This is a genomic window from Providencia sp. Me31A, from assembly GCF_050487165.1.
Classification (GTDB): domain Bacteria; phylum Pseudomonadota; class Gammaproteobacteria; order Enterobacterales; family Enterobacteriaceae; genus Providencia.
Window position 1 is genome coordinate 173,014 of sequence record NZ_JBKQGZ010000003.1, and the last position, 89,523, is coordinate 262,536.

Sequence of the window (89,523 nt, forward strand, 5' to 3'; positions counted from 1 at the left end):
GACACTAAAGAGAGAATAATTAATCGATACGTAATAAGGTATCCATACTATTACTAGAGAACTTCATATAGGTATTAATACCGTTATTTATACGTTTCAAAGCTCTTGCTAAGACAGGTTATTTTTTATCGTTAAATAATTTATACATATTCATACTTAAACAATAATACTTAAAAATAACAATTCCAGTTCAATCCTCTATATTAAATAGAAATTAAAAATAAACTTTATATTTATCAACCAATGAACTACCTATAAACTATAAATGCCCACGAAATGATGACATTGAAATACAAGCATTCGATGAACCTTTGTCATTAAGTCTCTAACTCAGCGTAGTACCTCACTCAAACTTACGACAGAGCCGCGAGATCTCGCTTCGTACTATCGTTAATGATATAGCACTAAGGAAATAGAAGATTGTGGTAAATCTACTATTTTTTGGTTAATAAAATAATTATCTTCGCTAAACAGAAAAAGCCCCTTATTTACAAGAGGCTTTTGACGGATTTCATTGTTCAGGTTTTTCTATCCACTAGTAGATTATTTCGCTAAAAGCTCTTTTCTGATAATTTCAGCACCTGCACTTAACGCATTCAGCTTGCCATTAGCAACCTGACGAGACAATGGCGCCATTCCACAGTTAGTTGAAGGATAAAGCTTATCTGCATCAACAAATTGTAAAGCTTTGCGTAATGTATCAGCCACTTCCTCTGGCGTTTCGATAGTATTGCTGGCAACATCAATCGCACCTACCATCACTTTTTTACCGCGAATGAGTTCTAACAAGTCCATAGGTACATGGGAGTTATGGCATTCCAGAGAAATAATATCAATATTAGAGGATTGCAGTTTAGGGAATGCTTCTTCGTACTGGCGCCACTCTGATCCTAACGTCTTTTTCCAATCTGTATTTGCCTTAATACCATAGCCATAGCAAATATGAACGGCAGTTTCACACTTAAGGCCTTCAATAGCCCTTTCTAAAGCTGCGACGCCCCAATCATTAACCTCATCAAAAAAGACATTAAATGCAGGCTCATCAAACTGAATGATATCCACGCCAGCGGCCTCTAACTCTTTGGCTTCTTGATTAAGAATTTTGGCAAATTCCCAAGCAAGCTTTTCACGACTTTTATAGTAGTTATCATACAACGTATCAATCATCGTCATAGGCCCTGGTAGCGCCCATTTAATAGGTTGATTAGTCAGATTACGTAGGAATTTAGCATCTTCTACAAACACGGGTTTTTGACGAGCCACTGCGCCAACAACGGTTGGAACGCTAGCATCATAGCGATCACGAATTTTGACCACTTCACGTCTTTCAAAATCAACACCACTAAGGTGCTCAATAAAGGTGGTCACGAAGTGTTGGCGTGTTTGTTCACCATCACTCACAATGTCAATCCCTGCACGTAACTGATCGTCTAAGGATAGGCGAAGCGCATCCTGTTTTCCTGTGACCAATTCCTCGTTCTGTAATTTCCAAGGAGACCAAAGTTTCTCTGGTTCTGCCAACCAAGAAGGTTTAGGTAAACTGCCTGCTGTTGAAGTGGGTAATAATAATTTCATGGTAAATGACCTTTTTAATTAAATAGCGTAGTTAGCGGACCAATTTTCAAGAATATTTTTGTAAGGTTTAATAAAATTCTCTTCCGTGAATTTCCCTTGCTCAATAGCCAACTGGCTACGTTCTTCTCGGTCATAAACAATTTTTGTGAACGAATAATCCTGATTATTCAAGCTTGGCTGATAGCATTGCCCCGCTACAGCATTGGCATTGTATATTTCAGGTCGATAAATTTTCTGGAATGTTTCCATAGTACTAATTGTGCTAATTAGCTCAAGATTAGTGTAATCCCTCAATAAATCGCCTGAAAAATAGAAAGCCAACGGTGCAACACTATTTGTAGGCATAAAATAGCGAACCTGTAATCCCATCTTTTTAAAGTATTGTTCCGTTAAAGAAGCATTACTTGGCTGATATTCTATGCCTAATATAGGGTGCTGATTGCCCGTGCGGTTGTAGGTGTCTTTATTTGAGACACTTAAACAAATAACAGGCGACTTGCTAAAGTTTTCTTTGTATTCATTAGAGTTAACAAAGTATTTAAATAAGTTTCCATGCAAACTACCAAACTGATTAGGAATACTAAATTCTGCTTGGTTTTTATTATGTTCTAGCAGCAATACGCTAAAATCATAGTCCCGCACGTAAGATGAAAAGTTATTACCGACAATACCATCAATACGTTCATTGTTTTTTTTATCGATAATATTTGTCTTTAGTATTTCAATGACCGGAAAAGCATGACTATTTCCTGCGATTTTCATCTCTACAGAGATGATTTCCAGTTCGATTGCATAACGGTCGCTTTTAGGGTTATCCCAATGTACCAATGAATTGAATCGGTTATTGATCATCGATAAGGTATTGCGTAAATTCTCTTGGCGGTTTTTTCCTCTGGCCAAATTAGCAAAATTGGTTGTTATACGCGTGTTTTCAGAGGGATTATAATTTTCGTCAAACAGACTACTTTTAATCGTAAATGTAAATTCGTTGCTCATCGTACTTTTCCACCTCAAATTCAATCATGACAATCAAGTTAATTTTTATTTCATGAAAACTTTATTTCATAAAAGTTACTGATTTTCACATTCGTCAGTTTTATGTTGTCAATAAGTTAATTAATTAGTCTGGTATCATTTATGCCAGAGCCTATACGCAAGTGAAAGCGACTTAATTTCAATACAACATGAGGGAAATTCATGATCGAAGGTAGGTGTGGCGATTAGAAAACCAAGAAAAACATATCCAATTGTTTTTTAACAAAAAATTAGCAGTATAAAAACAGACAATGAATCAATCTGCTGATAAAAGTGAAAAAGCACATGAATAAAATAAAGGCTAATGAGCTTAATTCATCTTACCCGCACTAGTGTGATAATGTACCGACAGACAACAAGTCCGTTGAGTTATAAGAAAAACCTCTCTCCTAGTGTAGAAAAAGTCGTAATAGTGTTTGGGGGCAATGAATTATTGCCGCTGATGTAAAGCATAAAATAAATTAATAACATGTTATGCATAGAAGCGTTTCGCTTTAAACAAGATGCGTGGCTGGATTTTTTGGCGCAAGTAAAAGGGAAAAAGCCAAATTAAAAAGAAACTAAAGATAAATAAACTGAGTAGTTCATTAACTCAGTGCTTATTTAAACAGCGATTAAGACTTATACTTGGCAAATATCTCATCAATCTTAATTAATTCCACTTCAATCATTCAGCCACAAATATTTGCTAAACTTTTCAAGTTGTTCTGATCATAGTCTTAAGCATATAAAATAAGTTTTACTCAGGATTAAAGTTAAATTACTCAAGCAAATCACCAGTCATTTATCTAAAGGCGTACTACCTATTACATCGTGACAGCTTATCTGCGAGAGGTCTCTGATTAGTATTCATTTCTTAAGCTAAATCAACAATGTTTATATGAAATTAACATAACCGTTCTTTATCGGCACCGAAAAATCATAGGGAAAAAATCATTTTTGTGATTTACCTAAAAAAAATAAATCCAAAATAGAGGAATATACGTAAATTCAGAGTGAATAACTACATATGGGTATTTTATGAAAATTAAACTATTGCAATCAATCGTATCAAGCTCCATTTTATTGTTTTCAACTGCTAATGCTTGCACAACTATTCTTGTTGGTAGTGATGCTACGGCAGACCAATCACAATTTATAGCACGAACAGAGGATCATGACCCTGTACTTTCTAAGGTGTTCCTTGTCCATGATAGTGAATCTATAAATAATAGAATTTTTAAGGCAAATAAAAATAAATTTCAATATCAATTACCTAATAAAGCATTTAAGTATACATCGTTTTCTGATGGTGACACAATTCAGAGTCATGGTGAAAAGTTAACGTGGGGGGCTGCGGGATTCAATGAAGTCGGTGTAGGAATGACGGCAACAGAAACTATTTTTGCGAGTGACAAAGCATTAAAAAACGATCCTTATCTTGTTGATTTTGGAATAACAGAAGATAGCATTGTTGATGTCATTCTACCTTATATAACGACGGCAAAAGATGGCGTTGAACGTTTAGGTAAAATAATTGAAGAAAAAGGGGCTGGAGAAGGTTTCGGTGTGGCATTTATAGATAAAACCAGTATTTGGTATTTAGAAACAGGAAGTGCCCATCAATGGGTCGCAGTAAAATTACCAAAAGATAAATATTTTGTTACTGGTAATCAGGGTAGGATACAATATATAAAAACTGATGATAAAAATAATTATCTTTATTCTAAAGAACTCATTAGTTATGCAATAAAGAATAAATTATATGATAAAGATAAAGATGGTGCGTTCAACTTTGAGAAAGCATATGTGAAGCATAATACGAATAAAAATGGTGATACTTATTACAATTACCCTAGAGTTTATGCTTTGCAAAAATTATTTAGTCCAAACATAAAAACCACATTGTCTAATCCATCTGATTATCTTGTTTTTCAAACGCCGCAAAATAAATTAACGTTAAATGACGTTAAGGCTGGGTTAAGAAACACCTATGAAAATATAGGAAGGAAGCCGTATACAAAAATCCCTGATACAAGAATTAGACCTATATCTATTTTCAGAACTGAAGAATCTCATATTTTACAAACAAGAAAAAATCTACCAGATACCCTCTCTAATGTTGAGTATATTTCTTATGGAATGCCGAGTATATCAATGTATATACCTATTTACACTATGAACATTACAGACTCTAATGTTCCTTTATCATTTAAACAAAAAACTAAAGGAGAAGCAGATTCTATTTCCGCACAATGGAAATTCAGAAAGTTACAATCACTTGTTATGTTGGATTATTATAAATATGCCCCTATTGTTCAAAAAGAATACAGAGATGAGGAAAGCAAACTAAATACGCTACAAAAAGAAATGGAAATCAAATACTTAAAAACTTACAAAAACAATCCAGAAGAAGCCAATAAATTATTAGTTGATTTTCAAAAGCAAGCTTTTGAAATGGCATTAATTTCAACGGATAAATTAACCAATGAGATTTTTTCTAAATTAACTAAAGATATTAATGAACGTTATCTTTTTTCAGGAGCATAGTAAGTATTACAAGCCTATCGTAAATTTGAATAAAATATTTATATAAACCTAAGCTGCAGATAATAATTGCACTTAATACCCAGGTTGTGTTCAGATAATTTGACTAGAACGGTCATAATTGCAAGGACTTAGCCAATAGTTAATTTTTTATGCAGATCTCAGGTTAAATTTGTTTTTAGTAATGCCGCTCCAGCTATATTAGCTCTAGTATTTAGTTAAAATATATTTTTTGGCTTTAATATTGTGGCTACAATTAGAAAAAAATAATTGTAGCCACAGGCCAGATTTTGATATCAAAAATGAATTAAATTATTTTTCACCTATACTTAATTCCATTTTCTATTCATCAAAAGAAAATATTTTTTTCCAATCTTCTTTCATTTTAATAATAACCCAGCCCTTTTCAAGGGCTTCATCATATAAATTTTGGGTGAACCGACCAACTTCCGTATTTGGTAAGCCTTCTGCTGGGCCATAGGCATACTCACGTTTATCATCATTATGAAGTACTAACATACCCAGTCTTAAACCTTTACCTGAAGTTGTATATTCTAACATTTCACGATCACCGGTTGAGTTACCAACCGAAATTATTGGTTTACGACCTATTAATAATTCAATTCCTCTCGCTTTACCGCCAAAATCGTCATTAATTAATAGAGATGGATCAATTAATAATATAGGCTTGCCTGCCTTGTTATAGCTATATTTAGTTACAAAGGATGAACCCATTACTTGCTCTGGAGGAATTCCATATACATTATCACTATACACACGGACAAAATTTTGACCTCCACCAGTAACAATATAAGTTTTATAGCCATTAGCTCTGAGGTAATCGAGTAATTCACGCATCGGCAAATACGTTAATTCTGTATAAAGTTTGTTCCAACGAGGGTCTTTCGATTTTTCTAACCACTTAGCAACTTCTAAATTGTAGGTTTCAACATCCATTCCTGTTAATGCTGTTGCGGCAATAATATTTAATTGTTCACTCGTTAACTTACTAATCTTTTTCGGATCTTTAGTTAAAATAGTTTTAAAAGGCTCTGTATTCTTAAATGTATTATCTTTTTGAGCTAAATACTCAATACGGTCAAATATGTATAGAAATTGAGTGTACATTGGATGCTCAACCCATAATGTACCATCTTGATCGAATGTAGCAATACGTTCTTCCGGCTTAACGAAATCAACGCTACCTTCTTTAGTTGTTTTTTCTACAAAAGATATAATTTTATTTTTTGTATCTCCGTCATTCCATGAAGGTAAAACATTTTGGCTAGCATGTGTAATAGAACTAAAAAGAATTAGAAGAGGAATTGATAACATTTTATTACTAGAAAAATTAATCATAATATGACACACCTTATAAATATAAAAATCACATAAAATTTATTCGCAACATATTACTCTCATCATGGTTATATTTTAGTAATAAACTTATCGAAACCTAAAAATTAACTATCATTTAAAAGTTATATATTGCACCGAATCCTATCTGTGGTTGTAATCGCCAATCTTTTTCTGTACTACCCCAAACTTGATTAAAGTATTTTGCTTGAATAAATGTGGAAAGTTGAAGTTTTTTATCATATTGATAGCTAAAGTTTATTTTTGGTAAAGCAAATAATGTATAAGTGCTACGGTATTCACCACTCATAGCAGATGGGCCAGGCCATTCATACCTAAGATTGTCGGCTAAAAACGGATGCCACCCAGCTTTTTTATTTGATACAATATAGGGGTCAAAGCCACCAACAAAATTAAATTCGAGAGCTGCTTTATCATTAAATTGATAAAGAGTACTATTATAATTTAACCATGCTGATAGCATAAAATAATTAGCATTACTGTATTGCGTACTTTTGTCATATACAATCATTGAACCGTTATACCACTCTCGAAATAAATGTGCATTTAGGGTCAAAGAAAAATTCGCAGGTAATGTCCAGTTAGTTAGCATACTTAACACGCTTGTATTAACATGTCCTGAAGGATCACGTGATTGCCAGCCATAAATATACTTTGGTGAAATAGCAAACTGAGTGGCATTAATATATTTAGATGTTGGTAAATACTCATGAAAATCAAACGAAGTACTAATAAAAGTGTAAGTAGGATCTATTCCTCTAAAAGTATTTCTATTTTCAATCGTTAATGCAGAAGACCAGTTGACCCGGGAGCTTCCAAGGTAACCATACGTATAGTTTAATGTACCTACTGGTTGGCTTAAGCTATTATCTTGCTGCTTTGATTTTCCTGAAAAGTGGTAAGTATTCCAAAGTCTATCCCATTCAATTTGAACTCCCCACTCAGGAGAAAAATTATAGTTTAGAAATAGCGATGGATGTGATGTTGAGGTTTTATATTTTCCTGAGTTACCATAAAAAGTCTGAGTAAATCCCATACTCCCTGAAGGAACAAATTCATCAGCCTGGGCGCCCCCATAGGTAATAAATAATATCACAAAAAGTGTTTTTAATATTTTCATATAGCACCGAGTTGAATAAATTTTAATTTTTTTCCATATTAATCATTTTTAATAAATCGAAATAATATATGTTCCTTTTTGATTGTCTATATTGGAACCACTAAAATTAACTCTCACATATTGACCATTGCATTCTATTCTCTTTTAACCTCTGTTTTAGTAATAATTTACTTTTAAGTAATAAATGTATTTATAGTGCATGTCAATATATTATTTATTCTGTTGTACGAATAATATCAGCACGGTAAATTTTCATCTTTAATCGAAGTTATCCGCATAGACCTTATTGTAAATAATAAATCCCAATGTATATATGAACATCGAAATTCGATCATCTTTTTATTAGCTTTTTATCTAAAAGTAATAACTGTATTTCCATAAATAACTTTCTGATATTTTTTCTCTGTATTCAATATATGAATATCATAAAAAATTGTGTTCACGCTCTATGAATATGGCGATGGTTTTTTCATGCATTTCAGATGACTCTTAGTCGCCTAACGTCGTAACTACATCTAAAATCCCTCATTTTTATTGTCTACCCTTAACAATAAGAATTTCACAGACTACAGACTAATGATTTATAAACGATAAATGGTTTAGTCTTTATATTTTTAAACGCCTAACAAATTTTCCCACTCTAGATATTTTTAGCTCGTATATTGCTATATCCCCTTCAATCATGAGTTTTATATATTTTATTTTTTACTTTTTCTAAAAATCACTTTTAATTCCCGAGCCATACTTATATTTATAAGGTTTTGATTAATTATAATCTATAAATCTTTACAGTTTTATTAGACTATTACAATCCTTTAAGGTTGCGTAATTCAATTTATTCCCCATACCTTATCAGAAACAAATGAATTTTAGGATAATATTGCTGGCTAATTGTTTTACATTCAGATATTAACATTAAAGTTAATACAATTTATTTTTTAATTAAAAATAAACCGTACCATTTACTATAAATTAGGAGTTTAATTCATGTTTAAATATTTTTTTATTGTAATTATATTAGGGTTAAATATCAGTTCAGGGTATACTGATATTATTAAAGAAAATTATAGTCTAGAAACCGCGGGAAATTGGAATTGCTGGGGGCGATCGTATTATAAATTAGAAAATAGAAATAACGATAACAAAAAGGTCTCCCTAAACATTAATACTGATATTTGTGACCGAAAGGAAATAAGACCATTATTTGTTGATGTATATTTACATAATATTAAATTTAACGGGGCAAGTTATAATAAAACTTCAATCGACATCATTGTTCACATAAAGCATAAGCTAACAGGACAAACTGAAATTATGCGAATAACTGAAGGAGTTGGCAAGGTAAGTGAATACGTTAAGCGGTTTGAATATCCTGCTGCAAAGTCAGGCGAATATGAAATAATTATACAGCAAATTTGGGTGATATTTAGAAATAGCGGACGCACTGTTGGTTCGTTCCAGATTAGAGGCGATAATGTTCGCACTGGTGATGGGTACATAAAACCTGGCTATACCAATGATGCGGTAATGTCGTTAATTAATGATGCTAAAAACGAAACTTTGCAAACAGGAAAACCAAGCCATATCATTTTTGGTGGAAACTACGAAATCCCTATGAGTACAGGTCCTGGGAAGTATACTCTTGCGAATAGAGGTAGTTTATTAATTATACCTAGAGTGAAAAATAATGAGAAATTTATCATACCTCATTTACTGGGGGATACTCACAAAAGGGAAGCAGCCAGATGCGAAGGGACTTCTTCCGCCCGCACATCAGATGGGACGCTTGAGTATGCTGAATTATATAATCCAGATGAAGCTTGGTTAAAACTTGAAAAACCATTAGTTGCACTTAATGCAAATTACTTTGATGTGCGACCTCAATTAAATGGTGCCACTTGGAAAAGTAATAAATGTTCAACACCACTGGGTATTTATTTTGATAATATTTCTAATGGGCCAACGCAAGGCACTCACAACGAACCCAATAAGTATTTTGCTGGCCCCGACTACTTCATGGATGATAATGGCAAAAAAGCACCGCTGGATGCAATGTTTTGGAAGATGGATTCAAATTCAAATATCGAAATTTTTTATAGTAATGATATTTCTGATCCAGCAATCGAGCAGCATGCTGTTGAATTAAGCAATAGCGGCTATCAATTCCTTGCTATTGCAGGTACAGGGTTGCCTCTTAGTGTAGGTTCACCAAAGCCTAATCCAGATTCTGGTTCGTCAGAAACAACCCGTATAGGCATTGGCGCGGATGATAATAATAGCCTCATCTATGTGTTTCAAGGTGGGAGTTACCGTAATGGGATAACCAGAATTGACCTTCAAAACCTGTATTATGGGTTAAGCGTATCAAAATCTATGGAGCTCGATGGAGGCGGTTCCGCCGCAATTGCAATAGATAGTAGTGCATTTACAGTTAAAGGAGATGCAAGGCCGTCGTCATCATGTTCGACGTCAGGGGTTTGGTGTTCTTTAATATCTCAGCCTGACGGCAAACATAGACCAGTTCCGTCATGGTTAGGACTATCTACCAATAAATAGGACATAAGAAGCGCAGCCTATACTGCACTTCTTTTTTACTCAATATAATACTGATTAGTCTTTTTTAATCAAAAGGATGGCATCCGAAACTAACCTTTCTTTTTCATCAGAAAAGGTGCCCGTTGGTTTGCCATCTACAATCATGACTGATGACCCACCTCCATCAAGATTCATAGCGGTTACAGCACCGAGGGCCTTCATTAATCGCCCCATTTCCGTAATGGTTGCACCTTCTGAATGAGTTGGATTTCTTCCATAAACAACTGCTATGAATAGAATATTTTCTTTAGTGATACCGATAGCCGTCCGAGGGTGCCGACGAAGAACCCAACCCTCATAAAATCCCTCTCTATTTTCAGAATCATTAGTGAGTGACAATCCATCATCGTCCTTACTTTGGTTTAGGTCTTTTATTTTAGGGTAAGGCTCCCAACCCTGAGCTGCTCTGATTTCAATAGGAATATTTCCATCCACAAGAAGAGAGGGTCCTGCACTTATCATTGTAATCCCAGGTTTTAGTGTGAATTCTTTATTATCAACAAACACTTTATGAACTAGTTTAACTGGTAAACCTTCCTTTAATACCAGCTTCTTGTTACCAGTCAACTGAATATAATTTTTATCACTTTCTATTTTTGTATTTACTACATCTGAATAACTTACAATATCTCCACGTTTATTTAATATAATTTCAGTTGCTCTTACTTGCGGTGTATTATTTCCATACATACTATTATAAACGATGATCTCACTATCATTATTGCAAACGAAATCATGAACTGGTTTTTCTGTTGGCTTGCTTTCATTGCCCCCACAATTTAATAACTTTCCAGGCGTTCGATTTATTCCATTTATTTGGTAACTAAAATCACCTTGAGTTATAAATGACTGTGTTTCCACTGAAGTTCCAAAAAATACCTGAGTTTTTTTACCACTATTATCAAAAATAATAACCGGCCTATTGTTTGTTGCCTCTCTTATTAACTCGCCATTATTCACATATATACCTGCTGGGGCACCGTAATCACCAACTGAATCATCAAAGGCAAAAAATCCGCCATTTACGCCAGCGATTGCTTTTTTCCTATCAACCATTGATGTAACAGATTCAGCTCCTTGTATTTTATCTTTGGCTAATGCGTTAATAATCTTCCCATCAAATCTGTTTAAATCAATCTTTAAAATACTAATATCAAATGGACCAGTTGTTTCCATACCTTCCTGTGCGCTATACCGCACACTAAATTCAAGACCTTTTGCCTGTAATTTGTCCGCCTTTGCTTTAGCTTCATTTTGGTTATTAAAGCCCTTAATTCTAATTATTGGGCCAAGAGGAGTGCCTAATGGTGCTGTTTCCGTGGCCGCGTTGACCTCAAAGGGGATGTTTAAAGCTTTAAGTTCGTTTATATATTTTTGTTTTGTTTGAGGGGTTATTATTCCAGTAGAAAGAATATAACCATCCTTCCCTACCGCCCCTCTTTTTATTTCATAAAGAGTAGCCCCTTCACTCAAGTCCTTTTTAATTACGGTCTGGTTTAAATTTGCCTTTCCGATATTTAGATCGGGAACAGTCCAATCTGAGGCATAACTTAATAGGGGAGCCGCCGTTAGTAATACCAGTAATTTCATCATTCGCATTTGAGCACCCTCTGGAATTAAAGAATCAAGGATACATAATTTGCGTCGATTAATATGTAACACATGTCATAATTTAACTATTTCGCATAATCTATAAATAAAAAGCAAATAACAGACCAGACAAGATGAATTGCGTCTAGTTTGACCTTAACAATATAGTTATTTTTATCTATAAAAGGTAATAACACTTCTGAATTCTCATACAGTTGTTGATATAACCACAAAGGCCTTCGCTTCCTTTTGCGTTGCGACCAAGCACACAAACCGCTTGTCTGTGCTTTCGGACAGCACATACACTTTATAGAAATGAGAGTCCGCCAAAAAGAATGTGTTTCTTAGGAATATGCAAGGCATCAATAAATGCACCTTACGCAATTATATTATTTTAGAAGATTTTTATTGTTAGCGATTACACTAGCAATCAAAGATTCTCCTGGGAAATCAGCAATTATGATTCCAACTGTTCTATTAATGCCCTGTCTGTTGTATTGATTAATTTTATCCCTTGTCAAGATATTTGTACCTTCAAATGCGATTGTACAAATCCCAATAAAACAAGAAACCCTTGGAAAATCAGGATAGCTACGTTTCCAGCCAGGTGTCGTAAGTCCCGTGGACAGCCTTGGCGCTGACGTGCCAGAAGATGAGTGACCACTAGCTACAAAATATGGAAATGCCCCGCCAGAACCACTGAGGTAGTTAATATATGTAGTCCGAGAACTACCATATATTGCTGTAGCTAATTGTTTTTTAACATGCTCCCACTTCAAGTATAAGTCCCAGTTAGTTTTAAGCTGATATTCATCTTGTATATTAGCTTGCCAATAGGAATTACCATAGTTCATAAACTCCCCCCCATCACTCAATATGACAAACTTACCCCTCACTTCAGATAATTTTGTGTTTAAAGATGCCAGTCTGACATACTTATCCTTATGCAAGGAAATGTAATACTCAAGGGTTTCACTCATAGTTCGAGTGTTGTTTTTATTTGGTTCCATTTCTTTTTTCAATCTAAATAAAACTATTTCAGATGGATTCTTTTCCAAAAATCTATCAACAGAGTTAAGAAAATCGCCAAACATGACATCAAGAAATACAATCCCATGATGCAAAGCAAACCTATCGCTTGTATGCCTAACACGTATATCAAACATACGAATTCCATATTCAAGTTGTTGGTCAAAGTTAAGAGTTTGAGTTGCAACGCTATCGACAAAACCTTTGTAAGCCGCACTATCATGCGTACCAGGGATTGCCACCTCAGAAAGTAGAGCATCATCCCTAATCGTACTCATCCATCTTGATTTGTTAGTAAATCCATCACTGGCCTTTCTGAAATAAGCTGAATCCCAATGAGCATAACTTGCGGTACAAAAAGACATTATTAGAATATAGGAAAATATCTTTAACATGTTTAGGCCCTTAATTTAGTGAGTTGAATGCTTTAGAAAATAGAAATAAACACACTCGATTTACAGGTGAGAACATCTTAATGATAGCATTTCAGTGGGAAAACAGATCAAACATACTGGTAAAGATGATATATAAAAATTATTAAAAACATAGACATAAAACAAATAATTGCAATTATGATAGTTTAGGTGATTACTAATTTATAAAGCAGTTTTTTTGAACCGACTGAGGATAATAAATTATAACCATCCGAATAGTGAGTAGTTATACTATAACTCACTGAATATAAAGTAAATTACACCTATTCAGCGGTTCTGGTACTAGTGCGGATTAGGTAATCAAAGACGCTAAGTGCGGCGTTCTAAAAGTGAGTTAACTAATTGATTTAAATGGATTTAGCTAATAGTCAATGTCCACATATTGACCACACTTAAAAAGCCTCTTTTGATAAGAGGCTTTTTATTTTGCTTATTTTTTAATATGTTGCCGTTGTATTCAGTTTAACCATTATAGCAACAAGTTTGTCCATAAAATATGATAACTTAATCCATAACAATTTAAAGATGGCGTTCAATCAAAATTATAAGGACAAATTAAATGATTCAGGTGATTGGAAATGGTTGGAATATAACTTCATGCGATGACAGCCACCAAAAACTAGCAGAAGCAGTCTATGGTATATTCTCGACTTTTGTTGGAAAAAAACTTGAAAACAACATTTTAGTACGTAACGACCTTTCACAAGGATTTCCAATAGCTTTATATGAAAAAAATAATGAGGATTGGGAAATTATACTCTCATGTGCATCTGGCACCCATTGGGCACAAATGGCGTATCAACTTGCACATGAATTATGTCATTTATATTGTAATCACTCCAGCTCTCGAGGTCATAAACACAAATGGTTTGAAGAGAGTCTATGTGAATGTGCTTCTATCGCTGTTTTATACAAACTAGGTAGTGATTGGAATAATTTTGAGATATCTGCTTATAATGCAACCTATGGTGTAGACATTACTAACTATATCAATGATGTTACTAATAGCGTTACTACTATATTTGAGAGTAATAAATATTTTGCTTGCTGGTTATTGAACAATATACCTAAGCTTGAATCATGTTCAACTCAACGAGATATTAATAGAATCATTGCAGTTCATTTATTTAATTCCATTCTAAATCAATCACCTGAAAATTGGGTTGCTATAACATCACTAAATTTATGGGATTGCTATCTAAATGATAGGTTCAATGACTTCATCGAAAGCTGGTTATCTGCATCCGATAAAAATATCAATGAAGTTTGTAAATTTGCTGATATTTTAAAATCAGCTGACTAATGTAATTAGTAATAACTAGGCTACCCATCCATCAAAACATCTCCATCTGTTTTTCTCCCCGATGTGATTTAGGTAACTTATCCATCGGGATTTCAAAGCCTTCCGGCAGCTCTTGTGGAATAGTTTTTGTTAGATAAATCTCCACTGAGGTTATTGTCGTAAAAGAACAACCACATAAAATATTTTGGCATTGGTGGTAACTTCTACGGGTTTCACTACTCATGGATTTACTGGTTTTGGTATAAGTCACAGCGCCACACTTTGGACAATTGAACGCCATATTTTAACCTTGGGTTTGGAGTATGCCTTAAGTTAGGTTAATCTATTCATAACAAAAATCAATTAAAAGGTTTTATCATGGAGCAAAAACAATCTATATGGAGCGTTATAGCGATTATTGTACCACTTACTTCCTTATTTATTTTTATTTCACCATATTTATTATTTACTTATTTAAAAATATTAAATGCCGAAAATTTCTTCCCTTTCCTTTTGAATGAAACTTATTTATTTCCTTATCTTTTATTTGTTTCTTCATTTTTGTTTTTAGTTTTTATAATTGTTTATATTTTACCCACTTTACTTTATGGCTTAATCCAAAAACCAATAAATAAGGTAAACATAAAAGGAAAAAAGAAAAATGTTTATTTTGTTAAGAGGATTAATTTCTTAGTCGCATCTCTATCTGCACCATTGTTAGTGTACTCTTCAATTACACTAGATATTAACAATGGAACCACCGGAATTTTAGTTCAAATTATTATATCCATGCTGATTTCTTTTTTTATTTTAGCGATTAATTTAAAATACACTTTGCGAATGATAAAAAAAATAAAAACACGTTATTTTATATTATTAATATCACCACTAGCATCAATTGTTCTCATCTATTTTTTTGAGACTGGAAGGACTCAAGCTTCAGTTATTATTTCTTTTATATCAGTTTTGTTTTTAATGTTAGTTATATCATTAATATTTCAAGGCAATAACCGCATTATTACCAAGTGCAATGAAGATAGAGTTATCATGTTATTTATAATTTCAATGATGATAGTAATTACTGCTTTTGGGATGGTTTTTTTTATTAGCCCAAACGTAATTGAAAACAAATACAACAACAATTACTTCTTTGATTTCATTAAGCTATATTTATTTTTGTGCTTTTTACCAAATGTTATTCTATACATAATATCAAAAGAGAACACTTATGTTAGGCTAAGTTTTATTTCTGGTTATCTAACCCTACTCTTTATGTTTACCAATATAGTAGATATAATTGCGTACAGGTCATTTAATTCAATGCATTTTATTAATGAGACAAAACTAAACGTTAACAAATGGTATTCACCCAAAAACCCTATACCAATTAAAAATGAAATCTATAATGGAACAGTATTTAATGCTTTTCAATCCTTAAATTACTCTCTATTATGTGAAAGAAAAAATGATCAGTTTACTATTTCAGATATACATTTTCGTTCACTAAATAAACCACCTATTACAAACGATAATTTTTTCTGCATTTATATAGAAAATAAAGATATAAATCTTATTTCCTCCACAAAAAAAACAAAAGATGAGTAATGTTAAATTTCATCAATACCAACATCTTTGATCCTTATTTCTAACTCCAAACTTGTGATAAAGCCGTGATCATCGATTTGATGAACAACACGGCTAATCACCCACTGGTGACTATCAATGGTCGGTTTAAAGCCTGTCACGGTCACGGGCATTTCAGGGTATAGGTCTGCGCGCCCCTCAGCCAAGGTGATATTAAATTCTGCTACGCCTCTTTGTAATTTTGACCACTTGGCCGCGGCGGCACGTTTAGCGGATTGCTCGTTTTTAAAGGTTTGCCGCATCACAAAAACGTTACCCTCGGCACCCTCGATGTAATCGCCCTCTTTTTTGCTCGACTTCTCTTTTTTGGTTTTTTGCTTGCGTTTAAGGTTGGTTTTCTTTTGTTGGCCATAGTTCAAATCGAGCCAATAGGCTTGTACGCCGGTGTACGCTTGCCGGTCAGCAAACCGGAAATATCGCTGTTTTACACAAAAAAAGGCACTCGCCCCCGAGTGCCTTTTGACTACAACTCACTGAATATAAAGTAAATTACACCTATTCAGCGGTTCTGGTACTTGTGCGGATTAAGTAATCAAAGGCGCTAAGTGCGGCTTTGGCACCTTCTCCGGCTGAAATGATAATTTGCTTGTATGGTACTGTTGTACAGTCACCCGCGGCAAAAATACCTTTAACACTGGTTTCGTTGCGTGCATCAATCTCGATTTCACCCATACGGTTTCTGGCAACGGTATCACCTAACCAATTAGTATTAGGCAATAAACCAATTTGTACGAATGCCCCAGCGACTTCTAACAAATGCACACTATCATCAGTACGGTCTTTATACTCAAGGCCTGTCATTTTGCTGCCATCACCTTTCACTTCTAAGGTTTGAGCATTCAAAATAATATCAACATTTTTTAAACTGCGTGCTTTTTGTTGTAATACTGAATCTGCTTTTAGTTCAGGTGCAAACTCCAGCACCGTTACGTGGTCAACAACCCCCGCTAAGTCGATAGCTGCTTCAATACCTGAATTACCACCACCGATTACAGCGACGCGTTTGCCTTTAAATAGTGGGCCATCACAATGTGGACAGAATGTAACGCCTTTGGTGCGATATTCTTGCTCACCCGGTACGCCCATATTTCTCCAGCGAGCCCCTGTTGTGATGATAATACTACGTGATTTCATCACGCCGCCTGATGCCGTTTCTATGTGATGTAAGCCACCAATTTCTTCAGCCGGAATCAGTTTAGTCACTGATTGGCCATCAATAACATCAACGCTATAATCATCAACGTGATTTTTTAACGCTCCCGCAAATATTGCCCCTTCGGTTTTGATCACTGAAATATAGTTTTCAATATCAACGGTATCCATAACTTGACCACCAAAGCGCTCACCAATCATACCGGTACGTATCCCTTTACGAGCCGTATAAATAGCGGCTGAAGCACCTGCTGGACCACTACCGATAACTAAAACCTCGAAAGGTTCACGTTCTGTCAGAGACTTAGCGGCTCGTGCATCTGCGTTGGTATCTACCTTACTCACGATTTCGCTTAACGTCATTCGCCCTTGACCAAACTCTTTTCCATTTAGAAAAACTGCGGGAACGCCCATAACATTACGTTCATCAATTTCATTTTGGAAAAGTGCACCATCAATGGCTGTATGACTAATATTTGGGTTTAAAACTGCCATCAAGTTCAGTGCCTGAACGACATCTGGGCAGTTATGACAAGATAACGAATAGTAAGTCTCAAAGTTAAATTCACCTTCAAGGCTTTTAACTTGATCTAATAACTCTTGTGCTTCTTTCGATGGATGCCCACCGATTTGCAACAATGCCAACACAAGAGAAGTAAATTCATGTCCCAGAGGCGAGCCTGCGAAACGCAAACCACTGTCTGTACCTGGGTTAGTAATTAAGAAAGATGGGGTTCTTAATGTACTATTATGCTCTTCACGCACAGTGACTTTATCTGATAACGACGCAATTTGTTCTAACAGCTGTTTAATTTCTTTTGATTTTTGGCTGTCATCTATATTAGCAACGAGTTCTACGGGTTTAGTTAAACGTTCTAAGTAGGCTTTCAACTGTGCCTGTAAATTATTGTCGAGCATGTAATCCCCTTTAATTTTTATCATAAAATCGGGTACATATACCCGTCATGATCCAAGTTGTAGGCCTAAACACCTACAACTTGAATGCTCTTACGTTAATCAAACGCTAGATTAATTAGATTTTGCCAACTAAATCTAAAGATGGAGACAGTGTTGCGTCACCTTCTTTCCATTTTGCTGGGCAAACTTCACCTGGGTGGCTAGCAACATATTGCGCTGCTTTAACTTTACGCAGTAAGTCTGATGCATCACGACCAATACCTTCAGCTGTGATTTCAATCGCTTGGATGATACCTTGTGGGTCAACAACGAAAGTACCGCGATCTGCTAACCCTTCGTTTTCACGCATGTTTTCGAAGTTACGTGTTAATGCACCTGTTGGGTCACCGATCATCGCATATTTGATTTTACCGATGGTGTCTGAGCTTGCGTGCCATGCTTTATGGGTAAAGTGTGTGTCTGTAGAGACAGAGAAAATTTCAACGCCTAATTTTTGGAATTCTTCGTAGTGATCAGCAAGGTCACCTAACTCAGTTGGACAAACAAACGTAAAGTCAGCTGGGTAAAAGAAAAATACACTCCATTTGCCCGCAACATCTTTCTCAGAAACTTCGATAAATTGACCGTCTTTAAACGCTTGGTTAGTAAATGGTTTGATTTGAGTATTAATTAATGACATATGATGTTCTCCTGTTTGGTTGCCTATTAAGTTACTGTTTTTTAGCGACTTAATCCAATCAGTACGTACTATCGATTTGATAGGTACAATCTAATCATTGTTTAAAATTAATAGGTAAAACATTAAAACGCTTACTGCCTCATTCAGCAAGCGTTTTATTTATAGAGACTGTTTTAGGAGGTTGATAAGTTATGCCATAGTGGCAATGGTTTTACGGAAACGAATAAGCGCTAACGTGAAAAATACCCCGCCTATTACGATTAACACGGCAAATTGCGGCCAAACAATTTGGAAACCGGCGCCTCGATATAAAATCGCCTGAGCAAGGCTAACAAAGTGCGTCGTAGGCATAGTCTGCATAATATCCTGCACTAACTGAGGCATACTTTCTCGCGCGGTCATCCCACCTGAAAGCATATTTAAAGGCAGTAATACCAAGATCATTAACAAGCCGAATTGGGGCATTGACCGCGCAATTGTCCCCATAAAAATACCAATCGATGTTGTCGCAAATAAACTCAACGCGACTCCCCCCATAAATAATAATATTGAGCCTTCGATTGGAACTTGTAACAATGTTTTGACCACTAATATCAATGAAACACCTGATGCAATCAATACCACCAGCCCCATTGACCATATTTTTGACATCATGATTTCAAAAGGGGTCAATGGCATCACCATCAAGTGCTCTACAGTACCATGCTCTCGCTCGCGGATTAGTGCAGCACCTGTTAATACAATAGATAACATAGTGATATTATTGATTATTGCCATCACTGACCCAAACCACGATTGTGTTAGGTTAGGGTTAAAGCGCATCCTCACCTCTAAATCCACAGGTAAGCTTGCATTGCTTCGGTACTTCGCTAAAAACTCATTGACCTCACCCAGTGTAATATTTTGAATATAGCTATTACCTAAAAATGCTTGGCTCATCCGTGTCGCATCAATGTTGACTTGAATTTCGGGATGACGCCCAGCAAGGACATCCCGTTGAAAATTAGGGGGAATATCCAAGGCAAAAGTATACGACCCACGATTAAGTAGGCCATCAATTTGGTCAGGTGTAATGTCAGCTGGCGGTAAAAAGTACGGTGCATAGAAACTATTAATGATTCGATTAGATAACTGGGATTTATCTTGGTCAGCTATCGCAATCGGTGCATTATGCAATGAGCCCGGCGTAACGGTTGCTGATGAATAAATTGAAACAGTAAAAGCAAACACGATTAACGCTAGCATGGCTTTATCACGCCCTAAGCTACGTAATTCTTTAATTCCTAGATTAAAAATATTTTGTATTTTCCGCATCATTACTATGCCTCCTGTTTCTTCAGGAACAGTACGCTGAGCCCGATAATCAGTGGTACAGTAATTAATAACGGGATAAATGAGGCTTGTAGGTCAAATAAGTCTAATCCTTTTGAAAAGGTCCCCCGAGTGATGGTTAGAAAGTGTGATGTTGGATAAACCATCCCTACCCATCGTCCCATTCCTTCTAATGATGATACAGGGTCAATCATTCCTGAAAATTGGGTCGCAGGGATCAAGGTGATAATTGAGGTACCGAAAATCGCTGCAATTTGGCTTTTCATAAAACAAGAAATCAATAGCCCCATTCCCGTTGCAATACTGACATATAAGAAGGCAGCTAGCGTCAATGTGACGAAACTTCCTTTAAATTCCACGCCAAATATATACACTGAGAGAATGCAAAGTAGCACAAAGTTAAACATGCCTAATAAAATATAAGGCAACTGTTTACCAAGTAAAAACTCTAATTTGGTGATCGGGGTGACATAAAGGTTGATAATCGAACCCAACTCTTTTTCACGTACTACGCTTAGTGCACTCAACATGGCTGGGATCATCATCAATAGTAATGGGATCACCGCGGGCACTATCGCTGGTAGGCTACGAACATCGGGGTTATATCGATAGCGAGTTTCAATATCCACAACAGGAAGCCCTGCCACACCAATAGGTTGTCGAGCAGCCATTGTGCTCAGCCAAGCAAGATGCATCGCTTGAACATAGCCACGTACCGTTTCAGCACGGTTTGGCATTGCACCATCAATCCACACACCTATTTTTACGTTATGGCCCCGTGCGACATCTCGAGCAAAATTGGGTGGGATCTCTATTGCGACAGTCACAGCGCCGCTGCGCATTCTCTCTTCTAAGTCGCCATAATCCTTAATTGGTGGTTGTTCGATAAAATAACGTGAGCCTGCGAGGTTCAATGTATAGCCTTGGCTAAGCCCAGTTTGGTCACGATCGAGTACTGCGAACCGTAAGTTTTCAACATCCATACTGATACCATAACCCATGATAAACATTAGGATCACCGTCCCCAACAAGGCCAACGTTGAACGCACTGGGTCACGGCGCAGTTCCATCCCTTCACGAATGGAATAGCTAAATAACCGGCGGAAACTAAAACGTTTTTTAAGCGCTTCTGTCGCTTGCTCTTTTAATTCAGGGTTAACATGAAATTCAGGTGCCGTTTCTTGTCCTGAATCTGCGTCTCCCACTGCATCTTGTAAATAAGCAATAAAGGTTTCTTCTAAAGTTGCCAACCCGCGTTTTTTAGTTAAGTTTGCAGGCGTGTCACAGTCAAGCACCTTACCTGCATGCATCAATGAAATGCGGTCGCAACGATCGGCCTCATTCATAAAGTGAGTTGATATAAAGATTGTGACGCCGTCACGTCGTGATAAATCCACCATTAAATTCCAGAACATGTCCCTTGCTACGGGGTCGACCCCCGAGGTCGGTTCATCCAATATGAGCATCTCTGGTTCGTGGATCACTGCAACAGCGAGTGATAAGCGCTGGCGAATACCGAGAGGCAAGTCATCAGGCATGGTATCCCTAACTTCCTCAAGTTCAAAGCGCTGGCACATATCATCAATACGCTGCGCTATTTTTTCTTCTGGAATATGAAAGAGTTTTGCATGCAACTCAAGGTTTTGCTCAACACTTAGCTCACTATAGAGGGAGAAAGCTTGCGACATATAACCTACACGCTTGCGGGTTTCGATGTCTTTAGGGTCAATTTCTTGACCAAATAACCATGCTTGCCCTTCACTGGCTTGAAGTAGCCCCGTCAGCATCTTCATGGTGGTAGACTTTCCACAACCATTAGAACCTAGAAACCCAAAAATCTCCCCTTTAGGGATCTTAAAATTAACGTGGTCAACGGCAACGAAATCACCAAAACGCATGGTCAAGTCTTGCGCTTCAATAGCAATAACATCGTCTTTTGATTTATCACGTGGCGGAATAACCACTTTTTTGTGCCCACTGCGTTTTTCTTCTGGTAGTAATTCGATAAACGCCGCTTCCAGATCATCGCAGTGGGTTTGTTGTTTTAATTCTGATGCATGACCTGTGGCGAGCACCTTGCCATCATCCATCGCGACTAACCAATCAAAACGCTCCGCTTCTTCCATATATGCGGTAGCCACTAACACACTCATATTCGTTTGGCGTAAACGGATTCGGTCAATAAGATCCCAAAATTGCGCGCGCGATAATGGGTCTACACCCGTTGTAGGTTCATCTAGAATTAATAAGTCTGGGTCATGGATCAGCGCACAGCATAGGCCTAGCTTTTGTTTCATACCACCAGATAGCTTGCCCGCAGGCCTATCTTTAAAAGGAGCTAACCCCGTACTTTCAAGTAAATCTTGGATACGATACTCACGCTCGGCTTTCGATTGGCCAAATAGTCGACCAAAGAAGTCCACATTTTCATATACCGACAATGTATGGTAGAGATTTTTTCCAAGACCTTGAGGCATATAGGCAATTCGTGGGCACACGGCTCTACGGTGAAAGGCGTCACTCATGTCACCATCAAGTACCGTGACCTGCCCCTGTTGGATGGCTCTTGCACCTGCAATTAATGAGATTAGACTCGATTTACCGACACCATCAGGGCCAATTAAACCCACCATTTTTCGAGCCGGAATAGACAGCACAATGTCATCCAATGCACAATTATCACCATAATGCTGGCTGACATGCTGTAAATCAATAATCACATCATCCATCAATTTATTGGTCATTGTGGTAATTTCACCTCAAGTTCTGCCGGCCATGGCGCTTTCGCATCTAATTGCACATAGGCTTTACCAGGTAACCCCGTTTTAACATATTCAAGGTGTTTTTCGAGTAATTCAGGGGAGATACGCGCTCTAACACGAAACATCAGTTTTAATCGTTCATTTTGTGTTTCCACTGTCTTTGGAGTGAATTGCGCGACACTGGCAACAAACGTGGTTTTCGCTGGAATAACAATATTCGGAGCAGCATCAAGAATAATATGGACTTCACTCCCTAACGCCACCTTACCTGCATCTTCCGTTGGCAAGAAAAACGTCATATAAACATCACTTAAATCTACCATATTCAGTACTCGCCCACCGGAGCCTAATACTTCTCCCGGCTCGGCAACACGGTATTGAATACGTCCATTTCTTGGTGCTTTGAGAATGCTATCATCTAAATCGGCAATAATACGGCGTTCTGTCGCTGTTGCAGCCTCTACGCGACTTTTCGCTTGAACAATCCCCGCTTTCGCAGAGTCAATCGCTGACGTAGAAGCCGCTACTTGCGCTTTTGACGCTTCTAACGCCGCCCTTGCACCTTGCATTTGGGCAGTATCATCATCCACTTGCTGTTGCGAAACCGCGTTAGTTCTCACTAACGCTCGTGACCGGTTGAGGCGTTTTTGTGCCGCATCTAACTCCGCTTCCCGTTGACGAACAACGGCTTGTGCAGCTAGCTTTTCACTTTTACGCTGTGCTAAAGCGGACTCTGCTGTTGCAACGGCGCTAATCGCTTGACTCAACTGTGCTTGTACTTCATGAAGTTGTTCTTGCAGAGCACGGGTATCCATACGAGCAAGTTCTTGCCCCTCTTTAACAAAATCCCCTTCTTTTACGTTGATAGTTTCAATTCTACCCGCAGTTTTCGTCGCAATATCAATCTCCGTCGCTTCGATCCGGCCATTACTTTGTGCAAACCCAACGGGTAATCCCCCAGAATTTATACTCCAGTAATAATAGCCTCCCGCAGCAATAAGGATAATTAATATGAGATACAACGATACTTTCTGCTTATTTATTTTCATACCATCCCTTTTCTATTAAATAAGAAAATAATGAATAACAATTATTTGATTATTAACCCGGTGAAATTAATAAACCTATACAACTGTTTATATATGAAATAAATACAGTTAAAACTATAAAAAATGATACTATCTTTTAGTTTTTATAAACTAATTCCGTCTCGTTTTTAAATTATCTATCTATATAATTTAATGGTATTTTATCAGCATTCACATTAATTATGGTCGCCTTACATCACAAAATATAGAATAAACCAGAAAAATATAAAAAATGACATTGGTGAATTATATTTTATCCAAAAAATAAAGCCAGCGGATAATAAACTGGCTTCTATTATAGAACCTCTAATTAATCTTAAATCAGCGGCTCTTTATTTTTGAATAAAATTAACTTACAAATTCTGCAATTGTTTTTTCATCCATTCGATAACGAACCCATTCATCTTGTGGCTGTGCACCAATACTTTTATAAAAATCAATAGCAGGTTGGTTCCAATCTAAAACGCTCCATTCAAGTCGCTTACATTTCCTTTCTGCTGCTAATACAGCAATGTATTTTAACAATTTTTTCCCTGCCCCTACGCCACGAAAATCAGGTGATACATATAAATCTTCTAAATAAATACCATTATTTCCTAACCAAGTTGAATAGCTAGTAAAAAAAACAGCGTAACCTGCGGGCTTGTTATCAACGTAACAAATTAGCGCTTCAGTCTTTGAATCTACTGCAAATAAAGAATTCTCGACATCTGAAACAGTGGCTTTCACTTCGTGGCGGGCTTTTTCATAATCGGCCAACTCAATGATCATTTTTAAGATCAAAGCGGCATCTTGTTGTGTTGCGGGTTTTATTTCTACGTTCATTAGCGACTCTCTTGTTATTTGAAACGTAATTTTATGCATTACTCGACAGATTCCAAATTTTCAGAAATTTTATTCATCTTACAGCCACCAATATAAGTTCTATTTATAGTATGAATCATCATTACACCACATTTGTGGACATTGCTACCCACAGGTTTTATTTGCTATTATGTCGTCATGGTGTAACTCAACTAAAAATAAGGAGGCTAAATTATGTTGTTGTGTGATCTTATTGAATATTCACACTTCTTTGGTAATCGCCACTGCTCAGGCTTTCACAGTTTTATACTGCGATAACCCTGCCTGAGCGAAGCCACCAAAGAAATCTTCCTCAGCTTACTGGGTTGTCGCAACGACTAAACCCTGGCATTTTTATGCCTAAAATTTGAGTAAGCTATGAGCACATTATTAACAGTAAAATCCCTAAGTTACGACATATCAACCTCATCCTTATTAAGCGATATTTCGTTTACCCTTCAACAAGGTGACCGCATCGGTTTAATTGGCCACAATGGCAGCGGAAAAAGTACATTATTGAAGTTGATAACAAAACAGTTATCGCCAAATAGTGGCAGTATTACCTATTCTAATCAGTGTGTTACTGCCTATATCGAACAGCATTTACCGGAAGAAATTACCGGTATGACGCTGATTGATGCAATAGTACAAAAATTGCCAGAACAAGATAAGGCCACTGAACGCTGGCGGGCAGAGGTTTTATTGTCGGAATTAGGTTTTACTCCCCAGCAATGGGAACAGAAAGCCAATGCAATTAGCGGTGGGCAACATACTCGTTTGCTGTTGGGACGCGCTTTAATTGAGCAACCTGACTTACTGCTATTGGATGAACCCAGTAACCATTTAGACTTACCTACTTTGATCTGGCTAAGTGATTTTCTACAATCATGGAAAGGTAGCTTTGTGTTGGTGTCCCATGACCAATCGTTATTAGATAAGGTCAGCAATTGCACGTGGATCTTGCGCGACAAATCATTGCATTTTTATCGCTTACCATGCAGCGCAGCACGTCTTGCTTTAAGTGAAAAAGACATCACCGATGAGCGTCGAAACCAAGCTGAACAAAAAGAGATAAACCGTATTGCATCAAGTGCCAAACGCTTAGCTATTTGGGGGCATGTTTATGATAACGAAGCACTTTCTCGTAAAGCCAAGCAAATGGAAAAGCACATTGACCGTTTGAAAGATGCTCAAACAGAGCTTTCGGAAGGCTATCACTGGACACTTGCTCTAAATGGCAATGCGATCCCTGCAGACCGAGTATTAGAGTTAGAAAATACTTTCGTAACCACTCCTGATGATATGCCTTTATTTACCACTGCATTTCATCAAGTCAAAAGTGGTGACCGCATCGCAATAATGGGGGCAAACGGTTGTGGAAAATCAACGTTATTACGTCTGCTATGGCGGTATTATCAACAAGATTTGCGCTATAGCCCGCACGTCAAGTTTCATCCAATAATTCGTACTGGCTATTATGACCAGCAATTAGAACAGTTGAATGATAACGATAGTCTATTGGATGCATTGCGTCATTTTGCGCCTTTAACCGATGAACAACGCAAGATGGCGTTAATTGGTGCAGGTTTTGTCTATACTCGCCATCAGCAAAAGGTGGCAACACTCAGTGGTGGTGAGCGCGCAAGGTTACTGTTTATTGGTTTAAGTTTGGCTCAATATGAATTGCTGTTGCTTGATGAACCCACAAACCACCTTGACCTTGAGGGTAAAGAAGCATTAAGTGAGCAAATTCGCCAGTTCTCTGGAGCCCTACTTGTTGTCAGTCACGATCGGTGGCTAATTGAAAATAGTTGCCAGCGTTTTTGGTTTATTAATGATAATCGGTTGGAAGAGTACCTCAATATTGATGATATTTATCAAAAAATTGAGCAACAATCCCAAAAACCATTCGTTGATAGCCGCCCTGCTATTGATTCAAGCGTAGAACTTGATGTTTCTCACAGTAAAGAGACTCATGTAGATGAACTGTTAGAGAAATTGTTAGTGTTGGAGGAAAAATTACAAGCAGACCAAAAACGTAAACTTAGTCATCAAAAACCACTATTACAACAGCAATGGATTGAGGAAATAGCTCAAATACACAAGCTCCTTGAATAAAATAGTTAAAATACAGCCTAACCATATTGAAGGGATTACCCCAAACATGGTTAGGCTGTTCTATCTGTATTACAACTAGAGTCAGTAGGTGATTTATTTTTAACTATATTAATATTGCCTTAAATGTCAGAGTGCCGGCTCTTTAGCTACTAGCGATTATGGACTAAATTTCATGGCAAAAGTGGATTATTCATTTATCGAGGCCTTACTGAACCTGTATAACTATTTTCTGGATTATCACACCTTCTCAGTTAATAGCTATTACCACGATTAAATTTTATTATCAGGGGATATTTTATTGAGATAAACCGCTATATCAAATACCCGATAATAGGCAAAGCTTACAAAATAATTATATAACTTCGAAAAATTAATAAAACAAACAAGTAAGGTACCTATTTTTATACACTTCATTTAAGAATGAAAATACGTTTCACCTCATCGTCTTTTTATGAATAAAAATTTTGTAAACCACCTACCTTAATATTTTATTTTTTGTTTTTTAGCTCGCTTAAAGTAAGACGTTGGAACATTTGGGCAAACCACCTCTTTAAACTTTTCGTCTTTCTTTGAACTTGCCATAGGCTCACTTTCAGCAGATGCTGATGTTTTGTCTTTCGGTGCTTTACTCGTTTCGTTCATAAATGATTGCTCTTTTGCTTGCATAATCTCATTAGTTTTAGCCATTTGATGTTCCTTCTACCACTAGTGCTGCGTTCACTTGCTCTATTCTTTCTACTGCTCGATTAATGATCTCTACGACCTGTTTAGATTCTTCTTTAGTTAACTGCTGTAAAACAATCTTATGTCTTAACAGTGACTTAAATTTTTCTACAGCATACTCAATTTCATTCGCAAATTGATTCCCTGCTTTAAGCTCTTGGGCGTAATTTAATTTTAGTTGAACTTCAGCTAATATGTCGGCTTTTTTCAATAAAAAACACCGACCTTCTGGCGTAATAGCATAACATTTGCGCCCTTTCCCATTATCTTTACCTGCGGTAATAAAACCTAATTCTTCTAACAATGTTAAAGTAGGGTATATCACCCCAGGGCTAGGGCAATAAAAACCCGCCGTTTCCTCGCCTATTTTTTTTATTAGTTCATAGCCGTAATTTATTCCCCCAATCAGTAAATGCAGAATATAAATTCGCAGCTGTTTTGGGTTAAACATTCGACGTAAACTTTTGCCATTACATAAACAGGAGTCTGGCTGTTGTTCAGTTGTCATTAAAAACCCCAGTGGTTATTAGCCATCAATACCGATATATCTAATATAATAGTCAGTTTTACGAAAAATGCCAGCTTTAGATATATCTGTTTTTATGCATAAAGTGCTAATGATAATCATTCTTATATAAATTATACCTAAAATAACAGTCCATCTGCACTAAAAAATGCGGTAAAAGGTTAATCTTGTAAGAATTATGGATGTGATAAAACCAGCCATGTGTATTATGGCTGGCTTGTAATATGACGAGTGATTAACCGATGTTAGGTAATATTTTAAAAACAATACCTAACTGAACACCAATGACAATAATACCGCAAATAAATACGATAGATAAACCTAATGCCCCTCCCAATACTTGATACTTCTGCGGGTTTAAGGCTCTGGATTTAAAAGCCATCGCACTGGGTAATAAAAGGGCTAAAATTGACAGCGCTATCGCGGCATACCCTAAGGCCATCACAAACCCTTTAGGATAAAAAAGAGCAAAGACTAATGGCGGGCCAAATGTAAGTAAACCAGTTTGTAAACGCCCTACTGCATTATCTTGGCGCTTAAACAAATCAGCTAAGAAGTCAAATAACCCTAACGCCACCCCAAGAAATGATGTGGCTAACGCAAGACTCATAAACATTTGAGCAACTAATTCGGTTCTTCCTGACTGAGCAACATCTTTAATTGCATCTAACAACCCATTTAAACCGGCATTTTCTGCCAGAATGCCTACGAAAGTTGTAGTACCAATGCTTCCTAACGTGGCTATTTGCCATAAGATATAAGCAATTAATGGAATAGCACTACCAATAACGAAAATAATGCGTAATTTTTTTACATCCCCCCCCATGTACTTAACGATGCTTGGAACACTACCATGGAAGCCAAATGAGGTAAAAAACACAGGTATCGCAGATAAAATCAATACTTTTTCAGTCGGCGCAGCCAGTAAGTTTTGTTGCTCCACATGAGGTATCATCAAAGCCAAAATGATCACTAAGAAAACAATTTTTGCTGTGAATAAGATGCGGTTAATAAAATCAACTGATGACGTTCCAAAACACACTATCCCACCACCAATTACCGTAAATACCACTATCCCCATCCAATCAGCCATTTCTATCGCGAAACTGCTTTTTAAGTTAGAAGTAATAATTTCTCCTGCACCACTGACATAAGCGGCTGTCAATGCATACATCAGAAACATCATGCTAAAACCTGTGATAAATTTACCACTTGAACCTAAATAGCGCTGAGCAACGCTACCTATCCCTGTTTCATGAGACTCGTGTTGATAAACTTCGACTAACAATAACGCTGTGTAACACATCAAAGCCCAAAGTATTAATAACATGGACAAACTGACCATAAACCCATTACCTGCAGCAGCGATTGGCATCGCCAACATCCCCGCACCAATCGTAGTACCTGCAACAATAAAAACACTTCCAAGCGTGCGATTTTTCATATTGAGATCCTAACAAGTCAATTAAATACTAATTTTATTATTGGAATGATTTAGTTTGTTTTCTTCATCAATGAGTTGTTGTAGTTTGTCTTCAAAGATGTTCCTCAGCTCCGTCCAGTAATTTTCAAAATGTGATTTATCCCGTAAACAATGGGTCATAATCGCGGCTCTTAATACATAAATTGAATGAACGTTATGCCACTCATCATCAGGAAAATGAGCTAAACGACATAAATTCAATGGATTATCTCCATATTCTTCATATGTTAATGATGTTGAAGAGGTCAGAAAATCATTTGAATAACTTCGACCTGCGGCATATGAACACAATTCATATAAGCGTTTGTTTAAGAGATTTTGTTTCTCTAATGATGTATTCCCTGACTCATGAAACATAAAATTAATCATATGAAAATCAGGTGAAGGCATGACAATGATCGAAAATTCACGATCCCCCATGATAAATGGCTTACATTGATTAATTTGTTCAACCATCCAATTTGCAGTGGTGATCCCCGCTGCAATGACTTTTCCATAACCTAAAAGATTTAAAGGCACCAAACGATGTGCCGCCCAAACAGCCGCCGCCGTTGCTCCTGCTTTTGACCCTTCCATAATTGACGAGCCGAGTAATACATTCTGTACTTTATCCGTTTTGCGTTGCTTTTCCTGGACTTCTTCAAAAACATAAGCCGCATGGTAAGAGATTAAGTCAACAATACGCTTATCTTTCATGCAGATAGCACCCGCGGCATAAGGGATAAATCCAACCTTATGTGGATCAACTGTAATAGAGTCCGCTTGACTCAGCGCTTTAAAGCTTTCATAAACATCACGCTTTGGCCAAACCACATCCCTTGGGAAAATACCTTCATCGTGATAACGCCCAATAAGCTCCTCATATTCCATGAATTGGTTTTCTTCATCGCGAAACATAGCACAAGCATAACCTGCATAAGCGGCATCTATGTGCACGTAAAACGATACTCCAAAACGTTGTTCACATTCTCGGCGTAACTCTATAACCTCTTTGACATTATCAATTGCACCAGTTTCTGTCGTTCCTACAACCGCAACGATAGCTAAAATCGGTTCACCCTCTTCAATCAAACTAAAGACGGTTTCACGCATCTTGTGTACATCAGTACGATAATGATGATCCACAGGGAGTTGAACAATATTCTGTTGGCCTAAGCCAAGAATATCCATCGCTTTCATCCACGAATAGTGTTTTGACTGAGGGACTAATAGTTTCCCCAATTTACCCTGCTCTGCCCCTATTCCTCGACAAGTTAAATCACGAACCTCTTCAAATACTTCTCGTTTCTTTAATTCATCGATTAAATCTAAAACATCTGAAACCGGTAGATTGAGCAACTCTTTTTCTGATTTGCCACTCAATAAATGTTTGGTTTGTGGATGTTGTGAAATTGCCAACGGTAACGTTTTAATATTTCTCGCCACCCATAACCCTTCATAGTTAGCAACAGTGCCACCAGAGGTAATGTGTCCCCAAGCTTGTTGGGGGGCATAACCAAACATAGAGCAGAGGTCTAATCCAGCCTCGATTTCTAAAACCGTTGTTGTAGGAGAAGACTCTTGTGCGCAGTTATTCGGGTTGTACATCATCGCCATCACATAGGCGAGATTAGATATCATCAACGTGTCAGCATTCATGTGCCCCATATAGCGAGGAGAAAACCAAGGTATCGAGGTTGTTTTTAGTTTGGCGGAAAGTTGATTAAGGATACCCTCTGTACGGTATAGCGTATCTCGATATTCAGGGGCATAGCGGTCAACAGTTGAAATAAGCTCAGGATCTTCAGGATGATAGCCAGAACGCCAATGCATATGCTCTGTGATGGAATATTCCATCATTTCTTTGAAAAACACTGCATTTTCTGATTTTGGGCCTAAAAATAAAGCATCCACATTCATTTTTGAGTTTTTAAAATTATTCATTATTACTACACCTTCAAACAGCAACTAACACTTGCGAGTGCCAATTGCATTTAAGTCACCAAACTTAATGTCATTGGAAAGTGCATAACGGACTGTATTTAGAAAACTATCAATATATTAATGATATCCATTTATAAATATCATTGTTGTACTATGTATTGATAGACAAGCCGTTAATGAGCCAACTTGTCTATAGATATAATCTATTCCTATTAAATTATTAACAAACTAATCTGAATTTCGATCGAAACTGTGGGCAGGCACAAAAAATCAAAAATTATTTATCTGTAAAGAGATATTTACGGTAAAAAGACTTGATAGTGTAAAATATTTGTTATAGACAGGGATTTAATCCCTACTAATTAAAAGGAATAATTTAGCCGAAAAACGCCTTACAAATAAAAAATAGTTAACTGTTTAATAAGATTATTTTTCCAATCAAGTCACCTGACTCCATATATTCATGTGCATCTTTCACTTGAGATAAATTATATTTTTTGTTAATAATTGGTTTAATTTTACCTTTTTGTAACATACCCCAAACTTGATTTTCTAACTCTTTAGCGATCAAGGCTTTTTCTTCAATGGAACGAGAGCGCATGGTTGAGCCTGTGTGAACTAACCTTTTTACCATTAATGGCATCATGTTTAGCTCAATAGGATTACCTTTCATCATACCAATTTGGATAATTCGCCCAAATTTCGCTGCAACTTGATAATTCTTTGCAACATAATCGCCACCAATAATATCTACAACCATATCGACACCACGTGATAATGTATAATTCAAAGTCGCTTCAACAAAATCATCAGTTTTATAATTAATGACGCAATCGGCACCAAGTTTTTTGGCAACGTCAGCTTTTTCTTCAGAACCCACCGTAGTCACTACAGTTGCACCAAATGCTTTTGCTAGCATAATCGCGACACTGCCAATGCCAGACGTTCCTCCATGAATAAGTACTGATTCATTCTTCTTTAATTTACCAATTTGAAAGACATTAGCCCAAACTGTGAAAAAATTCTCAGGAATAGCTGCCCCCTCAATAAAAGAAAGTGATCCTAGTGGTAACGCGATGTCTTTATGCACTAAACAATATTCTGCGTACCCTCCTCCAGCGACTAAAGCACAAAGGGTATCCCCAAGCTGCCATTCACTTACGTCATCCGCTTTAGCAACGACAGTTCCTGAAATTTCCAAGCCCATAATAGGTGATGCATCTGTCGGTGGAGGATAAGACCCTTTTCGTTGAAAAATATCTGGGCGGTTCACCCCTGCTGCTTCGACTTTTACTAATAAATAACCTGCAGAAATTCTTGGCAGAGGTTTTTTTATTAATTGCAATTTTTCGACGCCACCAGGCTCTATAATGTCAACAACGGTCATCATTGCTGGTAAAGACGGTTGAATTTGTGCCATTATGATTTCCTTTTTGAAGTAAATTTGAAAAATTAATATTCATAAATTTATTTTTATGTTAATTTAATGCTAGCAGTTTTACCATTTATTGCTTTTTTACACATCTATACTAAAGTTGGACTAATTTACCTTTTTACTGTTTAGATAATTATATTTAATCTATATCAAATTTTATCTTTGGTAATTGGCTTTTATTCAGTATGAATATCTAAATGAACTCACTTTAAACCATATCATCGCTTGGCTTTACCTCTATAAAGTCGATTCTGTCATACAATATTACTTATCAGCCGCATTATCTTATGTTAAAATTGACCCATATCAATAATTTTAACTTGATTGAGCATTTAATATGATCCCAGAAAAAAGAGTTGTTCGTCGCATCCAGTCTGGTGGTTGTGCTATTCATTGCCAGGACTGCAGTATTAGTCAGCTTTGCATTCCTTTTACGCTGAATGAACATGAACTGGATCAACTTGACAATATAATCGAACGTAAAAAACCAATTCAAAAAGGCCAAGCCTTATTTAAAGCAGGTGATGAACTGCGTTCATTATACGCTATTCGCTCAGGTACAATAAAAAGCTATACAATAACCGAAGAAGGCGATGAGCAAATTACAGGTTTCCATTTAGCTGGTGACCTCGTTGGTTTTGATGCCATTATCCATACACAGCACCCGAGTTTTGCACAAGCACTTGAAACATCAATGGTTTGTGAGATTCCATTTGAGACGCTGGATGATTTATCAGGCAAAATGCCTAATTTACGTCAACAAATTATGCGTTTAATGAGTGGTGAAATTAAAGGTGATCAGGAAATGATCCTTTTATTATCAAAGAAAAATGCGGAAGAGCGTTTAGCTGCATTTATTCTGAACTTATCTCACCGCTTTGCTGAACGTGGTTTTTCCCCAAGAGAATTTAGATTAACCATGACTCGTGGTGATATTGGTAACTATCTAGGTTTAACTGTTGAGACTATTAGTCGACTTCTAGGTCGTTTCCAAAAAAGTGGTATGTTAAGCGTCAAAGGTAAATACATCACTATTGAAGATATGGCTAAACTTACTGATATTGCAGGCAAAGTTTCAGCTATTACATGCTAGTTTCCCCAAACGGATCACATTCTTAGTGGTCCGTTTTCGTTTTTTTCCCCAGATTTCTTGCCTATTTAACGCCAATATCATAGTTTATCTATGTGGAAATATCCGTGTATCGAGAGGATTTCAATATGGCTAACTATAAAAACCTGCTAGTTGCAATTGACCCAAATCAGGATGATCAGCCTGCATTAAGACGTGCTGTCTATATCGTGCAGCGTAACGGTGGACGGATAAAAGCGTTTTTACCTATCTATGACCTTTCTTACGACATGACAACATTACTTTCCCCTGAAGAACGTAATGCCATGCGTAAAGGCGTTATTAGCCAAAAGACTGCGTGGATCAAACAACAAGCCCATTTCTATCTTGAAGCAGGCATTGATATCGAAATTAAAGTGATTTGGCATAACAAACCTTATGAGGCCATTATTCAAGAAGTGATCAGTGGCGAACATGACTTGTTATTAAAAATGGCACATCAAACCGATAATTTCGAATCGATTATTTTTACCCCACTTGATTGGCATTTACTACGAAAATGCCCTGCGCCAGTTTGGATGGTAAAAGATAAAGTTTGGCCTGATCACGGCTCCGTCGTGGTGGCTGTTAATTTATCTAATGAGGAATCTTACCATGACGACCTCAATATTAAACTGGTTGAAAAAACAAAGGACTTAGCAACACGTATTATTAAAGAGCAAGAAATTCATCTTGTTAGTGCGTATCCAATTGCGCCAATGAATATTGCCATTGAATTACCTGACTTTGACCCTAGCCTGTATAACAATGCATTACGTGGTCAGCACCTGATTGCAATGAAAGAGCTGCGACAGAAGTTCAGTATTGATGAAAAATATACCCACGTCCGTGAAGGACTCCCTGAAAAAATAATTCCTGATATGTGTGAGGAATTACATGCTGGGGTCGTGGTTCTGGGTATTTTGGGCCGTACAGGGATTTCTGCTGCCTTTTTAGGAAATACAGCGGAACACGTCATTGATAAACTCAAATGTGACTTATTAGCAATAAAACCTGATGGCTTTGTGTGCCCTATCAGTGCAGCAGATGATGATTGATTTTAATTATCATCTTTTATACCCCCCAATTTTGAATAGGGGGGTATCCACACTTATTTCTAGCGCTGCTCTGCATTAAACAGCGGCCAAGCTTGCATCGCGTTGTAAATCACTTGATTAAGCCTATCAAGTTCTACGCCATCACAGGCTTGTATTGTGAAACCATCTATTATGGTTATGTAAAAATCAACAATAGCATCAATGGGAGCATCAGGCGCTACGTCCCCATCTTCAATCCCTTTTTGCATACGCAACAACAGAATTTCTTGGTAGCTCTTGCGTTTTACTTGCACATTTAATTGCACATCTTCAATTTGCTTAGAACCATTCATCGTGGCGGTAATAAGCATGCACCCCGTAGGCTTGCCTGGTTGAATAAGCTTTTTTGCACTTTCATACATCAACAATTCAATCGCAACTTTTGCTGTTTTGGCTTGCTTAACAATAGACAAAATGGGACAAGCTTCATTAGCCAAATAATAATCAATACATTGATTAAATAACGATGCTTTATCACCAAAAGCACAGTAAAGGCTCGGCGCAGTAATGCCTAGTGCTTGTGTCAAATCACTAATTGAGGTCGCAACATAACCATTTTGCCAAAACAATAACATCGCCTTTTCTAAGGCATCTTGTTGGTCAAACCCTTTCGGACGCCCACGTTTTATCTGTTTCATATTCTCACTTTGCAGCTAACCAGCTAACTGTCCCGCACTAATTTTATAGTGACCACTAAAATAATAATTGACAGCATGTAGATTTGCATAAAGAATAGCACATTAATTTTATAGCAGTCACTATAAAATTAAAATTTTGCAAATTACTCAATTTTCATGGAAAACACATGACAACAACAATGAATCTTTCATCGCATAATGGTAACTGGCTTTCACTACTGTCTGCAACTTTTGCCTGTTTTATTATTGTCACCGGTGAGTTCCTAGCCATCAGTGTACTAAATCATATCGCTCATGATTTCCAAATATCGGTTGGAACTGCGGGTTTAACCGTCACGGTTACCTCTATTGCAGGAATGCTTTCTTCTCTCGTCGTCCCTATCTACGCAAAAACAATTGATCGCCGCCAAGTTTTATTATTTTTAGTTATCCTGATGATACTGGCGAATGCCATCACCGCTTTTGCATCCAATTTTGGCTTAGTGTTATTAGGCCGGTTTGCATTAGGTATCGCCTTAGGGGGGTTCTGGGGAATCGCTGCAGGCTTAGTTGTCCGCTTAGCACCCAAGAATATGTCTGTTACAACATCAGTGACTATTTTCTTTTCTGCGGTTACATTAGTGACTGTAGTGGGTGTTCCGCTAGGTGCTTGGTTGTCTGATAACTATGGCTGGAGAATGCCTTATATTGCATTAGTTATCGCCGGTTTTGCCGCTTTATTAATGCAATATTTCTCTTTACCTTCTTTGAAGCCTTCTTCCACTATGCAATGGAAAGAATTGTTGCTTATGCCGTCTCATCCGATAGCACGTAAAGGGCTGATTATCTTTACCCTTATTTTCCTAGCCCATTTTTCTGCCTACAACTATTTTACGGTCTTCTTTAAACAAACAGCAGGCTTTCTTGAAGGACAAATCTCCGCTTTGTTATTGTTTTTTGGCCTTGCCAGCGTAATCGGTAATATTTTAGCCGGTTATGTCGGTAAACATAATGTTCGCTATAACTTTGCTATCAGCGCCCTGCTATTAATTTTCGCCTTTTTAGCGTTATCGATTATGGACTTCAGTTGGTCTAGTAGTGTCATATATGTATTGTTATGGGGCGTTGCAGCAGGTATGGTTCCTGCCACAATCAATATGTGGATGCATGTGCATGTCCCTGAGTTAACAGAAAAAGGTTCAGCGCTTATTACCTTTATGTTTTTGATTTTAATTACCATTGGTAGCCTAGTCGGTGGGTATATTATGGATCACTTCAATGGTGGTGTTCTCATGTCTAGTATGTTAGCTATTGCGACACTTGCATTCTTATTAGTCTTTACATTTGCTCGGGGTTTAACTAATTGTGCAAGGTTTTGTACTGAGTAATTAGCTTGATAAAATAACCAGACTGAAAGTTATTTTGTTCAATACAAATAAAAAGGTGGGTCATATATAGCCGACCCACCTTGCTAATCGATTTTTAACTAATTACAACGCACGTAAGATAGCATCAACGCTTTCTTTAGCATCGCCGAACAGCATTTGCGTATTTTCTTTGAAGAATAGCGGGTTTTGTACCCCTGCATAACCTGTGTTCATTGAGCGCTTAAATACGATCACATTATTGGCTTTCCAAACCTCCAATACAGGCATACCTGCAATTGGGCTATTGGGATCTTCTTGTGCCGCTGGGTTAACCGTATCGTTTGCACCAATAACTAGCACCGTATCAGTGTCAGAGAAATCATCATTAATTTCATCCATCTCCAATACAATATCATAAGGCACTTTCGCTTCGGCTAATAACACGTTCATATGCCCCGGCAAACGCCCTGCAACAGGGTGAATACCAAAACGGACTTTAACCCCACGCTCACGTAATTTGGTGGTAATATCCGCGACAGGATACTGAGCTTGAGCCACTGCCATACCATAACCTGGGGTGATAATGACTGAAGTCGAATTTTTCAACATCTCAGCCACTTCCTCAGCGGTTGTTTCACGGTACTCGCCCATTTCTTCTTCAGAACCCGTTGAAGAACCATCAGTTCCGAATCCGCCAGCAATAACACTGATAAATGAACGATTCATCGCCTTACACATAATATAAGACAGAATTGCCCCTGAAGACCCCACTAATGCCCCCGTGACAATAAGCAAGTCGTTACTTAACATAAAGCCTGCCGCTGCCGCTGCCCAACCTGAATAAGAGTTCAGCATAGAAACAACAACTGGCATGTCAGCACCACCAATAGAAGCCACTAAGTGCCATCCAAAAGCAAGCGCAATAACGGTCATAACTAACATCAAGAATACTTGCAAACCAACGCTTTGCGTTTTGACGAAGATGACTAATAAAATGAATGAAACCACTAACGCAGCTAAATTTAATTTATGGCGGTTTGGCAACATCATCGGTTTAGATGACATTTTGCCTGATAATTTACCATAAGCGACGACTGAACCCGTGAAGGTGACCGCACCAATAAAGATCCCTAAGAACACTTCAGTAAGGTGGATATTTTCCATTACCGAATCTATATGTCCTTCACTTGCGATAAAACTATTGAAACCCACTAGTACTGCAGCTAAACCGACGAAGCTATGTAAAATAGCCACCAATTCAGGCATCTCAGTCATTTCAACTTTTTTAGCTAAACGGATACCAATGACAGCACCAATCACCATCGCAATAATCATCCAGCTAACATTCGCGCTGTGAGGCCCAAGGATAGTGGCTATCAGAGCAATCGCCATACCAACAATGCCATAGGTGTTCCCACGTTGAGAACTTTCATGGCGCGATAGCCCCGCAAGGCTAAAAATAAATAGGATAGCAGCAACAATATAAGCCGCCGTCACAATTCCACTCGACAACATAAGTTACCCCTTATCCTTTACGAAACATTTTTAACATGCGCTGAGTTACAGTAAACCCACCGAATATATTGATACTTGCGATCAATATGGCAATAAAGGATAAGAAGCTTACCCAACCACCACTACCAATTTGGAGTAAGGCGCCGACAACGATGATCCCTGAAATCGCATTAGTCACTGACATCAATGGGGTATGCAACGCATGAGTCACGTTCCAAACGACGTAATAACCAACTACGCACGCTAATGCAAATACGGTAAAATGCGAGAGAAACTCTTTTGGCGCTGAATTTGCAAACCAGCCAAATAGAATAATGGCCAATGCCATTAAGCCGTATTTCACCATTGGCGACATCTTTTTCTCAGGAGCTTTAACTTTTTCCACCGCTTGCGGTTTCGCCTGCGGTTGAGCAGATACCTGAATCGGGGGGGCAGGCCAAGTGATTTCGCCTTGTTTAATTACAGTAACACCACGGATCACAAGATCTTCAAAATCAATGTCTATTTCACCATTTTTCTCTTTACAGAGTAACTTCATCAAATTAACAAGGTTTGTCCCGTATAACTGTGATGATTGTGTCGGTAAACGACTTGGTAAATCAGTATAACCAATAATTTTCACACCATTATCCGTCACTACCAATTTATCAGCTTGGGTTAATTCGCAGTTGCCACCCGTTTGAGCCGCTAAGTCGACAATCACACTCCCCGGCTTCATTGATTCAACCATTTCTTTAGTAATCAATTTAGGCGCAGGTTTTCCTGGAATAAGTGCCGTCGTCACAATGATGTCAACGTCTTTTGCTTGTGCAGCAAACAGTTCCATCTCAGCCTTAATAAAAGCTTCTGACATCACTTTCGCATAGCCATCACCACTGCCCGCATCTTCCTTAAAGTCTAATTCAAGAAATTCAGCGCCCATACTTTGAACTTGCTCTTTTACCTCTGGGCGTGTATCAAATGCACGAACGATAGCACCTAAACTTCCTGCTGCACCAATAGCAGCAAGCCCTGCAACACCGGCACCGATAATCATCACCTTCGCTGGAGGAACTTTACCCGCAGCAGTAATTTGCCCGGTGAAGAAACGTCCAAATTCATGTGCAGCTTCAACAATCGCTCGATACCCTGCAATATTTGCCATTGAACTTAATGCATCGAGAGACTGAGCACGCGAGATACGCGGTACTGCATCCATTGCCATCACATTGATATTACGAGCTTTTAAAGCATCCATTAGTTCCGCATTCTGAGCCGGCCAAATGAAACTCACCAGTGTAGCCCCCTCTTTGAGCAGAGGTATTTCGTCTTCCTGTGGAGCATTGACTTTAAAAACAATATCCGCTGCAAATGCCGTATCACGATCAACAATCTCAGCACCTGCTTGTTCGAATGCTACATCATCAAAACTTGCTAAGTGACCCGCGTTTTGTTCTACACAGACAGAAAAACCCAACTTAAGTAGTTGAGTGACTGTCGAAGGTGTAGCAGCAACACGCGCTTCATTGGCAAGTCGTTCTCTTGGTATACCAATACGCATAATGTTCCCTTTTTAAAGCCCAAAGTAATGTTGTTAATAAGGTGTTTGCTAAAATAATGGCCATTCTCACAGAGAAAAATCTTATTTTGTGCATAAAACAGATTTTTAATGTACTAATAACCTACTGAAAATATGCTTCTTGATCCATAATTGATCACGATTCTTAGACAGTAAATGGAATTCACAGTGAAAATCTTAGTTTTAGGTCAATAAAATACTGGATACTTTAAAAAATCTGGTAAATTTAACTAGTCAACAATTATTTATTTCTGATAAAAAGAAAATCTTGAGACAACAGGTTCGGTTACGTGTAATAATCACGTACATGTGATACAACTAAGATTCAGCACGTTTATAATAAATAAATTGCGCAAGGCGGAAGGATTTTGTATGAAGCTGAAAACTACGGTCATCGCAGCCGCGGTGTTATCATTAACTAGTATAACTGCTACTCAGGCGGCTGTTGAATTGACGCCAAAACAGGCTACTGAATTAAAACCTTATGAGCGTATAACAGTTACCGGGCGCTTTAATGCTATTTATGAAGCTTCCGATGCAGTCTCCCGTAGGGCTGATAAAATGGGAGCGTATGCCTTTTACATTCAAAGCCTTGATGATATAGGTGATAGTGGCAACATGCGTGTTGTTGCTGATGTCTATGCAAAAGATGCACCTAAAGTTGACGAACAAAAGCGTCGAGTCTTTGGGGGTGTTGAGGAAATGTCAAAAACTGATGCTGCACAGTTCGAACCGTTCGATACTGTCACCGTAAGTGGTTTTTACCCTTCTCAACCCGACCTTTATGAAGCGATTGCAAAAAAAGCACTCGAAAAAAATGCAGCATCATTCTATGTTGTTCGTAATATTGCAATGAACGATGGTGGAAATACTTTAGCGACGGCGTACATCTATAAAAAAGATGCTCCAAAACGCCAAGTGCTTAACGAAGAAGCGGTTATTCCTGCAGATTCAGAAGCAGGTCGTGCATTATTAGCTGAAGGTGGCGAAGCAGCTAAAAAAGTTCGAATTCCGGGCGTTGCATCTTCTGAAGAACCCACGGTCGCGGTTGGGCGCTTCTTTGAAACATCAAGCAGCCAACCTGGTCGTACCAGTGTGACTTTGCCAAGTGGTTATGTTATTGAAGAAATTAATAAAACCGCTGCTGCACAAATGGTTCCATATGACTCAATTACATTCTCTGGGTATTACACCAATACACCTGAAGTACGTTACCAAATCGCAAAACGTGCTGAGGCTAAAGGTGCTAAATATTTCCATATTACAAGGGAATGGCAATCAAATGGTGGTAGTGTTACCATCAGTGCCGATTTGTTTAAATAACAAACAATACATTAGTCTAAAAACCAGCCCTCTCCGGCTGGTTTTTTATTTCCTGCATATTTCTTTCAGTTTAGCTTCTGCACATTTTCTTAATTTTTATAATAATCTGAAAGTGAATAAAACATCTCCTAAAATGCATATTTTCCCATTGCATATCTATCATTTCATTCGTAGAATCCACACTCTAAAATTCTGATAGTCAATCTCTCTATCTTTTTAATGGCTGTCAGTCAAACTAATAACCCAAATGGCTACTTTAACGTCATTTTAACTTTTGATTTCTGAACAATCAGGATTTACATTGAAAAACACTTTAAGCCTTACCGCATTGACTGCACTGGTTCTAAGCTCGATGGTTGGTGCTGGTGTATTTAGCCTTCCTCAGAATATGGCTGAAGTTGCAAGCCCGTTAGCACTAATTATCGGTTGGTCAATTACGGGTGTGGGTATTCTTTTCTTAGCATTTGCATTGCTATTACTTTCTCGCATACGCCCAGACCTTGATGGCGGTATATTCACTTATGCAAAAGTTGGTTTTGGTGAGTTAGTTGGCTTTTGTTCTGCATGGGGATATTGGTTGTGTGCCGTGGTTGCTAACGTTTCCTACTTAGTGATTGTCTTTGCTGCAATTAGCTTTTTTACTGATACTCCCAATAACATCATTTTTGGTGATGGTAATACATGGCAAGCGTTAATCGGTGAATCCATATTATTATGGTTTGTACATTATCTCGTTCTGCGTGGCGTACAAACCGCTGCGGGGATTAACAAACTTGCGACAATGGCAAAGCTGATCCCTCTAGCTTTATTCATTGTTCTCGCTTTTTTGGCATTTCAATTGGATATCTTCAATGCCGATTTTAGCGGTATTGAATTCGGTGTCCCGGTTTGGGAACAAGTCAAAGATACTATGCTCATTACTTTGTGGGTATTTATTGGTATCGAAGGTGCCGTTGTCGTTTCTGCTCGTGCTAAAAATCGTCGAGATGTCGGCTTAGCGACTGTTTTTGCTGTTAGCTCAGCCTTAATTATCTATATTCTAGTTACGCTATTGTCACTAGGTATCATGCCACGTGGTGAACTCGCTGAAATCAAAAATCCATCTATGGCACCGTTAATGGTTAACCTGATTGGCTCAAGTGGTGACATCATTATTGCAGCAGGCCTTATCATTTCAGTATGTGGTGCTTACCTAAGTTGGACCATTATGGCTGCCGAGGTTCCTTATATTGCAGCACAATACCAATCCTTCCCGAAAATCTTTAATAAGCTGAATAAAAATGATGCCCCTTCATCATCACTGTGGCTTACCAATGGCGCTGTACAGCTTTCCCTCGTCCTTATTTGGCTCAGTGGCAGCAATTACAATACATTGCTTACTATCGCTTCCGAAATGATTCTAGTTCCCTATTTTCTGGTCGGTGCATTTTTGATGAAAGTGGCATTTGAACGTCACAATAAAGCCCTACTTGCGGTTGGTTTTATTGCCAGCATTTATGGGTTGTGGCTCCTTTATGCCTCTGGATTAATCAATTTACTCTTATCTGTGGTTCTGTATGCCCCTGGCATTTTAGTATTTTTCTACGCACGCCAGCAGCAAACAAACCAAGTGCCGTTAAAGGTAATTGAAAAAGTGGCCGCATATCTCATCGCAATTGCCGCAGTACCTGCTCTTTACTACTTATTTGTTTAGATTTCAGTAGGGCTTAGTTTGCAATAGGACTAAGCCCTACCCTTGTTATTTTTGCCTTTCTTATTAAATTTTTCCTCGATCTGCAACCACACAGATGCTCTCTTCCCAAACTAGTTGAAAATACTGTTGTACGTGCACGGTGCTAATAAAAATAATAAACCAGATAGTATGTTGTAACTAAAATGTATAAAATGAACGTCTTAACTATCAATAAAACTAGATAAAAAACGCTTCATACCGCTAAGTATGAAACGTAATTAAATAAATCAGCCAGCTACAGTTGTTGTGACAAGCTTTCCATTGTCTGGATGATACGTTTGTCCGAGATTGGATATGGCGTTCCTAATTGTTGAGCAAATAGGCTGATACGTAATTCCTCGATCATCCAACGAACTTCCTGTACTTCAGATAGATTTTTTTGAATGGGTGTTAACTTCGCTAACCATTGTTGCCACATGTTCTGAACATGTTCTACTTTATTCATTTGAGAACGGTCTCGGTTAGGGTCAATTGCCACTTTTTCTAACCTGCGCTCTATTCCATTTAAATAGCGAAGAATATCAGGTAACCGCTTCCAGCCATGAGTGGTAACAAAGCCTTTAAACACTAAATTATCCATTTGCGCTTTAAGATCTGATAATGCTAACGCCATCGAGAAATCAACACGTCCTTTTAGACGCTTATTAATAGCAAATACAGCCGTTAATATTTGCTCAACTTGTTTCGCAATATTGACTACAACATCATTTAGCTCGGCACGCGCAAAGTCTTTCAACTTTTCAAATTGCTCTTCATTCCAAACTGCCCCACCAAAATTTGCAATTATCTGATCAACACCACAAGTAATACAGTCATCGATTAACTCCAACACTTTGCCATAAGGGTTAAAATACAAACCCAGTTTTGATTTATTGGGTAGTTTTTCATGCAAATATTTGATTGGCGAAGGAATATTCAGTAACAATAATCTGCGTACACCTCCCCACATAGCTTGTTGCTGTTCGAATTCTGTTTCAAAAACGCGTATCCCAACGCTATTTTTTTCATCCACTAAAGCGGGATAAGCTTTAACTGAATACCCACCTCTTTTTTGTTCATAGCGCTTTGGTAACTCACCAAAACTCCAAATATGCAAGCCATGCTGCTCAATGCCATCATCAACAACTTCAGAAAGTGTTTCTTGCACTTTTTCCTTTAGGTTATTTTTTAACGCATCAAGATCTTGCCCTTCTGCAATGATTTTGTTTTTATCACCCACAACCCGATAGGTCATTTTTAAATGTACAGGTAATTGGTCTAATTGCCATGACTCACGTTCAACAGTAACGCCTGTCATGCGGCGTAATTCACGTTCGAGTTTATCCAGCACACTGCCTTCAGGTTCAGGTACTCGCTCAAGGAATGCGGATGCATAATTAGGCGCTGGTACAAAGTTTCTTCTGATTGGTTTAGGCAATGATTTTATCAACGCAACAATGAGTTCATGACGTAAACCCGGCACTTGCCAGTCGAACCCAACATTTTGTACCTGATTTAAAATAGCCAAAGGAATATGAACCGTGACGCCATCAGCATCTGTTCCTGGTTCAAATTGATAGCTTAAACGGAACTTTAGATCGCCTTGATGCCAGTAATTAGGATAATCAAGCACAGAAACATTGCTTGCATCCTCTTTAATTAGCATGCTTTTTTCAAAATTAAGTAGGTCAGACTGTTTTTTAGATGCTGTTTTCCACCAGTTATCAAAATGACGAGAGGAAATAATATCATTCGGAATCCGCTGATCATAAAATGCAAATAACGTTTCGTCATCCACTAGGATGTCGCGTCGTCGTGATTTATGCTCTAGATCCTCAACTTCAGATAAAAGCTTCAGATTTTCTTTAAAAAATACGTGACGTGTTGTCCACTCCCCTTCAACTAGGGCATGGCGAATAAATAATTCACGACACAATAATGGGTCGATGTTGCCATAATTTACTTGCCGTGCAGTCACAATAGGCAAACCATATAAAGTCACTTTTTCTGATGCCATTACAGCACCTTCAGATTTTGACCAATGCGGCTCGCTATAGCTATGCTTTGTTAAATGCTCAGCTAAAGGCTCGACCCATTCAACATCAATAGATGCGGCGATTCTTCCCCATAGTTTCGAGGTCTCAACAAGCTCTGCCACCATTGCCCACTTAGGCGGTTTCTTAAACAAACCAGAACCAGGAAAAATGGTAAATCGAGCGTTTCTTGCCCCTGTAAACTCTGGTTTATCTGCATCTTTTTGACCAATATGAGAAAGTAATCCCGCTAATAATGATACATGAATACCCCGAAAGTCGGCTTCAGAGCTATTAATTGCAAACCCTTGCTCTTTGACAACTTGTCTAAGTTGGGTGTAGAGGTCTTGCCATTCACGAATACGTAGATAATTCAAAAAGTCCTGCTTACACATTTTTCTAAACTGCGCATTGGAAAGTTGTGTTTGCTGTTCTTTCAAATAATCCCATAAATTTAAGAAAGCCAAGAAATCCGATTGTTTATCATGGAAGCGGCGATGTTTTTCATCTGAAGCTTGTTGCTTATCTAGCGGCCTCTCTCTTGGATCTTGAATCGATAGAGCTGATACGATCACCATCGTTTCCCTAACTGCACCATGTTTTCTCGCTTCAATCACCATTCGTGCTAAGCGGGGGTCAACGGGCAGTTGAGCTAACTGGCGACCAATATCCGTCAATTGATAACCTTTATCGGCTTGTTTATGTGCTTTAATTGCCCCTAATTCTTCTAACAATTTTACGCCATCTTGGATGTTACGCTTGTCAGGTGCTTCGACAAATGGAAATGCAGAAATATCACCAAGGCCAATCGATGTCATCTGCAAGATAACCGATGCTAAATTGGTTCGTAAAATTTCAGGATCGGTAAAATCAGGACGGGAAAGAAAATCATCTTCTGAATAGAGCCGAATACAAATACCATCAGAAACACGCCCACAACGCCCTTTTCGCTGATTTGCTGAAGCTTGCGAAATCGGTTCAACAGGTAAACGCTGTACTTTTGTTCGATAGCTGTAACGGCTAATGCGTGCATAACCAGTATCAATGACATATTTAATGCCAGGTACTGTCAATGAGGTCTCTGCAACGTTAGTTGCTAGAATTATTCGTCTTCCACCATGAGGATGGAAAATACGGTTCTGCTCACTATTCGATAAACGCGCAAATAAAGGAAGAATTTCTGTATGACGCAAAGAGAGCTTAGATAAAGCATCTGCGGTATCGCGTATTTCGCGCTCACCACTCATGAATATTAATATATCACCATTACCTTCATGAGATAATTCATTCACAGCATCAATAATACCGTCAATTTGGTCGCGATCATTATCGTTATCATCCCCTATAATTGGGCGGTAACGCACCTCTACAGGATAAGTGCGGCCAGAAACTTCGACAATAGGCGCATGGTTAAAGTGTTTTGAGAACCTTTCTGGATCAATCGTTGCTGAGGTAATGATGACTTTTAAATCAGGCCGCTTAGGTAATAACTGGCGCAAATAGCCCAAAATAAAGTCAATATTTAAGCTTCTTTCATGTGCCTCATCAATAATGATAGTGTCGTATTGCAGGAGTAATTTGTCATTTTGCAGTTCTGCCAGCAAAATCCCATCGGTCATTAATTTGACCTGAGTTGTTTCGCTCACTTGATCGCTAAAACGTACTTTATAGCCAACATTAGACCCTAATTCACATTCCAATTCCTGAGCCAAACGCGTGGCAACTGAACGCGCTGCAAGCCGTCGGGGTTGAGTATGGCCAATATAACCGAAGACTCCCCTACCGAGTTCTAGGCAAATTTTAGGGATCTGCGTCGTTTTCCCTGAACCTGTTTCACCAGCAATAATAACCACTTGGTGTTTTTTTATAGCCTCTAAAATAACCTCTTTTTTCTGACTAACAGGAAGGTTGTCAGGGTACACAATTTTCGGTGTATTTAGCTGCTTAATCGCTACTTTTTGCTTAGCAAGCTCAATATCTGCTTTGATCATTTCAAGCACCGCAGAACGCGATTTTTCATCTTGAATTTTTGCCGCACCATGAATTCTTTTTTTCAGCAACCATTGGTCACGCAATGACGTTTGCCTTATTTCAGCATTTAATGCTGTTAGTGTGGATTTCACGCTTTAAACCCTTATTTCTAATATCTTATAAGTAATGATAGTCAATAAACTTCGCCATGTTTGGATGGGAAATATCATATTAGTTTTTACTTTTTGTTATTACATAAGAAATACCATCAAATTTTTTGAAGTTATCTACCTAATTTTCTTTTTACCAATCATTTATATATCACGTGTTATTGTACTTAAAGCGTAATTTATAAATTTGAGGAATATATAAGTAAAATATTACTATTGAAATCAAGCATTCTGTCTGACTACTCACAAAGCAATAAAATGGCAGATTACTTTATTCTGCAATGGCGGGGAAAAAACCAACGGATTCTGTTACTGTACGTGATCTCGTCAATGAGCCAATCCCTGCGATTGACGGTGAAATTTTAGCAGCTTTTAGGCCTAGTGACACCAAAACAGAGCTGCGACAAGCACATTTGAACCTATAGAATTTATTTACGCTGAAAACACTGCGTTAGGAACTGATTGTGTTGCTCAAGCTCATCAGTAAGCGCGACGACATATAGGCTCTGTAATAGCCTAAATAATTACCTAAAAAACTAAAACTATCCTTGGCTAATTTGCGCATCTTCTTCAGGCCTTTTTTATTTCTTTTGCAACCATTGGCCATTTATTCCACGAACATATTCCCCCGTGTTTGCTCTCTCAACCAGTTTTTGACCAGCTATCCTAGCCACATCATTTGTTTTTAAATTATTTTTTGCCGCTATTTCACTGTATTTTTTTTCACGTTCCTGATTAATTTGATTAGCCAACTTTACTGCATCTTGATTAGCGCTGTTTATAGGGGCTAAATATCCAGATAATGTTTCACCTAATAAGCCTGTACCTTTAGCTTCATCCAGCGTTAATGCGACCACGGGAAAAGTGCTTAAAAATGAACACAGCACTAAAAGTTTTATTATCCGATTCATTTTGCGGTTACCTCCCCAAATAGGTCACTATTTTCTTTGAGTAACTCTTCTACTTGCCTATCTGCCTTTATCTGTATTTCATGTTCAATTTTAACATTCATATTAATGTTAATCGGCTTGTCAGGTGTAGCAACCTCAACACGTAAACAGGCAGACAATAATAAAGCTATTGTGACAGCCACACTGACTTTTAATATTTTCACGTTGATCCTTATCGCCTATTATAAATTTTTTTCTAACCACTCTTCTAAAGAGCTACCAAATCGTAAACTACGCCACAATTGAAAAATATTTTCTTCATGCTGATAGTTCAAATGAACTTCCCGCTTTTTCTTTCCTTGCGTGTTATACCCTTCTAAGATTGTTTTCATCGTTAATAACCCAAGGTTAGTAATATTAACATCTGTACGGCTGCGCTTTATTTCTAAATACTGCAACCATCCCATTGCCGACCCCGCAGAGATATTATCCTTTTTAATAGAATCAACAAACTGAGTATCTAACCTTAATGTTAATGGACCGCGATTTTCCATCCAGCCATTTCTTACTATCCATTCTGGGTTATTTAGATAAAAAGGCAGTTCACCATCAACTTTACCAGAAACAGCAAATTGGGATACCTTTAGTATGCTAAATAGCTGGCTAAGCTCGATTTGTTTTAATTTAATTGTAGCAGCTTCAGTTTGTGGCCAACGTAATAAATCCATTGAAACTTCACCACCCAACATTTTAAAGCCGACATTTGTAAGTTTCAGTGGTGTCCTATCTGTTGGAGGATATGTCCCTGATAAATCTGCTTTAATATCTATAAGCTCAAATAAATTGTTCAATTGTTTAATACGTAACGCTACCGGAGTTTTTTCACCAAAAGTCCACGTACTTTGCTTTAAGCGCCAAGGTAAGACAAAATCTAAACCCGATAGCTCACCATCTTTTAGCCAAAGACTGGTATTTTCTACCCGCCAATGCCCACCCGCAATGAAACCATCTTCAGGTGTTATTGAAAATGCTGCTTGAGAAAAAAGTTTACCCTGTTTTAATTCAATCCCAAGATCGGCTGGAATTAACGTTTGAAATGCGGTTACTGATTGTTCCGGCCAACGTGCTTCACCTCTTAACCTTTCGCCATCCCAACGACTAAAAATAACAATGGGTCCAACGTCCTTAGTACTTAGATCCCCTTTTAGTTGAAAATCTGTAGGAGATTTGCCTTTAATATCTGCATTCACAGTGATTTTTGGTAAATAACTTTCAGCGCCAAATTGCATACGCTCACTAATCAATTGCACCGAACCATTAAAAGCAGCTTTATTCTGACCCCGTTGCCACATCAAAGGCCTAGTTAATTGCAAGCGAGGGGCATGCATTGAAAGTAAACCATACTCTATTTGGTTAAACCCTGTAGTTAAGCTATTCAATGTGATCAGCGTATCTTGCCAACTGCCATTACCTTTAATATCCCAATTAGCGGAAAGTGATGGGAATGTGGCATTTCCCCAGTAATTCCAAAACCATTTGCCATTATCTAGCGTAAAATGGTTTGCTTTACCATCTAAGTGAATATCAAAATCCCCCCAATACTGTTCTTTTACTTTAAGTATTGCTTGTAATCTACCTGAAATTCCTTCTTCACTTAGCGACGTTCCTGCAAGGGGTAAACGAATTTCTCTAAGTTGAATTGTAGGGGATACCCTACCGTATGCTCGTAATAATGACCCCGACAAAAATGAAACTTTCGCTGCCGATAATTGACCTGATATTTGAGCTGGTAAATTAATATCCAACACCATCTCATCGTATTTAATTTGGCCATTTAAACGAAAATTTATTACTGTATTTATTAAATCAAGATGTGTTTTTGGTAAGGTCAATACAAGATTTGCTTTGCCTTTTTTAGCCTGTGTGAGCATATTCAAGCGACCAGAAAAAACCATGTCACTTAGCGGATGATTCCAATTATCAATCTGAAAACTTAAACCACCTTGTAAAGGAATACCTGCATCGTTCCACTGCCATTTTCCCTGAGAGACTTGAATAGTTACAGGCGTAACTTTCCATGGAAGAGAAAGTATTTCTTGCTGTTTTTCTGCGTCAGTTATTTTTATTTCGCCTTGACTATCTTTCCAGCTAAAATTTGCTTTTAATAATTTTTCGGGATTCAATAATTTGAAACTCGCATTTAGCTCCCCTTTTTCTGGCAGTTGATCTGCTATAAGTGGAAGTTGGATATCCCCTGACAATTCTATTGTTTGCTTTTGTTCAGGTAAAAATGCTGAAAATTCTTCAATAACCAATTGACTTTCAGTATCTATGAATGAAGATAATCTTAAATTATTGCCCCTAAAATCAAATTGTAGCGGATTTTCATTGGTATGCCTTAACCATATACTCCCTTGATAATCACTCCAGGGTTTAACATCTATATTTTTAATAACTAAGGAAAAAATAGGCATACTGCCTAACAATTCATCAATGTTTAATGCTGCTGTACTGTTGGTTTTTGAAGGTTCAATCGCACTCATACATTCAGGAGAGGCAATCAGGTCATCGATATTCAAGTGTAGTGGAAACAGTGAAACCCGCGTGTTTTTTAATTTTACAAGCTCACAACTCTTTACACTCAAACTAATCACACTAAATTGTAACTGCCCACCAGCAATTCTAGGCGCTGAAAACGAAAGTTTAGTGGGCTCAGGAAGGTAATGTGATGCAACAATAGGGGCCCAACGAGAAATAGTCATCCATAATAACGCTAATAGAGCAAAACTACCTCCCAAACAACAGAGTAATATTTTGAATGCTCTTTTCATTAACAACTGCATTAACCGCGTCCTTGTTTCATTTGTACCCTATCGCAAGTGATGAATTTATAATCAATTATCACATTAACCCATTGTCTAATAAACATAAACTATATCTGATTGTAATCAGATGCCTATTTTCTTAATTTATAGGTGATTTACAATCTTAATTGTCTTATTCTGAGTTCATCTTTTGTAGGTACATATTTTCACCTACGCTTATGTTATTGGTTCCTAAAAATTGGAGTCCCTCAGATGAAAATAGTTTCTTATAGTACCAAACAGTATGACCGTAAGCATATGGAACAGGTTAATCAACGTTCTGGATTTAATTTTAGTATTGAATATTTTGATTTCCCACTGACAGTTCAGACAGCAAAAAATGCGATTGGTGCTGATGCTATCTGTATTTTTGTTAATGATGAAGCTAACCGAGCGGTTTTAGAAGAACTGGCTGCACTAAATATTCGGATTTTAGCTTTACGATGTGCGGGTTTTAATAACGTTGATTTACAAGCAGCTAAAGAACTCGGTATTCAAGTTGTCCGAGTCCCAGCTTATTCTCCAGAAGCCGTTGCTGAACATGCTGTTGGCATGATGCTATGCCTAAACCGTAGGATCCACCGCGCTTACCAACGAACCCGCGATGCAAACTTTTCCTTGGAAGGTTTGACAGGCTTTAATATGCACAATCGTACCGCAGGAATTATTGGTACAGGTAAAATAGGTCAAGCGACATTACGCATCCTTAAAGGTTTTGGTATGCGATTACTCGCTCATGACCCTTACCCAAACCAAGCAGTACTTGACCTTGGTGCAGAATATGTCGACTTAGAAACGTTATATGAGCAATCTGATATTATTTCGCTTCACTGCCCTCTGACGACAGAGAATAACCATTTATTGGATGAAAATGCATTTAGTAAGATGAAAAAAGGAGTAATGGTCATCAATACGAGTCGTGGTGCGCTTATAGATTCAGTAGCCGCGATCAATGCACTAAAATCACAGAAAATTGGTTCTTTAGGCATGGATGTGTATGAAAATGAGCGTGATTTGTTTTTTGAAGATAAATCTAATGACGTCATACAAGATGATGTTTTTCGCCGTCTTTCTTCATGCCATAACGTGTTATTTACTGGGCACCAAGCATTTTTAACGGAAGAAGCGTTAACCAGCATTAGTCAAACTACGCTAAATAATATTCGCCAGATTAGCGATGGTGAAAACTGTCCTAACCTTGTCAGTGCATAAGTTGGACAACTAAACAATGAAACGCCTAATCCCACTTAGTATTTTGGGCTTACTATTAGCAGCTTGCCAAACTCACAATGTTAATGCCAGAAATGATGATCAAGATCTTGAAAAGAAACTAATGCACCACCGTTTTGTCCTAACCGAAGTTGATGGTAAAGAGATTAAAGATAAGCAAACAACACCATTCATCTCTTTTGGTGAGAAAATGTTTGTTTCTGCATCTATGTGTAATGATTTCAATGGATTTGGTCATATAAACAGCACTAAAATTACTGTGAAAAACCTCAATAAAACCGAACTTGAATGTGTTGATGAGGATTTATCAAAATGGGATCTGCTGATAAAACGAATGCTAGCTGACGGTGCTACTATTACCTTTAAAAACAATCAATTGGTAATGATACAAGGCCATTACAAACTTGTTTACACCCTACGTGATTACATGAACTAGCGAGTTACTTCTCCTTCCGCCTCTTTAAAGAGGCGGTTTCAACAGGCAAACTCGTTCTATTTTGCTTTGTCAAACAACAAATTAATATTTGTCGCTTTAGCAACACGTTCCATATAGTTTCGAATATTTGTACTAAATGATAAATCAGCCACAATACTCAAGCTACGCAACGTTGGAAATATAATAAAATCATCTAGATTAAATACTTCTTCTCGTATACCTAGCCATTTATCTAATAATGACATTTGCGGTTCTAACTCAATCAAGAGTGTATGAGTCTCTTTCTTTAGTTCCTCAAGTGAACCATAGGACTTAGATGTTCGTTCAATATATGCTTTTCGTGCTTCTGCTGTGCTAATTTCAGGAAAGTCCGTTTCAGTAAAATAAGGAGCCACCAATTTATAGACAACGGAAGATACCGCTTCAGACCAATGTTTTATTTCCGGAGAAATTTGTCCAATCGCATATTTGGGCTCACTGAGTTGATCGACATAATGAACAATATCTAGACTTTCAGGTAAGTAGCTACCATCTTCCTTTTGTAAGATGGGTAGCATTTTTCGTCCAATCATGCGAGTGGGGGTTTCTATATCATTGTCAAGCAAGACAATTTGTTCTACTGCTAACTTTTTCAAGCCGAAAATCATTCTCGCTCTCACGCAAAATGGGCAATGGTCATAAATATAGAGTTTCATTGTTAGCCTCACTAGTTAAGGAATAAAAAACAACACCATTTACAGTTTACTTTAAGGAATTCATTTATGGAGTTTAAACAACTTTGTTACAAAAGGCGATGATGAGTAAGCTTCCAGATCCTATTGCTATTATTCTTTTAGGCCAGTTTGAGACACTTGATGTTATGGCAGCCTAGAGCCAAATGAGCGCATGATAATAAATTCTATATTTCATCAGGGGTTGTACAGACATTGATTAGCATCACAATTTGTTAATGACCTTTATGGATCAACTGTAGTGAAAGATATCGTATTAGGAGTAAAATATATTTTGAATCAGGGCCCTAATAATAATCACTTGAATAAACACTCACATAGATTAATTTAAAAAATTAATTAATTTAATTGTAAATGTTAAATTAATCAAGATTAAAATCAACAATTCACAACAACAAATCAAAACATTATATTAACATTAAACACCCTCAATTTAACGCATAAAACCATTAAAAATGTTTCTATCATTCATTGTTTTTTGGTTTAAAACCCATTATCTCTATGATATATAAAGAATTAATTCGACTCTAAATTTTGTTTTCGAATTAATATTTTTAGTAATTAACTAATATAATTCACTCTCATTAATTAGTAATCGTATTGCGAGTAGCTATTAAGTAAATAATCGTGTTTACTTTACGATATAATCCCACAAGATAAATAATGTTATTCTTATTTGCTTAATTTTTATAAATTTAGGTTTTAATCATAATTATGACCATTAAAACTTTTAAATTACTTTGTTTTTTAATATAGTATTACCTGTAAAGTCGAATAAAAATATTAAATAATAACCCTTCAGACAAATCGAGGATGTCATATGGACATTCATACTATAATCGGTATAAAAATAAAAAACCGAAGAAAAGAACTTGGCCTGTCAGGTTCCAATTTAGCAAATAAATTAAATTTAAGTCAGCAACAAATATCTCGCTATGAGAATGGTATAAATAAAATACCTATTAATCACTTGGTTGATATTGCTGAAGCACTAAATTGCCCTATCGAATGGTTTTTCCAAGGTTATACCAGTGAACTTAAAAACAAACACAATGATAAATTTGATAAAATAAATAAAGAGCTACAGTACACGGCAGAAAGCGTCGTTATTAGCGAAAAATAGCACTCAATGACAAAAGACAACATATAACCGCATGGTTTTGTTGTCTTTTTATTTATTCTAAATATTTTATTATTAAATAAAAACAAAAAAGCTAACTGATTAAAAGTTAGCTTTAATTTTTGTCAATTTATAATTAAATATTTAACTTATGGTGTAGTTAAAATAAAATAACATCATACGTTTAGATAAATCAGTCATACGTAATATTAAATACCATTTGAGAACGCACCTCACCTGCAGATATTTTTCCAGCATATTGGTAATAACGAGCAGTATAATTTAAGTTTATCTCACTTTGTTTATTGTTAAATATTCTACCTAAACCATATTTCTTTTTGAAAATAAGTTCTTTTCGGCTATCTCTTTCTAAAACTTGAATACCAATTCCTTTCGCTGGGCTTGAAGTACTTAAATTAACAAGAACCCCTTTCCCTGCTAGCCCTTGTGGCTCGGTTCCATCAAATGTAATTGCAACATTCGTATACCCTGAAACACTGACTCCACCGTCGCACATCAACGTTAAGTCAAAATTCTTCTCCCCTGCGGTACTACCTATTCGAGTAAATTGCGTTCTATTGACAGGTTCAAGCGGAATGTTTTTTTCTCTATCACCACGAACTTTACATGATGCCGAGGAAATTGTAATCGCATCCGCATTTAGATAGCTAACCAATACAGGGTTGCTTTTATCAAACCCATATCTCGTGTATTTTCCTGACGCAATACTGCCAGCTCCAGTTTTATCTGCGGTTTTGATTAATTGTAAAGTAAAAACAGAGTCAGCCAAGTAAACGCTCGTTCCCCCCCAGCCTGGTCTGCCAGAACCACTTACAGGGTAGCTAGCAGGATACGTAAACCTAACTGAACCACCGCCTCGTTCAAATCGCATCCCGATTCCCGGCACGTTAGTCTGGTATACTTTGTTAGAATTTGGAATTAATGTTAATCCCGGCATAATTACTTCAGCATCTAAATATGTTGTCCCTGCATAACACGTGGCATAAGACTTTCGCTGAGGATCAGTCATCGTATAGGTTTTTTGTGCAATAACCGACCATTTTGGAAGGTCTGGATCAACCACGATACGCCCCATTTCCATATTAAATTCATAAGTTGCAGTTGGAGTCCGTACACATTGTGCTGAAGCATAGCCAGTTGAAAGTAATATCCCTATGCCTAAATACCAATACCCTTGCTTCATTATTGACATAGCTTATCCTTACTTTCTGTTGATAATGAGAAGGAACACTCGCCACCATCCCACCGAATAATTGCTCGTTTTGCTTCATCTGTATTGATGAACACTGAACCCCCTTGGCCAACTGTACCAATTGATTCACCGGAATCGTCCATAACATTTGCACCAAATGGCAATGGCTTATTACCGTCTCTCACCACGTTATAAACGATATTTTTTTCTACTTTAGTGCCAAATTTCACTTTAACAACACTACCTTCATAAGGCACAACTTGAGATGAGGTATTTTCAAACACAATATCCTCTGGGCTACCTTTGGCATCAATTTCCACATTATTGATACGGTATGGGCGAACATAAGGAGCAATGGCATAACCATTGCCATCGATTTTCGTACCTTGAGCTCCCATAACAGATGCACCTTCAGCACCTTTAGCTTCAATTAATGCAACTGTCGTCGAGATATTTGGTGTTAATGTCATACCACCAGAGTGAGCGACAACTGAACCATTTGCAGCAACACCATACTGACGATAACCCTGGCCTTGGCTATAGTTTGCACTTGTATTCACTTTTGAAGTTCTATAATTGGTATTTAAGCCAAAGTTTTTCTCACCACCATTAGCAACAGAGGTGTTTACACCATATGTCCAATTATTTTCACGATCGAACGCACCATTCGCGCCTATTTGGCTAGAACCAAAAGACTCATTGTTAAATGTCGTATATGACGAAATAGTGGTACTATTTTGGTCACCAAAATACAGAGGAAAACTTACATTTAAACTAATACGGTCATCTTTCTTATTACCGTTATTTTCTGCATACACTCTCATGAGTGATATTCCATAATTAAAACGGTTAAAGCTATTGTTGTAACTGAGTTGGTATTGTTTTTCTGTTCCTGATTTATCCCAATAACTAGATATCCGTCCAGTAAAATACAGGCCACCATAACTTTCAGGTAAATTTTGGTTAATCGTATAACTAAAGCCATTTTTCTCACGGCCTAGTGTGCTAGCTATACCACGTTTATCATCGTCAATTGCTCGTATTGCAGTATTCACGCTGTAATAATCTTTAGTAGAATAACGATAAGCCGCTAATACTAAGTTAGTGTCTGTTTGGGTGAATAGACGGTTGAAAGTTAATCTATAACTTTGTCCGTTATAGGTATCATGACTGAATACAGTCCGAGATTGCGTTAAGTCGATAGCAACAGCCCCGAAACCTGTATTAATACCAGAACCAACTAGATAAGCTTGGTAGTCATCAAATGCGGTTACACCACCATAAACGGTAAAAGTATTATTTAAACCGTGTTGTATTGTACCTTGCATCACAAATGGTCTATTTTTTAAACCATCAGTATCAGCTTTACCAGCGGATACTTGATAACGAGTAAACCCGGGACGTAATAATTGTGCTAATGATGAATATGGCACACTAAATGTCGTTTCGCTGCCATCTGCTTCTTTAACAGTAACAACTAAGTCATTACCGTAACCAGACGGGTAAACATCCGTTAAATTAAATGGCCCCGGAGATACTGTCGTTTGGTAGATTACAGAACCATTTTGTTTTACCGTAACCAATGCATTACTTTGCGCTACCCCTCTAATTTCAGGTGCATAGCTTGTCATACCATCCGGGTACATATTGTCATCTGTTGATAACCTTGCTCCCCGTAAACCAACACTGTCAAATAAATCACCATCTGTATAAAATTGACCAGCTGTCGCTTTTGATTTAATTGACGCAATTGGCTTTTGCAGATAAGTTTGATTACTATTCCAATTAGTTCCTGTTTTACGTTGCCAAGTTAAATTACCTTGATGTTTAAGCAACCAACCATCATAGCTTAAACCTGCATTTAATCCGACATAAGCGCTAGAATCGTTTCTACCATGCGCCCCACTTGTATGGGTATCATAGTAGTTAGCCATATATCCTACATTCAGAGCAGGAATACCCTCATCCCAGAACTGAGGCGATACATACCCTCTTGACATCCTTTGCTCATAAATTTGTGGAACAGAGATATCAAGACGTAATGTAGATGGTAAAAAAGTATCCGAAATATCTTTTTGATTGTTCCATTGTTCCAATGTTAAACAATCCGAACTATCTGCTTTAATATTTGGATTTAACTTTTCAATATTAATGCCAAAGTCAATGAGCATTGATGGGGTGTAGCAAACACCTAATTTGCCATTTTCTTTCTGGATAAAATCGAGATCGTAGCGTCCCTTCCAATTATTATTGGTATAAACATCTACAGAATATATTCCAGGGGAGATGCCTGACTCATTAAATCTTTTTAAATCAATATGTTCTTTACTACCAATAATAAAACCGCTATTAAATTCGTAATCGCTCTCTTCTTCACCCCATGCCGTGAATGAAGGGATCATGCAAATAGTGACAAAGCAGGTCACAGAGAGTGTATTGCTATACTTATTGTTTAACTCTCGCTGTTTCATTATATATTCCTATTTTGCAATTAATTTAACTGCAATATCTGAACCGTAATCATTGATGTTATTAATTACAACGCTATTGCCAGATTTTATTGCTTGAGATAATTCAACTGAGGTTTGATTTTTAGGTTCTAATAAAATTGTCTTTGAGTTTAAACCTGTTTTTCCATCAGTAGATATTTTAGTAATTGTAATAAAGTATGGCGTTGGGTTTTCAATAACGATATTTTTACCATTAGCTTTAATAATTAATTCTTCTGGCGCTAATTGACGGTTACCTAATCCCTCTGGGCGATATAAAAATTTAAACCTAGAGCGGATTGCTAACTGTAATACATTTTGGCTTTGCCCATCTTTTGTCTTAGCCGTTGGCGGAATATCTAGAATATTCAACCACCATAAACTTTCTCTATCCTGAGGAACACTCGCTTTATCCATTAATTTAATACGAAGTATCTGTCCACCCTTTGCCTCAACACGAGAAATTGGCGGGGTAATTTGAAACGGTGTTTTTATTGTGTCTGGTGTCTCTGAGGCATCACCATTATCAAGCCATGCTTGCGCTACTGCTGGACGTTCAGATGTGTTATTTAATTTTACCGAGATCTCTTTTTCATCACCGGGATAAATAAAACGAGTACCATTAACAATAATGTTATTGGCAAGCGAAGATACACTGAATATCAAGCTGCATATAAAAATAATAGCTTTCATTGGAACCTCTAAAAAATAAAAGCGGCAGTATTCCTACCGCTTATTTTGTAATACTAGTTAAAATTAGAATTATTAAATAATGCCAAGTTAAATAGCATTAATATAAAATCAACAAAGTGATTTATTATTGGTAAGTGATTTCGTAAGTAGCGTAGCTTTTAACTTCACCTGTTGTAACTTTTGTTGGTGTCGAAGTAGCATAACCAACGTAATATTGGAAACGAGCGCCATTATCTAAGATAGAAGTTGCATCTGCCGCTGGAGTGGTACCTGGAATGATCTTAGTTTTCATGTCTGGATCATTTGAGCTAGCCAGTGCTAATTGAATATTTTTCGCACCCGTTGTTTCAGTGTTTGCTAAGTAGCCCAATGAGTTACCACTAGCACCTTCCAGAATGTTTCCACCAACCCAAGTTACTTTAAGTTTGTCACCTTTGACATAATCAGCGCCCGTTGCAGCTGCGCAGTTAGTCACATCGATAACAAATGGTTTTGCTTTTAATAATTTATCTGCACCGCCACTTTTAACTTCATCGATAGAGATAGGTGCTAAGTAAACACTTGCATCGCTACCTTGACCATCGACAGAAACAGTACAAGAAACATCAGTTACTTTACCGTGGAAATTAACTAAACCGCCACCAACGTTCGGGGTTTCTGCGTTAGCTGCTGATAAACCAATAATTGTTGTTGCAACTGCAGTTAGTAATACTTTTTTCATTTTCATTTCCTAATATGAGATTTTTTATTCATACATTTAAAAAGACTAATTAAGCTTTTGTTATGCTTTTAGGTAAAAAATGAAAATAAGAGGTTAATCGCACATAAAGTACGATTACTATTTCTCGTTCCATTTTGAACCATTTGTATTAATGCAAATAAATATATTTCTTAATTAGTCCTACTTCGAATTTTTAATCATATGCTCTATATGATTTCGGAGAGAGAATACATAATAACTTAAGTTTTATTAAATCGTTTTTTTCATCACTTATTTATTTTTTGATAGTTGCAGCCTATTAAAAATGATCTATTGATTGAGTTGCTTGATTGGGAAAATTAACTAAATTACTCGCATAGCGACTTATTTTTAGATTATTATCTAATATATTTTATTTATTATTAAAATAATATTAAAAATATCAAATATGAAAGATTTACATAAAATGATAAAAACTATAAAAATGACCAAAAATGACTTATTTATTAATATTTAGATACTTTAAGTTTCAAAATAACAACAAAACATATCAATTAAAGATAATCTTATTGTGCCAGATACATTAAATAAATTAATCATTTAACCGTGGAATAGATATTCCGTCTAGATTTTAAAAAAAAATTAAATATCGAATTATTATTCTTACCACTAAAAAACACACCTTATGCGTAAAAGATTATTTTTATTTTGACAGTGAGCTTTAGTCATTATTAAGTTGATTGTTTTGATAAAATAACAACACATATATCTTCTTTAAGTGAGATTTACAATGGATTTCATGAGGTGAAAGTAAAAACAATAGAGAAAGTAGTGATAAAATCGCAATATAATTCTCTATTCATTCAACTTTATAGTGACGTGAAAATTTAAATATTGGTTAGTGCAGATGAGCCTATGTTAGAAAAAATTATCATTAATTTTGACATAGGATAAAGAAAAGCAATTAAACCCATAAAGTGTAAGCGGTTCTAGATCAATTTTCCTATTTTGTAACCCCATGAAAATAGTCATATTTTCTTAAAACGAATACTCAATAAAAATGTGATCCACGAGTCCTTTTTTATCATTAAGAATATTCTTAAATTTAAAATGTAATGTAGTAAAGTGTGAACTAACACGTAAAGTCATCATTAAAAGATGTATTTTATACTCTTGCTTTTCAAATTTTGAACCAGTTTACCCTCTTTTAAACAATTCAACCGAGCGAATAACCCCCATATTGTTATCATTTTCATAACATAAAGTAGCTATTTATATTTTAGTACCAGAATTTGACAAGTATGAGACATAACGAAAAAAAATATTTTATATCAATAATTTATTATTGAGCGATCTACCATCTTTACAAAATCAATATGCACTTGCAAAAATGCTATAAAAATCATCAAAAAATTAGCCTTGCCCCATAATTTCTTGTCTAAACGCTTCGGTTACCTTTTAATTCGCTTACCTTAAAAATAAGAGATACGTTGCGCACTAACTTAATATCGGCCAATAACTTAAAATAATTAGTGAATAAATTGATTTGTTGCACAAAGAATTGCCAAGCAAAAAAACTCAAAATTTTTTTGCTTGCTATATAGAAGATAGGGGATAGGGGAAAATGAAGTGAAGTGGCTTAAGAATGATTCTACAACATGAATCCCCCTCTTCTACGTTCTCGTTTGAGAGGAAATACAACAACCTACTCGCCCACTTAAGGAGTCAGTTATTTCTAACTTCCTACTCATTATTTCGCAATACTCTGAAGCTAAAGTGACTATCCTAACCGCTGATGGTGTTGATTCGCTCCTTTAACAATAGACCCTGTAATAACACTTATTACCATGACAACTATTCATTTTTATACCGTAGCTTATGGTTCAAAATAGTTTAATAAGACAATTATCACAGATGATAATGCAGGATGGCTAATTTATAATAGCCAATTTGCTCTGAAACGCATCGTTCTTCCTGCATTTTAGCACCATCAATTTAAAACGCTTAAATATACCTACTTATACTTATTTTATTTGCGCTTTTTTTTATCAAAAATAACAAGTAAAACACCACAAACTGCAACCAGCAAGCTGCCAATAATATAGTTCTGGCGATCAAACGCTAAACCGGAATCAGTAATTGTTTCCCCATAAACTATGGGAATACCCACATCCATATTATAAGAAATAATTGCGGTAATCAGTCCTATAATTGTCAGAACAACCCCGAACGTTTTCATATTGCGCCCTTCATTTGTGGTTATTAAAAAATATGTTAGCGAACTATTTTTATAAAAGCAAAACAAGTGCTCATAAATTATACACTAGTTACAAAATCAATAAATTCACTGTAATAATCACAAGTAAGATGACATATAGGAAAATAATTAAATACTGACTCATCATATTATGATGAATTTCATCAAATTTGAGGCTGACCCATAGATAATTACTAAGTCCGTGATAAACGATAAAATACGCTGGAATTGACGATACCCACAGAGAATGACTCATAAAAATATGAGTATCGTTTATCAAAATAAAACGAAGAAGAGAGTTATTTAAAAAGTATAAATTACCATCATGGCGTACCCACTAAACCATTCAAACAGTGATATAGCCTTAGGAACAAAAATAAGATCAATAAGCGTGAACAACCCAACTGCTGGTAACGATATATCCATAAAGCTCACTTTTCCTTTAAATACTCTTAGCCTCTACCTTTCGGTCTGTTCATAATATGTTCTTCCCAATCCACTACGTCAATTTCCCTTACTGCAATATGGCGGACAGAAACTCCTTCATTATGCATTGCGGATTTAGACCCAGTTTTTAAAGGATGCCAAGCAGGAAGCGATTTTCCTTCAAGTAATAAACGATAGGCGCAGGTATTCGGCAGCCACTCAAATGTTTCTAAATTATAACGATTAAGCTTGATGCAATCCGCCTCATAACTGAAGCGGTCTTCATAGTGCTTGCACTGGCAGGTTTTTAGATTAAGTTGGTTGCAAGCCACATTAGTAAAATAGATTTCATCGGTATCTTCATCCATTAACTTGTGTAAACAACATTGCCCACATCCATCACAAAGTGACTCCCACTCTTCATCAGTCATTTCATCTAATGTTTTAACCTGCCAGAACTGCGACATAGTGTTAATTAATCCTATACTTAAATTACTCGGGTAGTCAGAGTATGCTCATTAATAGATAGCTTTAACATGTCGCCAGAGGCCAGTGGGCCAACACCTTCTGGTGTTCCTGTCAAAATGACATCCCCTGCTCGTAGCGTAAAAAAGCGTGACATGTAGCTAATCAGCGGTAAAATTGGCGTGATCATATCACGCGTCGAGCCCTCTTGGCGAACTTCACCATTAATTTCCAAAGAAAGCTGAGTATTTTGCAGGTCATTTGGGTTACTTATGGGAATAAAACCTGAAATAGGACATGAACCATCAAAGGCTTTGCTTTTTTCCCACGGTTGGCCTGCTTTTTTAAATTTGGCTTGTAAATCCCTAAGCGTTAAATCTAATGCGACAGCATAGCCAGCAATAGAACGAGACACACGGTCTTCATCCGCATTTTTTAATGGCATTCCAATTAAAATTGCCATTTCAATCTCATGATGAACTTCACCGAAATCTTTGGGGATAACAATCGATTGAGTTATATCACATAAAGCCGTTTCCGGTTTGATAAAAATGACAGGTTCCTCTGGTACGGCGGAACCCATTTCTTTGATATGCTTAGCATAATTACTACCAACACAAATAACCTTGTTAGCAGGGAAATCCAATAATGCGCCTTGCCAGTCACGATGTTGATACATAGAGGTACTCCTATTTATCGTTATTGTATTTTATTCGCGATGCCATCTGCCATCATGCATACACTCAAAGCAAAATAGTATGAACGATTCCAATGCATAATGGTGCGGAAATTTTCAGTCACTAAAAATGTTCGACCTTCAGGGTCATCAGGGATCACAACCCAGGTTTTCACTTCTGGAGATAATTGCGAAAATGAAGGTAACTTAACACCTAATTGCTGCCATTCACTCACTGTTTTCCCTTGTTCAGATTTCACGCCCTCAAGAGTTCGATCAAAATCTGCTGGTAAGTGAACTTGGTAACCCCAAGGTAACTGTGATTGCCAGCCTTCTGTTGATAAATAGTTAGCAATCGAAGCGAAAACATCCGCCTTATTATTCCATATATCCATTTTACCATCGCCATCGCCATCTGCAGCATATGATAAGTATGACGTTGGCATAAATTGGCTTTGCCCCATCGCTCCTGCCCATGACCCCTTCAATTGCTGGTCTTCAGGAATATAACCTTTATCCATTATCTCAAGTGCGGCTAATAATTGCTTACTAAAAAGCGCTTCCCTACGACCTTCAAATGAAAGTGTTGCGAGTGCAGAAATGACATCTTCCTTACCTTGAGAACGACCAAAACCACTTTCTAGTCCCCAAAGCGACACAATAAATTGAGGTGGAACACCGTATTTTTGGCTAATTGAGTCTAATAACGGTTTATTTTCTATATATTTATCATAACCTGCATTAATACGGGATTGAGGTAAAACATTTTTTAAATAGCTAGCAAGTGTGACCGTCGCTCTTTTTTCAGGTTGGCCTTTGTCAGCTTTCACCACACGTTCAATGAAATGGATATTCATGAATGCACGCTCAATTGTGGAAGGTTTTATCCCTTGAGCAACAGCATGTTCTTTCAATAATTCGACATAGGCAGGAAATTGAGAGGGTTCACGTTGGTCAATTGGAAATGCTTTATCTAATGCAGCAACTTCTTGAGCTATGGCTATATTTTGTTCTGGTGTAATAGGTTGAGTTGCCACTGATTGATGCTGTTTCGCAGAACAACTTGCTAAAAGCAAACCAGCGACTAATGTATATAATAACGTTGGTTTCATTCGTGTCCTCCAGACAGTGATTGCTTTTCAGGTTTTTCTTAATTTGCTCTAGTTATTCAGCTCTTTATGCTCTGAAAGCAAGTTTTCTACCGGAGGTGGGAATTGTAGGTAATAACCGACTTCGAGTAGATCGGCCTTAACTCGCGTTAAGTCAGCATTCGCCAGCTTTTCACGTTTGTCTAAGGAAATCGACATCGCAAATTGTGGTGTTCCAAATTGAGCTAATAACTCTTCAGGAACACGTGAAAAGTCATCTTTCTTTTCAATATAAAGATAAGTTTGATCACGCTTAGGGCTTCTATAAATTGCACAAATCATTATATTTAACTCTTTTTCTTAGTTCATTAGCTTGCTTGAAGAATGCAGTAACTATAACATGCTATTGTTTTATAGAATATCTTCACCCGAGGATTGTTTCGGAATTTTTAATTTGCTGAGTCTAGATAGATGCCACAATCGCCAATAGAACTTAAAGGCAGCAGTTTTACTCTTTCAGTTATTCACTTATACAGTGAAGAGCCTAAACTCATCAAAAAAGCGCTGCAAGAAAAAGTAAGTCAGGCTCCTGATTTCTTTAAAAATGCCCCTGTTGTTATCAACATTAGTGAGTTAACGCCCAATGCTGATTTACACAGCATTCATAAATCAGTTATTTCAGCGAATTTACGAATTGTCGGGGTAAGTGGGTGTACCGACCCTATATTACGACAAAAAGCAAATGACGCGGGTTTACCGGTATTAAATGAGGGAAAAAGTCAGAAACCTGTTGAAATTCAACCTGAACCTCAGGTTACGACAGTTCAAACTGAGCCCTTACATCGTAAGACCCGAATCATTAATACTCCTGTTCGTTCTGGGCAACGTATTTATGCACCAAATAGTGATCTGATCGTCACAAGTAATGTCAGTGCAGGTGCAGAACTGTTAGCAGATGGTAATATTCATATATATGGCGTGATGAGAGGCCGTGCATTAGCAGGCGCTTCTGGTGATATTGAAAGTCAGATTTTTTGTACACATTTGCAAGCTGAGTTGGTCTCAATTGCGGGTGAATATTGGCTGAGCGATCAAATCCCTGCTGATTTTCTCGCCAAAGCAGCTAAACTGCGTTTAGTTGATAACAAACTTAACATCGAATATTTAAATTAGACCTTATTTACAAGGAATTATTCATGGCACGCATAATTGTAGTAACTTCAGGTAAAGGTGGCGTAGGTAAAACCACTTCAAGCGCGGCCATAGCTACTGGGCTGGCACAAAAAGGGAATAAAACCGTAGTTATCGACTTTGACATCGGACTGCGTAACCTTGACCTTATTATGGGATGTGAGCGTCGAGTAGTTTATGACTTTGTCAATGTCATCCAAGGTGATGCAAGCCTTAATCAGGCATTGATTAAAGATAAGCGCACTGAAAATCTGTTTATCTTACCTGCATCACAAACTCGTGACAAAGACGCTTTAACACGTGAGGGTGTGGGTAAAATTCTTGATGAGTTGAGCGATGATCTTGGTTTTGATTTTATCGTTTGTGACTCACCAGCAGGTATTGAGAGTGGTGCGTTAATGGCACTTTATTTTGCAGATGAAGCCATTATCACCACAAACCCAGAAGTTTCTTCAGTCCGTGACTCTGACCGTATTTTAGGTATTTTAGCCTCTAAATCACGCCGTGCTGAAAAAGGTGAAGAACCAATTAAAGAACACTTACTACTAACACGTTATAATCCAGGCCGTGTTACTCGCGGCGACATGTTAAGTATGGAAGATGTACTTGAAATTCTCTGCATTCCGTTAATCGGTGTTATCCCTGAAGACCAATCTGTACTCCGTTCATCTAACCAAGGTGAGCCGGTTATTTTAGATACAGAGTCTGAAGCAGGCCAAGCTTACGATGACTGTGTTGCACGTATTTTAGGTGAAGATCGCCCTATCCGTTTCATTGAAGAAGAGAAAAAAGGTTTCTTAAAACGCCTATTTGGGGGATAAATAATGGCTTTATTGGATTTCTTTCTGTCGAGAAAAAAGACGACAGCGAATATCGCAAAAGAGCGATTGCAAATCATCGTTGCAGAACGTCGCCGTGGTGATAGCGAACCCCCATATCTTGCTGATATGAAACGCGATATTTTGCAGGTTATTTGTAAATATGTGCAAGTTGACCCTGAGATGCTGTCAGTGCAATTTGAACAAAAAGATGATGATATTTCTGTTCTGGAATTAAACGTCACTCTACCAGAAGGTGATGAAATAAAAACCACAACTACAGAAAAATAATTTGCAAAGAAGCCGCTATACGCTATGGCGGCTTGCTTTGGTTCTATTTAATTAGCCATTATGGCTAATGTCTGGTTATTGTCTTTTCGTGTTTCCTTTTTTATTTTTCCAATGAAAAATGAATTTTTATCTGGTTTAACGCCTTAACACTTTCAGGCTTCGGGCCTACCGACCGGTAGCGTTTAACCGAATTAAGCACTGCTTTGCCAAATATTTCACTGTACTCTGAGTCAATAATGGAAACATTAATTAATTCACCTTGAGGTGTTATTTGGAAATTTACGACTACAAAACCTTCGATTCCCATCGCTCTAGCTCGCCTTGGGTATCTTTTATGGCGCTCAAGCTCATTTCGCACTTTCGCCAAGTAATTTAACCGGAGATTATTGCTTTCATCCCCCATTGCTGATGTGCGTTGTTCTCCTTGCAACCCTCTTTCTTGCGAGCTTACAAGCGCATCTCCTGCTTTAAACTGCTGCTCAACTTCATCGTTACGTTTCTTCTCTTCCTGTTTATTAAGACGATTTTTTTTCTTCAAGGTGACTTCGGCTAATTCCTTTGGCTTACTCACCTCAAGCTGTGTTTTACCTAAATGATTTTGATCATGACTATCACTTGGCTCCCTCGCCACTTTAATCGCTGCATATTCCAATTCTACCGGTGAGTTAATGACTCCTCCGGAGTCGGTAATGGTTTCATTTATTCTGGCTACCTGTTGTTCTAATTGAAATTGAGTCATTGTAATTGTCATCACCGTAGCGTAAATAGGCGCGGCTTTAATCGCTGAAGCAGAACTTATCAGCAAACTGTAATAAGCTAATCCACCATGTAGCAAAAGAGAAACAACCATCGCATATAAAAAACGAAGATAAGTCATAATATGGCACCAATAAAAAACCGACTGCTAATAAAACTATTTTCATAGCAGTACTCATAGATTTAAAATTAGAGGCTCCCCCTTATAAATAATATAAGGGGGATATGGTTAGAATTTCCCTGTTACACTAAAACGTAATGTTCGACCAGGTGCTGGCATCATGCTCCGTGTTAATGGATCAATATAATATTCATTTAATAAATTTGTCGCTAACAGCTCTAGCGAGATATTTTTATTAACCTGATAATTGACATAAGCATCCGTGGTAAATACTGCATTCCAACGCATCGGGCTATTATTTAATGGCGCATAAAGATGAGGATATGTTTCTATCATTTCTGCTTCATCTTCATTTTTAGCCGTACTGTGGTAGCGCATACGGCTACCAATTTCTAAACTTTCATCGAAGAAACGCAGTCCCAAATTGGCATGAACACTGTATTTAGGTTGCAATTGTGTACGTAAATAGCCCCCAGGAAACCCTGCCGTCGTACACTCTGAACCACCAAACTTGTTATATGGGTCCATTTCCATCAATGTTGCTACATCACACACTACATTTTTTAAACGGTAATCTACCCCTACATCACCAAACAGCCTGCCATCATCATAACGAGCTAACAGTTCCACCCCAGCAGTTTTATGTTTATCCACCTGCGTGAAAATTAAGTCCAAGTTTCTTTCAAAAGCATTGGTAACAACCGTGTAATAATAATTGATACGTAAATCCGCGTGGTTTTCTGCATTCAATCGTTCTTGGAAATTACCAACATAACCGAGTTCTACCGTATGGCTACGCTCAGGTAAAAAAGTGGGTGGCACATAGTTAATGCCCCTACTACTGGAAAAACCAACAGTATCTTCAAAAATACTGGGCATTCTAACCGTTTCTAAATAGCGTGCAAATATACGGTTATTGTCCGTTAAATAAACAGTAGCCCCTACAGAAGGGGCCCAAGCGGAATCTTCATTTCTTTTCGATGGCAAGAACCTCTCATTCCCCGTAAACTTAACTTCATCTTTACCTAACTTTGCAGCTCTCAGTTTTTTTACTGTTATGCCTGTAACAGGGTCAACTGCCTCTTCATTTAAATCTACCTCACCATTATAGAAAGGGTTATATGCGCGCATGAAACGATGGTTTTCATCAGCTGACCACTTTACCGTATGATTTTTTTCGGTGATCCTAAACTCTCCGCTTGTCTGGCGATATCCCGCCTCGTTTAAAGCTCCCTTGGATAATCCTAGAGCCTCCTCAATAAAGAGTTTTACAACATATGGATTTTTTATATCTCCATATGTTTGCCCCTTCCTATCTTCATAACGCTGAATTTTGTTAAATTCTTCAGCAGTTAATAAACGAGATAATCGATAGTTTTTCGCTGTTATGCGGCTATGCCGAGCAAATATTTCATCTTTTGCCGCTACACGTCTTTCTTTAAGTACATCCCTCGACCAATAGTTAATATATTGGGCGCTAGCGTTCAGGCTTAACCAATCCGAAGGCTGCCAATCCAACCTTATTCCGCCATTATATTCCCTACGTTTACCCTCACGTGGAATGGCCCTGAACAGTCCTGACTTCGGGGTTGAATTAGAACCATAAATATCGCCTCGACTACCTATGTTTTCATCAGTTAAATTCCCCATCAACGTAATTTTAAATTCAGGGGTTAATTGAAATTTATTCGATATGGAAATGCCATAGCGGTCATTCAGTTGGTTTAATTTAATACCATTAACTAATGAGCCATCAATCGTCAGATTTCTTGACTTACCCGAGCTTTCAATTTCATAATTCCAATCTCTTTGAATTGGCTCTCTCGGTTGTCCTCCTGCTGTATTAGAATTTAAATCAGTCTTCGTCATCCAAGCCCCTAAACGAAAATCAATCCAGTTGAGCGATTCAGGTTTAAATGAGTAATTGGCATAGAGAGTGTTTAAGGTTAGCTTTGCGAGTTCCCACTGAGGGATTTGTCCTGCTAAATCATAGTAGCGAATTTGTGAGGGCATAATTTCACCATAATGGCTTAGCATTTGCATATAGCCGAAGGAGATACCTTGATCATTAGGCAACATAACATTCAATTTAGCTAACCAAGTGGACATTTCATTGGAGGTATTCCCCACCTCTTTATTTGGGCCATAAATTTTCGCGACAAATGGCATATAAGGGTCAACAGCCTTTTGAGGTGCTTGAGGGTCATAAGTTAGCATTTCCCCATAATACTGCTCCGCACCACGACTACCCGCAAAATAATTGCCTTGGTTGCGGTAACTATAGGCTAATATCAGGTCAAATTTATCCTGCCGTGTTCCTACGGCCAGCCTTGCCGCATTGCTTTGCAAATTAAAAAAATTGGCGTTTCCCTTTGAGCGAGGAGTGACTAACACATCTTTATCTTGAAAATAAATCCCGCTACGCAATGACCGCGTCGAACTTAGATATTCAAATAGATTTTTCTCATCCCGATAATCCCCCCCATAGCTAAGACGACTAATTCTTGGTTTGGTCGCATTACTACTGGTTTCTAATTTGATGTCAAAACCAAATTTTTCGTTATGAGCTACCACCTCATCAATACCAATCGTGGTTAATGCAATGCCTCCCCCCGTTGATGTCCGTACATCACGATCCAATGTGCCACTTTTCATGACTAAGATACTGCTAATCATATTTGGGTCGATATAATTACGGTTATTCGCACCATTATAACCCCGCCAGACAGTGATAGCCTGTTCAGTTCCATCGACAGTAACAGGAACCCGCCCTTGGCCTTGTATACCCCGTACATTTGGGTCTAATGCACCACTATTACGTGCATCCCCACTATACACGCCAACTGCATGGTTAATCGTATCCGCAGGGTTAGTTCCCTTATAACGTTCAATTTCTTCTTTGCTAATATAAATATTCGATTCGTCTTTATCATATTGGTTATCTGCACCTTTTCTATCACGCTCTTTGATAGTTATGGCTTTATCATTAACCAAAATAGAGCCTATATTTTCCCGTTCCTGTGCATTAAGTAAACTTGGAGCACACAGCATGGACAACCCTGTCGCGATATTAATTGCTATCACTGTTTTTACTTTCATTATTCCTTCCGGTGAAAATTAAAATGCTTTGGTAAAATTGACACCGAACTCACTTTGCTTATAAGAATAAATAACATCTGCACTACTACTATTGATTTGATAATTAAAATAAATGGATGGTGAAAATTGTAATATCTTAAAATTAGTTTTATTAATCTGCGTTTTAAAATACCAACAATAGTCTACTCGCTGAGTATCTAATGACCAATCATAGCTATTAAATTTTGATTTTCGGTAACCAATGGTATTAGAAATTTCAGTTGTATGAATATAATCAGATAAATTAAAAGATAATTCATATTGATTATAACTATCACTTTTCAACGGTTTATTATAACTTACATTTCCACCTCTAATAGTTAGCTTACGGTTTTCGTTAACGATATAAACCACCCCATATGAATATACTATTTCATTACCATCATGTGCTGTATATGCTTTATTATAATGATATTTATTGACATCAATAAAGGCGAACATAGAAAAAAATGGTGATGGATAAACCTCAATCCCTCCTTTCACGCCTATTCTATAGTAATGAAATTGGTTATTTTGCCATGTTACTAAACCAGTTGGTGTTAAGATTAATTTTTTATTATTATCTGCATACTGGTAACCGCCATTAGCGTATATAGTTACCTTTCTTTTACTGTCATCCCGCAGATAGTCAACCCCTGAAAAATTGAGTCCTTGTATCCAACTATGCTGTCCATATAGTGGTGCTATCCTTGTGCTACTTAAATAGAAATTATTTACCATACTAGCCCGCATTGGCTGCCCTGTTATACAGGTACCCTTGGTGCAATATTGTTTATCACCACCTTGTGATTGGTCAATATTCGAATTATAACCCATACCAAAAGTAATATTTCCATGCCTGTTATAATGAGCATTTATATTTTTAATATTATTATCGATTATACTACTCTGTTTTTTTGTTAACTTATCACGAAATTTTATGTTTATTTTTTCATACTGCCTTAATGCGTCAGTATAATTTTTAACCGCCACATACGCTTTAGCTAATTTAAAATGGGTTGAGATAACATTAGGCTCATCATTTAAAACCTTCTGGTAGTTTTTTATCGCTTTATTATAATTACCTTTATAGAAAAACTGCTCAGCATGAATGTAACTAACCAACGTTTGATCGTGCTTGGGATCGTTTAAATAACCTGTCAATAATTCATCAACTTGTTCGAACGCTTTTCTTTGTGTTAAATCATAAAGAACAAAACTTATTTCGTCGACATTTTTATTTGTTTTTTTTGACGAGTGAATTTTTTTATTACTTTCCTTTTTAGTTATTAAATTTAAAATAGTACTCCTGTTTCCATAATCTTCTTTATTATTAGATAAGCAACAAAAACTAAATAATAACAAAAAGATTAAAAAACTCATTCTTACAAAAATTTCTAGTTTCATATAATCTCAATTTTTGTGCACAAATAAAAAATAGGCGAAGAAAATTCACCTATTTTTACGAGGGATGATTTATCAGTGAGAACTAATTAGTCTTTTTTACCCGCAAATGCAATATCTAATTCTTCATTGCCTGCAAATGAAGTCACCCCTGCCATACTGTCTGCATTATCACCAAAGAACTGCCCCTTACTTGTCCCATCAATAGAATCATTGGCAACCGCTGTACCACTGAATTTTCCTTGCTCTTCAAGTTCACCTGCCATAGTGTAGTTATTGCTTGCCCCTTGCAATGAGCCGATGTAAGTTTTTTCACCAAAATCAGCCTCAAATGACCCTGCTAATTTAGCTTCGCCATCATACTGATTAACCCCTTCGAGGGTATACGTGGCTTTACCCTCAACTGGTACTTCTGTGCTGGCATTTTCCCCTGAGAAATATGCCGTGTGCGTTTTATCTCCCTCAAGTCCTGTTTGTGACCAGTCACCATAATAAATTTCTGCATCAGCTACCTGACTAAATTGAAATTTACCCATATTACCATGTGGACTTCCACTACTTTCTAATACATAAACATTATCCGGTTTCTGTGTTACCAAGTTTTTTAAACCAGAAAATGATATTCTCATCCCATCTCTCATATTTCGGTAACCAATACCAGGAGCACCTAATGCTCCACCATGTGGTCCCCTTGTGGACTGTGTTTCACCAACGATGATATCTGTTTTTTCCTCATCATAACTTTGGCTTTGGCCGGAAACCGTTTCAGCCATTACACCAGTGGAAAATAGAGAGAAGGAAACCGCTAAGGTAATTAAAGAAAGTTTTTTCATTTGTAAGCTCCTATTCGAACAGTAGTTAACTTATATTGATAAGTTAGGTCACACATTAAAAAAAGGTATTAACTATTCCTTTAATGTTCGAAAGTCAGTATATGAAAATGATTTTCATTTACAAATGCGAGAAGTATAATTCAATCTGTAATTATTAATTCCGCAACGTTAAATAATTATTTATTTTCAATGCGTTATTAAATAATAATACATTACTGAATTATATTTACTCCATTTTTAGGGATTAATCTAATTATTTTTAAGAGTAATTACAAAAATTGATTTTAATATTCACTTAGTGAATATTAAACTAATAATTAATTAGAACTTCACCATTTGATAATAAATAAATTAATATTCGATGTGTATTTAGGCACATGATTATTCATGCGCCTAAATAGCTTATGCGTTGGCTAATAACTTAGAAAGTGGCTCTGCGAGTAATTTACCCCGCCAGCCAGCAAGGAGTTCAGGTGGGGTTGTGGATGATTTTAGCCCCCAGTGAATAGAAAGCAGTTGATTTATTTGCCGCCTAGAGGCTAACAACTCGGCATTAAACTTTTCGTTTTCGGCAATATCTTTCACTATTGATTTGATTTCTTTAAACAAGCTTTTATATTGGTTTTGCTCAGTAATATTCGATACCGGCGCTGGATATTGGCTTGCATCCAAATTTTTGGCTTGATCTACAAGCGCCAACAGACGCTTACCGTGGCAGCGAATTTCTTGCCCCGTTAACCCTAATGCATCAAGTTCACCTAGAGAACTGGGCAAGTAACGGGCTACTTTCCACAAATGTTCTTCTTTCACCACAAAATTAATGGCCATATTACGAGCCTTAGCTTGATTTAAACGCCACTGCGCCAATAATTGCAAGCAGGCTAATTGTTCATCACGTAATTGCCATGCGTTGTGAATATTCAAATAAGCTTTTTCAGGTTTTATCGCCTTTTGACGACGAGCAACCACACGTTTACACTCATCTTTGACATCCTCTAGATAGCCTGCCTCTGCTACTTTCTCCATCAAAATTTTAGCTAATGGCAGCAAATACAACACGTCTGCGGTGGCATAGTCACATTGCTTTTCACTTAAAGGACGAGCTAACCAATCTGTTCGTGATTCACTCTTGTCTAATTCAATACCAAGATGTTCAGAAACCAGTGATGCAAAACCACAAGAAATAGGATAGCCTAAAAAAGCAGCAACCACTTGGGTGTCAATCATGGGCTCAGGTACACAATCAAAATCATGAATAAAGACCTCAAGGTCTTCACTACCTGCATGAAGGAACTTAAGTTGTTCAGGGTTAGTTAACAGTGCCTTAAATGGGCTAAAATCCGTTATTTGTAGTGGGTCAATTAGTGAAACTTGCTTCCCATCATACAGCTGTAGCAAACCTAATTGCGGATAATACGTTCGGGTTCGAATAAACTCGGTGTCCAACGCTAACCACGGTGCGCGGCTGGCTTCTTGGCATATTTGGGCTAATTCACTATCTGTGGTCACTAAACGATAATTCAAAACAAGTTTCTCTTTTTATATTTTCATCACAATGACGCCGGTAAAAACCGGCGCCATGTATTTACTGTATAAGATTAAACCACGATCATACTGGTGATTTTGCACTTTGCAATTTTTCTTCATCGCGCAAGTCTTTACGTAGAATTTTACCGACATTCGATTTCGGTAGTTCATTTCTAAATTCAAATAACTTAGGTACTTTATACGCCGTTAGCGAACGCCGGCAAAAGGTTTTAAGTTCATCTGCGGTTAAATTCGCATTTTTCGTCACGATAAACACTTTAACCGCTTCTCCCGTACTTTCACTAGAAACACCAATCGCAGCACATTCAATAACATCAGGGTGAGTTGAAACAACATCTTCAATTTCATTGGGATAAACGTTGAAACCTGAAACGATAATCATATCTTTTTTACGATCGACAATGCGGATATACCCTTCATTGTCTATTTCAGCAATATCCCCTGTCGCTAGCCAGCCATCAACGATAGTTTCTGCGGTAGAGTCAGGCCGGTTCCAATACCCTTTCATTACCTGCGGGCCTTTTACCCACATTTCCCCTGGCTGACCTTGTTCAACTTCATGTCCATCATCATCAAGGAATTTAACCTCAGTTGAAGGAACAGGTAAACCAATACTTCCACTATAAGTGTCTAAATTATGTGGATTCCCTGTCACCAATGGTGAACACTCGGTTAATCCATACCCTTCCAGTAGGTGTTTGCCGGTAAGTTGCTGCCACTTTTCAGCAACGGCTTTTTGTACTGGCATGCCCCCACCAACAGAAAGACGTAAGCGTGAAAAATCCATTTTTTTAAATTCATCATTGTGCAACCATGCATTAAATAACGTATTCACACCAGTAATGGATGTGACAGGGTAACGCGCTAGCTGTTTCACAGTATCCGGTACATCTCGCGGGTTAGTAATAAGCAAGTTGACACCACCCACCGTGATGAATAATAAACAATTTACGGTTAAAGCAAATACATGATATAGCGGGAGTGCTGTTACCACAAACTCAGCACCAAACTTCAAGGCTGGGCCATAAGCCGCTCTCGCTTGCTCTACGTTAGCTAACATATTGCGATGAGTTAGCATGGCACCTTTTGCAACCCCAGTCGTTCCCCCTGTATATTGCAAAAAGGCTAAATCACTACCTGAGATACTCGGTTTAATATACTGCATGCGATAGCCATAATGCATTGCACGACGGAATGAAATAGCATCAGGCAAGTTATATTTGGGAACCAAGCGCTTCACATATTTGACCACAAAATCGACAATTGTCGCTTTAGGTCTTGAGAGTTGATCCCCCATGCGCGTTAAAATAACGTGTTTGACTTTGGTGTTATAAACTATTTTTTCCAACGTATGAGCAAAGTTAGACACTATGACAATCGCTGTTGCACCGCTGTCATTTAACTGATGTTCTAACTCCCTCGGTGTGTATAGTGGGTTAACATTTACTACAACCATTCCTGCACGTAATATTCCAAATAAAGCGATAGGATACTGTAATAGGTTTGGCATCATTAATGCAACGCGATCCCCTTTTTTTAAACCAAGTCCATTTTGTAAGTAAGCGGCAAAAGCACGGCTTCTTTCTTCAAGCTTCCGATATGTCATTACTGCACCCATGTTAATAAATGCAGGTTGATCGGCATATTGAGAGACCGCATTTTCAAGTAACTCTGCTAAAGAGGCGAAGCGATCAGGATCGATTTCTTCCGGCACATCCGCAGGGTAATTTTTTAGCCAGATTTTTTCCAAAATGTTACTCCTGAATTTAGTGAAGTTATTATACTCAACATACCTTTTAACAAATTATTAACTCAGCGTACCAGTTTATAAAACAGACAATGTCAAGGTTGAGAGGTCTATCACTAAATAAGTTTTGTTCCTTCACGAAAAAACAAGGCGGACTAAGCCGCCTTATTTATCTTAAGTTATGTTAAACAGATTTAATTCTGTACAAGATAGTCTAATTATACACTGTTATAGGTCAATTTTGGAGATGCCATCTATAAATTAATGTTCTAATTCAATCTATAATATCTTATCGCGATGGCTTTAATGATATTAAATGCTATTGAAAACACCAGTGGAGAGGATTCATCTAAGCTACAAAAGGCCCTAACTAATTAGAGCCTGAGGTTGTTGACTAAGCGGGACAAAAGCGTGATTTTTCCCGCTTAGTGTTATCAGCCGAAAGTCAAAGAACTGATTTTTCTTGTTTATTTTCAATGATCTATACGAATTACGGCCAAGCATAACATGCCTGGCCGCAGTCTGAGGCCCTAAATAATTAGGGCCTTTTTTAGCAGTGATAAATGAATTATTCAGTTAAATAAGTGTGCACTTGAGCAGGCCCACCTGGGTAGCCATATCCCCAACCCCACGGGTGATTATAATAGTATGGTGAATCGTAATATCCATATCCCCACGGGCCTGATGGTGGAATCATTACACTTTGAGCTACATTCCAGCGTTGGAAGCCTGTAACATTTAAGGTTACGTACTTATATGGAACTTGACCTATTTTACCCTGTTGTTCCCCTGTGATTTTACCAACAACAGTAACATAATGATTAGTGAAATCGCTAGGTTCGCGAAAACCATTCAGATAAGCATAGACACGCCCAATAGATGGCGCATTAAGTTCAGGCGCAGCATCGTATTTATTTAATGCCATCACCGCAATTTCTAAACGAGTTCTTGTTGGTTCATTGGTAACCGCAAGAACTTTCCCACCAAAGCGAGCCTCTTGACCAATATACATCTCTGGTGCATTTTGCACGGAGGTTAAGTTCTCCGCTGGGTTTTGTACCGACCCTTGAATGGATGAAGGTATTGATACACATCCTGTTAGTGCTAATACGCTTGCAACAAAAATACCTTTAAGTGCAGTGTGGCAGTTTAATTCAATGTTCATAGACTACCTCCGATTAGCAATAGTATAAATTCAGAAAAGCGTATTTAAAATAGCCTTGAACGAACAAAACACGATATGTTAAAAATAATAAATTACCTGTTAATAATAACCTATATTTTGATAAAATTCGATTTGTATTTTAATTAATCAAAAATTGGCTATACGTTTAAACGTCTTATAGCCAATTAACATTAACTTTGTCTAATTAGCTTTATTCCCTACCGGGTAATTTTTTCCATGTCACTTCATTGCGCAAATAGGTTGGTTCTACATCCTCAACGGCAACTATTTTGCCTTGTTGCCAAAACTGAGCCGCAATTGGCAACATGTCTTGTGCGTCAGGTAATGTCACTTGGCTATCGATAAACAAATGGTTGCCCGCTAACAGTGTCGGGTAAGCCGCCCAGCCTGTACCTGCATGGCACCACTGGCCAGTCAGACCGGAAAGTTTAGCTTTAAAATCATCGGGTAATAATACCGCTTCTGTCTTTTCACCCAGCCATAAACCATGCGTTTCTCTTTGATATTGTGCACAATAAATTTCTGACATACGCGCATCTATTGCCACTAACACCTGCGTATTACCCGTTATACGAAACGCACCTTGTGCTAGTGCCATCAAGGAAGAAATACCTATCATTGGCAAATCTGCTCCCAACGCCAGTCCTTGTGCTATTCCAACACCAATTCTAACCCCCGTAAAACTTCCCGGACCACGACCAAATGCTAAGGCATCTAATTGGCTTAATGTCATTTCTGCTTCGGCTAAGACATCCTCAACCATGGGTAAAACTTTTTGTGTATGTTCACGAGGGGAAACAGCAAAGCGTGAGATGATTTCACCATCACACCAAAGTGCTACTGAACATGCTTCTGTTGCTGTATCAACAGCAAGAATACGACTCGACATGCCTAAACTCCGGCAAATAAATAGGTTTTGATTAAAAGATGCCGTTTATATTAGCACAAACGGCCTGAGTAATAGCAGCAAAACACAGCGTAATCACTCTTTTTGATTAGATTGATTTCGTTTATTTTCTAAAAATGCAATGGCTTTTTTAATACTTCGTGTACGTGGTGACGGAGGAAGACTGCGTAAAAACACCTCACCATAAGGTCGAGTGACTAAGCGGTTATCACAAATAACTATTACACCGTAGTCGCTGGTATCTCGAATTAATCGGCCAACCCCCTGCTTTAATGTAATAACCGCGTCAGGTAGTTGTACATCTGTAAATGGGTCACCACCTCGCAGTTCACAATCCTCAATGCGAGCCCTTAACAAGGGGTCATCGGGAGCGGTAAAAGGCAGTTTATCAATAATCACACACGTTAATTCGTCACCACGCACATCAACCCCTTCCCAGAAACTACTCGTTGCCACTAAGACGGCATTCCCCGCGGCAATAAATTGAGATAATAGTTTGTTTTTACTGCTTTCACCTTGCATTAGCACCGGAAGCGTTAATGAGGCTTTAAACTCCTGTGCTAATTCACGCATCATCAGGTGTGACGTACATAAAAAGAAGCAGCGCCCTTGATTTTTTTCGATTAATGGCCGCAACATGGTCGCTAATTTTCGTGCAATTCCCCGTTGGTTTGTTTCAGGCAAAAAACGTGGAACACATAATAAAGTTTGACTTTGGTAGTCAAACGGGCTCGCTAATAACAATGTTTTTGCACCCACTACCCCTAAGCGATCGGTAAAATGGCTCAGTTTTTCATTTACGGATAAGGTTGCTGATGTGAAAACCCAGCTTGCAGGTGTATTACTAATCATTTCGCTGAATTTATCAGCAACAGTTAATGGCGTGAGCGCCAATAAAAAATGTCGTCCATAGCTTTCAAACCAATAACTATAGCCCGCAATAGTCACATCTTTTAGTCGATTCAAACGGTTACGGTAAATGGTCACACGTTCAAAAATAGAATCTAGGCTTTGTGAGCGCCCTAAAGCCGTTTTAATCACTTCGTAGCATAATTCCAGTGAATCATCGAGTAACGTCAACGCTCTTTGTACTTCTGAAAGCTTCAATAAGTCACGCAAATTGCCGCGAAAACTGTTCTCGCCTAAATTCAATCTAAAATCTAATGTACTCTGTGTAAGCCTATCGGCGCTTTTTTGTAGTTGTATTTGGTCTTTTAATTCTGTCCGGTAGACCATAATTATGTCACGCGCAAGATCCAGCAATTGGCGACTGCTGAGCTGCTGGCCGAAATACTGACTTGCAATATCGGGTATTTGATGTGCTTCATCGAAAATCATCACTTCGGCTTGAGGGATCAGCTCACCAAAACCGGTATCCTTGACAACTCTATCCGCCATAAATAAATGGTGATTAACGACAACAATGTCAGCCTCAAGGGCTTTGCGGCGAGCCTTTAAGACAAAACATTCTTGATATCGAGGGCAATCGCTTCCTAAACAATTATCATTGGTGCTAGTGACTAACGGCCAAACAGGGCTATCTTCTGCAATATCATGACAAGTGCTGGTATCACCTAATTCAGACTCCACAGACCAACTGCGTAGCCGGACAACTGCTGATAATATTTCAGGTTCAAGACTCCCTCCACCCAATGCTTGCTGGTCTAGTCGTTCTAAACACAAATAATTTGAGCGCCCTTTCAATAAAGCGGTGCGCCCAGTGAAATTCATAGCATTAATAATGGTCGGTAAATCCCTATGATACAACTGGTCTTGTAACGCTTTTGACCCTGTTGAAACTATAACTTTTTTCCCGCTACGCAATGCGGGTACTAAATAGGCGTAGGTTTTTCCTGTTCCTGTTCCAGCTTCAGCCACCAGCACCTGTTGCTGCTCAATCGACTCTGCCACCGCTTTAGACATAGTGACTTGAGCTTCTCGAGGTTGAAAGCCGGGAATTGTTCTAGCTAAAAAGCCGTCCGCAGAAAAATCGTCGTGCACTACTAAACCTATTCATTAAAAAGTGAGTGGCACACTTTACCATGAGTTCATTAACCCTGCTGAGCTAATTATTATTTCGTTGATCAACTGATTTTCATCCTGCCGTCAAACTGCTATTCTTACCTTACATATATAATAGGAAATAATTATGACTATTAAACGTATTGACCCAGATAATCGTTGGTCTGAAGCTGTTATTCACAATAACGTTGTCTACTACACCAGTGTTCCTGAAAATCTTGATGCCGATATCACGGCTCAAACCACAAATGCGCTCGCTGCAATTGATATCATGCTAGAACGTGTTGGTTCGGATAAAAGTAAAATCCTTGATGCCACTATTTTTCTAGCAGATAAAGCAGATTTCGCAGGAATGAACCAAGCGTGGGATGCATGGGTTGTTGCAGGTAGCGCACCTGTACGTTGTACAGTGCAAGCCTTATTGATGAAACCGGAATATAAAGTTGAAATTAAAATTGTCGCGGCAATTGATTAATTAGACAGGTTTTTATTTACATAAAAATGGGCACTAATAATTAGCGCCCATTTTATTTTGAATAATTAGACCTTGATTCTACAGCCAACAACGTAACAGCACTATATCAATATGCAACCTATTCATGCTCTAAATAGTTTGTGGCGTCGCTAGGCGGCAAATGAGTTAATCCCGAGGAGCATACAAAAGTATGTGACTCGGGTTAACGAATGTAGCCAACAACGCGACAACACAAAATATGACGAGCATTAGGACATTTTGATCAGAACCATCCCCAGCAGCAATAACACAATTCCCCCCCAACCTTTATAATTTAGACGTTGGTTGAAAAGTATCCAGCCTGCGGCTACTGTGGCGATAAGTCCAAATGCACCCCACAATGCATATGCAATTGATAATTCAATACCTTTTACAGCTTGCGCTAGAGAACTAAATGCACCTAACACTGCCACTAAAGATAAAATACCTAACCAATACCGCTTAAAACCATTCGACATTTTTAATAAAATATTGGCGATAATTTCTAACACAACTGCTAAAATCAAAAACGCAGCATGCCACCATTCAAAATGACTGGCCATATTACGCCTCCGACTTAGCTTCGCGCCCAACTAATGCACTCGTTTTGGCTACGTTGACCGCATTTTGAGTGACTTGTTTAACTTTTTGTGCAGATTGGCGAACTGTGGCTTTCTTAGTACCTGATTTAATCAGTCCTATACCGGTGATCAAGAGCACTAACCCACCGATTTTCATTGGGGATAACGTCTCGTCAAACCACATCACACTAAATGTGGTAATAAACAAGATACCGATACCTTCCCACAGTGCATACGCCACACCTAAAGCGACTTTTTTTACTGCAATAGCTAATAAAATATAAGATGTCGCTATCATGACATACATCACCACCATACCGGTAAAATCACCACTTACACTTGCATGTTTCATTGATAAGGTACCGATAACTTCGGTTATGATAGCTAACACTAAAAATATCCAATAAATCATTATAATATCTCTCTATATACAACCACGCATTAGCCTATTTTTCGTACAGACCAAAAATACAGATTACTATTGCGCAATTGTTGAAAATTCAAACAAATAACAACGCGTTGCTGAGTTTATTCAGCAGAATGAATAGTCGAGAGAGACGCTATAATGCACCACACCAGTAGTGTTCACTGGAAAGAATAGCTGAAAGGAAAAGCCTGTGTGTCGTTCTTTTTTGGGACTTACTGATCTTGCCGCTAGTTGAGCTAAGCATGATATCTCATTCATTTCATCAGGTAGACATCCACCCAATTTACTCCGAACCCTCATGTTGATAATTGATTACCGCATATTTTTATCACGCTATTTTTATTAAGTCAATGAATATAAACATCTTTTGCATTGAATAAAAATATGCATAATTATTCATTAATATACTAATTAACCCCTGTAGTTACATCCATAGAGCGAATAACCAATCGCCAGCACCTCATTTTTTACGCCATATTTTTTATAAAATATGTTTATTTTGATCACTATTCCTACTTTGTCAGTGTTAGCCATAGCTTTGCGTTATTTTATTTTTAGCATTGACAAGCTAGCTGAACAAGCTTCTTATAGGGGCTATATGATTGAATTACGCCTAAGAGAGAGTCATGAACACCTTCAGTCTTACCTCCAATAGTTTTCAAAATTCTGTCGATGCCACTCCACTGCCTTACGATGTCATATCGATACAATCTCAAGTTATTTATGGCAGCGTTGGTAATAGTATTGCGGTTCCTGCACTGACTAAACAAGGCCTGCGAGTGGCAGCAGTGCCTACTGTTGTACTCAGTAATACCCCACATTATTCTACCTGTTATGGCGGGGAGTTACCCGGTGAATGGTTCCGTGGTTATTTAAAAGGTTTTGTAGAAAGGGGCAGTCTAGATTCCGTAAAAGCTATTCTAACAGGGTACTTAGGCTCTCCTGAGAAAGCGCAAGATTTAGCTGATTGGCTGGCTTCCGTGCGTAAACAATTTCCTGCACTTCCGGTTATTGTCGACCCTGTCATGGGAGATGAAGATAGCGGTTTTTATATTCCACCTGAAATTGCGGCTGTTTACCGTGACAAGGTCATTCCGTTAGCAACCGGTATTATCCCTAACAAGTTTGAGCTAATGACGTTAAGCGGAATGCAAGTTAATAACTTAGCTGATGCAACTATAGCAGCACGTAGTTTATTAAAAGGTCATACCCAATGGGTGATTATTACCAGTGCATTTCAACCGGATGAAAATAATATTGAAGTCGTTTGTGTCACAAAAGACAATGTGGCTGTCATTCGCCACAAACGTTACCCTGTCACACCAAAAGGTACTGGTGATTTGTTTGGTGCTGAACTTACCGCACAGCTCCTTGCAGGACTTTCCGTCCCTGACGCAGCTAAAATGGCCTGTTTACGGATAGAGCAAGGGATTATCCATATGGCAGCAACGGGCCGCAGTGAGTTAGTTTTGTAGTTATTCGCCTAGGCCCCATTCCATGGGGTCTGCTGATCTCCCTTTTCTGTATTTTCTAAGCGCTCCTATCACGTTCCTTCTAGGTAATTCTCTCTATATAAGCCTTTATCAACCCATTTAGGGAGCATTAGTTCCAAAAAGATATCTGAAGATTGCACAAAATCACATGACAACGCGATAGCCCCATCACAATCTTGTTTTTTACTCACAACTCAATCTCATCAACTAAATCATATGCGGCTCCAATTGCTCACCATTCTGATGAAGCATTAACTTCAGGTGAAAGCAAAAGCATCTTGATAGAAGGACAGTTCTTGACGCTCGATAAAAAGCCCCACCTAAAATCATCAGGTGAGGCTTATATTCGAATATTTACACAAATAATTTATGTTTTAATTATTCAAACTCATTCCAAGAGCGCCCATCTCGTGCAATCATGGCGACAGAAGCAATCGGTCCCCATGTACCGGCTTGGTATGGTTTTGGTGCTTCATTGTCCATAGCCCATGCATCAATGATAGAATCCACAAACTTCCACGCTTCTTCCACTTCATCACGACGAACGAACAGTGCTTGAATGCCTCTCATCGCTTCAAGTAATAAGCGCTCATAAGCGTCTGCCAAATGAGTCTGGTTAAAGGTTTCTGAGAAACTTAAATCCAACTTAGTGGTTTGTAAACGGTGTTTATGATCAAGACCTGGTGCCTTATTCATAATTTCGATATCAATACCTTCATCGGGTTGTAAGCGGATGGTCAATTTGTTTTGCGGCAGTTCTTGATAGCTTTCTGAGAAAATATTCAGGGCTGGCTTTTTAAAGTACACCACCACTTCTGAACATTTCGCAGGTAGGCGCTTACCCGTACGTAAATAGAAAGGCACTCCAGCCCAACGCCAGTCATCGATATCCACACGCAGTGCCACAAATGACTCTGTCATGCTTTGTTTATTCGCACCCTCTTCTTCTAAATAACCTGGCACTTTTTTACCTTGGACAAAACCAGAAGTATATTGTCCACGCACAGCTTTTTCTCGCACATTGGTATGGTCAATACGGCGTAGGGAACGTAGCACTTTCACTTTTTCATCACGAATACGGTCAGTCGTTAAGTCTGCAGGTGGTGACATCGCTATCATGGTGAGAATTTGCAATAAGTGGTTCTGCACCATATCTCGCATTTGACCTGCTTGGTCGAAATACCCCCAGCGCCCTTCAATACCGACTTCTTCTGCAACGGTAATTTGGACATGATCAATGGTACGGTTGTCCCAGTTATTAATAAATAACGAGTTAGCAAAACGCAGCGCTAATAGATTTAAAACGGTTTCTTTACCGAGATAGTGGTCAATACGATAAACTTGACTTTCATCGAAATATTTCGCCACTTCATTATTAATTTCTTGTGAAGACGCTAAATCTGTTCCTAATGGTTTTTCCATTACCACACGATTTGGCTTTTTATTTAATTTCGCATGGCCTAAACCTTGGCACATCGCCCCGAATGTACTTGGTGGCATGGCAAAATAGTGGATAGCCGGTTGAGCATCTTGTTTCAATATATCAGCAAGACGAACAAAACTGTCTGTTTCGTTGACATCTAAATTACAAAAATCCAAGCGGGCACTGAGTTTTTCCCACAATGCTGAATCGAGTTCTTCTTTTAAGAACTTATTTAACGCTTCTTTTACGAAGTTAACATAATCGCTTTGGTTCCACTCCGCACGTCCGACCCCAATAATACGGGTATCTGGGTGAATATATCCTGCTTTTTCTAACTGATATAATGATGGAAGTAGCTTACGACGCGCTAGATCTCCCTTGGTGCCAAAGATAATTAAGTCACAAGCTTGAGCAGCATTATGTACCGCCATATTGGTTCTCCTCAATTTGCGGAATTTAAGACCTAACTAGGATAGGCCTTATTGTAATTTTGTTAAAAAATTAGCCCTAATCCGCTAATGTACCCTGTTGCCAGTGTCCAGTAAATGTCCATGACACCGATCACAGTTTTTATGCTGAAAAAAACAACACATCTTGGTGTTATTAAACGTTATACATTGAATGCACTGAGTTGTACAAAAAATATGCATCAAAACTGAATGGAGACAGCTTTTGTAATAAAATAACAAAATAAGTCATCAGATTACGCTTCTGAAAATTAGATACGGGTCAAAGTTTGACAAAAAAGCCACCATCTATCGTCTGCATTCAGATAGCTTACATATTATAGATAGTATATTTTCACTTTCAGTAACTGCCTCACGACAAATAGGAAAATCAACAACAGGATAACGTGATGGCTCAAAAATTTCTCCTTTCGATGAAATAGGCGCTTTTGCTATATGAATATTTTAGAACAAATGAAAACCAGCCTTGATTTTTTAAGTAAATCAGAAAAAAAAGTGGCCGAAGTCATTCTAGGTATGCCGCAAAGAGCAATCCATCTGAATATTGCCTCATTAGCTCAACTAGCTGATGTAAGCGAACCGACTGTCAATCGCTTTTGCCGCAAAATGGATACAAAGGGATTTCCTGATTTCAAATTAAGGCTAGCTCAAAATTTAGCCAATGGCACCCCCTATGTTAACCGCCATATTGAAGCATCTGATACCGTAAATACTTATACCCATAAAATTTTCGAATCTGCGATGGCAGGTCTCGACAATGTTAAGCACACTTTAGATATTAGCATCATCAACCGAGCAGTTGACTTATTAACGCAGGCGCGAAAAATCAGCTTTTTTGGTTTCGGTGCCTCTGCCGCAGTAGCCCATGATGCAATGAATAAGTTCTTCCGTTTTAACATCCCTGTCATGTACTTTGATGATATTGTCATGCAGCGCATGAGTTGCATTAATAGTAGCGAAGGAGATGTCATTGTACTGATATCCCACACAGGTAGAACGAAAGCCTTGGTTGATATGGCGCGTTTAGCCCGTGAAAATGATGCAACCGTGATTGCAATTACCTCAGAAAGCTCCCCTCTCGCACAATCTGCCACGCTATCCATCATCATTGATGTCCCTGAAGATACGGACATCTATATGCCAATGGTGTCAAGAATGGCGCAATTGGCTGTTATCGATGTATTAACAACTGGGTTTACATTAAGAAGAGGTGAAAAATTTAGAGATAACTTGAAGCGCGTCAAAGAAGCATTACGTGATTCGCGGTTTGATAACGTCTGAAGACTATAAATTGACAGTAAAAATGATTTTCTATGCTTATTGGGCTTTAATAGTTTCACAGACCTGATAGCATTAAAAAATTGGCAGTATATAATAGCTGTGCTCGTGTCAGCACCCCTATTTGCAGTAAACAGGTTTCGAAATGGAGTGAAATGGTTTCACTCTTTTATCAACACCATTACAGGTCAACGGAGTAATACATGTCTAGACGGCTTAGAAGAACTAAAATTGTTACAACTCTTGGTCCAGCAACTGATCGTGATAATAATCTTGAAAAAATAATCAACGCTGGTGCTAACGTTGTTCGCCTTAACTTCTCCCACGGAACTCCAGAAGACCATCAATTACGTGCTAATAAGGTACGTGAAATCGCCGCTCGCTTAGGACGCCATGTTGCGATCCTCGGTGATTTACAAGGTCCAAAAATTCGCGTCTCGACGTTTAAAGACGGAAAAGTTTTCTTAAATATTGGTGACAAATTCATACTTGATGCCAACCTTGGCAAAGGTGAAGGTGACCAACAAAAAGTCGGTATCGACTACAAAGGCTTACCTGCTGACGTCGTTCCTGGCGATATTTTATTGCTTGATGATGGACGTGTGCAATTAAAAGTCCGCGAAGTCCAAGGCCTACAAGTATTTACCGAAGTAACAGTTGGCGGCCAACTTTCTAACAACAAAGGTATCAATAAACTTGGCGGTGGCCTTTCTGCTGAAGCATTAACAGATAAAGACAAAGAAGATATTAAAACCGCAGCTAAAATTAACGTCGACTATTTAGCGGTTTCCTTCCCTCGTTCAGGTGAAGATTTAGATTACGCACGCCGTTTAGCACGCGATGCTGGCTGTGAATGCCAAATTGTCGCAAAAGTTGAACGCGCAGAAGCGGTTGCTAATGACCAAGTTATGGATGAAGTGATCCTTGCTTCTGATGTCGTCATGGTTGCCCGTGGTGACCTTGGGGTTGAAATCGGTGATCCTGAGCTGGTCGCAGTGCAAAAGAAACTTATTCGTCGCTCTCGTCAGTTAAACCGTGTAGTAATCACAGCGACACAAATGATGGAATCGATGATCACGAATCCGATGCCAACCCGCGCCGAAGTTATGGACGTGGCCAATGCGGTACTTGATGGCACCGATGCCGTTATGCTTTCTGCTGAAACTGCTGCGGGTCAATACCCTGCGGAAACCGTTGCTGCAATGGCTCAAGTTTGTTTTGGCGCAGAAAAAATGCCTGGTTTGAACGTATCTAAACACCGCTTAGATGCTGAGTTTAGCAGCCCAGAAGAAGCGATCGCCATGTCTACCATGTACGCCGCTAACCACCTTAAAGGAGTTAAAGCCATTATAGCGATGACTGAATCTGGCCGTACTGCTCGCATGATGTCACGCATTAGCTCTGGCTTACCAATTTTTGCTATGTCACGCCATGAAAAAACTTTGAACCAATGTTCACTATACCGTGGTGTGACACCTGTTTACTGTAGCACACATACTGATGGCATTGCTGCTGCAAACGAAGCCGTTACACGCTTACGTGACAACGGTTACTTAATGAGTGGGGATGTAGTCCTTGTAACCCAAGGAGACTTGATGGGCACTGTTGGTAGCACGAATACCTGCCGTATTTTAGAAGTCGAATAACAACGTATAAGCCCTTGCCTATAACCCTCGTCTATACCGGCGAGGGCTTATTTCTAGCAAAAGTATTGTAATACTTTTTGCTTCATTAAAATCATTTTTGAAATCATCAAAAATGTCTTGATCAAGCTCAATAAGATCAAAATTTTTCATCGCGAAGTTATTTATAATATATTTTTCTATGGAATTTACCGTTTTCATTTTGTTATCTTTTCGAAAATATAAAGTTTTTCATGTTTCAAATTACTTGAAACATGAACATTAGCTATCTATTCCAATAGTTAATTTATAGCCTTTAATTATTGGCTCCTCATCTTTCTTCTGCTATTTCGTTTAACATCCTAAATAAGTTCAGTCATTTTACTCCTAATATTCTGATTTATAGAATATCCATTAACCTTAGATCTTAAACAACGCTCTGCTAACTCAAGCTGTTTACTCAAATTCCCCACAGGATCTTTCTGGTAATCGCTGGCATTTCCCACTCTTGGTGTTGCATAGTGATCAAAACTTTCTTTCATTACTGTTTTCGATTCTATGGTGATCCACTTTGACAAACTTCTGCTGAGATAAAAACCTTAAAAATATTGGTAACTATGTCAGATAAAAAATTAAATATCTGAAGGTTATATTCGTTTCTATTAATTAACCAATCGTTACCGACGAATTACCAATTAATACACCACCGCAACTGACAGCATCACCCGTTCGCACCGCTGGCTTGCCATCAATAAACACACAACTTGAGCCACCAACGATGGTTCTTGAATGTCCACCGTGAGGCGCTAAAATATCCCCTTGCCGAGCAACTGCCTTACCATCGACTTTTACCGTTGGTGA

At 37.8% G+C, this 89,523-nt stretch carries 71 protein-coding genes and 1 pseudogene; 21 read left to right on the forward strand and 51 right to left on the reverse strand.

What is annotated here, in order from left to right; translation table 11 throughout:
- Positions 1-543 precede the first annotated feature (543 nt).
- Positions 544-1,575: a methionine synthase gene (locus ACLPIE_RS03600; RefSeq protein ID WP_430259736.1), complete on the reverse strand. Its 1,032-nt coding sequence runs from the start codon at positions 1,573-1,575 to the stop codon at positions 544-546.
- An 18-nt stretch (positions 1,576-1,593) separates the two neighbouring features.
- The gene (locus ACLPIE_RS03605) at positions 1,594-2,571 is read right to left on the reverse strand and encodes a DUF1852 domain-containing protein (protein WP_430259738.1); all 978 of its coding nucleotides are present in this window, start codon (positions 2,569-2,571) and stop codon (positions 1,594-1,596) included.
- A 1,059-nt stretch (positions 2,572-3,630) separates the two neighbouring features.
- Here ACLPIE_RS03605 and ACLPIE_RS03610 point away from each other — a divergent pair.
- Complete coding sequence (locus ACLPIE_RS03610) at positions 3,631-5,139, forward strand: C69 family dipeptidase (RefSeq protein ID WP_430259740.1); 1,509 nt, start codon at positions 3,631-3,633, stop codon at positions 5,137-5,139.
- A gap of 339 nt (positions 5,140-5,478) precedes the next feature.
- On the opposite strand, the gene ACLPIE_RS03615 is transcribed toward ACLPIE_RS03610, so the two are convergent.
- Both ACLPIE_RS03615 and ACLPIE_RS03620 read right to left on the reverse strand, forming a co-directional pair.
- Positions 5,479-6,495 (reverse strand): HAD family hydrolase, encoded by a 1,017-nt coding sequence (locus ACLPIE_RS03615; RefSeq protein ID WP_430259742.1) that lies wholly within the window; start codon positions 6,493-6,495, stop codon positions 5,479-5,481.
- Between the two features lie 115 nt (positions 6,496-6,610).
- Entirely contained in the window at positions 6,611-7,633 is a 1,023-nt protein-coding gene (locus ACLPIE_RS03620) for a FomA family porin-like outer membrane protein (protein WP_430259744.1), read from the reverse strand.
- Positions 7,634-8,620: 987 nt separating this feature from the next.
- On the opposite strand from ACLPIE_RS03620, the gene ACLPIE_RS03625 reads away from it, so the two are divergent.
- Entirely contained in the window at positions 8,621-10,189 is a 1,569-nt protein-coding gene (locus tag ACLPIE_RS03625; protein ID WP_430259746.1) for a phosphodiester glycosidase family protein, read from the forward strand.
- A gap of 54 nt (positions 10,190-10,243) precedes the next feature.
- On the opposite strand, the gene ACLPIE_RS03630 is transcribed toward ACLPIE_RS03625, so the two are convergent.
- Both ACLPIE_RS03630 and ACLPIE_RS03635 read right to left on the reverse strand, forming a co-directional pair.
- The gene (locus tag ACLPIE_RS03630; RefSeq protein ID WP_430259747.1) at positions 10,244-11,827 is read right to left on the reverse strand and encodes a phosphodiester glycosidase family protein; all 1,584 of its coding nucleotides are present in this window, start codon (positions 11,825-11,827) and stop codon (positions 10,244-10,246) included.
- A 380-nt stretch (positions 11,828-12,207) separates the two neighbouring features.
- Complete coding sequence (locus ACLPIE_RS03635) at positions 12,208-13,242, reverse strand: phosphatidylinositol-specific phospholipase C (RefSeq protein ID WP_430259749.1); 1,035 nt, start codon at positions 13,240-13,242, stop codon at positions 12,208-12,210.
- 598 nt (positions 13,243-13,840) lie between these two features.
- Here ACLPIE_RS03635 and ACLPIE_RS03640 point away from each other — a divergent pair.
- Positions 13,841-14,584 carry a hypothetical protein gene (locus tag ACLPIE_RS03640; protein ID WP_430259751.1) on the forward strand — a complete coding sequence of 248 codons (744 nt, stop codon included), beginning with the start codon at positions 13,841-13,843 and terminating at the stop codon, positions 14,582-14,584.
- A 31-nt stretch (positions 14,585-14,615) separates the two neighbouring features.
- Here ACLPIE_RS03640 and ACLPIE_RS03645 read toward each other — a convergent pair whose 3' ends face one another.
- Complete coding sequence (locus ACLPIE_RS03645) at positions 14,616-14,864, reverse strand: Ogr/Delta-like zinc finger protein (RefSeq protein WP_430259753.1); 249 nt, start codon at positions 14,862-14,864, stop codon at positions 14,616-14,618.
- A 77-nt stretch (positions 14,865-14,941) separates the two neighbouring features.
- Here ACLPIE_RS03645 and ACLPIE_RS03650 point away from each other — a divergent pair, with 77 nt between their 5' ends.
- Positions 14,942-16,168 (forward strand): hypothetical protein, encoded by a 1,227-nt coding sequence (locus tag ACLPIE_RS03650; RefSeq protein ID WP_430259755.1) that lies wholly within the window; start codon positions 14,942-14,944, stop codon positions 16,166-16,168.
- A gap of 2 nt (positions 16,169-16,170) precedes the next feature.
- On the opposite strand, the pseudogene ACLPIE_RS03655 reads toward ACLPIE_RS03650, so the two are convergent.
- From ACLPIE_RS03655 to ACLPIE_RS03685, 7 genes and pseudogenes are all read right to left on the reverse strand, one after another.
- Positions 16,171-16,620: pseudogene (locus tag ACLPIE_RS03655) on the reverse strand (contractile injection system protein, VgrG/Pvc8 family); the annotation flags it as partial.
- Positions 16,621-16,702: 82 nt separating this feature from the next.
- Positions 16,703-18,277: an alkyl hydroperoxide reductase subunit F gene (gene ahpF / locus ACLPIE_RS03660; RefSeq protein WP_430259757.1), complete on the reverse strand. Its 1,575-nt coding sequence runs from the start codon at positions 18,275-18,277 to the stop codon at positions 16,703-16,705.
- A 115-nt stretch (positions 18,278-18,392) separates the two neighbouring features.
- Positions 18,393-18,956, reverse strand: a complete 564-nt coding sequence (gene ahpC / locus ACLPIE_RS03665; protein WP_430259759.1) for an alkyl hydroperoxide reductase subunit C — start codon at positions 18,954-18,956, stop codon at positions 18,393-18,395.
- A 189-nt stretch (positions 18,957-19,145) separates the two neighbouring features.
- On the reverse strand, positions 19,146-20,270 hold the full coding sequence (locus tag ACLPIE_RS03670) for an ABC transporter permease (RefSeq protein WP_430259880.1): 1,125 nt from the start codon (positions 20,268-20,270) through the stop codon (positions 19,146-19,148).
- A gap of 5 nt (positions 20,271-20,275) precedes the next feature.
- The gene (gene rbbA / locus ACLPIE_RS03675) at positions 20,276-23,032 is read right to left on the reverse strand and encodes a ribosome-associated ATPase/putative transporter RbbA (protein ID WP_430259761.1); all 2,757 of its coding nucleotides are present in this window, start codon (positions 23,030-23,032) and stop codon (positions 20,276-20,278) included.
- Entirely contained in the window at positions 23,029-24,099 is a 1,071-nt protein-coding gene (locus ACLPIE_RS03680; protein WP_430259763.1) for an HlyD family secretion protein, read from the reverse strand. The genes rbbA and ACLPIE_RS03680 overlap by 4 nt, the downstream gene beginning before the upstream one ends.
- Before the next feature lie 387 nt (positions 24,100-24,486).
- Complete coding sequence (locus tag ACLPIE_RS03685; protein WP_430259765.1) at positions 24,487-24,963, reverse strand: GNAT family N-acetyltransferase; 477 nt, start codon at positions 24,961-24,963, stop codon at positions 24,487-24,489.
- Between the two features lie 396 nt (positions 24,964-25,359).
- On the opposite strand from ACLPIE_RS03685, the gene ACLPIE_RS03690 reads away from it, so the two are divergent.
- Positions 25,360-27,099 (forward strand): ABC-F family ATP-binding cassette domain-containing protein, encoded by a 1,740-nt coding sequence (locus ACLPIE_RS03690; protein ID WP_430259767.1) that lies wholly within the window; start codon positions 25,360-25,362, stop codon positions 27,097-27,099.
- 480 nt (positions 27,100-27,579) lie between these two features.
- Here ACLPIE_RS03690 and ACLPIE_RS03695 read toward each other — a convergent pair whose 3' ends face one another.
- The 5 genes from ACLPIE_RS03695 to ACLPIE_RS03715 all read right to left on the reverse strand — a co-directional run bounded on the left by ACLPIE_RS03695 (position 27,580) and on the right by ACLPIE_RS03715 (position 33,174).
- Positions 27,580-27,786: a DEAD/DEAH box helicase gene (locus tag ACLPIE_RS03695; RefSeq protein WP_430259769.1), complete on the reverse strand. Its 207-nt coding sequence runs from the start codon at positions 27,784-27,786 to the stop codon at positions 27,580-27,582.
- Positions 27,779-28,330: a PadR family transcriptional regulator gene (locus ACLPIE_RS03700; RefSeq protein WP_430259771.1), complete on the reverse strand. Its 552-nt coding sequence runs from the start codon at positions 28,328-28,330 to the stop codon at positions 27,779-27,781. Before ACLPIE_RS03700 ends, ACLPIE_RS03695 begins: the two co-directional genes overlap by 8 nt.
- 253 nt (positions 28,331-28,583) lie before the next feature.
- On the reverse strand, positions 28,584-29,732 hold the full coding sequence (gene tyrP / locus ACLPIE_RS03705) for a tyrosine transporter TyrP (protein ID WP_430259773.1): 1,149 nt from the start codon (positions 29,730-29,732) through the stop codon (positions 28,584-28,586).
- A gap of 81 nt (positions 29,733-29,813) precedes the next feature.
- Positions 29,814-31,754, reverse strand: a complete 1,941-nt coding sequence (locus tag ACLPIE_RS03710) for a pyridoxal phosphate-dependent decarboxylase family protein (RefSeq protein ID WP_430259775.1) — start codon at positions 31,752-31,754, stop codon at positions 29,814-29,816.
- A gap of 409 nt (positions 31,755-32,163) precedes the next feature.
- Positions 32,164-33,174 carry an NAD(P)H-quinone oxidoreductase gene (locus ACLPIE_RS03715; protein ID WP_430259777.1) on the reverse strand — a complete coding sequence of 337 codons (1,011 nt, stop codon included), beginning with the start codon at positions 33,172-33,174 and terminating at the stop codon, positions 32,164-32,166.
- 352 nt (positions 33,175-33,526) lie between these two features.
- Between ACLPIE_RS03715 and ACLPIE_RS03720 the strand changes: the two genes are divergently transcribed.
- Both ACLPIE_RS03720 and uspE read left to right on the forward strand, forming a co-directional pair.
- Positions 33,527-34,282 carry an FNR family transcription factor gene (locus tag ACLPIE_RS03720; RefSeq protein WP_004254821.1) on the forward strand — a complete coding sequence of 252 codons (756 nt, stop codon included), beginning with the start codon at positions 33,527-33,529 and terminating at the stop codon, positions 34,280-34,282.
- 125 nt (positions 34,283-34,407) lie between these two features.
- On the forward strand, positions 34,408-35,355 hold the full coding sequence (gene uspE, locus ACLPIE_RS03725) for a universal stress protein UspE (RefSeq protein WP_430259779.1): 948 nt from the start codon (positions 34,408-34,410) through the stop codon (positions 35,353-35,355).
- A 59-nt stretch (positions 35,356-35,414) separates the two neighbouring features.
- Here the strand turns inward: uspE and ACLPIE_RS03730 are convergent, their stop codons facing one another.
- On the reverse strand, positions 35,415-36,032 hold the full coding sequence (locus ACLPIE_RS03730) for a TetR/AcrR family transcriptional regulator (protein ID WP_430259781.1): 618 nt from the start codon (positions 36,030-36,032) through the stop codon (positions 35,415-35,417).
- Between the two features lie 167 nt (positions 36,033-36,199).
- Here ACLPIE_RS03730 and ACLPIE_RS03735 point away from each other — a divergent pair, with 167 nt between their 5' ends.
- On the forward strand, positions 36,200-37,399 hold the full coding sequence (locus ACLPIE_RS03735; protein ID WP_430259783.1) for an MFS transporter: 1,200 nt from the start codon (positions 36,200-36,202) through the stop codon (positions 37,397-37,399).
- A gap of 102 nt (positions 37,400-37,501) precedes the next feature.
- Here ACLPIE_RS03735 and pntB read toward each other — a convergent pair whose 3' ends face one another.
- Positions 37,502-38,890 carry a Re/Si-specific NAD(P)(+) transhydrogenase subunit beta gene (gene pntB / locus ACLPIE_RS03740; RefSeq protein ID WP_430259882.1) on the reverse strand — a complete coding sequence of 463 codons (1,389 nt, stop codon included), beginning with the start codon at positions 38,888-38,890 and terminating at the stop codon, positions 37,502-37,504.
- 13 nt (positions 38,891-38,903) lie between these two features.
- Positions 38,904-40,433, reverse strand: coding sequence for a Re/Si-specific NAD(P)(+) transhydrogenase subunit alpha (gene pntA, locus ACLPIE_RS03745; RefSeq protein ID WP_430259785.1), 1,530 nt, complete (start codon positions 40,431-40,433; stop codon positions 38,904-38,906).
- Between the two features lie 390 nt (positions 40,434-40,823).
- On the opposite strand from pntA, the gene ydgH reads away from it, so the two are divergent.
- Both ydgH and ACLPIE_RS03755 read left to right on the forward strand, forming a co-directional pair.
- Positions 40,824-41,774, forward strand: coding sequence for a DUF1471 family protein YdgH (gene ydgH, locus ACLPIE_RS03750; RefSeq protein ID WP_430259787.1), 951 nt, complete (start codon positions 40,824-40,826; stop codon positions 41,772-41,774).
- Between the two features lie 352 nt (positions 41,775-42,126).
- Positions 42,127-43,467, forward strand: a complete 1,341-nt coding sequence (locus ACLPIE_RS03755) for a basic amino acid/polyamine antiporter (protein ID WP_430259884.1) — start codon at positions 42,127-42,129, stop codon at positions 43,465-43,467.
- Positions 43,468-43,741: 274 nt separating this feature from the next.
- Here the strand turns inward: ACLPIE_RS03755 and hrpA are convergent, their stop codons facing one another.
- Positions 43,742-47,641: an ATP-dependent RNA helicase HrpA gene (gene hrpA, locus ACLPIE_RS03760; protein ID WP_430259789.1), complete on the reverse strand. Its 3,900-nt coding sequence runs from the start codon at positions 47,639-47,641 to the stop codon at positions 43,742-43,744.
- Between the two features lie 299 nt (positions 47,642-47,940).
- Here hrpA and ACLPIE_RS03765 point away from each other — a divergent pair, with 299 nt between their 5' ends.
- Complete coding sequence (locus ACLPIE_RS03765) at positions 47,941-48,084, forward strand: hypothetical protein (RefSeq protein ID WP_430259791.1); 144 nt, start codon at positions 47,941-47,943, stop codon at positions 48,082-48,084.
- A gap of 156 nt (positions 48,085-48,240) precedes the next feature.
- Here ACLPIE_RS03765 and ACLPIE_RS03770 read toward each other — a convergent pair whose 3' ends face one another.
- From ACLPIE_RS03770 to ACLPIE_RS03780, 3 genes are read right to left on the reverse strand one after another with little or no spacing between them, the layout of a single operon-like run.
- Entirely contained in the window at positions 48,241-48,570 is a 330-nt protein-coding gene (locus ACLPIE_RS03770) for a YdbL family probable chaperone protein (protein ID WP_430259793.1), read from the reverse strand.
- Entirely contained in the window at positions 48,567-48,779 is a 213-nt protein-coding gene (locus ACLPIE_RS03775) for a YnbE family lipoprotein (RefSeq protein WP_430259886.1), read from the reverse strand. Before ACLPIE_RS03775 ends, ACLPIE_RS03770 begins: the two co-directional genes overlap by 4 nt.
- A 12-nt stretch (positions 48,780-48,791) precedes the next feature.
- Positions 48,792-51,392 carry a YdbH family protein gene (locus ACLPIE_RS03780; RefSeq protein ID WP_430259795.1) on the reverse strand — a complete coding sequence of 867 codons (2,601 nt, stop codon included), beginning with the start codon at positions 51,390-51,392 and terminating at the stop codon, positions 48,792-48,794.
- Positions 51,393-51,626: 234 nt separating this feature from the next.
- Between ACLPIE_RS03780 and ACLPIE_RS03785 the strand changes: the two genes are divergently transcribed.
- Together ACLPIE_RS03785 and ACLPIE_RS03790 are read left to right on the forward strand one after the other, a co-directional pair.
- The gene (locus ACLPIE_RS03785) at positions 51,627-52,625 is read left to right on the forward strand and encodes a 2-hydroxyacid dehydrogenase (RefSeq protein WP_430259797.1); all 999 of its coding nucleotides are present in this window, start codon (positions 51,627-51,629) and stop codon (positions 52,623-52,625) included.
- 16 nt (positions 52,626-52,641) lie between these two features.
- The gene (locus ACLPIE_RS03790) at positions 52,642-53,079 is read left to right on the forward strand and encodes an META domain-containing protein (protein WP_430259799.1); all 438 of its coding nucleotides are present in this window, start codon (positions 52,642-52,644) and stop codon (positions 53,077-53,079) included.
- A gap of 56 nt (positions 53,080-53,135) precedes the next feature.
- On the opposite strand, the gene grxB is transcribed toward ACLPIE_RS03790, so the two are convergent.
- A complete protein-coding gene (gene grxB / locus ACLPIE_RS03795) occupies positions 53,136-53,774 on the reverse strand; it encodes a glutaredoxin 2 (protein WP_430259801.1) in 639 nt (212 codons plus the stop codon).
- A gap of 856 nt (positions 53,775-54,630) precedes the next feature.
- Between grxB and ACLPIE_RS03800 the strand changes: the two genes are divergently transcribed.
- Complete coding sequence (locus ACLPIE_RS03800) at positions 54,631-54,933, forward strand: helix-turn-helix domain-containing protein (protein ID WP_430259803.1); 303 nt, start codon at positions 54,631-54,633, stop codon at positions 54,931-54,933.
- Positions 54,934-55,123: 190 nt separating this feature from the next.
- On the opposite strand, the gene ACLPIE_RS03805 is transcribed toward ACLPIE_RS03800, so the two are convergent.
- From ACLPIE_RS03805 to ACLPIE_RS03845, 9 genes are all read right to left on the reverse strand, one after another.
- Positions 55,124-56,143: a fimbrial protein gene (locus ACLPIE_RS03805; protein WP_430259805.1), complete on the reverse strand. Its 1,020-nt coding sequence runs from the start codon at positions 56,141-56,143 to the stop codon at positions 55,124-55,126.
- Entirely contained in the window at positions 56,134-58,614 is a 2,481-nt protein-coding gene (locus ACLPIE_RS03810; protein WP_430259807.1) for a fimbria/pilus outer membrane usher protein, read from the reverse strand. The genes ACLPIE_RS03805 and ACLPIE_RS03810 overlap by 10 nt, the downstream gene beginning before the upstream one ends.
- Before the next feature lie 9 nt (positions 58,615-58,623).
- Positions 58,624-59,325 (reverse strand): fimbrial biogenesis chaperone, encoded by a 702-nt coding sequence (locus tag ACLPIE_RS03815; RefSeq protein ID WP_430259809.1) that lies wholly within the window; start codon positions 59,323-59,325, stop codon positions 58,624-58,626.
- 124 nt (positions 59,326-59,449) lie between these two features.
- Positions 59,450-60,046 carry a fimbrial protein gene (locus tag ACLPIE_RS03820; RefSeq protein ID WP_430259811.1) on the reverse strand — a complete coding sequence of 199 codons (597 nt, stop codon included), beginning with the start codon at positions 60,044-60,046 and terminating at the stop codon, positions 59,450-59,452.
- A 2,008-nt stretch (positions 60,047-62,054) separates the two neighbouring features.
- Entirely contained in the window at positions 62,055-62,264 is a 210-nt protein-coding gene (locus tag ACLPIE_RS03825; protein WP_430259813.1) for a hypothetical protein, read from the reverse strand.
- A 470-nt stretch (positions 62,265-62,734) separates the two neighbouring features.
- Positions 62,735-63,175: a YcgN family cysteine cluster protein gene (locus ACLPIE_RS03830; protein ID WP_430259815.1), complete on the reverse strand. Its 441-nt coding sequence runs from the start codon at positions 63,173-63,175 to the stop codon at positions 62,735-62,737.
- 20 nt (positions 63,176-63,195) lie between these two features.
- Entirely contained in the window at positions 63,196-63,852 is a 657-nt protein-coding gene (locus ACLPIE_RS03835) for a fumarylacetoacetate hydrolase family protein (protein ID WP_430259817.1), read from the reverse strand.
- A gap of 20 nt (positions 63,853-63,872) precedes the next feature.
- Positions 63,873-64,961, reverse strand: a complete 1,089-nt coding sequence (locus ACLPIE_RS03840; protein WP_430259819.1) for a lytic murein transglycosylase — start codon at positions 64,959-64,961, stop codon at positions 63,873-63,875.
- 48 nt (positions 64,962-65,009) lie between these two features.
- Positions 65,010-65,279, reverse strand: a complete 270-nt coding sequence (locus tag ACLPIE_RS03845; RefSeq protein WP_430259821.1) for a YcgL domain-containing protein — start codon at positions 65,277-65,279, stop codon at positions 65,010-65,012.
- A gap of 129 nt (positions 65,280-65,408) precedes the next feature.
- Here ACLPIE_RS03845 and minC point away from each other — a divergent pair, with 129 nt between their 5' ends.
- The 3 genes from minC to minE are packed head-to-tail and all read left to right on the forward strand — an operon-like array spanning position 65,409 to position 67,237.
- Positions 65,409-66,110: a septum site-determining protein MinC gene (gene minC / locus ACLPIE_RS03850; protein ID WP_430259823.1), complete on the forward strand. Its 702-nt coding sequence runs from the start codon at positions 65,409-65,411 to the stop codon at positions 66,108-66,110.
- 23 nt (positions 66,111-66,133) lie between these two features.
- A complete protein-coding gene (gene minD / locus ACLPIE_RS03855) occupies positions 66,134-66,949 on the forward strand; it encodes a septum site-determining protein MinD (RefSeq protein ID WP_430259825.1) in 816 nt (271 codons plus the stop codon).
- Between the two features lie 3 nt (positions 66,950-66,952).
- Positions 66,953-67,237, forward strand: coding sequence for a cell division topological specificity factor MinE (gene minE / locus ACLPIE_RS03860; protein WP_430259827.1), 285 nt, complete (start codon positions 66,953-66,955; stop codon positions 67,235-67,237).
- A gap of 100 nt (positions 67,238-67,337) precedes the next feature.
- Here the strand turns inward: minE and ACLPIE_RS03865 are convergent, their stop codons facing one another.
- The 9 genes from ACLPIE_RS03865 to ACLPIE_RS03905 form a co-directional block, all read right to left on the reverse strand.
- Positions 67,338-68,114: an energy transducer TonB gene (locus ACLPIE_RS03865; RefSeq protein WP_430259829.1), complete on the reverse strand. Its 777-nt coding sequence runs from the start codon at positions 68,112-68,114 to the stop codon at positions 67,338-67,340.
- A 108-nt stretch (positions 68,115-68,222) separates the two neighbouring features.
- Positions 68,223-71,213: a TonB-dependent receptor domain-containing protein gene (locus tag ACLPIE_RS03870; RefSeq protein WP_430259831.1), complete on the reverse strand. Its 2,991-nt coding sequence runs from the start codon at positions 71,211-71,213 to the stop codon at positions 68,223-68,225.
- 18 nt (positions 71,214-71,231) lie between these two features.
- Complete coding sequence (locus ACLPIE_RS03875; RefSeq protein WP_430259833.1) at positions 71,232-72,638, reverse strand: surface lipoprotein assembly modifier; 1,407 nt, start codon at positions 72,636-72,638, stop codon at positions 71,232-71,234.
- 86 nt (positions 72,639-72,724) lie between these two features.
- Positions 72,725-73,468, reverse strand: a complete 744-nt coding sequence (locus tag ACLPIE_RS03880) for a Slam-dependent surface lipoprotein (RefSeq protein ID WP_430259835.1) — start codon at positions 73,466-73,468, stop codon at positions 72,725-72,727.
- A gap of 402 nt (positions 73,469-73,870) precedes the next feature.
- On the reverse strand, positions 73,871-74,992 hold the full coding sequence (gene rnd, locus ACLPIE_RS03885; RefSeq protein ID WP_430259837.1) for a ribonuclease D: 1,122 nt from the start codon (positions 74,990-74,992) through the stop codon (positions 73,871-73,873).
- 85 nt (positions 74,993-75,077) lie between these two features.
- The gene (gene fadD, locus ACLPIE_RS03890; protein WP_430259839.1) at positions 75,078-76,766 is read right to left on the reverse strand and encodes a long-chain-fatty-acid--CoA ligase FadD; all 1,689 of its coding nucleotides are present in this window, start codon (positions 76,764-76,766) and stop codon (positions 75,078-75,080) included.
- Between the two features lie 565 nt (positions 76,767-77,331).
- Positions 77,332-77,928, reverse strand: coding sequence for a Slp family lipoprotein (locus ACLPIE_RS03895; protein ID WP_430259841.1), 597 nt, complete (start codon positions 77,926-77,928; stop codon positions 77,332-77,334).
- Positions 77,929-78,139: 211 nt separating this feature from the next.
- Positions 78,140-78,838 (reverse strand): tRNA (adenosine(37)-N6)-threonylcarbamoyltransferase complex dimerization subunit type 1 TsaB, encoded by a 699-nt coding sequence (gene tsaB / locus ACLPIE_RS03900; RefSeq protein WP_430259843.1) that lies wholly within the window; start codon positions 78,836-78,838, stop codon positions 78,140-78,142.
- Positions 78,839-78,931: 93 nt separating this feature from the next.
- Positions 78,932-80,857 (reverse strand): ATP-dependent DNA helicase, encoded by a 1,926-nt coding sequence (locus ACLPIE_RS03905; protein ID WP_430259845.1) that lies wholly within the window; start codon positions 80,855-80,857, stop codon positions 78,932-78,934.
- Between the two features lie 148 nt (positions 80,858-81,005).
- Between ACLPIE_RS03905 and ACLPIE_RS03910 the strand changes: the two genes are divergently transcribed.
- Complete coding sequence (locus tag ACLPIE_RS03910) at positions 81,006-81,353, forward strand: RidA family protein (RefSeq protein ID WP_430259847.1); 348 nt, start codon at positions 81,006-81,008, stop codon at positions 81,351-81,353.
- Between the two features lie 248 nt (positions 81,354-81,601).
- On the opposite strand, the gene mdtI is transcribed toward ACLPIE_RS03910, so the two are convergent.
- Complete coding sequence (gene mdtI / locus ACLPIE_RS03915) at positions 81,602-81,934, reverse strand: multidrug/spermidine efflux SMR transporter subunit MdtI (protein ID WP_430259849.1); 333 nt, start codon at positions 81,932-81,934, stop codon at positions 81,602-81,604.
- Position 81,935: 1 nt separating this feature from the next.
- The gene (gene mdtJ / locus ACLPIE_RS03920; RefSeq protein WP_430259851.1) at positions 81,936-82,364 is read right to left on the reverse strand and encodes a multidrug/spermidine efflux SMR transporter subunit MdtJ; all 429 of its coding nucleotides are present in this window, start codon (positions 82,362-82,364) and stop codon (positions 81,936-81,938) included.
- Between the two features lie 641 nt (positions 82,365-83,005).
- On the opposite strand from mdtJ, the gene pdxK reads away from it, so the two are divergent.
- Positions 83,006-83,854: a pyridoxine/pyridoxal/pyridoxamine kinase gene (pdxK, locus tag ACLPIE_RS03925; RefSeq protein WP_430259853.1), complete on the forward strand. Its 849-nt coding sequence runs from the start codon at positions 83,006-83,008 to the stop codon at positions 83,852-83,854.
- Between the two features lie 68 nt (positions 83,855-83,922).
- On the opposite strand, the gene ACLPIE_RS03930 is transcribed toward pdxK, so the two are convergent.
- Together ACLPIE_RS03930 and zwf are read right to left on the reverse strand one after the other, a co-directional pair.
- Positions 83,923-84,063 (reverse strand): hypothetical protein, encoded by a 141-nt coding sequence (locus tag ACLPIE_RS03930; protein ID WP_430259855.1) that lies wholly within the window; start codon positions 84,061-84,063, stop codon positions 83,923-83,925.
- A 187-nt stretch (positions 84,064-84,250) separates the two neighbouring features.
- A complete protein-coding gene (gene zwf / locus ACLPIE_RS03935; RefSeq protein WP_430259857.1) occupies positions 84,251-85,726 on the reverse strand; it encodes a glucose-6-phosphate dehydrogenase in 1,476 nt (491 codons plus the stop codon).
- A 471-nt stretch (positions 85,727-86,197) separates the two neighbouring features.
- On the opposite strand from zwf, the gene ACLPIE_RS03940 reads away from it, so the two are divergent.
- Positions 86,198-87,043 (forward strand): MurR/RpiR family transcriptional regulator, encoded by an 846-nt coding sequence (locus tag ACLPIE_RS03940; RefSeq protein WP_430259859.1) that lies wholly within the window; start codon positions 86,198-86,200, stop codon positions 87,041-87,043.
- A gap of 200 nt (positions 87,044-87,243) precedes the next feature.
- Positions 87,244-88,686, forward strand: coding sequence for a pyruvate kinase (pyk, locus tag ACLPIE_RS03945; protein ID WP_430259861.1), 1,443 nt, complete (start codon positions 87,244-87,246; stop codon positions 88,684-88,686).
- Positions 88,687-88,704: 18 nt separating this feature from the next.
- Here pyk and ACLPIE_RS03950 read toward each other — a convergent pair whose 3' ends face one another.
- Both ACLPIE_RS03950 and ACLPIE_RS03955 read right to left on the reverse strand, forming a co-directional pair.
- A complete protein-coding gene (locus tag ACLPIE_RS03950) occupies positions 88,705-88,884 on the reverse strand; it encodes a hypothetical protein (RefSeq protein WP_430259863.1) in 180 nt (59 codons plus the stop codon).
- A gap of 444 nt (positions 88,885-89,328) precedes the next feature.
- On the reverse strand, positions 89,329-89,523 hold a 195-nt coding region (locus tag ACLPIE_RS03955; protein ID WP_430259865.1), incomplete at its 5' end, for a PAAR domain-containing protein.

Excerpts from the sequence above, each read along its gene's own strand:
- ACLPIE_RS03735 (WP_430259783.1), top strand. The coding sequence starts at position 36,200 with ATGACAACAACAATGAATCTTTCATCGCATAATGGTAACTGGCTTTCA.
- ACLPIE_RS03615 (WP_430259742.1), bottom strand. The coding sequence starts at position 6,495 with ATGATTAATTTTTCTAGTAATAAAATGTTATCAATTCCTCTTCTAATT.
- ACLPIE_RS03685 (WP_430259765.1), bottom strand. The coding sequence starts at position 24,963 with ATGAACGTAGAAATAAAACCCGCAACACAACAAGATGCCGCTTTGATC.
- ACLPIE_RS03830 (WP_430259815.1), bottom strand. The coding sequence starts at position 63,175 with ATGTCGCAGTTCTGGCAGGTTAAAACATTAGATGAAATGACTGATGAA.
- ACLPIE_RS03630 (WP_430259747.1), bottom strand. The coding sequence starts at position 11,827 with ATGCGAATGATGAAATTACTGGTATTACTAACGGCGGCTCCCCTATTA.
- ACLPIE_RS03870 (WP_430259831.1), bottom strand. The coding sequence starts at position 71,213 with ATGAAAGTAAAAACAGTGATAGCAATTAATATCGCGACAGGGTTGTCC.
- ACLPIE_RS03790 (WP_430259799.1), top strand. The coding sequence starts at position 52,642 with ATGAAACGCCTAATCCCACTTAGTATTTTGGGCTTACTATTAGCAGCT.
- tyrP (WP_430259773.1), bottom strand. The coding sequence starts at position 29,732 with ATGTTGGCGATGCCAATCGCTGCTGCAGGTAATGGGTTTATGGTCAGT.
- ACLPIE_RS03625 (WP_430259746.1), top strand. The coding sequence starts at position 8,621 with ATGTTTAAATATTTTTTTATTGTAATTATATTAGGGTTAAATATCAGT.
- tsaB (WP_430259843.1), bottom strand. The coding sequence starts at position 78,838 with ATGTCGAGTCGTATTCTTGCTGTTGATACAGCAACAGAAGCATGTTCA.
- ACLPIE_RS03780 (WP_430259795.1), bottom strand. The coding sequence starts at position 51,392 with ATGCAGTTGTTAATGAAAAGAGCATTCAAAATATTACTCTGTTGTTTG.
- ACLPIE_RS03695 (WP_430259769.1), bottom strand. The coding sequence starts at position 27,786 with ATGGCTAAAACTAATGAGATTATGCAAGCAAAAGAGCAATCATTTATG.
- ACLPIE_RS03700 (WP_430259771.1), bottom strand. The coding sequence starts at position 28,330 with ATGACAACTGAACAACAGCCAGACTCCTGTTTATGTAATGGCAAAAGT.
- ACLPIE_RS03815 (WP_430259809.1), bottom strand. The coding sequence starts at position 59,325 with ATGAAAGCTATTATTTTTATATGCAGCTTGATATTCAGTGTATCTTCG.
- ACLPIE_RS03875 (WP_430259833.1), bottom strand. The coding sequence starts at position 72,638 with ATGAAACTAGAAATTTTTGTAAGAATGAGTTTTTTAATCTTTTTGTTA.
- minD (WP_430259825.1), top strand. The coding sequence starts at position 66,134 with ATGGCACGCATAATTGTAGTAACTTCAGGTAAAGGTGGCGTAGGTAAA.
- ydgH (WP_430259787.1), top strand. The coding sequence starts at position 40,824 with ATGAAGCTGAAAACTACGGTCATCGCAGCCGCGGTGTTATCATTAACT.
- ACLPIE_RS03680 (WP_430259763.1), bottom strand. The coding sequence starts at position 24,099 with ATGAAAATAAATAAGCAGAAAGTATCGTTGTATCTCATATTAATTATC.
- ACLPIE_RS03635 (WP_430259749.1), bottom strand. The coding sequence starts at position 13,242 with ATGTTAAAGATATTTTCCTATATTCTAATAATGTCTTTTTGTACCGCA.
- rbbA (WP_430259761.1), bottom strand. The coding sequence starts at position 23,032 with ATGACCAATAAATTGATGGATGATGTGATTATTGATTTACAGCATGTC.
- ACLPIE_RS03640 (WP_430259751.1), top strand. The coding sequence starts at position 13,841 with ATGATTCAGGTGATTGGAAATGGTTGGAATATAACTTCATGCGATGAC.
- ACLPIE_RS03785 (WP_430259797.1), top strand. The coding sequence starts at position 51,627 with ATGAAAATAGTTTCTTATAGTACCAAACAGTATGACCGTAAGCATATG.
- ACLPIE_RS03825 (WP_430259813.1), bottom strand. The coding sequence starts at position 62,264 with ATGAAAACGTTCGGGGTTGTTCTGACAATTATAGGACTGATTACCGCA.
- ACLPIE_RS03650 (WP_430259755.1), top strand. The coding sequence starts at position 14,942 with ATGGAGCAAAAACAATCTATATGGAGCGTTATAGCGATTATTGTACCA.
- ACLPIE_RS03910 (WP_430259847.1), top strand. The coding sequence starts at position 81,006 with ATGACTATTAAACGTATTGACCCAGATAATCGTTGGTCTGAAGCTGTT.
- ACLPIE_RS03810 (WP_430259807.1), bottom strand. The coding sequence starts at position 58,614 with ATGAAACAGCGAGAGTTAAACAATAAGTATAGCAATACACTCTCTGTG.
- ACLPIE_RS03820 (WP_430259811.1), bottom strand. The coding sequence starts at position 60,046 with ATGAAAAAAGTATTACTAACTGCAGTTGCAACAACAATTATTGGTTTA.
- ACLPIE_RS03730 (WP_430259781.1), bottom strand. The coding sequence starts at position 36,032 with ATGAAACAGATAAAACGTGGGCGTCCGAAAGGGTTTGACCAACAAGAT.
- mdtJ (WP_430259851.1), bottom strand. The coding sequence starts at position 82,364 with ATGATTTATTGGATATTTTTAGTGTTAGCTATCATAACCGAAGTTATC.
- pyk (WP_430259861.1), top strand. The coding sequence starts at position 87,244 with ATGTCTAGACGGCTTAGAAGAACTAAAATTGTTACAACTCTTGGTCCA.
- ACLPIE_RS03755 (WP_430259884.1), top strand. The coding sequence starts at position 42,127 with ATGGTTGGTGCTGGTGTATTTAGCCTTCCTCAGAATATGGCTGAAGTT.
- ACLPIE_RS03895 (WP_430259841.1), bottom strand. The coding sequence starts at position 77,928 with ATGAACATTGAATTAAACTGCCACACTGCACTTAAAGGTATTTTTGTT.
- ACLPIE_RS03715 (WP_430259777.1), bottom strand. The coding sequence starts at position 33,174 with ATGGCACAAATTCAACCGTCTTTACCAGCAATGATGACCGTTGTTGAC.
- ACLPIE_RS03720 (WP_004254821.1), top strand. The coding sequence starts at position 33,527 with ATGATCCCAGAAAAAAGAGTTGTTCGTCGCATCCAGTCTGGTGGTTGT.
- ahpF (WP_430259757.1), bottom strand. The coding sequence starts at position 18,277 with ATGCTCGACAATAATTTACAGGCACAGTTGAAAGCCTACTTAGAACGT.
- uspE (WP_430259779.1), top strand. The coding sequence starts at position 34,408 with ATGGCTAACTATAAAAACCTGCTAGTTGCAATTGACCCAAATCAGGAT.
- ACLPIE_RS03770 (WP_430259793.1), bottom strand. The coding sequence starts at position 48,570 with ATGAATCGGATAATAAAACTTTTAGTGCTGTGTTCATTTTTAAGCACT.
- ACLPIE_RS03670 (WP_430259880.1), bottom strand. The coding sequence starts at position 20,270 with ATGCGGAAAATACAAAATATTTTTAATCTAGGAATTAAAGAATTACGT.
- mdtI (WP_430259849.1), bottom strand. The coding sequence starts at position 81,934 with ATGGCCAGTCATTTTGAATGGTGGCATGCTGCGTTTTTGATTTTAGCA.
- minC (WP_430259823.1), top strand. The coding sequence starts at position 65,409 with ATGCCACAATCGCCAATAGAACTTAAAGGCAGCAGTTTTACTCTTTCA.
- ACLPIE_RS03620 (WP_430259744.1), bottom strand. The coding sequence starts at position 7,633 with ATGAAAATATTAAAAACACTTTTTGTGATATTATTTATTACCTATGGG.
- ACLPIE_RS03645 (WP_430259753.1), bottom strand. The coding sequence starts at position 14,864 with ATGGCGTTCAATTGTCCAAAGTGTGGCGCTGTGACTTATACCAAAACC.
- pdxK (WP_430259853.1), top strand. The coding sequence starts at position 83,006 with ATGAACACCTTCAGTCTTACCTCCAATAGTTTTCAAAATTCTGTCGAT.
- ACLPIE_RS03605 (WP_430259738.1), bottom strand. The coding sequence starts at position 2,571 with ATGAGCAACGAATTTACATTTACGATTAAAAGTAGTCTGTTTGACGAA.
- ACLPIE_RS03865 (WP_430259829.1), bottom strand. The coding sequence starts at position 68,114 with ATGACTTATCTTCGTTTTTTATATGCGATGGTTGTTTCTCTTTTGCTA.
- pntA (WP_430259785.1), bottom strand. The coding sequence starts at position 40,433 with ATGCGTATTGGTATACCAAGAGAACGACTTGCCAATGAAGCGCGTGTT.
- minE (WP_430259827.1), top strand. The coding sequence starts at position 66,953 with ATGGCTTTATTGGATTTCTTTCTGTCGAGAAAAAAGACGACAGCGAAT.
- ACLPIE_RS03805 (WP_430259805.1), bottom strand. The coding sequence starts at position 56,143 with ATGTCAATAATGAAGCAAGGGTATTGGTATTTAGGCATAGGGATATTA.
- ACLPIE_RS03840 (WP_430259819.1), bottom strand. The coding sequence starts at position 64,961 with ATGAAACCAACGTTATTATATACATTAGTCGCTGGTTTGCTTTTAGCA.
- ACLPIE_RS03600 (WP_430259736.1), bottom strand. The coding sequence starts at position 1,575 with ATGAAATTATTATTACCCACTTCAACAGCAGGCAGTTTACCTAAACCT.
- ACLPIE_RS03845 (WP_430259821.1), bottom strand. The coding sequence starts at position 65,279 with ATGATTTGTGCAATTTATAGAAGCCCTAAGCGTGATCAAACTTATCTT.
- ACLPIE_RS03690 (WP_430259767.1), top strand. The coding sequence starts at position 25,360 with ATGAGCACATTATTAACAGTAAAATCCCTAAGTTACGACATATCAACC.
- grxB (WP_430259801.1), bottom strand. The coding sequence starts at position 53,774 with ATGAAACTCTATATTTATGACCATTGCCCATTTTGCGTGAGAGCGAGA.
- ACLPIE_RS03950 (WP_430259863.1), bottom strand. The coding sequence starts at position 88,884 with ATGAAAACGGTAAATTCCATAGAAAAATATATTATAAATAACTTCGCG.
- ACLPIE_RS03880 (WP_430259835.1), bottom strand. The coding sequence starts at position 73,468 with ATGAAAAAACTTTCTTTAATTACCTTAGCGGTTTCCTTCTCTCTATTT.
- ACLPIE_RS03940 (WP_430259859.1), top strand. The coding sequence starts at position 86,198 with ATGAATATTTTAGAACAAATGAAAACCAGCCTTGATTTTTTAAGTAAA.
- ACLPIE_RS03610 (WP_430259740.1), top strand. The coding sequence starts at position 3,631 with ATGAAAATTAAACTATTGCAATCAATCGTATCAAGCTCCATTTTATTG.
- ACLPIE_RS03765 (WP_430259791.1), top strand. The coding sequence starts at position 47,941 with ATGGCGGGGAAAAAACCAACGGATTCTGTTACTGTACGTGATCTCGTC.
- ACLPIE_RS03800 (WP_430259803.1), top strand. The coding sequence starts at position 54,631 with ATGGACATTCATACTATAATCGGTATAAAAATAAAAAACCGAAGAAAA.
- ACLPIE_RS03835 (WP_430259817.1), bottom strand. The coding sequence starts at position 63,852 with ATGTATCAACATCGTGACTGGCAAGGCGCATTATTGGATTTCCCTGCT.
- ACLPIE_RS03710 (WP_430259775.1), bottom strand. The coding sequence starts at position 31,754 with ATGAATAATTTTAAAAACTCAAAAATGAATGTGGATGCTTTATTTTTA.
- ahpC (WP_430259759.1), bottom strand. The coding sequence starts at position 18,956 with ATGTCATTAATTAATACTCAAATCAAACCATTTACTAACCAAGCGTTT.
- zwf (WP_430259857.1), bottom strand. The coding sequence starts at position 85,726 with ATGGCGGTACATAATGCTGCTCAAGCTTGTGACTTAATTATCTTTGGC.